This window comes from Novosphingobium sp. SG751A (genome assembly GCF_013149295.1).
GTDB lineage: Bacteria > Pseudomonadota > Alphaproteobacteria > Sphingomonadales > Sphingomonadaceae > Novosphingobium.
The window spans coordinates 1-113,132 of record NZ_JABGCB010000001.1 but is presented as its reverse complement, the minus strand read 5'-3'; the positions used below and the strand labels follow the sequence as shown (position 1 = coordinate 113,132).

At 63.1% G+C, this 113,132-nt stretch carries 106 protein-coding genes, 4 tRNA genes, 1 pseudogene and 2 riboswitches (1 of these 113 running past the window's edge); of the genes and pseudogenes, 57 read left to right on the top strand and 54 right to left on the bottom strand.

Going from position 1 to position 113,132, the window contains the following annotated elements; all coding sequences use genetic code 11:
- Positions 1–565 carry the final stretch of a DNA recombination protein RmuC gene (gene rmuC / locus FHW96_RS00555; RefSeq protein WP_172338620.1) on the top strand. The gene continues 839 nt to the left of window position 1, outside the view, so 565 of the gene's 1,404 nt are visible here — the last part of the coding sequence; its start codon lies off the left edge, out of view; it ends in the stop codon at positions 563–565.
- Between the two features lie 15 nt (positions 566–580).
- On the opposite strand, the gene FHW96_RS00550 is transcribed toward rmuC, so the two are convergent.
- The 7 genes and pseudogenes from FHW96_RS00550 to FHW96_RS00520 form a co-directional block, all read right to left on the bottom strand.
- The gene (locus FHW96_RS00550; protein WP_172338619.1) at positions 581–1,381 is read right to left on the bottom strand and encodes an RNA methyltransferase; all 801 of its coding nucleotides are present in this window, start codon (positions 1,379–1,381) and stop codon (positions 581–583) included.
- 75 nt (positions 1,382–1,456) lie between these two features.
- Positions 1,457–1,735 (bottom strand): HPr family phosphocarrier protein, encoded by a 279-nt coding sequence (locus FHW96_RS00545; RefSeq protein ID WP_172338618.1) that lies wholly within the window; start codon positions 1,733–1,735, stop codon positions 1,457–1,459.
- An 18-nt stretch (positions 1,736–1,753) separates the two neighbouring features.
- Positions 1,754–2,158 (bottom strand): PTS sugar transporter subunit IIA, encoded by a 405-nt coding sequence (locus tag FHW96_RS00540; protein ID WP_168605192.1) that lies wholly within the window; start codon positions 2,156–2,158, stop codon positions 1,754–1,756.
- 91 nt (positions 2,159–2,249) lie between these two features.
- Positions 2,250–3,197: pseudogene (gene rapZ, locus FHW96_RS00535) on the bottom strand (RNase adapter RapZ); the annotation flags it as partial.
- A 94-nt stretch (positions 3,198–3,291) separates the two neighbouring features.
- Positions 3,292–3,699, bottom strand: a complete 408-nt coding sequence (locus tag FHW96_RS00530) for an HPr kinase/phosphorylase (RefSeq protein ID WP_371815601.1) — start codon at positions 3,697–3,699, stop codon at positions 3,292–3,294.
- A gap of 41 nt (positions 3,700–3,740) precedes the next feature.
- Positions 3,741–5,327, bottom strand: coding sequence for an ATP-binding protein (locus FHW96_RS00525; RefSeq protein WP_172338615.1), 1,587 nt, complete (start codon positions 5,325–5,327; stop codon positions 3,741–3,743).
- Positions 5,324–6,079 (bottom strand): response regulator transcription factor, encoded by a 756-nt coding sequence (locus FHW96_RS00520; RefSeq protein ID WP_172338614.1) that lies wholly within the window; start codon positions 6,077–6,079, stop codon positions 5,324–5,326. Before FHW96_RS00520 ends, FHW96_RS00525 begins: the two co-directional genes overlap by 4 nt.
- A gap of 494 nt (positions 6,080–6,573) precedes the next feature.
- Here FHW96_RS00520 and FHW96_RS00515 point away from each other — a divergent pair, with 494 nt between their 5' ends.
- Together FHW96_RS00515 and FHW96_RS00510 are read left to right on the top strand one after the other, a co-directional pair.
- Positions 6,574–6,936 carry a hypothetical protein gene (locus FHW96_RS00515; RefSeq protein WP_172338613.1) on the top strand — a complete coding sequence of 121 codons (363 nt, stop codon included), beginning with the start codon at positions 6,574–6,576 and terminating at the stop codon, positions 6,934–6,936.
- 3 nt (positions 6,937–6,939) lie between these two features.
- Positions 6,940–7,125 (top strand): hypothetical protein, encoded by a 186-nt coding sequence (locus tag FHW96_RS00510; RefSeq protein ID WP_172338612.1) that lies wholly within the window; start codon positions 6,940–6,942, stop codon positions 7,123–7,125.
- 53 nt (positions 7,126–7,178) lie between these two features.
- Here FHW96_RS00510 and FHW96_RS00505 read toward each other — a convergent pair whose 3' ends face one another.
- The gene (locus FHW96_RS00505; protein WP_168605199.1) at positions 7,179–7,835 is read right to left on the bottom strand and encodes an alpha/beta hydrolase; all 657 of its coding nucleotides are present in this window, start codon (positions 7,833–7,835) and stop codon (positions 7,179–7,181) included.
- A gap of 157 nt (positions 7,836–7,992) precedes the next feature.
- Here FHW96_RS00505 and FHW96_RS00500 point away from each other — a divergent pair, with 157 nt between their 5' ends.
- Genes FHW96_RS00500 through parC form a run of 4 tightly spaced genes read left to right on the top strand, consistent with a single transcriptional unit; the run spans position 7,993 to position 12,782 of the window.
- Positions 7,993–9,021 carry a cysteine desulfurase family protein gene (locus FHW96_RS00500; protein WP_172338611.1) on the top strand — a complete coding sequence of 343 codons (1,029 nt, stop codon included), beginning with the start codon at positions 7,993–7,995 and terminating at the stop codon, positions 9,019–9,021.
- Positions 9,018–10,082, top strand: coding sequence for a cysteine desulfurase family protein (locus FHW96_RS00495; protein ID WP_172338610.1), 1,065 nt, complete (start codon positions 9,018–9,020; stop codon positions 10,080–10,082). The genes FHW96_RS00500 and FHW96_RS00495 overlap by 4 nt, the downstream gene beginning before the upstream one ends.
- Before the next feature lie 37 nt (positions 10,083–10,119).
- Positions 10,120–10,449, top strand: a complete 330-nt coding sequence (locus tag FHW96_RS00490) for a 2Fe-2S iron-sulfur cluster-binding protein (RefSeq protein WP_371815608.1) — start codon at positions 10,120–10,122, stop codon at positions 10,447–10,449.
- A 41-nt stretch (positions 10,450–10,490) separates the two neighbouring features.
- Positions 10,491–12,782 (top strand): DNA topoisomerase IV subunit A, encoded by a 2,292-nt coding sequence (parC, locus tag FHW96_RS00485; protein ID WP_172338608.1) that lies wholly within the window; start codon positions 10,491–10,493, stop codon positions 12,780–12,782.
- Here parC and FHW96_RS00480 read toward each other — a convergent pair.
- From FHW96_RS00480 to FHW96_RS00455, 6 genes are all read right to left on the bottom strand, one after another.
- Positions 12,773–13,423: a TIGR02281 family clan AA aspartic protease gene (locus FHW96_RS00480; protein ID WP_172338607.1), complete on the bottom strand. Its 651-nt coding sequence runs from the start codon at positions 13,421–13,423 to the stop codon at positions 12,773–12,775. The two genes, parC and FHW96_RS00480, sit on opposite strands and share 10 nt — an antisense overlap.
- A 68-nt stretch (positions 13,424–13,491) precedes the next feature.
- Entirely contained in the window at positions 13,492–14,262 is a 771-nt protein-coding gene (locus FHW96_RS00475) for a TIGR02281 family clan AA aspartic protease (RefSeq protein ID WP_253950663.1), read from the bottom strand.
- Positions 14,263–14,271: 9 nt separating this feature from the next.
- Complete coding sequence (locus FHW96_RS00470; protein ID WP_172338606.1) at positions 14,272–15,450, bottom strand: CCA tRNA nucleotidyltransferase; 1,179 nt, start codon at positions 15,448–15,450, stop codon at positions 14,272–14,274.
- Positions 15,443–16,036: a CoA pyrophosphatase gene (locus FHW96_RS00465; protein WP_172338605.1), complete on the bottom strand. Its 594-nt coding sequence runs from the start codon at positions 16,034–16,036 to the stop codon at positions 15,443–15,445. The genes FHW96_RS00470 and FHW96_RS00465 overlap by 8 nt, the downstream gene beginning before the upstream one ends.
- A gap of 10 nt (positions 16,037–16,046) precedes the next feature.
- On the bottom strand, positions 16,047–16,616 hold the full coding sequence (locus tag FHW96_RS00460) for a DUF1285 domain-containing protein (protein WP_172338604.1): 570 nt from the start codon (positions 16,614–16,616) through the stop codon (positions 16,047–16,049).
- Positions 16,617–16,670: 54 nt separating this feature from the next.
- Positions 16,671–17,186, bottom strand: a complete 516-nt coding sequence (locus FHW96_RS00455; protein ID WP_172338603.1) for a GNAT family N-acetyltransferase — start codon at positions 17,184–17,186, stop codon at positions 16,671–16,673.
- Between the two features lie 83 nt (positions 17,187–17,269).
- Here FHW96_RS00455 and FHW96_RS00450 point away from each other — a divergent pair, with 83 nt between their 5' ends.
- The 3 genes from FHW96_RS00450 to folP all read left to right on the top strand — a co-directional run bounded on the left by FHW96_RS00450 (position 17,270) and on the right by folP (position 20,365).
- Complete coding sequence (locus FHW96_RS00450; RefSeq protein WP_172338602.1) at positions 17,270–17,848, top strand: ribonuclease HII; 579 nt, start codon at positions 17,270–17,272, stop codon at positions 17,846–17,848.
- Between the two features lie 217 nt (positions 17,849–18,065).
- Positions 18,066–19,259 carry a site-specific DNA-methyltransferase gene (locus FHW96_RS00445; RefSeq protein ID WP_172338601.1) on the top strand — a complete coding sequence of 398 codons (1,194 nt, stop codon included), beginning with the start codon at positions 18,066–18,068 and terminating at the stop codon, positions 19,257–19,259.
- A 20-nt stretch (positions 19,260–19,279) separates the two neighbouring features.
- Positions 19,280–20,365, top strand: coding sequence for a dihydropteroate synthase (gene folP / locus FHW96_RS00440; protein ID WP_172338600.1), 1,086 nt, complete (start codon positions 19,280–19,282; stop codon positions 20,363–20,365).
- 67 nt (positions 20,366–20,432) lie between these two features.
- Here the strand turns inward: folP and FHW96_RS00435 are convergent, their stop codons facing one another.
- Complete coding sequence (locus FHW96_RS00435; RefSeq protein WP_172338599.1) at positions 20,433–21,857, bottom strand: sigma-54 dependent transcriptional regulator; 1,425 nt, start codon at positions 21,855–21,857, stop codon at positions 20,433–20,435.
- A 210-nt stretch (positions 21,858–22,067) separates the two neighbouring features.
- Between FHW96_RS00435 and FHW96_RS00430 the strand changes: the two genes are divergently transcribed.
- The 10 genes from FHW96_RS00430 to gcvPB all read left to right on the top strand — a co-directional run bounded on the left by FHW96_RS00430 (position 22,068) and on the right by gcvPB (position 31,826).
- On the top strand, positions 22,068–22,226 hold the full coding sequence (locus tag FHW96_RS00430; protein WP_256432788.1) for an aa3-type cytochrome c oxidase subunit IV: 159 nt from the start codon (positions 22,068–22,070) through the stop codon (positions 22,224–22,226).
- Between the two features lie 10 nt (positions 22,227–22,236).
- A complete protein-coding gene (locus FHW96_RS00425; RefSeq protein WP_172338597.1) occupies positions 22,237–23,367 on the top strand; it encodes an NAD(P) transhydrogenase subunit alpha in 1,131 nt (376 codons plus the stop codon).
- Between the two features lie 12 nt (positions 23,368–23,379).
- Positions 23,380–23,676: a proton-translocating transhydrogenase family protein gene (locus FHW96_RS00420; protein ID WP_168605214.1), complete on the top strand. Its 297-nt coding sequence runs from the start codon at positions 23,380–23,382 to the stop codon at positions 23,674–23,676.
- Complete coding sequence (locus FHW96_RS00415; protein WP_172338596.1) at positions 23,676–25,262, top strand: NAD(P)(+) transhydrogenase (Re/Si-specific) subunit beta; 1,587 nt, start codon at positions 23,676–23,678, stop codon at positions 25,260–25,262. Before FHW96_RS00420 ends, FHW96_RS00415 begins: the two co-directional genes overlap by 1 nt.
- 13 nt (positions 25,263–25,275) lie before the next feature.
- On the top strand, positions 25,276–25,581 hold the full coding sequence (locus FHW96_RS00410; RefSeq protein ID WP_172338595.1) for a hypothetical protein: 306 nt from the start codon (positions 25,276–25,278) through the stop codon (positions 25,579–25,581).
- Positions 25,582–25,839: 258 nt separating this feature from the next.
- Entirely contained in the window at positions 25,840–27,000 is a 1,161-nt protein-coding gene (locus FHW96_RS00405) for a deoxyguanosinetriphosphate triphosphohydrolase (protein WP_172338594.1), read from the top strand.
- A 103-nt stretch (positions 27,001–27,103) separates the two neighbouring features.
- Positions 27,104–27,204, top strand: a riboswitch (glycine riboswitch).
- Positions 27,205–27,321, top strand: a riboswitch (glycine riboswitch).
- A 34-nt stretch (positions 27,322–27,355) separates the two neighbouring features.
- Complete coding sequence (gene gcvT, locus FHW96_RS00400) at positions 27,356–28,543, top strand: glycine cleavage system aminomethyltransferase GcvT (RefSeq protein WP_371815600.1); 1,188 nt, start codon at positions 27,356–27,358, stop codon at positions 28,541–28,543.
- Positions 28,540–28,911, top strand: a complete 372-nt coding sequence (gene gcvH / locus FHW96_RS00395; RefSeq protein ID WP_172338593.1) for a glycine cleavage system protein GcvH — start codon at positions 28,540–28,542, stop codon at positions 28,909–28,911. The genes gcvT and gcvH overlap by 4 nt, the downstream gene beginning before the upstream one ends.
- 6 nt (positions 28,912–28,917) lie before the next feature.
- Complete coding sequence (gene gcvPA, locus FHW96_RS00390) at positions 28,918–30,273, top strand: aminomethyl-transferring glycine dehydrogenase subunit GcvPA (protein ID WP_172338592.1); 1,356 nt, start codon at positions 28,918–28,920, stop codon at positions 30,271–30,273.
- Positions 30,273–31,826: an aminomethyl-transferring glycine dehydrogenase subunit GcvPB gene (gcvPB, locus tag FHW96_RS00385; RefSeq protein WP_172338591.1), complete on the top strand. Its 1,554-nt coding sequence runs from the start codon at positions 30,273–30,275 to the stop codon at positions 31,824–31,826. The genes gcvPA and gcvPB overlap by 1 nt, the downstream gene beginning before the upstream one ends.
- Before the next feature lie 62 nt (positions 31,827–31,888).
- Here gcvPB and FHW96_RS00380 read toward each other — a convergent pair whose 3' ends face one another.
- Complete coding sequence (locus tag FHW96_RS00380) at positions 31,889–32,809, bottom strand: DMT family transporter (protein WP_371815599.1); 921 nt, start codon at positions 32,807–32,809, stop codon at positions 31,889–31,891.
- A gap of 79 nt (positions 32,810–32,888) precedes the next feature.
- Positions 32,889–34,406 carry a CpaF family protein gene (locus FHW96_RS00375; protein WP_172338590.1) on the bottom strand — a complete coding sequence of 506 codons (1,518 nt, stop codon included), beginning with the start codon at positions 34,404–34,406 and terminating at the stop codon, positions 32,889–32,891.
- Positions 34,407–34,519: 113 nt separating this feature from the next.
- Between FHW96_RS00375 and FHW96_RS00370 the strand changes: the two genes are divergently transcribed.
- Positions 34,520–34,861 carry an HNH endonuclease gene (locus FHW96_RS00370; RefSeq protein ID WP_172338589.1) on the top strand — a complete coding sequence of 114 codons (342 nt, stop codon included), beginning with the start codon at positions 34,520–34,522 and terminating at the stop codon, positions 34,859–34,861.
- Between the two features lie 264 nt (positions 34,862–35,125).
- Here FHW96_RS00370 and FHW96_RS00365 read toward each other — a convergent pair whose 3' ends face one another.
- The 5 genes from FHW96_RS00365 to FHW96_RS00345 all read right to left on the bottom strand — a co-directional run bounded on the left by FHW96_RS00365 (position 35,126) and on the right by FHW96_RS00345 (position 39,906).
- On the bottom strand, positions 35,126–35,383 hold the full coding sequence (locus tag FHW96_RS00365) for an ATP synthase F1 subunit epsilon (protein WP_168605224.1): 258 nt from the start codon (positions 35,381–35,383) through the stop codon (positions 35,126–35,128).
- Between the two features lie 3 nt (positions 35,384–35,386).
- Positions 35,387–36,823, bottom strand: a complete 1,437-nt coding sequence (atpD, locus tag FHW96_RS00360) for a F0F1 ATP synthase subunit beta (RefSeq protein WP_172338588.1) — start codon at positions 36,821–36,823, stop codon at positions 35,387–35,389.
- A 29-nt stretch (positions 36,824–36,852) separates the two neighbouring features.
- The gene (locus FHW96_RS00355; protein WP_172338587.1) at positions 36,853–37,725 is read right to left on the bottom strand and encodes a F0F1 ATP synthase subunit gamma; all 873 of its coding nucleotides are present in this window, start codon (positions 37,723–37,725) and stop codon (positions 36,853–36,855) included.
- A 30-nt stretch (positions 37,726–37,755) separates the two neighbouring features.
- Positions 37,756–39,285 (bottom strand): F0F1 ATP synthase subunit alpha, encoded by a 1,530-nt coding sequence (gene atpA / locus FHW96_RS00350; protein ID WP_172338586.1) that lies wholly within the window; start codon positions 39,283–39,285, stop codon positions 37,756–37,758.
- A gap of 66 nt (positions 39,286–39,351) precedes the next feature.
- Positions 39,352–39,906: a F0F1 ATP synthase subunit delta gene (locus FHW96_RS00345; protein ID WP_172338585.1), complete on the bottom strand. Its 555-nt coding sequence runs from the start codon at positions 39,904–39,906 to the stop codon at positions 39,352–39,354.
- Positions 39,907–40,192: 286 nt separating this feature from the next.
- On the opposite strand from FHW96_RS00345, the gene ada reads away from it, so the two are divergent.
- A complete protein-coding gene (gene ada / locus FHW96_RS00340; RefSeq protein ID WP_172338584.1) occupies positions 40,193–41,236 on the top strand; it encodes a bifunctional DNA-binding transcriptional regulator/O6-methylguanine-DNA methyltransferase Ada in 1,044 nt (347 codons plus the stop codon).
- On the opposite strand, the gene FHW96_RS00335 is transcribed toward ada, so the two are convergent.
- Positions 41,221–43,392: a primosomal protein N' gene (locus FHW96_RS00335; RefSeq protein WP_172338583.1), complete on the bottom strand. Its 2,172-nt coding sequence runs from the start codon at positions 43,390–43,392 to the stop codon at positions 41,221–41,223. The genes ada and FHW96_RS00335 overlap by 16 nt on opposite strands.
- A gap of 243 nt (positions 43,393–43,635) precedes the next feature.
- On the opposite strand from FHW96_RS00335, the gene fsa reads away from it, so the two are divergent.
- The 4 genes from fsa to cysS are packed head-to-tail and all read left to right on the top strand — an operon-like array spanning position 43,636 to position 48,611.
- Positions 43,636–44,286, top strand: a complete 651-nt coding sequence (gene fsa, locus FHW96_RS00330) for a fructose-6-phosphate aldolase (protein ID WP_172338582.1) — start codon at positions 43,636–43,638, stop codon at positions 44,284–44,286.
- Between the two features lie 19 nt (positions 44,287–44,305).
- Positions 44,306–46,120 (top strand): cobaltochelatase subunit CobT, encoded by a 1,815-nt coding sequence (cobT, locus tag FHW96_RS00325; RefSeq protein WP_172338581.1) that lies wholly within the window; start codon positions 44,306–44,308, stop codon positions 46,118–46,120.
- A 27-nt stretch (positions 46,121–46,147) separates the two neighbouring features.
- Entirely contained in the window at positions 46,148–47,098 is a 951-nt protein-coding gene (locus FHW96_RS00320; RefSeq protein ID WP_172338580.1) for a hypothetical protein, read from the top strand.
- Positions 47,099–47,141: 43 nt separating this feature from the next.
- Positions 47,142–48,611 (top strand): cysteine--tRNA ligase, encoded by a 1,470-nt coding sequence (cysS, locus tag FHW96_RS00315; RefSeq protein ID WP_172338579.1) that lies wholly within the window; start codon positions 47,142–47,144, stop codon positions 48,609–48,611.
- A 50-nt stretch (positions 48,612–48,661) separates the two neighbouring features.
- Here the strand turns inward: cysS and FHW96_RS00310 are convergent, their stop codons facing one another.
- Both FHW96_RS00310 and FHW96_RS00305 read right to left on the bottom strand, forming a co-directional pair.
- Positions 48,662–49,087 carry a hypothetical protein gene (locus FHW96_RS00310; protein ID WP_253950662.1) on the bottom strand — a complete coding sequence of 142 codons (426 nt, stop codon included), beginning with the start codon at positions 49,085–49,087 and terminating at the stop codon, positions 48,662–48,664.
- Positions 49,077–49,265, bottom strand: coding sequence for a hypothetical protein (locus tag FHW96_RS00305; RefSeq protein WP_172338578.1), 189 nt, complete (start codon positions 49,263–49,265; stop codon positions 49,077–49,079). Before FHW96_RS00305 ends, FHW96_RS00310 begins: the two co-directional genes overlap by 11 nt.
- 113 nt (positions 49,266–49,378) lie before the next feature.
- Here FHW96_RS00305 and FHW96_RS00300 point away from each other — a divergent pair, with 113 nt between their 5' ends.
- The gene (locus tag FHW96_RS00300) at positions 49,379–50,029 is read left to right on the top strand and encodes a S24 family peptidase (protein WP_172338577.1); all 651 of its coding nucleotides are present in this window, start codon (positions 49,379–49,381) and stop codon (positions 50,027–50,029) included.
- A 17-nt stretch (positions 50,030–50,046) separates the two neighbouring features.
- Here FHW96_RS00300 and FHW96_RS00295 read toward each other — a convergent pair whose 3' ends face one another.
- Positions 50,047–50,550 carry a thioredoxin family protein gene (locus tag FHW96_RS00295; protein WP_172338576.1) on the bottom strand — a complete coding sequence of 168 codons (504 nt, stop codon included), beginning with the start codon at positions 50,548–50,550 and terminating at the stop codon, positions 50,047–50,049.
- A gap of 94 nt (positions 50,551–50,644) precedes the next feature.
- Between FHW96_RS00295 and FHW96_RS00290 the strand changes: the two genes are divergently transcribed.
- Complete coding sequence (locus FHW96_RS00290; RefSeq protein ID WP_305849664.1) at positions 50,645–51,331, top strand: MBL fold metallo-hydrolase; 687 nt, start codon at positions 50,645–50,647, stop codon at positions 51,329–51,331.
- A gap of 18 nt (positions 51,332–51,349) precedes the next feature.
- Here FHW96_RS00290 and FHW96_RS00285 read toward each other — a convergent pair whose 3' ends face one another.
- A complete protein-coding gene (locus FHW96_RS00285; RefSeq protein ID WP_216650718.1) occupies positions 51,350–51,763 on the bottom strand; it encodes an MAPEG family protein in 414 nt (137 codons plus the stop codon).
- A 161-nt stretch (positions 51,764–51,924) separates the two neighbouring features.
- Between FHW96_RS00285 and rpmF the strand changes: the two genes are divergently transcribed.
- The 5 genes from rpmF (at position 51,925) to FHW96_RS00260 (ending at position 54,986) form a co-directional block, all read left to right on the top strand.
- Positions 51,925–52,104 (top strand): 50S ribosomal protein L32, encoded by a 180-nt coding sequence (gene rpmF / locus FHW96_RS00280; RefSeq protein ID WP_127707171.1) that lies wholly within the window; start codon positions 51,925–51,927, stop codon positions 52,102–52,104.
- A gap of 43 nt (positions 52,105–52,147) precedes the next feature.
- Complete coding sequence (gene plsX, locus FHW96_RS00275; RefSeq protein ID WP_172338575.1) at positions 52,148–53,218, top strand: phosphate acyltransferase PlsX; 1,071 nt, start codon at positions 52,148–52,150, stop codon at positions 53,216–53,218.
- A complete protein-coding gene (locus tag FHW96_RS00270; RefSeq protein ID WP_172338574.1) occupies positions 53,215–54,186 on the top strand; it encodes a beta-ketoacyl-ACP synthase III in 972 nt (323 codons plus the stop codon). Before plsX ends, FHW96_RS00270 begins: the two co-directional genes overlap by 4 nt.
- Positions 54,187–54,319: 133 nt before the next feature.
- Positions 54,320–54,604 carry an integration host factor subunit alpha gene (locus FHW96_RS00265; protein ID WP_172338953.1) on the top strand — a complete coding sequence of 95 codons (285 nt, stop codon included), beginning with the start codon at positions 54,320–54,322 and terminating at the stop codon, positions 54,602–54,604.
- Positions 54,605–54,641: 37 nt separating this feature from the next.
- Complete coding sequence (locus FHW96_RS00260) at positions 54,642–54,986, top strand: MerR family transcriptional regulator (RefSeq protein WP_172338573.1); 345 nt, start codon at positions 54,642–54,644, stop codon at positions 54,984–54,986.
- 4 nt (positions 54,987–54,990) lie between these two features.
- Here FHW96_RS00260 and FHW96_RS00255 read toward each other — a convergent pair whose 3' ends face one another.
- Together FHW96_RS00255 and FHW96_RS00250 are read right to left on the bottom strand one after the other, a co-directional pair.
- Positions 54,991–55,551 carry a histidine phosphatase family protein gene (locus tag FHW96_RS00255; protein WP_172338572.1) on the bottom strand — a complete coding sequence of 187 codons (561 nt, stop codon included), beginning with the start codon at positions 55,549–55,551 and terminating at the stop codon, positions 54,991–54,993.
- Positions 55,552–55,557: 6 nt separating this feature from the next.
- On the bottom strand, positions 55,558–58,332 hold the full coding sequence (locus tag FHW96_RS00250) for an ATP-dependent DNA helicase (RefSeq protein WP_172338571.1): 2,775 nt from the start codon (positions 58,330–58,332) through the stop codon (positions 55,558–55,560).
- 160 nt (positions 58,333–58,492) lie between these two features.
- Between FHW96_RS00250 and FHW96_RS00245 the strand changes: the two genes are divergently transcribed.
- A complete protein-coding gene (locus tag FHW96_RS00245) occupies positions 58,493–60,085 on the top strand; it encodes a lysine--tRNA ligase (RefSeq protein ID WP_172338570.1) in 1,593 nt (530 codons plus the stop codon).
- Positions 60,086–60,326: 241 nt separating this feature from the next.
- Here FHW96_RS00245 and FHW96_RS00240 read toward each other — a convergent pair whose 3' ends face one another.
- The 3 genes from FHW96_RS00240 to ettA all read right to left on the bottom strand — a co-directional run bounded on the left by FHW96_RS00240 (position 60,327) and on the right by ettA (position 63,957).
- Positions 60,327–61,016 (bottom strand): 2OG-Fe(II) oxygenase, encoded by a 690-nt coding sequence (locus FHW96_RS00240; RefSeq protein ID WP_172338569.1) that lies wholly within the window; start codon positions 61,014–61,016, stop codon positions 60,327–60,329.
- Positions 61,017–61,091: 75 nt separating this feature from the next.
- Positions 61,092–62,087, bottom strand: coding sequence for an RcnB family protein (locus FHW96_RS00235; protein WP_253950660.1), 996 nt, complete (start codon positions 62,085–62,087; stop codon positions 61,092–61,094).
- A 190-nt stretch (positions 62,088–62,277) separates the two neighbouring features.
- Positions 62,278–63,957, bottom strand: coding sequence for an energy-dependent translational throttle protein EttA (gene ettA / locus FHW96_RS00230; protein WP_172338568.1), 1,680 nt, complete (start codon positions 63,955–63,957; stop codon positions 62,278–62,280).
- A gap of 138 nt (positions 63,958–64,095) precedes the next feature.
- Between ettA and FHW96_RS00225 the strand changes: the two genes are divergently transcribed.
- A complete protein-coding gene (locus tag FHW96_RS00225; RefSeq protein ID WP_253950659.1) occupies positions 64,096–65,397 on the top strand; it encodes a M28 family peptidase in 1,302 nt (433 codons plus the stop codon).
- On the opposite strand, the gene FHW96_RS00220 is transcribed toward FHW96_RS00225, so the two are convergent.
- Positions 65,398–66,462, bottom strand: coding sequence for a hypothetical protein (locus tag FHW96_RS00220; protein WP_172338566.1), 1,065 nt, complete (start codon positions 66,460–66,462; stop codon positions 65,398–65,400). It lies immediately after the preceding gene.
- Between the two features lie 202 nt (positions 66,463–66,664).
- Between FHW96_RS00220 and FHW96_RS26605 the strand changes: the two genes are divergently transcribed.
- The 4 genes from FHW96_RS26605 to prsR all read left to right on the top strand — a co-directional run bounded on the left by FHW96_RS26605 (position 66,665) and on the right by prsR (position 73,086).
- Positions 66,665–68,104 carry a methyl-accepting chemotaxis protein gene (locus FHW96_RS26605; protein ID WP_172338565.1) on the top strand — a complete coding sequence of 480 codons (1,440 nt, stop codon included), beginning with the start codon at positions 66,665–66,667 and terminating at the stop codon, positions 68,102–68,104.
- 126 nt (positions 68,105–68,230) lie between these two features.
- Positions 68,231–69,616: a TIGR03013 family XrtA/PEP-CTERM system glycosyltransferase gene (locus FHW96_RS00210; protein ID WP_172338564.1), complete on the top strand. Its 1,386-nt coding sequence runs from the start codon at positions 68,231–68,233 to the stop codon at positions 69,614–69,616.
- Between the two features lies 1 nt (position 69,617).
- Positions 69,618–71,723, top strand: coding sequence for an XrtA/PEP-CTERM system histidine kinase PrsK (gene prsK / locus FHW96_RS00205; protein WP_172338563.1), 2,106 nt, complete (start codon positions 69,618–69,620; stop codon positions 71,721–71,723).
- Position 71,724: 1 nt separating this feature from the next.
- A complete protein-coding gene (gene prsR, locus FHW96_RS00200; RefSeq protein ID WP_172338562.1) occupies positions 71,725–73,086 on the top strand; it encodes a PEP-CTERM-box response regulator transcription factor in 1,362 nt (453 codons plus the stop codon).
- 221 nt (positions 73,087–73,307) lie between these two features.
- Here the strand turns inward: prsR and FHW96_RS00195 are convergent, their stop codons facing one another.
- Together FHW96_RS00195 and panB are read right to left on the bottom strand one after the other, a co-directional pair.
- The gene (locus tag FHW96_RS00195; protein ID WP_216650717.1) at positions 73,308–74,342 is read right to left on the bottom strand and encodes a DUF475 domain-containing protein; all 1,035 of its coding nucleotides are present in this window, start codon (positions 74,340–74,342) and stop codon (positions 73,308–73,310) included.
- Positions 74,343–74,375: 33 nt separating this feature from the next.
- Complete coding sequence (gene panB / locus FHW96_RS00190) at positions 74,376–75,248, bottom strand: 3-methyl-2-oxobutanoate hydroxymethyltransferase (RefSeq protein WP_172338560.1); 873 nt, start codon at positions 75,246–75,248, stop codon at positions 74,376–74,378.
- A 176-nt stretch (positions 75,249–75,424) separates the two neighbouring features.
- Here panB and FHW96_RS00185 point away from each other — a divergent pair, with 176 nt between their 5' ends.
- Positions 75,425–76,951, top strand: coding sequence for an amino acid permease (locus tag FHW96_RS00185; protein ID WP_172338559.1), 1,527 nt, complete (start codon positions 75,425–75,427; stop codon positions 76,949–76,951).
- A 58-nt stretch (positions 76,952–77,009) separates the two neighbouring features.
- Here the strand turns inward: FHW96_RS00185 and phoB are convergent, their stop codons facing one another.
- The 8 genes from phoB to recJ form a co-directional block, all read right to left on the bottom strand.
- A complete protein-coding gene (phoB, locus tag FHW96_RS00180; protein WP_172338558.1) occupies positions 77,010–77,699 on the bottom strand; it encodes a phosphate regulon transcriptional regulator PhoB in 690 nt (229 codons plus the stop codon).
- A 30-nt stretch (positions 77,700–77,729) separates the two neighbouring features.
- Entirely contained in the window at positions 77,730–78,410 is a 681-nt protein-coding gene (gene phoU / locus FHW96_RS00175; protein WP_168605258.1) for a phosphate signaling complex protein PhoU, read from the bottom strand.
- A gap of 120 nt (positions 78,411–78,530) precedes the next feature.
- Complete coding sequence (locus FHW96_RS00170) at positions 78,531–79,787, bottom strand: cell wall metabolism sensor histidine kinase WalK (RefSeq protein ID WP_253950658.1); 1,257 nt, start codon at positions 79,785–79,787, stop codon at positions 78,531–78,533.
- Between the two features lie 230 nt (positions 79,788–80,017).
- Positions 80,018–80,092: transfer RNA gene (locus tag FHW96_RS00165), tRNA-Glu, on the bottom strand.
- Positions 80,093–80,113: 21 nt separating this feature from the next.
- Positions 80,114–80,188 (bottom strand) — tRNA-Glu (locus FHW96_RS00160).
- A 28-nt stretch (positions 80,189–80,216) separates the two neighbouring features.
- Positions 80,217–80,291, bottom strand: a tRNA-Glu gene (locus FHW96_RS00155).
- 28 nt (positions 80,292–80,319) lie between these two features.
- Positions 80,320–80,394: transfer RNA gene (locus FHW96_RS00150), tRNA-Glu, on the bottom strand.
- Positions 80,395–80,528: 134 nt separating this feature from the next.
- The gene (gene recJ / locus FHW96_RS00145) at positions 80,529–82,232 is read right to left on the bottom strand and encodes a single-stranded-DNA-specific exonuclease RecJ (protein ID WP_253950688.1); all 1,704 of its coding nucleotides are present in this window, start codon (positions 82,230–82,232) and stop codon (positions 80,529–80,531) included.
- Between the two features lie 280 nt (positions 82,233–82,512).
- Here recJ and FHW96_RS00140 point away from each other — a divergent pair, with 280 nt between their 5' ends.
- The 4 genes from FHW96_RS00140 to FHW96_RS00125 are packed head-to-tail and all read left to right on the top strand — an operon-like array spanning position 82,513 to position 85,089.
- Positions 82,513–83,259, top strand: coding sequence for a hypothetical protein (locus FHW96_RS00140; protein ID WP_172338556.1), 747 nt, complete (start codon positions 82,513–82,515; stop codon positions 83,257–83,259).
- Positions 83,244–83,867, top strand: coding sequence for an AHH domain-containing protein (locus FHW96_RS00135; RefSeq protein WP_172338555.1), 624 nt, complete (start codon positions 83,244–83,246; stop codon positions 83,865–83,867). Before FHW96_RS00140 ends, FHW96_RS00135 begins: the two co-directional genes overlap by 16 nt.
- Before the next feature lie 30 nt (positions 83,868–83,897).
- A complete protein-coding gene (locus FHW96_RS00130) occupies positions 83,898–84,518 on the top strand; it encodes a hypothetical protein (protein ID WP_172338554.1) in 621 nt (206 codons plus the stop codon).
- A gap of 31 nt (positions 84,519–84,549) precedes the next feature.
- Positions 84,550–85,089, top strand: coding sequence for a hypothetical protein (locus FHW96_RS00125; RefSeq protein ID WP_172338553.1), 540 nt, complete (start codon positions 84,550–84,552; stop codon positions 85,087–85,089).
- On the opposite strand, the gene trmFO is transcribed toward FHW96_RS00125, so the two are convergent.
- The 3 genes from trmFO to gyrA form a co-directional block, all read right to left on the bottom strand.
- A complete protein-coding gene (gene trmFO, locus FHW96_RS00120) occupies positions 85,086–86,444 on the bottom strand; it encodes a methylenetetrahydrofolate--tRNA-(uracil(54)-C(5))-methyltransferase (FADH(2)-oxidizing) TrmFO (RefSeq protein ID WP_172338552.1) in 1,359 nt (452 codons plus the stop codon). The two genes, FHW96_RS00125 and trmFO, sit on opposite strands and share 4 nt — an antisense overlap.
- Before the next feature lie 274 nt (positions 86,445–86,718).
- Positions 86,719–87,057: a DUF952 domain-containing protein gene (locus FHW96_RS00115; RefSeq protein ID WP_172338551.1), complete on the bottom strand. Its 339-nt coding sequence runs from the start codon at positions 87,055–87,057 to the stop codon at positions 86,719–86,721.
- Positions 87,054–89,771 carry a DNA gyrase subunit A gene (gyrA, locus tag FHW96_RS00110; protein ID WP_172338550.1) on the bottom strand — a complete coding sequence of 906 codons (2,718 nt, stop codon included), beginning with the start codon at positions 89,769–89,771 and terminating at the stop codon, positions 87,054–87,056. The genes FHW96_RS00115 and gyrA overlap by 4 nt, the downstream gene beginning before the upstream one ends.
- A 303-nt stretch (positions 89,772–90,074) precedes the next feature.
- Here gyrA and FHW96_RS00105 point away from each other — a divergent pair, with 303 nt between their 5' ends.
- Positions 90,075–91,331 (top strand): hypothetical protein, encoded by a 1,257-nt coding sequence (locus FHW96_RS00105; RefSeq protein ID WP_172338549.1) that lies wholly within the window; start codon positions 90,075–90,077, stop codon positions 91,329–91,331.
- Positions 91,332–91,403: 72 nt separating this feature from the next.
- On the opposite strand, the gene FHW96_RS00100 is transcribed toward FHW96_RS00105, so the two are convergent.
- Complete coding sequence (locus FHW96_RS00100) at positions 91,404–92,063, bottom strand: carbonic anhydrase (RefSeq protein WP_172338548.1); 660 nt, start codon at positions 92,061–92,063, stop codon at positions 91,404–91,406.
- 143 nt (positions 92,064–92,206) lie between these two features.
- Here FHW96_RS00100 and lipA point away from each other — a divergent pair, with 143 nt between their 5' ends.
- Together lipA and FHW96_RS00090 are read left to right on the top strand one after the other, a co-directional pair.
- Positions 92,207–93,151 (top strand): lipoyl synthase, encoded by a 945-nt coding sequence (lipA, locus tag FHW96_RS00095; RefSeq protein ID WP_172338547.1) that lies wholly within the window; start codon positions 92,207–92,209, stop codon positions 93,149–93,151.
- Between the two features lie 7 nt (positions 93,152–93,158).
- Positions 93,159–93,599 (top strand): type II toxin-antitoxin system RatA family toxin, encoded by a 441-nt coding sequence (locus FHW96_RS00090; protein WP_172338546.1) that lies wholly within the window; start codon positions 93,159–93,161, stop codon positions 93,597–93,599.
- A 3-nt stretch (positions 93,600–93,602) separates the two neighbouring features.
- Here the strand turns inward: FHW96_RS00090 and FHW96_RS00085 are convergent, their stop codons facing one another.
- From FHW96_RS00085 to FHW96_RS00075, 3 genes are read right to left on the bottom strand one after another with little or no spacing between them, the layout of a single operon-like run.
- Positions 93,603–94,142, bottom strand: a complete 540-nt coding sequence (locus FHW96_RS00085; RefSeq protein ID WP_172338545.1) for a CinA family protein — start codon at positions 94,140–94,142, stop codon at positions 93,603–93,605.
- Positions 94,139–94,669, bottom strand: a complete 531-nt coding sequence (locus FHW96_RS00080; RefSeq protein ID WP_172338544.1) for a hypothetical protein — start codon at positions 94,667–94,669, stop codon at positions 94,139–94,141. The genes FHW96_RS00085 and FHW96_RS00080 overlap by 4 nt, the downstream gene beginning before the upstream one ends.
- Positions 94,669–95,832, bottom strand: a complete 1,164-nt coding sequence (locus FHW96_RS00075) for a bifunctional 2-C-methyl-D-erythritol 4-phosphate cytidylyltransferase/2-C-methyl-D-erythritol 2,4-cyclodiphosphate synthase (protein WP_172338543.1) — start codon at positions 95,830–95,832, stop codon at positions 94,669–94,671. Before FHW96_RS00075 ends, FHW96_RS00080 begins: the two co-directional genes overlap by 1 nt.
- Positions 95,833–95,918: 86 nt before the next feature.
- Between FHW96_RS00075 and dusB the strand changes: the two genes are divergently transcribed.
- The 7 genes from dusB to hflX all read left to right on the top strand — a co-directional run bounded on the left by dusB (position 95,919) and on the right by hflX (position 105,338).
- Complete coding sequence (gene dusB / locus FHW96_RS00070) at positions 95,919–96,932, top strand: tRNA dihydrouridine synthase DusB (protein ID WP_172338542.1); 1,014 nt, start codon at positions 95,919–95,921, stop codon at positions 96,930–96,932.
- On the top strand, positions 96,932–98,092 hold the full coding sequence (locus FHW96_RS00065) for a nitrogen regulation protein NR(II) (protein ID WP_253950657.1): 1,161 nt from the start codon (positions 96,932–96,934) through the stop codon (positions 98,090–98,092). Before dusB ends, FHW96_RS00065 begins: the two co-directional genes overlap by 1 nt.
- A 5-nt stretch (positions 98,093–98,097) precedes the next feature.
- Entirely contained in the window at positions 98,098–99,513 is a 1,416-nt protein-coding gene (locus tag FHW96_RS00060; protein ID WP_172338541.1) for a sigma-54 dependent transcriptional regulator, read from the top strand.
- Positions 99,514–99,589: 76 nt separating this feature from the next.
- Complete coding sequence (locus FHW96_RS00055; protein ID WP_172338540.1) at positions 99,590–101,848, top strand: ATP-binding protein; 2,259 nt, start codon at positions 99,590–99,592, stop codon at positions 101,846–101,848.
- Between the two features lie 43 nt (positions 101,849–101,891).
- Positions 101,892–103,277: a sigma-54 dependent transcriptional regulator gene (locus FHW96_RS00050; protein WP_172338539.1), complete on the top strand. Its 1,386-nt coding sequence runs from the start codon at positions 101,892–101,894 to the stop codon at positions 103,275–103,277.
- Between the two features lie 136 nt (positions 103,278–103,413).
- Positions 103,414–104,013: an RNA chaperone Hfq gene (gene hfq / locus FHW96_RS00045; protein WP_172338538.1), complete on the top strand. Its 600-nt coding sequence runs from the start codon at positions 103,414–103,416 to the stop codon at positions 104,011–104,013.
- A gap of 47 nt (positions 104,014–104,060) precedes the next feature.
- Positions 104,061–105,338 (top strand): GTPase HflX, encoded by a 1,278-nt coding sequence (gene hflX / locus FHW96_RS00040; protein ID WP_216650734.1) that lies wholly within the window; start codon positions 104,061–104,063, stop codon positions 105,336–105,338.
- Between the two features lie 200 nt (positions 105,339–105,538).
- Here hflX and mazG read toward each other — a convergent pair whose 3' ends face one another.
- The 4 genes from mazG to FHW96_RS00020 all read right to left on the bottom strand — a co-directional run bounded on the left by mazG (position 105,539) and on the right by FHW96_RS00020 (position 110,127).
- Positions 105,539–106,318 (bottom strand): nucleoside triphosphate pyrophosphohydrolase, encoded by a 780-nt coding sequence (gene mazG, locus FHW96_RS00035; RefSeq protein ID WP_172338537.1) that lies wholly within the window; start codon positions 106,316–106,318, stop codon positions 105,539–105,541.
- Between the two features lie 87 nt (positions 106,319–106,405).
- Positions 106,406–107,680, bottom strand: a complete 1,275-nt coding sequence (locus FHW96_RS00030; protein WP_172338536.1) for an MFS transporter — start codon at positions 107,678–107,680, stop codon at positions 106,406–106,408.
- A gap of 31 nt (positions 107,681–107,711) precedes the next feature.
- Positions 107,712–108,503, bottom strand: coding sequence for a 2-keto-4-pentenoate hydratase (locus FHW96_RS00025; RefSeq protein ID WP_172338535.1), 792 nt, complete (start codon positions 108,501–108,503; stop codon positions 107,712–107,714).
- 118 nt (positions 108,504–108,621) lie between these two features.
- Complete coding sequence (locus FHW96_RS00020; protein WP_172338534.1) at positions 108,622–110,127, bottom strand: UxaA family hydrolase; 1,506 nt, start codon at positions 110,125–110,127, stop codon at positions 108,622–108,624.
- A 165-nt stretch (positions 110,128–110,292) separates the two neighbouring features.
- Here FHW96_RS00020 and FHW96_RS00015 point away from each other — a divergent pair, with 165 nt between their 5' ends.
- From FHW96_RS00015 to kduD, 3 genes are all read left to right on the top strand, one after another.
- Positions 110,293–111,312 carry a LacI family DNA-binding transcriptional regulator gene (locus tag FHW96_RS00015; protein WP_172338533.1) on the top strand — a complete coding sequence of 340 codons (1,020 nt, stop codon included), beginning with the start codon at positions 110,293–110,295 and terminating at the stop codon, positions 111,310–111,312.
- Positions 111,313–111,437: 125 nt separating this feature from the next.
- The gene (gene kduI, locus FHW96_RS00010; RefSeq protein WP_172338532.1) at positions 111,438–112,274 is read left to right on the top strand and encodes a 5-dehydro-4-deoxy-D-glucuronate isomerase; all 837 of its coding nucleotides are present in this window, start codon (positions 111,438–111,440) and stop codon (positions 112,272–112,274) included.
- A gap of 7 nt (positions 112,275–112,281) precedes the next feature.
- Positions 112,282–113,046: a 2-dehydro-3-deoxy-D-gluconate 5-dehydrogenase KduD gene (gene kduD / locus FHW96_RS00005; RefSeq protein ID WP_172338531.1), complete on the top strand. Its 765-nt coding sequence runs from the start codon at positions 112,282–112,284 to the stop codon at positions 113,044–113,046.
- Positions 113,047–113,132 lie beyond the last annotated feature (86 nt).

Here is a 113,132-nt window from a genome sequence, read left to right as displayed (position 1 = left end):
TGAAGGCGCGCGCGACATCGCGCTGGCCCGCCATGTGGCCAGTATGCGCGGCCATGTGCAGACGCTGGCGACCAAGTCCTATCAGAGCCAGTTTGCCGAGGCGCCCGATTATGTCGTGATGTTCGTGCCGGGCGAGCATTTTGTCGCGGCGGCGATGGAGAAGGATCCCGATCTTTGGGATTTCGCGTTCCGTAACAGGGTTTTGCTGGCTACACCTACCAATCTGGTAGCGATTGCCCGCACGGTGGCGATGGTGTGGAAGCAGGATATGCTGGCACAGGAGGCCCGCGAGATCGGGCGTCTGGGCGGTGAATTGTATGACCGTCTGGCCGTGGCTGGCGATCACCTCAAGCGCGTGGGCGGCGGTCTGACCAGCGCGGTGGACAATTACAACAAGTTCGTCGGCAGCTTTGAACGTAATGTCTTGGCCAGCGGGCGCCGCCTGCGTGACAAGGGCATCGAGATCGGCAAGCGCGAGATCGAGGATGTGGCGCTGGTTGAAAGCCAGCCGCGCCATGGCGATGTGACCGAACCTTCGGCGCTGCCATGGCCCGATGGGGAGTAAGCATGGGGAGGGGGATTACCCCTCCAGCGTGGCCAGCACCTCGTAGGCCAGCACGGCGGCGGCCACGGCGGCGTTGAGGGAATCGGCCCGGCCCTTCATCGGCATGGTCACGCGCAGGTCGCAGGCCAGCTCATATTCCTCGGGCAGTCCGCGCGATTCGTTGCCCACCATGATGAAACACGGCGCGGCATAGGGCGCCCCGCGATAAGGCACCGCCTCACGCAGCGAGGCGGCCACCAATTGCCCATCCCCGCCGCTCAGCCAGGGCAGAAATTCCTCCCACCGCGCCACGGCCAGCTTTTGTGTAAAGATCGCGCCCATGCTGGCGCGCACGGCCTCGACGCTGAACGGATCGACGCAATCGTCGAGCAGGATCAGCCCGCCCGCTCCCACCGCATCGGCGGTGCGCAGCATCGTGCCCAGATTGCCAGGATCGCGCATCGCCTGCGCCACCAGCCAGATCGGCGCGGCATGGCGGTCCACACCCGCCAGCGATGTGTCAAATTCACGGAACACGCCGCAAACCGCCTGCGGATTATCCTTGCCGGTGATCTTGGCCAGAATATCCTCGCTCGTCTCGATCACCTCGCCGCCCGCGTCCAGCACGGCCTGCTCCAACGTATCAAGCAGGGGATGCGCCTCGCGCCCCTCGGCCATGACCAGCGTTTCGGGCAAGCGCCCGCTTTCACGCGCATCGGTCAGCAGCCGCAATCCTTCAGCCAGAAAGCAACCCTCCCGGCGGCGCAGCTTCTTCTCCCGTAAGGAACGCAGGAATTTGACCGTGGGATTGGAAAAGCCGGTGATGTTGCGGCGCATGTCAGGGGCAAGCCTTATGGCAAAACAGAGAAACTGCGCCGCCTATAGCCACGCTATGCGCCCCTGTCGAACCCTTCAATCTTCGCCGAAACCGTCCTTGACCAAGCCCGACAGCCGCGCCAGCGCCTGATCCGCACCATCGCCCGCCACGACAATGTCCACACTGTCGCCGCGCGCCGCGCCCAGCATCATCAGACCCAGAATCGATCCGCCTGCCGCCTCGGTGCCATCCTTGACCACCTTGACGTTGACGCCGCCCGGCAGCATCGCCACCATATTGACAAATTTCGCGCTTGCGCGGGCATGCAGGCCCTTTGCATTCACGATTTCAACGGTTTCCCGTGCTTCAGCCATGCTTCCCTCTCACCGCTGTCAGGCTTCCTGGCCCAGAAACTCGGACGCTATGGTTATATAATTGCGTCCGGCATCACGCGCCGCGCCAACCGCCGCTCGCACCGTCGCGCCTTTGCGCGCACCGGCCAGACGGATCAGCATCGGCAGATTAATTCCCGCGATCACCTCGACCCGGCCCGCTTCCATCAGCGAGATCGCCAGATTGGAGGGCGTGCCGCCGAACAGGTCGGTCAGGATGATCGCGCCTTCGCCGCTGTCGACGGTCTTGATCGCCTCGGCAATTTCCTTGCGGCGGCGTTCGACATCGTCATTGGGGCCGATACAGACGGTTGCCACCGCTTCCTGGCGGCCCACCACATGTTCCATCGCGCGCACGAATTCTTCGGCCAGATGGCCATGAGTCACCAGAACAAGGCCGATCATGCCTGCATCCCGGACGTTCGTTGCATCATGACAATAATGGCGCGCGGCATGTGGGGAGCAAGACCTTTCGCAGGCAAACATTTATGGCCGCTCATCGCGCAGCTCCTCCTTCAACAAGGTCGGCCGCGCGTGAGCCCAGATTACGGTGAATCATTGTGGGCGAAAATCCGGATGCGCGCAAGGCTGCGCCGATTTGTTCGGCCATGAAAACCGACCGATGGCGCCCGCCGGTGCATCCGAAAGCGATGTGAACATAGGCTTTGCCCTGCGCCTGAAAGCGCGGAATCAAAAGCAGCAGCAGGTCGCGAATCCGGGTAAACGCCTCGTCAAAGGCCGGATCTTCGCGGATGAAGTCGCCCACCGGGCCTTCACGGCCGGTCATCGGGCGCAACACCTTGTCCCAATGAGGATTGTTGAGAAAACGCATGTCGAAAACAAAGTCGGCCAGCGGCGGCATGCCCTTGGAAAAGCCGAAGCTGGTGATCGTCAAGGTTAACGCGGGCCCCGAATCGGGTGAGAATTGTTCCCGCATCGCCTGTTGCAAGGCGTTAGTGGTAAAGGCGGTGGTGTTGATGACGATATCGGCCCAGCGGCGCAGCGGCTCCATCATGTCGCGCTCGGCCGAAATGCCGGTGGCCACGGGCATGTCGGCGGCAAGGTGATGGCGACGGCGCGTTTCGTTATAGCGCCGCTCCAGCTCGCCCACGCCGCAATCGAGATAAAGCGTGGCCAGTTCGATATTAGGCCGCTGACTCAAGCGTTTGACCAGCGCAATCACCGCCTGCGGATCGAAGCCGCGCGTGCGCGAATCGAAACCGATGGCCAAAGGTCCGCCCATCCCGTGCCCGCCCATCGGCTGGTCCTCCTGGCTGGTGTCGAGCAGCCTTTCGAGGAAGCGAATGGGGAAATTGTCGATGGTTTCCCATCCCAGATCCTCCAGCGCGCGCAGCGCCGTCGATTTGCCCGCACCCAGCACGCCGGTCACCAGCAGGATGCGCTGCTTGTCCGGATTGCCATGCAGGGTGAGACTGTCCGAAGCGGCAGGGGATGTGTCGGAGGCTGTCATGCACCTTCTCTGCGCCCAGAGAGTTAAAATGTGAAGAGGGCGTACCTATGCTATTTAAGGCAAGGCTTCAGATTTCCGTTGGTTCCCAAAGGCCGTGATACTTTAGTGCCAGTTCTGCGCGCAGCGCCAGTGCCGAACTGTCGGGCCACAGCGTGATGCAGGGAATCGCCAACGAGCCGACCGTCATCCTTGGCGCGACCTCTATATGGCGCGGGGCGCTCGCCTCCAGATGAATCATTAACGCCACCCGCGTGCGTTCGGCCACCGGCATTGTTACCAGCCCGACCCCGCGCACCTCGATCAGGCCCCGCGTATTGGGATGAGGCAGGGCGTAAAGCGCGCCTTGGTCCTCGCACAGCATCACCCCATCGTCGCCCACCAGCACCGCGCCCCGGTCGATCAACCCCAGCGCCAGAGAGGATTTGCCCGCCCCCGGCGCGCCCTCGATCAGTATCGCGCGGCCCCTTATGCTCACGCAGGTCGCCTGTCGGGCCCAATGTTTTCCGGCCCCGAGGTTCATTCCTCCTCGACCTCCTGATGATAGGTCGGCAATTCGATCACCAGCCGCGCGCCCCGTTCGCCCGGCAATGGGTCGCGCGCGGTCAGCGTGCCGTCATGGCCCTCGACAATCGTGCGGGCGATGGCCAGCCCAAGTCCGGAATGGGCGCCAAAATCCTCGCCCGCCGGGCGCAGCGAGTGGAAACGCTCGAACACCCGCTCGCGTGCCTGTGGGGGGATGCCGGGGCCTTCGTCGCGGATTTCGACGGCCACATGCTCGTTGGAGCCGGTGATGTCGATGCGGATCGCGCCATGCGGCGGCGAAAAGGACACTGCATTGTCCAGCAGGTTTTCCAGCACCCGCTCCAGCCTTGTCGCCACGCCCGCCACAACTGCTTCATGGTCGCCCGCGTGATGCAGCAGCAGTCGGCAATCGCGATTGGCCCCGCGCCGTCCGCGCGCGCCCACCATCGCCTCGGCCAGCACGTGCAGGTCGACCGGCTCGAACGTGCTGCGCGCCAGTTCGGCGTCGATCCGGCTCGCCTCGGCGATCTCGCTGATCAGGCGGTCCATGCGCTGAACATCGTGATTGGCGATGTCCATCAATTGGCGACGCAGATCGGGATCGTCAATTTTATCAAGCGACTCCAAAGCACTGCGTAAGGAAGCTAAGGGATTTTTGATCTCGTGGGCAACGTCCGCGGCAAAGCGGTCCACCCCGTCCATCCGCGTGCGAAGCGCCTCGGTCATGTCCGAGAGCGCGCGCGCCAGCAGCCCGATTTCATCGCCGCGATCAGGCAGACGCGGCACCACCACCGTCCGGTCGCGCCCCAGCCGTACCCGCACCGAGGCGCGCACCAGCAGGCGCAGAGGCTGAACAATCGTGCGGGCCAGAAACAGCGAGAGATAGACCGTCAGCAGCAACGCAATCGCCACGACGATGGCCAGAGTTTGCCTTGCATCGCGCACGCTCTGCGTCACATCGCGCGCGTTTTGCTGAACCAGCAGCACCTGTCCGCGCCGCCCGACCGGCGTTGCGGCATTGATGATGGGCGTGCGGTCGGGCGCGTAATGTTCGCGCACGGCGGTCTGGCCGGAGCGGCGCGCCTCGATCACCTCGGGCCAGTCATTGGCGCGGGTGGGGGCGGGCGGTTCAACATAGGCGGGCACTTCGGGGGCGCCCAGAATGGCGTCCATCCCCCGGTCCAGCAGTCGGGCCGATTGCATATACCACGGCTGGGTGGCCGGATCGGCCAGATGGAACGAGGGCGGGGCCAGCACGAAACTGTCAGCCGCCAGCGTGCCATCGGCGCGGAACAGGCGCAGGCGCAGCGCGTGGCGCTGGCCAATCGTGGTCAAAACCTGCGCGCGCGTGTCGCCCGATGCCTGCGCCAACGCCTCGGCGGCGATCTCGGCTTCGCCGCTGGCGCGTTTGAAGCGTTCGCCCAAAACCTCGCGGCGATAGGAATCGATATAAAGCAGGCTGAAGGCGATCAGCGCCAGCACGATGACATTGACCGCCAGAATGCGCGTGGTCAGCGAAACGCCCCGCCAGGGCCCCCCGCGCGCATGGGACGGGCGACGGGGCGTTTCAGCCGCGTTCATCCGCCCTCGCTGAAGGAATAGCCCGCGCCGTAAAGCGTTTCGATGGCTGAAAATGTCGGGTCAACCTGGCGGAATTTACGGCGCAGACGCTTGATGTGCGAATCGATGGTGCGATCATCCACATAGGTGTCGTCATTATAGGCGCAATCCATCAGTTGATTGCGGCTCTTGATGACGCCGGGACGCTGGGCCAGCGTTTCGAGGATCAGAAATTCGGTCACCGTCAACGATACGGGCCGGTCGTCCCAGCGGACCTCGTGGCGGGCCGGATCCATGCTCAAACGGCCGCGATGGACCATGTCGGGGGCGGGCGTATCGTCGGGCGCGGGCTCTGCGGCATCGGCGCGGGCCACTTCGACCCGGCGCAGAATCGCGCGGATTCGCGCCACCAGCAGGCGCTGGCTGAAGGGCTTGGTGATGTAATCGTCCGCGCCCATGGCAAGGCCGAGCGCTTCGTCCGGCTCCTCATCCTTGCTGGTCAGGAAAATCACCGGCAGCGCCGATTTTTCGCGCAGGCGTTGCAGTAGTTCGAGCCCATCCATGCGCGGCATCTTGATGTCGAAAATCGCCAGATCAGGCGGATTTTCAAGGCAGGCTTTGAGCGCGCTGGCCCCATCGGCATAGACGCGGGTGGTAAACCCTTCAGCCTGCAAGCCTATGGAAACGCTGGTCAAAATATTGCGGTCATCATCGACCAGCGCAATCGTGTGGCGCGGCGTGGCAGAGGATGGGGCTTTCTCGTTGTTGCTCATCGAAATAGCGACCTGCATGGCGCGGCTGAACCAAGGCTGAGCGGTAGCCTGCGGCGCGGGCGGGCGCAAGCGTGGCAGGTTTGCATCAAACGCAAGGAAATATGAGGAAATGCAATCTGCCATTTGACGTAGTGTGGGGGCTGGGCTATGAATTGTTTCGTCAATTCGTATGCAATTGCGGCCGGGGGCAACCAGCCAAAGCATTTGTTGCGAAGAGACATTCTGGAATCGACCGTTTGTTGCTGTGGCCGTCCGGCCCTTCTTGCGGAGTCTTCGGTTTTGACCAAGCTGTTTGATGGAAACATGGATCGCTCCGGCCTCTCGGGTCGGTGTGTTCTGTCGCGCACCGTCCGGCTTTAATTTTCAGTTTCGCGCATACACCACGGAAGATTGGTGAGAGGAGGGGCGCCGGTGGCTATGTCACCGGCGCCTTTTGCTTGGCCGCGTAACAATCGCATGGCATGTTGCCGATTAACGATTTGGAGGGCGAAACGATGAGCTTGCTTGATTCCCTGCTGGGGCAATTGTCGGGTAACGTCGATGTGGCGGGCATTGCGGCCAAGGTGGGCATTGACCCGGCCACGGCGCAAAGCGCGATCAGCGCTCTGGGGCAGGCCCATGCGCAGGAAGGCGATACGGTCGAAACCGCCGCCGCGCAGACCGGCATTGCGCCCGATACGCTCAATCAGGTGGTGGGCGCGCTGGGCGGCGTCGAAGGGCTGGGCCAGGTTTCGCAGATCCTGCAGAACAACCCGCAGATCCTCTCCTCCATCAACAGCTTCCTTGACCGCGATGGTGACGGCAGCGCGCTCAACGATGTGCTGGGCATGGCCAAGGGCCTTTTCGGCAAGTCCTGAACGATGCTGGATCTTGCGTTGTCGATGGCCGTGCTGGCCGTGATTCTGTTGATGATCGGATCTGGGGCGCTGTGGCGGCGCGGGGTGCGCAAGCAGGCGATATTGATGATCGTGCTGGCGGTGATTTTGGGCGCCAATGTCGCGATCTGGAGCCTGCCTGCCCCTGCCACGCTTTCCGGAAAGCCATGACGGGAGCCTGACGCCCGATCAACGGATCGGGCGTTTGAGGCGATCAGGCCCGATCAGCGGATCGGGCAGTCCGGCGACAAGCGCATGTCGAGGTAATTGTCGACCGCGCGCATCATTTCGTCGAGTTCATTCTCATAGAAATGGTTGGCCCGGGGCACTTCGTCATGGTGGATCGTGATGTGCTTTTGCGTGCGCAGCTTATCCACCAGCTTCTGCACCGAATTGGGCGTGACCACCGTATCGGCCGCGCCCTGCACGATGATGCCGCTGGCCGGGCAAGGGGCCAGAAAGCTGAAATCATACATGTTTGCGGGCGGCGACACGCTGATGAAGCCCCGGATTTCCGGGCGACGCATCAAGAGCTGCATCGCGATCAGCGCGCCAAAGCTGTAACCGGCAACCCAGGTCGTGCTGGATTCCGGGTGGATGGACTGCACCCAGTCGAGCGCGGCGGCGGCATCCGACAATTCGCCGATGCCATTGTCAAAGCTGCCTTGCGAACGACCAACCCCGCGAAAATTGAAGCGCAGCGTGGCGAACCCGCGCGCGACAAAGGTTTTATACATAGCCTGCGTCACGCGGTCATTCATCGTGCCGCCGGCCTGCGGGTGGGGGTGGAGGATCATCGCTACGGGCGCGCGCGGGCGCGAGCCGGGCTGAAAGCGGCCTTCGAGGCGGCCTTCGGGGCCGGGAAAGATCACTGCGGGCATGTATCAAATCCCTGATCGAGTGGACAGACCCGGCGGTCTTTGCGCAAAATTCGCGCAAAACCTGCGGTGGGGACTGTGAATGGAGGTGATGCGCTATATAGAAAGCCATCAAGCGAAAGCAATGTTTTCAGACAACGCGCCGTAAAAGAGCCTCATAATGCCCAAGTCCACGATCTATCTTGACCATGCCGCCACCACGCCGATCCTGCCGCAGGTGCGCGATGCGATTGGCGAGGGCCTGCGCGAATGGGCCAATCCGTCGAGCCAGCATGGTTCGGGGCGCGGCGCTCGCGCGCAATTGGAGGCTGCCCGCGAAAGGGTTAAACGGGCGCTGAACTGGCCGGGAGAGGTGATCTTTACCGGCGGAGCGACTGAGGCGCTGGCCATCGGCTATACCCGCGCGCAGGCGCTGCGCCGCGCAGCCGGCAGCGTTGAGCATCCCGCCGTCGCGCGGCTTGCGGAGCGCGACATGGTGATCGCCGTGGATCGCCTTGGCCGGGTCGATCCGGGGGCGCTGCCCTCGGTCGATCTGATCGCGGTGCAGCAGGTGAACAATGAGACCGGCGTGATCCAGCCTGCGCTTGGCGAGGCGATAAGGGCCAAGGGCGCGGTGTGGCTGGCCGATTGCGCGCAGGGGGCCGGCAAATTGTCGCTGCCCGACGCGGATATGATCGCGATCGCCGGGCACAAGATTGGCGCTCCTCCGGGGATCGGCGCCTTGCTGGTACGCCATTTCGGCCTGCTCCAGCCCAGCGGCGGGCAGGAGCGGGGTTATCGCGCAGGAACAGAAAACCTACCCTATATCATGGGCTTGGCTGCGGCTCTTGAGGCCGATCCTTCATGGCTTCTGTCGGCCGCGGTGCTGCGCGGATGGTTTGAGGATGAGATCCGCGCCATGGGCGGCGAGGTGATCGGCGAGGGGGCGGAACGCATCGCGACCATCGGCGCCTACCGCCTGCCCGGCGTGAATGCGACCACGGTGCTGATCCGCGCCGATATGGCGGGCATCGCCATTTCCGCCGGTTCGGCCTGTTCGAGTGGTAGTCTCAAGCCCAGCCCGGTGATTCTGGCCATGGGGCGCAGCGAGGAGGAGGCGCGCGAAGTGTTCCGTGTGTCGATCGGGCGCGACACCACGCGCGATGATCTGGCCGCGCTGCTCAAGGTTTTGCGCGGACTTCGGCGTTGATTTACCTCGATTATCAGGCCACTACGCCGCTGGCGCCCGAAGCGCGCGAGGCGATGCTCTATTGGCTGGGCGAGGCTGGTTTCGCCAATCCGCACAGCCCGCATCGCCCCGGCCGCGCGGCGGCGGCGGCGGTTTCACTGGCAAGGGATCAGGTGGCGGGCATCCTGCCCCCGGGCGGGCGCATAACCTTTACCGGCGGGGCGACCGAGGCGATCAATCTGGCGATACAGGGCCTGCGCCCCCGCCGCATCGCGGTGTCGGCCATCGAACATGCCGCCGTGCTGGATACGGCGCGCAGCCTTGGGGCGGTGGTCGATGTGTTGCCGGTGTCGGCCGAGGGGCTGGTGGCGGCGGATGCGCCGATTGCGCCGGGCACCGATCTGGTGGCCGTGATGCAGGTGAACAATGAGATCGGCACGGTGCAGCCGGTGGGCGCTCTGGCGCGGCGGGCGCATGAGGCGGGGGCGCTGTTCCTGTGCGATGCGGTGCAGGGGGCGGGCAAGATGGCGGCGCCCGAGGGGGCCGATATGGTCGCCATTTCCGCGCATAAGATTTACGGCCCCAAGGGCATCGGCGCGCTCTGGACCCGCGATGGCGTTTCGCTCGCGCCGCTGATCCATGGCGGGGGGCAGGAGGGGGGCTTGCGTTCGGGCACGCTCAGTCCCGCGCTTTGCGCCGGATTTGGCGCGGCGGCAGCCTTGTGTAAGGATCTGTGGATAAAGGATGGAGAACATGTGGAGGCGCTGTGGCAAATCGCCCGCGCAATCCTTCCCCACTGGACGCTGAACGGCAGCGAGACGCAGCGCTGGCATGGCAATCTCAACATTCGGCGCGATGGGCTCGACGTTGCCCGCCTGATGAGCGATTGCCGCGACATTGCCTTTTCCGCAGGCTCGGCCTGCGCCAGCGGGTCGGGGCGGCCCAGCCATGTGCTGACCGCCTTGGGACTTTCGGCGAAACAGGCAAAAAATTCTATCCGCCTCGGTTTCGGGCGCTATACGCAAAGCGGAGAGTTTGCCGAGGCCTTGAAGCGAATCGATGCCGCAGCCGATGCCCAATAGGCCGGTCGCATAATCGGATAGGGGTCTGTTTATAGTGATAAAGGTGCAATTCATCACCGCCGGGGGGCAACGTGTCGAGGCGCAGGCCAATGCAGGCCAGCGCCTGCTCGAAGTGGCGCAGGCCGCAGGCATGCCTTTGGAAGGGACGTGCGAGGGGCAGATGGCCTGCTCGACCTGCCATGTGCTGATCTCTCCCGACTGGTTTTCGCGTCTCAAACCGGCCAGCGCCGATGAAGAGGACATGCTCGATCTGGCCGCAGGAGTCGCCGCGACCAGTCGTTTGTCATGCCAGATCACCATCGGACCCGATCTGGATGGGCTGACGGTAAAAATTCCGGGTGAAAGCCGGGATATGCAGCGCGGGTAATACTTGGGATATGCGCGCCGGCCTGTTAGGGAAGCTGCGATATGCCCAGCGACATCACCGAACCCGATCCGTTTGACGCCATCATCGATGCGCCTTTCGACGCCGCTTTGTCCGAGCGGTATCTGGTCTATGCGCTCTCCACGATCACGGCGCGCTCGCTGCCCGATCTGCGCGATGGGTTGAAGCCGGTCCATCGCCGGTTGCTCTGGGCCATGCGCCAGTTAAAGCTGGACCCGGCGCAGGCGTTCAAGAAATCGGCCCGCGTGGTGGGCGATGTGATCGGCAAATATCACCCCCATGGCGACGCCAGCGTCTATGATGCGATGGTACGTCTGGCCCAGGATTTCGCGCTGCGTTATCCGCTGGTCGAGGGGCAGGGCAATTTCGGCAATATCGACGGCGATAATGCGGCGGCCTATCGTTACACCGAGGCGCGGCTGACCAAAACGGCGATGCAGTTGATGGCGGGCCTTGAGGAAGGCACGGTCAATTTCATCCCCACCTATAATGGCGAGGACGAGGAGCCGGAGATTTTCCCCGGCCTGTTCCCCAACCTGCTGGCTAATGGCGCCACTGGCATCGCGGTGGGCATGGCCACCAGCATTCCCAGCCATAACGTGGCCGAAATTCTCGACGCCACGCTGATGCTGATCGACAATCCACAGGCCGAACATGCCGATTTGATGAAGGTCTTTCACGGCCCCGATTTCCCCACCGGCGGTATCGTGGTCGACAGTCCGGCGGCGATTTCGCACGCCTATGCCAATGGCAAGGGCTCGATCCGGGTGCGCGCGCGCTTTTCAACCGGGCGCGACGAGGCGGGCAATTGGGAGCCCACCGGCATCGAAAAGCTGGGCAGCGGGCAGTGGCAATTGGTCGTCTCGGAAATCCCGTATATGGTGCAGAAGGGCAAGCTGATCGAACAGCTTGCCAGCCTGATTGCCGACAAGAAATTGCCGATCCTTGAGGATGTGCGCGACGAATCGGACACCCAGATCCGCATCGTGCTGGTGCCCAAGACGCGTAATGTCGATCCCGATCTGCTGAAGGAAAGTCTATACAAGCTCTCCGAACTGGAAAGCCGCTTCAGCCTCAACCTCAACGTTCTGGATGCGCAGCGCACGCCGGGCGTGCTGGGGATCAAGCCGCTGCTGCTGCAATGGATCGTGGCGCAGATCGACATTTTGCAGCGCCGGGCCCGCCACCGGCTGGAGAAGATCGCCAATCGGCTCGAACTGGTCGAAGGCTATATCATTGCCTATCTCAACCTTGACCGGGTGATCGAGATCATCCGCACGCAGGATGAGCCAAAGCCAGTGATGATGGCCGAATTCAACCTGACCGACCGTCAGGCCGAAGCCATCCTCAACATGCGCTTGCGGAGCTTGCGCAAGCTGGAGGAGATGGAACTGCGCGGCGAGCGGGACGATCTGCTCAAGGAACAGGACGAACTGCAAAAGCTGCTGGAAAATCCGGCCCGCCAGCGGACGCGGTTGAAGCGTGACCTTGTGAATTTGCGCAAGGATTATGCCGAGACGACCGCGCTGGGCCGCCGCCGCACCACCATCGAGGAAGCCGCGCCCACCCGCGAATTCAGCATGGACGCGATGATCGAAAAGGCGCCGCTGACGGTGATCCTTTCCGCGCGCGGCTGGATCCGCGCGGCCAGCGGGCATGAGCCGCTGGACAAGGAATATAAGTTCAAGGAGGGCGATGGCCCGGCCTTTGTCCTTCATGCGCAGACCACCGACAAGCTGCTGATCGCCTGCGACAACGGGCGCTTTTACACGTTGGGCTGCGACAAATTGCCCGGCGCGCGCGGCTTTGGCGAGCCGCTGCGTTCGATGATCGACATTGATGCCGAGGCCCATATCGTCGCCACCATCGTCTATCATCCCAAGGCGCAACTGCTGCTGGCCGCCAACACCGGGCGCGGCTTTGCTGCCGAAGCCGACGAATTGCTGGCCGAAACCCGCAAGGGGCGCGCGGTGATGACGGTCAAGGAAGGTGTCAAGCTGATGGTGGTGCGCGAGATCCCGCCCGAGCATGATTACGTGGCGGTGATGGGCGAAAACCGCCGCATCGTCATCTTCGGTCTGGTCGAGGTGCCGGTGCTGGCCAAGGGGCAGGGCGTGACGCTGCAACGTTACCGCGACGGTGGTCTGTCCGACATCATCACGCTGAAGTTCGAAGACGGGCTAAGCTGGACAATGGGCGGCGAAACGGGCCGGACGCGGGTGGAAAAAGATCTGCGGCAATGGCGCGTGGCACGCGGCGCGGCGGGCAGTTTCGCGCCGCAGGGTTTCCCCCGCGACAATAAGTTTCAGAGCTGATCAGACCCTTTGGGGGTAAGGATCATCACCTTGCCCTCAACCCGCCAGCCTTCCAAGCTGGTCAGGAAGTTCATCCCCAGCACGTTGGTCGTGCCGATGGCGGGAGCGATGATCGTGGTCATATCGGCGGCGTGGATCGAGCCGACCTCAAGACTGTCGATCTGCGCCATTTTTGCGGGCGTATCGCCATTGGCGGTATGCAGATTGACCCGGCCCGAATCCGCGCCCGGCTCCACCATCGCCTCACGCGCAACCTCGGATGACAGGGTGGTATAGGTTGCGCCGGTGTCGATCAGGAAGCGCTGGGGCGTGCCATTGACGGCGGCGTCAACCCAGTAATGCCCATCCTCGGCCAAAGGCACGCGGGTTTCACCGCCGCGCACCACCTGCGTCGAGGCCTGAGCCGCCATGGCCACCCCGGCCACCAGCGGCAAGCCGACAAAGGCCCCGCCCAGTTGCACCAGGGTGATGCCCAAAGCCACCGTCAGCCCGGCGCTGCCCACCATGCGGATTATCGCGCCCAGCGCGCCGCTGGCTTCGGCCCGGATGATCCCGCCCATCAGCAGCAGCGCCATAAAGCCAAAGGCCGAGGCCAGCACCAGATGGTTGGGCAAATCCAGCAGAAGGTCGAACAGGGGCATCGCGCAGGCTCTCGAAACAATCGGATGATGCGCCACTATTTGCGCGCGGCCCGCGCGCGGCAATTGTGTTAACCAACCTCATCCGTGCCAGCTTGGGACGGATCGGTTTTTGCCGGGTGATGCGGCTCCAGCACCATCACGCGCCCCTCGACACGCCAACCCTTCAGCTTGGTCAGGAAATTCATGCCCAGCACATTGGTCTCGCCAAGGCCGGGAGCGACCACGGCCTCGATGTTACGGGCCACGGCATTGCCGACCTTCAATTCATGGATGACCACGATGCGCCCGGTGGCATTGCCATTGGCGGTGCGCAATTCGATTTTTGGTCCGTCGCGCGCGATGCGCAGCCCGGCCTCTTGCGCCGTTTCGGGCGAAATCGTGGTCAGCGTGGCGCCCGTATCGACCAGAAACCGCCGCGGCGCTCCGTCGATCGAGGCGCGGACCCAGAAATGCCCGTCATCGGCCAGAGGAACGCGCGTCACCTTGCCCTCGACCACCTGCGGCTCTTCTGCCTTGGGCAGATGGCGCATGATCGCCTCGGGCAGGGTGGCCGTGATGCCAAAGCGGCGCAGATCAACCACCCCCATTAGCGCCACGATTAAGGCCACGATCAGCCCCAGATTGCCGAAAAACCGCAGCAACCCGCCCAGCATCGGCAGGCGATAGCGCATCAGATTGCCCAGAATCAGCACCCCTGCGCAAACCAGCGCCCAACCCAGCACCGGCTGGGTCATCACCAGTTCGACCGCCTGCGCCCAAATGGCCGAACCGGCCTCGATCAACCGATCAAGCGCCGCGCCGGCCTTATCGGAATGGGCGCCTGTATTGGCGGCGGTCATAGTCTCTCCTCAAGGGGCCTCGTTCAACAGGGCCTCGTTCAACAGGGCATCGACACGGGCGGCATCGGGGAACCCTTCGGCCACCCACCGCCCTTCGACCGAGCGGAGAATATGGGCGATACGAGGCCCGGCAGCAACGCCGCGCGCGACAATATCGCCGCCTTTTAGGGGGAAAAGCGGGATGGTCCAGCCGCACAAAGGCGCAATTGATCCCCCGGTCAGCAGCAGCCGGTCCATCGCCCCTTCCATGCCCAGTGCATAGGCCAAGGCATAGGCATCTCCTGCTTCATCCTTGCGCGCAGCGGCTTGAGAGAGGCGCTTTTTCTGTGCCCCCGACAGACGAAAGCGCGAGGCGACCTGTTCGGCCAATCCGGGCCCCGATCCAGATTGCGCCGGCAGCAGGGCCGCCAGCCGCCGCAGCGCATCGGGGGCCACGCCTTGCGCCCGCTCCTGCGCGATCAGATCGGCAAGGGCATCCACCGAGGCTTCAGGCAGAACCACCGCCAGCACGCCCAACTCCGCCATCCGCGCCACCGTGGGCGCCGGATCGGGCAGGCCCAACAGGTTCATCATCTCCATTCCGATCCGCTCGCGCGACAGGCCCTTGAGCGTGGCGGCCAGCGCGGCGCAGGCCTGTTCGGCCACAGGATCGGCCTCCTGACCAAAGCGGGCCTGAAAGCGGAAATAGCGCAGAATCCGCAAATGATCCTCGCGGATGCGTTGGGCCGCATCGCCGATGAAGCGCACCCGCCGCGCGGCCAGATCCGCCAGCCCGCCGAAATAGTCAAAGACCTCGCCCGTGGCCGGATCGGCATAAAGCGCGTTGATGGTAAAATCGCGCCGTGCCGCATCGTCGCGCCAATCCTGCGCAAAGGCCACGGTCGCGCGCCGCCCGTCGGTCGATACATCATGGCGCAGCGTGGTGATCTCCACCGGCCCGCCATCGGTCAGCGCCGTTACCGTGCCATGCTCGATGCCGGTGGGCACGGTGCGGATGCCCGCTGCCTTGCACCGCGCGATCACCTCGCCCGGCAGAAGGGGCGTTGCCGCATCCATATCCTTCACGGCCAAGCCCAGCAGCGTATCGCGCACTGCCCCGCCCACCCAGCGCAAGGGACCGACGGCGGCCACCAATTGCGCCAGATCCTCGCGGATCAACCAGCCTTCGCGTTTCAAAAATTCAGTCATGCCAGTTCAATCGCTTAGAAAGATTGGCCAGAATGGCCCCGGTGATGCCCCAGATACGATGCCCGTCCCATGGGATTTCGACCAGATGACGGGTCTTGCCCTCCCATTCGATGGCGCGGCGCTGATGGTTGGCCGGGTCCATGACAAAGCCGAAGGGGGCCTCGAACCACTGCGCCACTTCATCGGGATTTGGCACCAGCGGCAGATCGGGCGGGATCAGCGCCAGCACCGGTGTCACCGCATAGCCCGATCCGGTCAGGAACACATCGAGCGGGCCGATCACATCGACATGACGCGGATCAATGCCCAGTTCTTCCTGCGCCTCGCGCACGGCGGCGTCGATATCGGTTTCGCCCGGATCGAGGCGACCGCCGGGCAGGGCGACCTGCCCCGCATGGGCGCGCATGGTGCCGGGGCGGTGGATCATCAGCACGCCGGGCGCGGTCCGCTCGGTCACAGCAATCAGCACGGCGGCGGGTTTGAACTCGTCTATGCCCGCCGTGCGCGGATCGGGAAACAGCGCAGGGACAGGCCCCGCCATCCCGGCGTGATACAGCCGCTCCAGCTTGTGCTTGAGATTACTCATTGTTTTGCGCTCATTGCGGCGTCAGGGGGAAACTTATCCCCAGGCTGTCCACAGACAGTCCACCGTCTGTCCCCATATTCTCCCCTTGGTTCTCCAGCGCCATATCCACCAGTTGTCCCCATGTGGACCGGTTGATCCGCGCAAGGCAACCGTGGCGCACGGCCAGATAGATCGCGGGCGTTTCCGCATCCCCCCGCGCGATCAGCGGATGGTCCGGCCCGGCGATCACCGTGTCGTCGGTGTTCAGCCGGAACGCCAGCGCCCCGTCAATACGCGCCACATCCACCGCGACAAAGGCGGCATCGACCACCGCGATCCTCTGCCGGTCCTGCGGCGTGACCAGCCAGTGCTGGCCGGCCTTGTCGCGCATCAGCAGCGTGGAAAAGGCGCGCACCATGGCCGGGCGGGTGATCGGTCCACCTTGATGCCACCACGATCCATCGGCGCGGATCTCCATCTGGCTGTCGATTTCTTCGGCCGGATGCCATTGATCGACCGGGGGCAGGCGGCGCTCTGCCACCATGCGGGCAATATCTTCCAGCGAGAGCGCGGCCAGATCGGGGGGAGGCGTATAAGGCATGGCGGCAATATGGGGCAGGCGGGCGCTATGCGCCAGTGTTTCGCCTGCCCAAAATTATGCCCAGGGGCCCAGCATGCCCTGTTGCGGCAGGACGGCGGCATTGTCGCAGCGCACCAGCAGGCGGGCCTGTTCGAACGGTCCGGGCAGATCCCATTGCCCCGTGGGCGCATTGGTAAAGCCCCAGAAGCGGCCGTAATATTCCGGATCGCCGATCATCACCATGGGCAGCGGCGCCTTGGGGTTCATGGCCGAAATGGCCGCGGTGACCAGTGCCTTGCCAAAGCCGCGCCCCTGCGCCTCGGGCAGGACGGCGACGGGGCCGACCATGACCATCGGATGGCGGCGCCCATCGGCATCGGTCAGCGCCACCGGCCAGCACTGGATCGAGCCGACCACATGCTGCTCCTCGTCCACCGCGGCAAAGGAGAGGGCGGGCAGCCATTCGGCATCGCCGCGCACTTTATAGGCGGTGCGTTGGCGTCGTTCCGGCTCAAACGCGCGATCGAGCAATTCCTCGACCAGCGAGGGATCAACATTATCAAGCGGGATGAGCGAGGGTTCGATAGCCATAATGCCGCGCGCGTTAGGGCAGGGGGGGATCATATGCAAGGAAATGCTTGCAGGCGCCGGCAGGTGGCGGCACGGCTGCGGCCATGATCTTTGGTGTGGATGAAGCGGGGCGCGGCCCCTTGGCGGGGCCTGTGGTGGCGGGCGCGGTGTGGCTGGGGCAGAGTGCCATTGATGGGCTGGCCGACAGCAAGAAATTGTCGGCCAAGCGCCGCGCGGCGCTGGAGGCGCGGATCATGGCCGAGGCGCATTGGGCCATCGGCGTGGTCGAGGCCGATGAGATCGATCGGATCAATATCTTTGCCGCCACGATGCTGGCCATGACGCGGGCGGTCGGTGCGCTGGTGGACAAGGTCGGCGATCCGGCGATGGTGCTGATCGACGGCAATAAGACGCCTGAGGGGCGCGTAGGCGATTGGCGCTGGGCCGCGCGGGCCATTGTGGGGGGCGATGCCACCGAGGCGGCGATCAGCGCGGCCAGCATCATCGCCAAGGAACACCGCGACCGGGTGATGCGCGCGCTGGCGGCGCTCCATCCCCATTACGGCTGGGAGCGCAACGCCGGATATGGCACGGCGCAGCATCTGACAGCCTTACGCGAACATGGGCCTTGCGAGCATCATCGGCGGACGTTTGCCCCGGTCGCGCAATTGTCATTTTTGTAAAAAATTGCCCCCTGGGTCTCGATTGTCACGCCACTAGATGTTGAGTCTGCCGAGTCGCGGGTGACTCTATCCCTTGTGTCAGACTCTTTCTGTTCTCCTGTTCTTGACTCGGTTTTACCCTTGCGACTCGTGCTTAACCCACGAGTCGGGCCTTGACGTGAGTCTGTGAATGACTCATTGAGGGGGCCGTTCAACGCACTTATTCACAGGAATCCTCATGGGCAACGTCCTTCTCAAGGAGCGCCTGCGCTCCACCCCGGCGCCGCGCAAAATCGCCAGCCGCATCAAGAAGGATCTTGTCCTCAAGCCGGTCGAAACGCCCCGGAGCGAATTGCCGCTGGGGCGCATTCTGGACGGCGACTGCATCGAGGCGATGCGCTCGATCCCCACCGCCAGCGTCGATATGGTGTTCGCCGATCCGCCGTATAACCTCCAGCTTGGCGGCGACCTTGCCCGCCCCGATGGCAGCCATGTCGATGCCGTCACCAACGATTGGGACAAGTTCGACAGCTTTGGCACCTATGACCGTTTCACCCGCGCCTGGCTGGCCGAAGCGCGCCGCGTTTTGAAGCCCAACGGCTCGCTCTGGGTGATCGGTTCGTATCACAACATCTTCCGCGTCGGCGCGATCCTTCAGGATATGGGCTTCTGGATCCTGAACGACATCGTGTGGCGCAAGTCGAACCCGATGCCCAATTTCAAGGGCACGCGCTTTACCAATGCCCATGAAACGCTGATCTGGTGCAGCATGGGCGAAGAGGCGAAATATACGTTCAACTATCGCGCGATGAAGACGCTGAATGACGAGCTTCAGATGCGTTCGGACTGGGTGCTGCCGATCTGTAACGGGGGCGAACGCCTCAAGAAGGGTGGGGCCAAGGTCCACCCGACGCAGAAGCCGGAAAGCCTGCTTTATCGCGTGATGCTGGCCACGACCAACAAGGGCGATGTGGTGCTCGATCCCTTCTTTGGCACGGGCACGACAGGGGCCGTGGCCAAGCGCCTTGGCCGCGAATGGATCGGTTGCGAGCGCGAGAGCAATTACCGCGAGGCCGCGATGGAGCGTATCGAGATGGCGCTGCCTCTCGATGAATCCGCCATCAGCACGATGAAGAGCAAGCGCGCCGCGCCCAAGGTTCCTTTCGGCACGCTGATCGAGACCGGCTGGGTCAAGCCCGGCACCGTGCTGACCGGCAAGAAGGGGCGCAATCGCCCGGCCTTTACCGCCACCGTGCGCGCCGACGGTTCGCTGGTTTCGGGCAAGACCGAGGGGTCGATCCACTCCTGCGGCGCCCAATTGCAGGGCGCGCCCAGTTGCAACGGCTGGACCTTCTGGAACATCGAGCATGAGGGGCAGGTCAAGCCGCTCGACGCCATCCGTCAGCTTTATCTGCTGGCAAACGAGGACTGATCGGGTCTAAGCGCGGGTCTATGACTGTTTACCTGCGCCCGATCGCCCTTGCCGACAGCCCCCAGTCGGAGGAAGGCGAAGCCGTCCGTCTGGCTGGGGGGCTGACCTATGCCAGCCGTTTCGCGCTGATCCGCCGCGAGGGTGGAAAGATTGTCGAACGCACCCGCTTTGGCGTGGCCGAGGCGGGGCGCGTGATCCGGCGTGATGTCGAAGAACAGTGGGAGGCTTTGCGCTCCCCGCGCGCGCCGTTGCAGATGGGCGCGCGCACCATCCGCCTCGATCAGCCGCAGGTGATGGGCATTCTCAACGTCACGCCGGACAGTTTTTCCGATGGCGGGCGCAATATTTCCGGGCCTGATGTGCCCGTCGTCCACGCCAGTGCGATGCTGGAGGCGGGCGCGGCGATGATCGACATTGGCGGTGAAAGCACGCGCCCCGGCGCCCCTCCGGTGTGGGAGGGCGACGAGATCGAGCGCGTGGTGCCGGTGATCGAGAAGCTGGCCCGCACCGGCGCGGCGATCAGCGTGGACACCCGCCGCGTGGGCGTGTTTGAGGCTGCGCTGGCAGCGGGGGCGCATCTGTGGAACGATGTTTCGGGCCTGCGCCACGATCCGCGCAGCCTTGAATTTGCCGCCCATTGCGGCGCCCCCGTCTGCATCATGCATGCGCCGGGTAAGGGCGAGGACCTTCACGAGGACGGCCATTACGGCGATGTCGTGCTCGACGTCTTCGACTGGCTGCGCGCGCGGCGTGATGCAGCCGAGGCGGCAGGCGTGGCACGGACCCGCATCCTGCTCGACCCCGGCATCGGCTTTGGCAAGACCCTTCAGGAAAATCTCGCGCTGATGAACGCGCTGCCGCTGTTTCACGCGCTGGGCTGCCCGCTGCTGGTGGGCGCCAGCCGCAAGCGGATGATCGGAGCGCTTTCCAACGAGGCGCCTGCCGACAAGCGGCTTGGTGGATCGCTGATGCTGGCGGGACGGATGATGGATGCCGGGGCGCAGGTTATCCGCGTGCATGACGTGGCGCAGACGGTGCAGGCGCTGCATGTGTGGCGCGGTTTGCGCGATGCGGCTTTGACCGATTTTGGGCAGTTGGTGGGGTAAGGGATTTTGCCTCCGGCGGTCAAAGGGTCGAGACCCTTTGCCCGCCGGAGGCCTTATCTAAACCCGGCTAAGCCGCGTCCCCAATCCCAAGCTCGCTCAACTTTCGATACAGTGTCGAACGCCCAATCCCCAGCCGCCGCGCCACTTCGGTCATGCGGCCGCGATAGTGCCCGATGGCCAGCCGGATCACGTCCGCCTCAATGTCCTCCAGCGGGCGCAGATTGCCGTCGGCGGTGAACAGCATCACGCCCGCGCTTTCGTGGCTCACGCCATTGCTGATGGCCAGCGGTTCGGCGGTGATCATGCTGGAGAGTTGAGGGAAATCGTCGGCGGTCAGCGCGTCGCCATCGCAGAAGACGGCGGCGCGGAACAGGACGGCCTGAAGCTGGCGGACGTTGCCCGGCCAGTCATAGGCCGAGAGCAGCGCCAGCGCGCCATCGGTTATGCCCAGTTCACGCAGGCCCGGTTGCTCGCCGATGCGGCCAAGGAAGTGCCGCGCCAGCGCCGGAATATCGCCCAGTCGCGCGCGCAGCGGCGGCAGCGACACCGTGGTCGCGCAGATCGCGGCGTGGAGTTCGGGCAGGAAATCGCCGTGGACGATCAGATCTTTCAGCGGATAGTTCGAGGCCGCGATCAGCCGCACATCGACCCGGAACGCATGGCGCGCACCGATGGGGCGGCACGATCCGGTGGTCAGATATTCAGCCAGCCGCTCCTGCACGCCCATGGGCAGGCGGTCGATTTCGTCAATGACCAGCGTGGCGCCGTCGCAATATTGGATCGCGCCCATCTGGCGATCAAACGCGCCGGGGAAGGCGCCCTTTTCATGGCCAAACAGTGCGGATTCGATCGAATTGCCCGGCGTCGATCCGGCATTGACCATCCGCAGCGGCATCTTGGCGCGTTGCGAAGCGGCGTGGATCGCGCGCACCAGCATTTCCTTGCCGGTGCCGCTTTCGCCCTCGATCAGCAGGTGGCCCTGACCGCGTGCGGATTTGGCGGCGATGGCAAGGGCCGTGCGGAAAGCCGGAGCCGCGCCGATCATGGATTCGAAATCGGCCGGACCGTTCATCTTTTCGGTCAACGGCTGCAATTCATCACGCGGCGTTTCGCGCGTGGTGGCGTTGCGCAATGCGCTCATCAGGCGGTCGGGCGCGATGGGTTTGATAAGGTAATCGGTTGCGCCCGCGCGCATGGCTTCGACCGCCAACAGGGGCGAGGCCGAGGTCGTCAGCATCAGGATCGGCAGGGCGGGGCGGCGGCTGCGCAGATCCGCGATCAGCGAGCAGGCTTCATCGCCCGGCACCCATTGGTCAAGGATAACCGCGCCCAATTGCATGCCCTGCCGCGTGCCCAGCATGGCCACCGCCGTTTCGGCATCGCCCACCACCAGCGTTCGCCAGCCTTCGCGCGCGGCCAGTGCCGTGATCAGGCGGCTTTGCGCCGGCTCATCGTCGATCAGCATCAGCAGGCGCTGTTCGGTTTCTGCCATATTTGCGCGGTCTGTCGTCATAAAGGCAGGATTTAGCCAAATTGGGTAAAGACCTGCTTAAGCGCGTCTTGTCAGCGGTCCTGATTTTTTCCGGGGCGGCGTCCACCATGTTGGGCTTCGTGGTGGAAAATGAAATTTGACCTATAGTGCAATTTATCTTTTGCCGTGGATCATGTTTGGCCTTGTGCTGAGGATTGAGGGTGATAAGAATTGCACAAGAATAATGGGACAGGGGTAAAATCAATGGCAAACACTCAGGATATTACCACCGCGCGGCAAACCTATGAGGGTTTCATTCGCCTGATCAAGGTCAGCACCCCGGTCATCGCCATCGTGGCCGCTTTCGTCGTCTATCTCATCTCCCGCTGAAAGGTCTGGAATGACGGATAAATTGCGTATCGCCGCTCTTGCAGAAAGAGCGGCGGGGGAAACGCGCGTCTGCGTGACGCCGGAAACGGTGAAGAAGTTCACAAACCTTGGCGCGATTGTGGCGGTGGAAAGCGGGGCGGGGCTTGCCGCCTCGATTGCTGACGCTGATTATGCGGCCGTCGGTGCGGTCTTGGGCGATGCGGCCTCGGTGATGGCGGGCGCGGATATTGTGCTGGGGGTTCAGGGGCCTGATGCGGGCCTGCTCTCGGGCGCAAAGCCGGGCGTGTGGGTCGCGGCGGGGCTTGATCCTTTTGGTCAGCGCGGGCGCATTGAAGCCTATGCGGCGGCCGGGGTTGAGGCGCTGGCGATGGAATTTATGCCGCGCATCACCCGCGCGCAGTCGATGGATATCCTCTCCTCGCAGAGCAATCTGGCCGGGTATAAGGCGGTGATCGACGCGGCGGGCGTTTACGGCCGCGCCTTTCCGATGATGATGACGGCGGCGGGCACGATTTCGGCGGCTAAGGCGTTCATTATGGGCGTGGGCGTGGCGGGGCTTCAGGCCATCGCCACCGCGCGGCGTCTGGGCGCGCAGGTGTCTGCCACGGACGTGCGCAGTGCGACCAAAGAGCAGATCCAGAGCCTTGGCGCCAAGCCGATCTTCGTGGAAAATGTAGCGGGCATCGAGGGCGAGGGCGCGGGCGGCTATGCCACCGAAATGAGCCCGGAATATCAGGCGGCGCAGGCCGAACTGGTGTCCAGCCATATCGCCAAGCAGGACATCGTCATCACCACGGCGCTGATCCCCGGTCGCGCCGCGCCGCGCCTGATTTCGGACGCGCAGATCGCGACGATGAAGCCGGGCAGCGTCATTTTCGACCTTGCCGTGGCGCAGGGCGGCAATGTCGAAGGCTCCGTTCCCGATCAGATCGTGGATCGCCACGGCGTCAAGATCATCGGTTACAGCAACACGCCTGCGCATTTGCCCGCCGATGCTTCGGCGCTGTTCGCGCGCAATCTCTACAACTTCCTCTCGGCCTTTTGGGACAAGGAGACGGGGCGACCCGTTCTGGACGAGGAAATCGGCAACGCGATCCGGCTGACGCAAGGTGGTCAGATCGTCAATCCGCGACTGCTCTGAGGGGAGGGCGCAATGGACTTTATCTCGATCCTGTCGATTTTCGTGCTGGCGTGTTTCGTCGGCTATTATGTGGTGTGGTCGGTCACGCCCGCGCTGCACACGCCGTTGATGGCGGTGACCAACGCCATTTCCTCGGTGATCGTGGTGGGCGCGCTGATTGCGGCGGCGGCCTCGGGGCTGGGCGCTGCGGGCGGCGTGTCGAAATGGCTGGGGCTGGGTGCGGTGGTGCTGGCCTCGGTCAACATCTTTGGCGGCTTTGCGGTTACGGCGCGCATGTTGGCCATGTATAAGAAGAAGGAGAAGAAGTGATGGAGCACGTCGCTACTCCTTCATGGGCGATGTTCGCCTATCTCGTTTCGGGCGTGCTGTTCATTCTGGCGCTGCGCGGCCTGTCGTCTCCGGCGACCAGTCGTTCGGGTAATCGCTATGGCATGATCGGCATGGTGATTGCCGTGGTCACGACGTTGGTGACGCATTTTCCCACCGCGGTTAATCCTTATAGCGAAGCGCCTGCTGCGATTGAGCATGGGCTTCAAACTGTTCCCGACTTTGGTTCGTTTGGGCTGATTGCCGCTGCGATCGCTTTGGGCGGCGGCATTGGCTTTGTCATCGCGCGGCGGATTGCCATGACGGCGATGCCGCAACTGGTGGCGGCATTCCACTCGCTGGTCGGTATGGCTGCCGTGCTGGTGGGTTGGGCGGCTTACCTGAATCCACAGGCATTCGGGATTGCTGAACTGGCCAATCTGGTGCTTTCCGTTGATTTCGGCAACGCGTCGGCGACAGATCCAGTTCGTGCTCAGCTTGCGCAGGCTATGGGGGGCTCGTCGGTCACCATCCCCGGAGTGGCCCACATCGCCGCCCAATCCTGCATCGAAATGGGCCTTGGCATCGCCATCGGCGCGATCACCTTTTCCGGCTCGATCATCGCCTTCCTCAAGCTGGCGGGCAAGATGTCGGGTTCGCCGATCATGCTGCCGGGGCGCCATGTCATCAATCTTGGCACGATCATCGCGATCCTTGGCCTTGTCGGCTATTTCACGATGGATCAGTCGCTCTGGGTGATCGGCGTGATCACGCTCTTGTCCTTTATCATCGGTTTCCTGCTGATCATCCCCATCGGCGGGGCGGACATGCCGGTGGTTGTCTCGATGCTCAATTCCTATTCGGGCTGGGCCGCCGCCGCGATGGGCTTCACGCTGCATAACAGCGCGATGATCATCACCGGGGCGCTGGTGGGCTCCTCGGGTGCGATCTTGAGCTACATCATGTGCAAGGCGATGAACCGCAGCTTTATCAGCGTGATCGCGGGCGGATTTGGCGCCGCGCCCGAGGCGTCGGGCGGCGCGCCCAAGGAGCAGCGCCCGTGGAAGCGCGGTTCCGCCGAAGACGCGGCCTTCCTGATGAAGGAGGCGGAAAGCGTCATCATCATCCCCGGCTATGGCATGGCGGTGTCCCAAGCCCAGCATGCTCTGCGTGAAATGGCCGATGTGCTGAAAAAGGAAGGCGTCTCGGTCAAATATGCGATCCACCCTGTCGCGGGAAGAATGCCCGGCCATATGAATGTCTTGCTGGCCGAGGCTAACGTGCCTTATGATGAGGTGTTTGAGCTGGAGGACATCAATTCCGAGTTCGGCCAGTGCGACGTTGCCTTCATCATCGGCGCCAATGACGTGGTCAATCCCGCCGCCAAGACCGACAAGTCCAGCCCGATCTATGGCATGCCCGTGTTCGACGTGGACAAGGCCAAGACCGTCATGTTCGTCAAACGCTCGATGGGCGGTGTGGGTTATTCAGGTGTTGATAATGATGTCTTCTACATGGACCAGACCATGATGCTGCTGGCCGACGCCAAGAAGATGGTGGAAGACATCGTCAAGGCGCTGGCTCACTGATAAAGGTCTGATAATGCGTAAAGTTCTGACAGCTCTTGCCCTTACCCTCGCCCTTTCGGGCTGTGTTCAGGGGATCGCCCGTGGCCGGGTGAAATCCGCTCTGGTGGGGGCGGGGCTGTCCGAACCGGTTTCGGCCTGCATGGCCGAGCATATGGTGGATAAGCTGACCATCAGCCAGTTGCGGCAGTTGGAGGCGCTGCAAGGCCCCAAGCGGTCGCTGTTCGATTATGTGATGGCGGTGCGCCGGATTCAGGACCCTGAGGTTATTCGGGTGACGGCGGCGGCGGCTGGTTTGTGCATGAGCGGGTGGGAAAGATAAGGTTTGCCTCCGGCGGGCAAAGGGTCTCGACCCTTTACAATCCCATTTTTGGGGTGGTGCGATATTCGCCGGTAGGGGGGTGATTTAAAGCCTGCGGCGTGGTGAGGTTGTCCCTATCCGCGCAGCAGGCTTTTCATTTCCACGCCGCGTCCAGCACCCGCCGCCGGAACCTCACGCACAACAAAGACAGTAATGGGAGCGCGAGGGACAAGTCCCTCGCACCTTTCCTTTTCCTTCTCCCTCCGCTACTTCCTCCCCATGCCTCTATCCCCCCTGGCCTGCGACCCATCGCAAACCCTTGGTCGTGAATTCGCGCTCGAAGGCTCGATCGCCCGCGGCCCGCGCAGCCCCTATCAGCGCGACCGCGACCGGATCATCCACTCGATTGCGTTTCGGCGCTTGCGGCACAAGACGCAGGTTTTTGTCGCCCCCGATGGCGATCACTACCGGGTCCGCCTCACGCACAGCCTTGAGGTGGCCCAGATCGGCCGCGTGATCGCGCGTGTGCTGGGGCTGGACGAGGATCTGACCGAGGCGCTCTGTCTTGCCCATGATATCGGCCACCCGCCCTTTGGCCACAGCGGCGAGGATGCGCTGGACGAGGCGCTGAAAGAGCAGGGCGGCTGGGACCACAATGCCAATACTTTGCGCACGCTGATGCGTCTGGAAAGCCCCTATTGCGAGCATGAGGGGTTGAACCTGACGTGGGAGACGCTGGAGGGGCTGGCCAAGCATAACGGGCCGGTGCGCAGCCCCAACTGGGCGCTGGCCGAACTGGACGCGGCCTATCCGCTGCATCTGGGCGAATGGTCCTGCCTTGAGGCGCAGGTGGCCGCGATTGCCGATGATATTGCCTATGACAATCACGACATTGACGATGGTCTGCGCGCCGGTTTCCTGCATCTCGACGATCTGCTGACCCAGCCCTTCGTGGCCGAGCAATGGCGCGCGGTTGAGGCCAAACACCCCAGCGCCCCCCATGACCGCAAGCTGCGTGAGCTGGTGCGCAGCCAGATAGGCATCATGGTCAATGACGTGATTGCCGAAACGCAAAGCCGCACGCAGGGCATGGCCGGCATTGTCGATATCCGCGCCGCATCCCGCGCCAGCGCCGCCTTCTCGCCCGCCATGGCCGAGGCCGAGCGGACCCTCAAGCGGTTCATGTATGACCGGCTCTATTACCATCCGGAGCAACTGGCCACGGCGGAAAAGGCGCATCAGGTCGTTTCGGGCCTGTTCGCCGCCTATCGCGAGGACCCCTCCCGCATGGGCGAGGCATGGGCCTCCCGCCTGCCGCAGGAAGAGCCGCAGCGCAGCCGCCATATTGCCGATTTCATCGCAGGCATGACCGACCGTTTCGCCATCGCGCAATACCGCATGATCCACGGCACAGCCCCCGAAGGATTGAGCAACGTCTGACCCCGATTGCGCCGGATTTATGGAGCGGATTACGTATTGGGGTAGAATTTCTGACAGGCTGTTTGACTTTTGCGCCGCAAAAAGAGATGGCGAATCTCAGTCGCTGAACGATGCGGGAGAGTTCGGGTGATTCGCAAGAATTATCCGGCGCCGAAGGAGCAACCGCCCCGGAATCTCTCAGGCAATAAGGACCGTGTCGGTCAATAGCGACGCTCTGGAAAGTGCAACTGGGCCATAGGGCGCAGGGGCCGCCGAAGGGGTAAATCTGCGCATTCCCATGCGCGGGCTAAGCTCTCAGGTTTCCGTGACAGAGGGGGCACCAGGACTGGTGCAACGCTGTGCGGAAGGCTGATTTGTGAGCGACACATACAATATTGACTCGGGCGACGAAGCCGAAACCCCCGAAACCCTCACGCTCCCTCTCGATGCCTGGCACCGCGCGCGCGGCGGTCGCATGGTCGAATTCGCCGGCTACTGGATGCCTGTCCAATATGAAGGCATCATGGGCGAACACCTGTGGACGCGCGAGAATGCGGGGCTTTTCGACGTCAGCCACATGGGCCAGTTGGTCGTGTCGAGCGAGGATGAAGATCAGCAGGACGCTGTCACCGCTCTTGAAGCGCTGATGCCCGCGGATCTCTCGATCCTGAAAGTTGGTCGCCAGCGCTATTCGCTGCTGCTCAATGAAACCGGCGGGATCATCGACGATCTGATGATCACGCGCTGGCCCGGTGGTTTCTTCCTGATCGTCAATGGCGCGACCAAGTGGGACGACATCGGCCATCTGCGCGAATTCCTGCCCGATGACATCACGCTGACTCACCGCGACGAATTCGCGCTGCTGGCCCTGCAAGGCCCCCGCGCTGCTGAGGCTTTGGCCTCCTTCGGCATCGCGCCCGCCCAGCCGCAGATCGTGCCCGTCGACCAGCTTTCCTTCATGCAGGCCGGTCCCTATGTGTGGAACGGCGTCGAACTGCATATCAGCCGCAGCGGCTATACCGGCGAAGATGGCTATGAAATCGCCGTGCCCGCCGAAAGCGCCGAGGCGCTGGCCGAGATGCTTTGCACCCACCCGGCGGTCAAGCCCATCGGCCTTGGCGCGCGCGACAGCTTGCGCATGGAGGCGGGCCTGCCGCTCTATGGTCATGATCTGAATGAAGAAATTGACCCCATCAGCGCGGGCCTCTCCTTCGCCATTTCCAAGCGTCGCCGCGCCGAAGGCGGCTTTCCCGGCGCCGACCGTATCCTGACCGGCCTGTCGCAGGGCACCGAAACAGTCCGCGTGGGCCTTAAGCTCTCGGGCCGTCAGGCCGCGCGCGAAGGCGCCGAGGTTTACCATGGCGAGGAAAAGGTCGGTGTCCTGACCTCGGGCGGTTTCGCGCCCAGCCTCGGCTGCCCCATCGCGATGGCCGATGTGCCCGCCGCCCTGGGCGAGCCCGGCACCGAACTCTTTATCGACGTGCGCGGCAAGAAGCTGCCTGCCACCGTCGCTGCCATGCCTTTCGTTCCCCATCGCTATTTCCGCAAAGGAGCCGCAAAATGACCCGTTATTTCACCAAGGACCACGAGTGGATCTCCGTTGACGGCGATGTGGCAACCGTCGGCATCACCGATTTCGCGCAGAACGCGCTGGGCGACATCACCTTTGTCGAAGTCCCCGAAGCGGGCAAACCCGTGAGCAAGGGCGACACCGCCGCTGTGGTCGACAGCGTGAAGGCCGCCAGCGACGTGTACGCCCCCGTCTCGGGCGAAGTGACCGAGGGCAACCCGGCTCTGGAAGAAGCCCCCGAACTCGTCAACACTTCGCCCGAGAGCGAAGGCTGGCTGTGGCGCATGAGCGTCTCGGACGCGGGCGAACTGGCCGATCTGATGGATGAGGCCGCTTACGCCGCCTATATTGCGGAGCTTTAATCGCCCATGCGCTATTTGCCTCTCACCCCGGCCGACCGCGCCACGATGCTGGCGCGGATCGGCGTGGACAATATTGATGCGCTGTTTTGCGATGTGCCCGCCGATGCTTTGCAGTCCGGGCCCATCGCGGGCCTTCCGGCCCACGCCAGCGAAATGGCTGTCGAACGCCACATGGGCCGCCTTGCCGGAGAAAACCTCTCGGCCGGGGCTGCGCCTTTCTTTCTGGGGGCCGGCGCGTATAAGCACCATATCCCGGCCAGCGTCGATCACCTGATCCAGCGCGGCGAGTTTCTGACCGCCTATACGCCCTATCAGCCCGAAATCGCCCAAGGCACGCTTCAGGTCCTGTTCGAGTTCCAGACGCAGGTGGCGCGTTTGCTGGGCACCGATATTGCGAACGCCAGCCTCTATGACGGCTCGACCGCCTGCTGGGAAGCGATCGCCATGGCGCATCGCGTGACCAAGCGGAAGAAGTCGATCCTGACGGGCGGGTTGCATCCGCATTATGTAGCTACCGCGCAGACCATGGCGCGTTTCACCGATGACGTGCTGGTGGCGCAGGCCCCGGTGCTGTCGGCGGACGCCGAGGATGCCGCGATCATTGCGGCCATCGACGGCGAAACCAGCGCGGTCGTGGTGCAATATCCCGACATTCTGGGCCGCATCCCCGATCTGGCCGCGATTTCGGCGGCGGCGCAGGCGCATGGCGCGCTGCTGATCGCTGTGGTGACCGAACCGGTTGCGCTGGGTCTGCTCGAAGCACCGGGTGCGCTGGGCGCGGATATCGTTGTGGGTGAGGGGCAGTCGCTGGGCGTTGGCCTGCAATTTGGCGGGCCGTATCTGGGCCTGTTCGGTTGCCGCGAAAAGTTCCTGCGCCAGATCCCCGGCCGCCTTTGCGGCGAAACGCTGGATGCCGAAGGACGGCGCAGCTTCGTGCTGACGCTCTCGACGCGCGAGCAGCATATCCGCCGCGAAAAGGCGACCAGCAATATCTGCACCAATTCAGGCCTTTGTGCGCTGGCTTTCAGCATTCATATGAGCCTTCTGGGCGGCGCTGGTCTGGAACGTCTGGCCCGTGTCAACCATGGCAAGGCGCAGGCTCTTTCTCAGGCTGTGGCGCAGGTTCCGGGCGTAACTGTCTTGAATGATGCCTATTTCAACGAATTCACTGTGATCCTGCCCAAGGATGCGCGAGAAGTCGTCGATGCCTTGGCGGCAAAGGACATTTTGGGCGGTGTGCCGCTGGGTCGTCTTTATTCGGAAAAGCCCGAACTGGCCAATGGCCTGCTGCTGACGGCAACGGAATGCACGAGCGATGAAGATATTGCGGCCCTTGTGGCGGCGCTGAAGGAGGTGCTGTGATGAACGCTCCCAACGCTTCGGGCTGGCGCCCGGAAATGGGCGAGGCGGGCGCCGTCCTGCCCGCCACGGTCAGCGGTGATCATGGCCTCAATCTTGAAGAAAAGCTGATCTTCGAACTGGCCGCGCCCGGCACCTATGGCGTCGATTTTGACGATGCCGATGTGGCTCCCGCACCCGCGCTGGGCAAGTTCCTGCGCAAGGCCGCGCCCGCTCTGCCGGGCCTGACCGAGCCGGAAGTGGTGCGCCATTACACGCGCCTCTCGCGTCAGAACTATGCCATTGATCTGGGGCCTTTCCCGCTCGGCTCCTGCACGATGAAGCACAATCCGCGCCTCAATGAAAAGGTCGCGCGGATGGCCGGTTTTGCCGACGTTCACCCGTTGCAGCCGACGCAGACGGTGCAGGGCGCCTTGAAGGTCATCACGCAACTGGCCGACTGGCTGATGGCGCTGACGGGCATGCCCGCTGTGGCCATGACGCCCAAGGCGGGCGCGCATGGCGAGCTTTGCGGGCTGCTCTGCATCCGCGCCGCGCTGACCGCGCACGGTGAGGAACGTCCGGTCGTGCTGGTGCCCGAAAGCGCGCATGGCACGAACCCGGCCACTGCCGCCTTTGCCGGTTTCCGCGTGGAAAATATCCCCGCGACCGAGGATGGCCGTGTGGATGTGGCTGCGCTGACCGCGCGTTTGGGTCCGGACATTGCAGGCGTGATGATCACCAACCCCAACACCTGCGGGTTGTTCGAGCGCGATCTCAAGACGATCTCGGACGCGGTTCACGCAGCGGGCGGCTATGTCTATTGCGACGGCGCCAACTTCAACGCCATCGTCGGCAAGGTGCGCCCCGGCGACCTTGGCATCGATGCGATGCATATCAACCTGCACAAGACCTTTTCGACGCCCCATGGCGGCGGTGGTCCGGGTTCGGGTCCGGTGGTGCTGTCGGCGGCGCTGGCTCCGTTTGCGCCTCTGCCCTTCGCCACGCTCGATGCCGATGGCATCGCGCATCTGGTCGAAGAGGGCGATGCGCATGATCACGGCCACCCCAACAGCTTTGGCCGCATGACCGCGTTCCATGGCCAGATGGGCATGTTCACCCGCGCGCTGACCTATATCCTCAGCCACGGCGCGGACGGTCTGCGTCAGGTGTCCGAGGACGCGGTGCTCAACGCCAATTACATCCTGCGCGAGCTGGAAGATGTGCTGGACGCGCCCTTTGCCGCCTATGGCCCCTGCATGCATGAGGCGCTGTTCAGCGACAATGGCATGGCCGAGGGCTTCTCGACGCTGGATCTTGCCAAGGGTCTGATCGACGAGGGTTTCCACCCGATGACGGTCTATTTCCCGCTGGTGGTTCATGGCGCGATGCTGGTCGAGCCCACCGAAACCGAGAGCAAGGCGGGCACCGACCGTCTGATCGCCTCGATGCGCTCGCTGGCCGAGCGTGGGCGGGCAGGGGATGTGACGTTGAAAAGCGCACCACACTATACACCGCGTCGCCGCGTTGATGAAACGCTGGCGGCGCGCAAGCCCAAGCTGGTCTGGAAGGACTAAGCTATAGGGTCGCAGGAGGGGGCCGCCGCGTTTCGCGTGGCGGCCCTTTTTCTATGCCCGCTTCAGGCGGCTTCGCGGGCGGCCTTGATGCGGCCCTCTTTAACCCGGCGATGTTCGCGCAGGGCGATCATCATCCCCGCCGCCACGATCAGTGGCGCCCCGGCCCAGGTATGTGCGGGCGGCAATTGGTCAAAGATCGTCCAGCCATAGATCGTCGTCCAGATCAGCGTGGCATAATCCATCACCAGCACGCTAGCCGCCGAACCATAGCGCAGTGCCGCCGTCAGCAGCACCTGCGCCAGCGCGCCCACCACGCCCATCGCGATGATTTCGGTCCAGAGCGCGGGCGAATGCGGCGTCATATACCACAGCATCGTCGGGGTCAGCAGCAGCGTGCCGAACAGCGCGAAGTAGAAGACTACCGCAATCGGCGTCTCGGTGCTGGTCAGATCGCGGATTTGCAGGCTGATGACCGCCACCAGAAAACCAGAGCAAAGCCCTGCCGCCAACCCCAGCGGCGAAATGCCCCCTGCAATCGAGGCGCCATCGCCCGGCGCGGTGATGATCAGCACCCCGCCAAAGCCAAGCGCCACCGCCATCCAGCGCAGCCGTCCCGGCGGCGATTTATAGACAATCGCCGTCAGCAGCACCGCGAAAAGCGGCGTGGTAAAGCCCAACACGGTGGCCACGGGCAGGGGCAGCAGCACCTGGGCGCCAAACAGGCAAACCATGCCGATCGATCCGGTGATCGTGCGCAAAGCATGGGTTTTCAGCCGCCGAGTATAGAGCGAGAACAGCCGCCCTCGCGCCGCCAGCCATCCGCCCAGCAGAGGCAGCGTTAATGCCTGACGCCAGAACATGATTTCGGGCAGAGCCACGCCGCGCTGATGCAGCAGCTTGACCATCATATAAAGCGTGGCCAGCGCGAGCGTGGCGGCAAGGCGCAGGGCCAGCGCCAGAAAGGGGCGTTGATGTTGAGGCACGCGCGGCCCTTAACCCATCGGGGCCGATTGTTGCACCGCTATTTTGCGCATCGCGCGATGCCGCGCCCGCATCAGCCTGTCAGAGGCATGCCTCAAGGAAGGTCTGGTCAAAGCCGAACTGGCGCGCTTTTTCCAGCGTATAGGGACGCAGGCCCGAAGAGCGCCATTCGCCGATGATCTTGCCATCGTCAGTTTCGTCCAGATATTCGAATTTGAACAATTCCTGCGTCACGATGACGTCGCCTTCCATCCCAATCACTTCGGTGATGTTGGTGGTGCGGCGGCTGCCGTCGCGCAGGCGCTTGACCTGAACGATCAGATCGACGCTTTCTGCGATCTGGCGGCTGATGGCTTCCTTGGGGATCTTGATGTCGCCCATCAGGATCATGTTTTCCATACGGCCAAGGCATTCACGCGGACTGTTGGCGTGGAGCGTACACATCGAGCCGTCATGGCCGGTGTTCATCGCGGCCAGCAGGTCGAAGCACTCCGCGCCGCGAATTTCGCCCAGGATGATGCGGTCAGGCCGCATACGCAGGGCGTTTTTCACAAGGTCGCCAATGGTGATCGCGCCTTGCCCTTCAAGGTTGGGCGGGCGGGTTTCGAGCGGCAGCCAGTGCGGCTGTTGCAGGCGAAGTTCGGCCGCGTCTTCGATGGTCAGCACGCGCTCGCCCGGATCGATCATTTTCGACAGGGCGTTGAGCATGGTCGTCTTGCCCGAACCCGTGCCGCCCGAAATCACGATGTTCATCCGGCATGCGCCCGCGATTTTCAGCGCGGTAGCCATCCGGTCATTCATCGAGCCGAAATCGCGCAGCATGTCGATCGTGATCGGCTTTTCGGAAAACTTACGGATTGAGATCGCCGTGCCGCGCAAAGACAGCGGCGGCACGATCACGTTGACACGGCTGCCGTCCTTCAGGCGGGCGTCGGCCAGCGGGGTGGTCTGGTCAACGCGGCGACCGACCTGATTGACGATGCGCTGGGCAATCTGGAACAGATGCTGTTCGTCGCGGAAACGGATCGTTGAAAGGGTCAGCTTGCCCTTCTTTTCGATATAGGTCTGGTCCGGGCCATTCACCATGATATCGGACACGTCGGGATCGTTGAGCAATTCCTCCAGCGGACCAAAGCCCAGCAATTCGTCGATCAGTACCTTTTCCAGCGCGAATTGCTCGCGCCGGTTGAGCGTGATTTTCAGCTCGGCCAGCACTTCCATGATGATCGGACGGAATTCTTCGGCCAACTCATCCTTGGTCAGCGTGGCGGCGGCTTCCGGGTCCACGCGCTCCAGCAGGCGGGGCAGCACCTGCTCCTTGATCTTGTGAACGCTGGCCTCAAAACCTTCGGCCTGACGGGTGCCTTCGACGGTCGAGTTCATCCGCTCGGCAAGGCGCGCCATCGCATCGCCACCCTTGCTGTCCATCGACATCTCGGTATCGGCGGGCAAAGGCGGAAACTGATCCCCGCCCGAAGGGGGCGGCGGCGGCGCGCCGGTCGGCAATCCATCGGCCCGCATCGGGCGCGCTACGCCGAACTGCGGTCTTGCCCCAGCGCCGAAGCTGCCGGGGCCAGTGCGTCGACCGAATGCGCTCATCGTCGTCCATTCCTTCACATACCGCACAGATGTCGCATGCGACCGTTTGGGAATGCGATCCGCCTGTGCCAATTGAGCAAGGTGAATAGAGTGGAAACTTTGAGGATTTGCTAATGGCCAAGCGCCGATCAAGGGCAAATACCGATTATGACGATCCGAATGAGGCGTTGGTGTCCCCACCGGCGCCCTCTTGCTGGCTGTGCGAAAGGCCGCTGGGGCAAAGGGTCGAATGGCACCACCCGGTCCCCAAATCGCGCGGCGGACGCAGCGTGGTCGGCGTCCATCCGATCTGCCACCGGGCGCTGCATGCCAATTTCACCAATGCCGAACTGGCGCGCATCGGCGAGGATGTCGCGATGTTGCGCGGGCATGAGGTTTTGGTGCGGTTTCTGAACTGGGTGGCGGGAAAGGACCCAGATTTTCATGCGCCGACTGCGCGGAGGGGGAGGGGGTAAGGTTTGCCTCCGGCGCGGTGATGTTGTGCCGCTTGGCGCCGCAGGCTTTTAGAATTTCAACATGGCCTCCGATGCGCTTTAGCCGAACCCGATGCATAACAACGACAGTAACGGGATTGCAAAGGGACTAGTCCCTTTGCCCGCCGGAGGCACCTGGCCCAAAAGGGAAAGGGCCGGAAAAAGGCGCTAACCCTTTTCCGACCCCTAAACTGTTATCCGTCAAAGTGTACCGGCTAGGCCATCAGCCTCGCCGATCACCAACGATCAACCAACCAGCTTTTCGGCCAGCACGGTCAGACCCTTGGGCGTCACTTCGGCGAAACCGCCGGCGATGGCGATTTCTTCCGGAGCCGCGTTTTCGCTTTTGTACACTTTCACGGTGCCATCGGCGATGGTCGAGAGGAAAGGCGCATGGCCTTCCAGCACGCCGAACTCGCCTTCCGAACCGGGGACGACCACCATGTGGACTTCCTCGGAACGAACCAGCTTTGCAGGCGTGACGAGTTCGAAATGCAGCGCCATGGCTTAGGCAGCCTCAGCCAGCTTCTTGGCCTTGGCGACCGCTTCTTCGATGCCGCCGACCATGTAGAAGGCCGCTTCGGGCAGGTGGTCATATTCACCGTCGACCACAGCCTTGAACGACTTGACGGTGTCTTCGACCTGCACAAACTTGCCGCTGATGCCGGTGAAGACTTCGGCCACGTGGAAGGGCTGCGACAGGAAGCGCTGGATCTTGCGGGCGCGGGCGACGGTGAGCTTATCTTCTTCCGAAAGCTCGTCCATGCCCAGGATCGCGATGATGTCCTGCAGCGACTTGTACTTCTGCAGCGTTTCTTGAACGCGGCGGGCGGTTTCGTAGTGCTCCTGACCGACAACGGCGGGCGTCAGCACGCGCGAGGTCGAGTCGAGCGGATCGACCGCCGGATAGATGCCGAGTTCCGAAATCGCGCGGTTCAGCGTGGTCGTTGCGTCCAAGTGGGCGAACGAGGTGGCGGGAGCCGGGTCGGTAAGGTCGTCGGCGGGAACGTAAATGGCCTGAACCGAGGTGATCGAACCCTTGGTGGTCGAGGTGATGCGTTCCTGAAGGGCGCCCATGTCGGTCGACAGGGTGGGCTGATAGCCCACGGCCGAAGGAATACGGCCCAGCAGAGCCGACACTTCCGAACCAGCCTGCGTGAAGCGGAAGATGTTGTCCACGAAGAACAGCACGTCCTGGCCTTCCTGATCGCGGAAATATTCCGCCATGGTCAGGCCCGAGAGAGCCACACGAGCACGCGCGCCCGGCGGTTCGTTCATCTGGCCGAACACCAGAGCAACCTTCGAGCCATCCGGGGTCGGATTGCCGTCGGCGTCCTTGGCGATAACGCCGGCGTCGAGGAATTCGTGGTAAAGGTCGTTACCTTCGCGGGTGCGTTCACCCACGCCCGCGAACACCGACACGCCGCCGTGGCCCTTGGCGATGTTGTTGATCAGTTCCTGAATGAGAACCGTCTTGCCCACGCCCGCGCCGCCGAACAGACCGATCTTACCACCGCGAGCATAGGGAGCGAGCAAGTCGATCACCTTGATGCCGGTGACCAGAATGGCCGCTTCGGTCGACTGGTCGATGAATTCGGGAGCCTTGGCGTGGATCGGCGCAACCTGTTCGGCGCCAACCGGGCCACGTTCGTCGATCGGTTCGCCGATGACGTTCATAATGCGGCCCAGCGTCTTGGGGCCGACCGGCACCGAGATCTGCGCGCCGGTGCTGGTCACGGTCTGGCCGCGGGTAAGACCCTCGGTTGCGTCCATGGCGATGGTGCGGACGGTGTTTTCGCCAAGGTGCTGAGCAACTTCGAGAACCAGGCGGTTGCCGTTGTTGTCGGTTTCCAGAGCGGTCAGAATCGCCGGGAGTTCCCCGTCGAAGGCAACGTCGACGACGGCGCCGATAACCTGGGCAATTTTGCCAGTGCTGGTGGACATGGGTTTCTTCCTTGCCTGCTGTGTCGTCGTCAGAGCGCTTCGGCGCCCGCGATGATTTCAATGAGTTCAGTGGTGATCGCGGCCTGACGGCTACGGTTATACTGGATGGTCAGCTTGCTGATCAGGTCGCCTGCGTTGCGGGTGGCGTTATCCATGGCGGTCATGGATGCACCCTGCTCGCTGGCCGCATTTTCCAGCAGAGCGCCGAAAATCTGCGTCTTGAGATAGCGCGGCAGCAGAGCGGCGAGGATTTCTTCTTCCTCGGGCTCATATTCAACCACCGAATCCGCCGCGACCGCCGACTTGGGGGCCGGAACGGGGATGATCTGCTGCTCAGTCGGTTCCTGAAGCAAAGCGCTGCGGAAACGGCTGAAGAACAGATGCGCTACGTCAAACTTGCCTGCATCATACAGCGCCACCAGTTCGGCAGCGATCGCATCGGCTTCGCCATAGCCTGCTTCACGAACGGTCGTGGTGTCGAAGCCGCCGATAATCGCATTGGGGAATTCGCGACGGATAACCGCGCGGCCCTTGCGACCGATCAGATAGAACTGCACCTTCTTGCCCTCGGCTTCCAGAGCCTTGGCCTTCAGGCGCGCAGCCTTGACGATGTTCGAGTTGAAGGCGCCGCACAGACCACGATCCGAGTTGGCCACCACCAGCAGATGCACAGCATCCTTGCCGGTGCCTGCCAGCAGCTTGGGGCTGCTTTCGCTGACCACGATGCGCGAGGCGAGGCTGGCGACAACGCCGGCCAGCCGCGATGCATAGGGGCGCGCGGCCTCGGCAGCGGACTGCGCCTTGCGCAGTTTCGCTGCCGCGACCATTTGCTTGGCCTTGGTGATCTTCTGGGTCGATTTGACCGAGTTGATCCGGCCTTTGAGTTCCTTAAGGCTGGCCATTGCCAACTACCTTTCGTAGCTAGACCTGACTTAAGCGAACTGCTTGCCGAAAGCGTCCAGAGCGGCCTTGAGCTTGCCCTTGGCTTCGTCGCCCAGATCCTTGGTGTTGCGGATCAGGTCGAGCAGATCGCCATGCTGCGAACGCAGGAAGCTGAGCAGTTCTGCTTCATATTCCGTCACGCGGTTGGTCGGGATCGAGTCCAGATAACCGTTGGTGCCGGCGAAGATCACGCAGGTCTGCTCTTCGAAACCGAGCGGCGAGAACTGAGCCTGCTTGAGCAGCTCGGTCAGACGCGCACCGCGGTTAAGCAGCTTCTGGGTCGAAGCGTCGAGGTCCGAACCGAACTGGGCAAACGCGGCCATTTCGCGATACTGGGCCAGCTCCAGCTTGATCGAGCCGGCAACCTTCTTCATCGCCTTGGTCTGAGCCGACGAACCCACGCGCGACACCGACAGACCAACGTTAATGGCCGGACGGACGCCCTGATAGAACAGGCCGGTTTCAAGGAAGATCTGGCCGTCGGTGATCGAGATCACGTTGGTCGGAATGTAGGCCGACACGTCGCCCGCCTGCGTTTCGATGATCGGCAGGGCGGTCAGCGAACCGGCGCCCATGTCATCGTTGAGCTTGGCGGCGCGTTCCAGCAGACGCGAGTGGAGATAGAACACGTCGCCCGGATAAGCTTCGCGGCCCGGAGGACGACGCAGCAGCAGCGACATCTGACGATAAGCCACGGCCTGCTTGGAAAGGTCGTCATACACGATCACGGCGTGCATCGCGTTGTCGCGGAAGAATTCGCCGATGGCAGCACCCGTGTAGGGCGCCAGATACTGCAGCGGAGCGGGCTCCGAAGCGGTGGCGGCGATCACGACGGAATATTCCATCGCGCCGTTTTCTTCGAGCTGACGCACGATCTGGGCAACGGTCGAACGCTTCTGACCCACGGCAACGTAGATGCAGTACAGCTTCTTCGATTCGTCATCACCGGCGTTGACGGCCTTCTGGTTGATGAACGTGTCGATCGCCACGGCGGTCTTGCCGGTCTGACGGTCGCCGATGATTAGCTCGCGCTGACCGCGGCCAACCGGAACCAGCGCGTCAATGGCCTTCAGGCCCGTCTGCACGGGTTCATGCACCGACTTGCGGGGGATGATGCCCGGAGCCTTGACTTCGACGCGGCTGCGCTTGTCGGAAATGATCGGGCCCTTGCCGTCGATCGGGTTGCCCAGCGCGTCAACCACGCGGCCCAGCAAGCCCTTGCCCACCGGAACGTCCACGATGGTGCCGGTGCGCTTGACGGTGTCGCCTTCCTTGATCTCGCTGTCCGAGCCGAAGATCACGACGCCGACATTGTCGGCTTCCAGGTTCAAGGCCATGCCCTGAACGCCATTGGCGAATTCCACCATTTCACCGGCCTGGACCTTGTCCAGACCATGGATGCGGGCAATACCGTCACCCACCGAGAGCACAGAGCCCACTTCCGAAACCTGAGCTTCGGTGCCGAAGTTGGCAATCTGGTCCTTGATGACCTTCGAGATTTCAGCGGCGCGAATTGTCATGTTCAGCCTTTCATCGAACCTTGTTGGGGGGCGTGGCCCCGCAATCGACCCTTTAGGAGGGGCCTGTTAGCCCCTCATCTTTTGGGCGAGAGAATTGAGACGGGTGCGGATCGAGCTGTCGATCTGCTGGCTGCCGATGCGCACGACCAAACCGCCAAGCAGTTCGGGATCGACGCTGGTCTTCAGCTTGATGGCCTTGCCTTCACGAGCAGCAAGCTTGCCCGACAGGGCAGCAAGCTGATCGTCGCTCAGCGGGTGGGCGCTGGTCACCTGCGCCGTCACTTCGCCGCGCGCGGCCGCCGCGATGGCGGCAAAGGCGCGGATAATGTCGGGCAGGGCCGAAAGGCGGCGGCCAGCAGCCAGCACGCCAAGGAATTTGCGGGTGACATCACCAAGGCCAAGGACCCCGGCCACACCCTCAACCGCACGGCCAGCCGCATCGCGGCTGATCTGCGGATTACGAATCAGGGCGGACAGGTCGTCGGATTCGGCAATTGCCGCACCCAAGGTCTCAAGGTCCGCTTCCACGGCGCTTACCACGCCCAAATCCTGCGCCAGTTCAAACAGGGCGGACGCGTAGCGCCCCTGAAGACTGGCAGTAATGCCGGCGGAATTGTCCACGCTTTTACGTCCCCTCTTGCCGGAAGGCTCTATGCCGGTTCGCAAAGGAAAGGATGCGCAGGGTTAAACTGCGTATCTGTCCCCCTTGGGCGGCGCGCATAGCGACGATTACCGCGCGATGCAAGCGGCCCATTGCCACCTGATTCCAAAGTCCATGGTCGAGCGCAAAGTCGGCCCGTTTGTCTGAGAAATGCGCAATGCATTCCTATGCGTCAGTTTGCCCGAAAAAACTTTGATCGCAAGGGGTGGGAAGCATCGCCCCGGCGCCTGTGCTAGGCATGTTTTCATGGACTGCGATCAAACAGAACTTTTTTGGGAAAACGTGGTGGCGCGCGACAAGGGCGCCGATGGTCGCTTCGTTTTCGCGGTTTTGACCACGGGCATCTATTGCCGCCCGTCCTGTCCGGCGCGGCGGCCCTTGCGCGATCATGTCCGATTCTTTGCCGATGGCGATGCGGCGCGCGCCGATGGTTTCCGCCCATGCCTGCGCTGTCGCCCCGATGAGGCGGGGCGAGATGCGGAGGCGGTCGAGGCCGCGCTGCGGATGATGGGCGATGATGCGCCTTCTTTAAGCGATCTGGCCGAGGCGACCGGATATAGCCCGTCGCATTTCCAGCGAATCTTCAAACGGGCCACAGGCCTGTCTCCCGCCGCCTATGCCCGCGCCCGCCGGATCGAGCGCGCGGGGCAGGCGCTGGGTGGACAGGCATCAGGCGGGCAATCCGTCACCGAGGCGATCTATGCTGCGGGCTTTGGCGGACCCTCTACCTTCTATCGCAATGCAAAGGAGCGCATGGGCATGACCCCATCGGCATGGGCCAAGGGTGGCGAAGGCGTCATCATTCACTGGGCGGTAATGCCCACCACGTTGGGCGCGATGCTGGTGGCTGCCACCGATCGCGGCATCTGCCGTCTGGCGTTCGGTGTGGGCGTCGAGGATTTGCGCGCGCTGTTCCCCAAGGCTGAACTGGTCGAAGGGGGAGAGGCGTTCAAAACCCTCTTTGCGCGCGTTCTAAGCGCCGTGGAGGCGCCCGGTGATGCCTCAGGCATTCCGCTCGACGTGCGCGGCACAGCCTTTCAGGAGGCCGTCTGGGCCGCCCTGCGCCAGATCCCGGCGGGCGAGACGCGATCCTATGCAGAGCTGGCCGCCGCCATCGGCCGCCCTGCCGCCTGCCGCGCGGCGGGCAGCGCCAATGGGGCCAATCGCGTGGCGGTGCTGATCCCCTGCCACCGGGTCATCCGGGGCGATGGCGCGCTGGGCGGCTATGCATGGGGCGAGGGGCTGAAGAAGGAGTTGCTGGCGCGTGAGGGCGTTCAGACGAAAGAATAAGGGTCGATGTCGATGCTGACACGCACCCCTTGCGGGAATTTGAGCGCGCCCAGCCACTCGCGCAGCACTTTCTGCAATTCCGCGCTGCGCTTGGCATTGACCAGCAGGCGATAGCGATAGCGCCCGCGCAGCAAAGACAAAGGCGCGGGCGCAGGGCCGAGGATCGCCACATCGGGCAGATTGGGCCGTGTGCCGCCAATCGCGCGGGCGGCCTCCTTGGCTTCGCTCTCTTCCTCGCTGGAGACAATGATTGCCGCCCAGCGGCCAAAGGGCGGCGCACCCGCATGGCGGCGCCCTTCCGCTTCGGCCTCATAGAAAGCATCGCGGTCGCCAGCCGCCAAGGCTGCGATGACCGGGGCGGTGGGATGGCGGGTTTGGATCAGCACCTCGCCGGGCTTTTCGCCGCGCCCCGCGCGCCCGGCCACCTGTGCGATCTGTTGATAGGATCTTTCGCCAGCGCGCAGGTCGCCGCCTTCAAGACCGAGGTCTGCATCAATCACCCCCACCAGCGTCAGGTCGGGAAAGTGATAGCCCTTGGTGACGAGCTGCGTGCCGACGATCACGTCGATCATCTTGTTTTCCGCTGCCGCGACAAATTCGGCCACCTTATCAGGCGTATTCATCGTGTCCGAGGTCACCAGCGCCACGCGGGCCTCGGGCAATATCTGTGCCACCTCATCGGCAATACGCTCCACCCCCGGCCCGCAGGCGACAAGGCAGTCCGCTTCGCCGCATTCAGGGCAGGCGGTGGGCATCGGCTGTTCCTGTCCGCAATGGTGACAGGCCAGGCGCCGCGAGAGGCGGTGTTCGACCAGCCACGCGCTGCACGTATCGCATTGAAACCGATGGCCGCAGGACCGGCACAACGTCAAAGGCGCATAGCCGCGCCGATTGAGGAAAAGCAGCGACTGCTCGCCCTTTTCCAGCCGCTCCACCAGCTTTTTGACCAGAGGCGGCGAAATCCAGTGGTTTCGTTCGGGCGGGTGCTGGATCAGATTGACGATCTGAATATCGGGCAATTGTGCCCCGCCGAAACGGTCGGGCAGGATGATCCGCTTGTATACGCCCGCCTCGGCCAGCGTCAGGCTTTCCAGCGCAGGCGTGGCCGAGGCCAGCACGACCGGGATCTTTTCAAACCTTGCCCGAATCACTGCCACGTCGCGCGCATTATAACGCACGCCATCATCCTGCTTGAACGAGACCTCGTGGGCCTCATCCACCACGATCAGGCCGAGACGCGGGAAGGGCAGGAACAAAGCCGAACGCGCGCCGACCACCACCTGCGCCTGCCCCCCGGCAATCGCGCGCCATGCCCGGCGGCGTTCGGCGGATTTGAGGCTGGAGTGCCACAAGACCGGCTCCACCCCGAAACGCGCGGCAAACCGGCGCAGAAAATTCTGCGTCAGCGCGATTTCGGGCAGCATCACCAGAACCTGGCGCCCCAGTCGGATCGCCTCGGCCACGGCTTCGAAATAGGTCTCGGTCTTGCCTGATCCGGTCACGCCGTCGAGCAGGAAGGGGGCAAAGGCGCCGCCCTTCACCGCATCGACCATCTGATCGGCGGCCTCCTGCTGCCCATCCGAAAGGTCGGGCACATCAAACCCGGGATCGGCGGGCGGATAGGGCCGGTCCAGATCGACCCGCACCGTTTCCATCATCCCGCCATTGACCATGCCGCGCAGCACGCCCTCGGTCACGCTCGCCGCCTCGGCCAATTCGCGCAAGGTGCCCTGCGCGCCCTGTAAAGCGTCGAGCGCGGCGGCGCGTTGGGGCGTCAGGCGCTTTGGCGGCTCGGCATCGGGTTTCAGCCGATATTCGGTCATCATCCGCCCGCCTTGCAGCGCGGCGGTGGACGAGAGCGCCATGCGCGCCACAGAGGCCAGTGAGGCGCAATAATAATCCGCCGTCCATTCGATCAGCCGCCGCAAAGGCGCGGGCAAAGGCGGCACCGGCAGCACCGAGAGCAGGGGGCGCAGGCGATTGTCGCCCACTTCCTCGCCGGGCAGGCGCTCGGCCTCCCAAACGATGCCCATCACCTGTCGCGGCCCCAGCGGGGCGATCACCACGCTGCCGTGCTCGACCTCCATGCCATGGGGCACGCGGTAATCCAGCACCGGCAGGGCGGAGTTCATCACAAGCAGGCGGGCGCGGGTCATGGGGTAAGGCCATGCGGCCAAACGACCCGGCGGGTCAAGTCAGGTCGATCCGATAGAACCGCGTGTCCACCGCCATGCGCGCTGGGGATGCGCGGGCCTAAACGGGTGGATGTCGGGGCTTTGCATAAATCACTTGCAAGTGGGGGCTTGGGTTGCGCGGCGCTCATGCCTATAGGCGGCGGGGTAGAGCGTTTCAAGAATCGCGCCCATCAGGCGGGCGCGCGCCAATCAAGGGGACACCCCATGAAGTTTTTCGTCGACACCGCCGAGATCAAGGACATCAAGGAACTGGCCGCCACGGGTCTGCTTGATGGCGTGACCACCAACCCTTCGCTGATCGCCAAGTCGGGCCGCGATTTCCTTGAAGTGACCAAGGAAATCTGCAGCATCGTCGATGGCCCGGTTTCTGCCGAAGTCATCGCGCTGGACCACGAAGGCATGATGCGCGAGGCCGAAATCCTGCGCAAGATCGCCGACAATGTCTGCATCAAGGTGCCGCTGACCATTGACGGCCTGAAAACCTGCAAGGCGCTGACCTCGGACGGCACCAAGGTCAATGTGACCCTGTGCTTCTCGGCCAATCAGGCGCTGCTGGCCGCCAAGGCGGGCGCTTCTTTCATCTCGCCCTTCATCGGCCGTCATGATGACAATGGCTTTGATGGCATGGATCTGATCCGCGACATCCGCCTGATCTATGACAACTATGCCTATGAAACCGAAATTCTGGCGGCTTCGATCCGCCACGGCGTGCATGTGCTGGAATGCGCCCGCATCGGCGCCGATGTGATGACCGCGCCGCCCGCCGTCATCAAGGGTCTGGTCAAGCATGTCTTGACGGACAAGGGTATTGAAGGCTTCATGGCCGACTGGGCCAAGACGGGCCAAAGCTTGTAATAGAATCAAGGGATAGACATTGGCCGAGGAAACTCCTCTCGACCGCTTCAAGGCCGCGCTGACGGGCGCCTCGCGCGCGATTGCAGAACGCGCGGATATCGAGGTGAACTGGAGCCCCGATAACCCCAGCCAGACGGGCACGACCTTTCGTGTCCCGATGCCGGGGCGGGGCATCCCGCGCGCAGCCGCCATGGAGGCGCGCGGTTTTGCCGATTCCTATGCGCTGCGGTTGAAGCACCATAACGAGGCGCTCCACCGCAAGAATGCGCCGCAGGAACCGGTGGCCCGCGCCGCCTATGATGCGGTGGAAACCGTGCGCTTTGAGGCGCTCGGGGCCAATGACTATGCCGGAATGCGCGAAAATCTAGGCGCGGCGCTGGATATGCGGATGGCCACCGACGCCATCGCGCGTGCCGAACGCGCCGAACAGGTGCCCTTGCATACCGCCTTGGCGCTGATCCTGCGCGAAAAGCTGACCGGTCAGCCGATCCCGGAAATGGCGAAAGGCGGCGTTGAAATGCGCCGTGCCTTTATCGAGGACAAGGCGGGCGGCGATATTGCCGCGCTGGCCGATAAGCTGGGCGATCAGAAGGCTTTTCAAAGCCTTGCTCTGGACATGCTGCGCCATCTGGAATTGACTCAACCCGAAGCCGTGGACGAGCCCGGCGAGGACGAGGACAATGAGGACGCCGAGCAGGACAAGGACGAGCAGCAGGACGAGGATCAGCCGGGCCAGGAGCAGCAGCCCGTCGAAATGGCCGCCGACCGCAGCCAGGGCGACGAACAGGGCGACAGCGACCAGCAGAGCGAGATCGAAGACGATGGCCAGATGGACGACGAGGGCGAGGACAGCGAGGAGGGCATGTTGCCCACCCGTCCGAACCGCCCTTGGACCGATCTGCCCAATGATTTTGATTACAAGGTCTTTTCCGAGAAATATGACGAGGTGGTCGCCGCGCAGGATCTGTGCGACGATGATGAACTGACCCGCCTGCGCGCCTATCTCGATGCGCAGTTGAAGGGCCTGCAGGGCATCGTCACGCGCCTTGCCAACCGGCTTCAGCGGCGCCTGATGGCGCAGCAGAACCGCAGTTGGGACTTCGATCAGGAAGAGGGCATTCTGGACGCCGCGCGCCTGTCGCGCATCGTCGTCGCGCCCGGTTCCTCGCTCAGCTATAAGGTTGAGCGCGATGTTGAGTTCAAGGACACGATCGTCACGCTGCTGATCGACAATTCGGGTTCGATGCGCGGGCGGCCGATTTCCATCGCGGCGATTTCCGCCGACGTTCTGGCGCGCACGCTGGAACGCTGCGGGGTCAAGACCGAGATCCTCGGCTTTACCACGCGCGCGTGGAAGGGCGGGCAATCGCGTGAGGCTTGGCTGGCGGCGGGCAAGCCGGCCCATCCGGGCCGTCTCAATGACTTGCGCCACATTGTTTATAAAAAGGCTGATGAGCCCTGGCGCCGCGCGCGCAAGAATCTCGGCCTGATGATGCGCGAGGGGCTGCTCAAGGAGAATATCGACGGCGAAGCGCTGAAATGGGCGCATGACCGCCTGCTCCAGAGGCCCGAGGATCGCCGCATCCTGATGGTGATTTCCGATGGCGCGCCGGTCGATGACTCCACGCTTTCGGTCAATGCGGCGGGTTATCTCGAAGGGCATCTGCGCCGGGTGATCGGCTGGATCGAGAACAAGTCGCCGGTGCAACTGGTGGCCATCGGCATCGGCCATGATGTGACGCGGTATTATCGCCGCGCGGTGACGATCATGGATGTCGAGCAATTGGGCGGCACGATGATCGAACAATTAGCGGGATTGTTCGAGGACGATTGAGCGGGGGATCTGATGCGGGGGCATGGGTTGGCGGCACTGATCGCGTTGGGGCTTTCCACGCAGGCTTTGGCGTTAAACCCGCCCCCCGCGTCCCGAAGCGAGAGGGAGCGCTCCCCGGCCCATAGCGAGCAGGAAAGTCTGGTCGCCATCGAGGTGATGACCGGCCTTTCCAGCCAGACCAGCCATCGCGGCGATATGTTTCCGATCCGGCTGGTCGAACCGGTCGAGGTGGATGGCAAACAGGTGCTGGCCGCCGGCGCGCTGGGCGTGGGCGAGGTGATCGAGGCCAAGCCTGCGCGGGGCGGCGGCGCGCCGGGGATACTGACGCTGGGCCTGCGCTATCTGGAGGTGGGCGGGCGGCAAATCCCGCTGCGTCTGGCCGACCCGACGATGAAGGGGCGCGACCAGATGGCGGGCGACCTCAAAACCGCCGAACGCAATGTGTTCATTTCGCCGATCCGCACGCTGCCGCTCAACCTGATCACGGTGTTCCGCGAAGGGGGCGAGGTGGCGCTGGCCTCGGGCACGCGAACGGCGGCCTATCTGACCTGGCAGGATGGGGTAGCTCCGGTGGCGGCGCCTTCGGATGCGCGGGCGCTGGTGGTGTTTTTCCGCCCCGCCGCGCTGTCTTGGCGGGCGATTGGATGCACCGTATCGGAGGATGGCCGCAAGGTTTCCTCGCTGGGGTCGGGTCGGTGGTTTGCTGCTTCGGTTTCGCCCGGAACGCACACATTTCGCGCCACCGGCGAAACGCGCGATGAATTGCGGATAGATCTGGCGGCGGGACAGGTTGCCTATGTTGCCTGTCGGATGCGGATGAGCGCGCTGATCGCGCGGCCAACATTGATGCCTGCGTCCAAGAGTGAATATGGCGCGCAGAAATTGAAGATGATGGATGACGATGACATGGGCCTTGCCGAGGCGGGCGCGCTGCGTGGCGAAGGGGTGATGGCTTTGCCCATGGCCTTGCGGCCCTGAGCCCTCTTGACCTTTGCTGCGCGGCGGGGATAGGCCCCCGGCCATGACCGAGCAAACGCCCTTGAAGCTGTTCAACAGCCTGACCCGCCAGATGGAAACCTTCACCCCTGTCCATCCGGGCGAGGCGCGGGTCTATTCCTGCGGGCCGACGGTCTATAATTATCCCCATATCGGCAATATGCGGGCCTATGTCTTTGCCGATATTCTGGGCCGGACGCTGTCGTTCAAGGGGCTGAAGCTGACCCATGTCATCAACATAACCGATGTCGGCCACCTGACCGACGATGCTGATGCGGGGGAGGACAAGATGGAAAAGATGGCCGCCAAGGAGGCGCGCAGCATCTGGGACATCGCCGAGCATTACAAGCAGGCCTATTGGGCGGACGTGCGCGCGCTGAACATTCGCCAGCCTGCGCAATGGACCATCGCCACCGATTATGTGCCGCAGATGATTGAATTTGCGAAAAAGATCGCGCCGGCCCATTGCTATGAACTGGAGAGCGGGCTCTATTTCGACGTGTCCACCGTGGCCGATTACGGTCGCTTGGCCCGCGCGAATACCGAAGAAGGCGAGGGCCGGATCGAAAAGGTGGACGGCAAGCGCAATGCCGCCGACTTCGCCATCTGGCGCAAGACGCCGCAGGGTGAGAAGCGCCAGATGGAATGGGACAGCCCGTGGGGTCGCGGCGCGCCTGGCTGGCATCTTGAATGCTCGGTCATGAGCGGCGAGGTGCTGGGCTTTCCCTTTGACATTCATACCGGCGGGATCGACCACCGCGAAATTCACCATCCCAATGAAATCGCGCAGAATCAGGCGGCATGCGGCTGTGGTTCGCTGGATGTGGCGGCCCATTCGGGCGCGCAATTCTGGATGCACAACAATTTCCTCGTTGAACGCAGCGGGAAAATGTCAAAATCCTCGGGTGAGTTTCTGCGCCTGCAATTGCTGATCGACCGGGGTTATCACCCGCTGGCCTATCGCCTGATGTGCCTTCAGGCGCACTATCGCAGCGAACTGGAGTTTAGCTGGGAAGGTCTGGGTGCGGCGCTGGTGCGGTTGAAGCGCCTGTTGATGGCCACGGCGCAGGTGAAGGCGCAATGCGCCGACGCCGGTTATGCCGCCATCGGCGGCTGGGGCCAGAAGATCGCGCCTTTGATGGAGCGTTTTGAGGCCGCGATCAGCGATGATCTGAACACTGCGGTGGCCTTGACGCTGCTCGAAGAGGTGGCCTCGATGAAGAAGGTACCCGCGACCGAAAAGCTGGGCGCGATCACGGCGATGGACAATGTGCTGGGGTTGAACCTGCTGGGGCTGGAGCGGACCGATCTGCGGCTGCGGCCCAAGGCGGCGGCCATCACCGAGGATGAAATCGAGGCCGTGCTGGTTCAGCGCAAGGAAGCGCGTGCGGAAAAGGATTTTGCCCGTTCTGATGCTTTGCGTGATGAACTGGCCGCGCGCGGGGTGGAAGCGATGGATGGCGACTCGCTGGGCTGGGAATGGAAACTGGCCTGAGGCGGAGATGCAAGGGGCATGACGCCCCTTGCCTGCCCGGAGCATAAGGTTCACCCATCCGCCAGCAGCAGGAATTCGGCCTCCACCACCATCCGTTCGACGGGCAGCGTCACATGCGTGACCTCGGCCACCACGGCATCGGCGACCAATTGGCCGCGGATGGTGAATTCATGCTCGGGCAGAGCGGCGACGAATTCATCGACCGCCGCCGCGCCATCCTTGCCGTTGAAGAGCAGTGTGATCGTGTGGCGCGTGCCGTGAAAGGTTGCGCTGGCCCACGGACGCTCGCCATGCGAGATCAGTTCGCCATGCTCGCCCGCCAGACGCATCACCGCATCGAGCAATTGCACCGATGGATGGCGAACGCGGGCGCGCGGCGCGCCCACGCCCTTGCCGGGGTTCAGCCGGGCTGCGGGGCTGAAGAGGGCAACGCGCTGGGCATCGATGTCGTTGCTGGTGCGAAAATCAAAGCGCATGAGGCATCTCCGGATAGGTGTTGATATAGTTTTCAATGCGATTGGCCAGATCGGACCGGGGACTGCGCCCATTGCGCATATCGCCCACAAGGCGCGGATCATGGGCGACAATGCGCCCGAACTTGGTCCACGGCATGCCGGTACGGCACAGGAAATCCTCAATTATTCGCAACAGCATGAAGGCCCCCTTTATTCCCTTGGCGATTCGTCCGATTCGACAAATCTGTTGCTCATTTGTTCTCATTCTTTTGCCGTCTTGTCTAGGAAATTTCCTATGCTATAAATTTGGACATGGAACAGGAAAATGCCCGAACCACTCTGATGGCTCTTTCGACCGAACGCGGGGTCAGCTTGGCGGCATTGTCGTCACTGATTGGGCGTAATTCCAGCTATTTACAGCAGTTTGTCAAAAAAGGGAGCCCGCGCAAACTGGAGGAGGGGGACCGGCGCAAACTGGCCCAATTCTTTGGTGTGGACGAATCGCGGCTGGGCGGGATGGAGCAGAAATCCTTTTTTTCCATAGGAAAGCCGGCGCGTCAGCATTGGGTCGATGTTCCCCGCCTTGCGCTCGACGCCTCGGCCGGGCCGGGCGCGTTTGCGGGCGCGGAGCAGCCCTTTGGCGCGCTGCGCTTTTCGCAAGGCTGGCTGCGAGGCATGGGGCTGAACCCGGCGGATCTGACGACGATCGCTGTGGCCGGGGATTCGATGCATCCCGTGCTTAATGATGGCGATGAGATTTTGGTCGACCGCTCACGCCGCGCCCTGCGCGATGGCATCCATGTTGTGCGCGTGGGAGACCATGTGCTGGTCAAGCGAATCGATATGGGACATCCGGGGCGGGTGCGCCTGAAAAGCGACAATCCGGCCTATGATCCGATTGATCTGGCACCCGAGGAAGTGGCCGTGATCGGCCGCGTGGTGTGGAAGGGCGGGCGGCTCTAAAACCGCCCGCCAATCTCTTATTTAGTCCATTGCGCCAGCCAGTCGGCCAGCGCCTGAGGCGTCATCGAGCGTGCATCGGACAGGGCCGTCACCGAGGTGGTGGGGTTGAGCAGCGTGTTCGTGCGCGGATCGACAATAAACAGCGCGGGCACGCCCTTAGGCCGGGTTACGCCGTAGGTCGCGCCAATGTCCAGATTCTTGGTATAGCGGCCCACGTCCACCGTCACCAGTTCATAGTGCTTCTTGAGCCAGGGGTTCAGGCTGGGCAGCGCCATCGTCGCGGCCAGAATGCGGCAATCTGGGCACCAGTTGCCGCCCAGATCGACGATCACCAGCTTATGCGCCTTTTTCGCGCGGGCGATGGCGGCGGCCACATCCTTATGTGCGTCTGCCGCCTCGTCATAGGGCAGGGGCAGCGGCTGGGGCAGGGCGGCAAAGCTGGCCTCGGGCAGGCGCGGGGCGGGGGCGGCCATGGCCGGGGCGGCAACAAGCGCGGCGGCGGCGGCGAGGAAGAAACGCATCGGGTAATCCTTACTAAGTCGATAGAGTATATATAGCGATCCCTGCTGCTATCTCTACTGGCCATCGCGCGAGGCTGGCACTAGGATTTCCGTCATGGCTGAAAGCAAACCTACTGACACGCGTGCAAGCGGGGAACCGCCGCTGCGCATCCACCTCATCCCCGTCACCGCGTTCCAGCAGAATTGCTCGCTGGTGTGGTGCACGAAAACCATGCGCGGGGCGTTGATCGATCCGGGCGGCGATCTGGACAAATTGAAGGCCGAGGTTGCGGCGCGCGGCGTGACCCTCGAAAAGCTGCTGGTGACGCATGGTCATATGGATCACTGCGGGCTGGCGGGCGTGCTGGCGCAGGATCTGGGCCTGCCCATCGAAGGGCCGCATGAGGATGACCGCTTCTGGATCGAGGGGCTGGACAATCCCAATATGCGCATGGGAATTGCGGGCCAGAGCTTCGAGCCGGACCGCTGGCTGGTCGATGGCGATACGGTGACGGTGGGCGAACTGGTGTTTCAGGTTATCCACTGTCCGGGCCATACGCCGGGTCATGTGGTGTTTTTCCACGAGCCTTCGCGTCTGGCCATCGTGGGCGATGTTTTGTTTCAGGGCAGTATCGGGCGCACCGATTTCCCCAAAGGCAATCACCAGCAATTGATCGATTCGATTACCAAAAAGCTGTGGCCCCTAGGCAAGGACATTACTTTCGTCCCCGGCCACGGGCCATGCAGCACATTTGGCCATGAGATGCTGACCAACCCCTTTGTCGGCAGCATCTATGGCTAATTATGGGCAGGCGGCGGTTCAGATCCCGCGAACCGCCGTCAGCACCGCCACCACGGCAAGGGTCAACTGCACCAGATAGGCGCTGGCCGTGCCGAAAGGGCGGCCGGGCTTGAAATGGCCGTCCATGCCAAAGGCGTGCATCACGCGCCCGCCCATAAACACTGCGCCCGCCACCGGCAGCCACCAGCCGCCCTTGCCCGCCAGTTCGACCACGGCGACGAGAATCAGGGTGATCGGTGTGTTCTCGATAAAGTTCGATTGGGCGCGCATCCGGGCATAGATCAGCGGGTCATTGCCGTCGCCCATTTCCACCTTTCGCGCGATGCGCAGCCGCCCGATGCGCACGCCAAGCCAGAAATTGATGACGGCCGCCGCCGCGCAAAGGCACAGAGTTGTGGGCAAAAGCACGGGTGTGAGGCCCAGCAGGTTCATATTTGTAACTCCCTTGCGATCTTTCATGGGCGCCATAGCCATCAGCGACTTGCAACGCACGAGAAATCCGGTATAGGCGCCGCTTCGCATCCGCCTATGCGGCAACGCATGTCTGGCGGCTTTTGTCGTCTAATTCGTATTTTTCAGGAATAGGTGCCGAAATGGCTGTCCCTAAGAGAAAAACTTCCCCCAGCCGTCGCGGCATGCGTCGCAGCCATGATGCGCTGAAGGTCGAAGCTTTCCACGAGTGCTCGAACTGCGGCGAACTGAAGCGCCCGCACAACCTCTGCCCGTCCTGCGGCCATTACAATGGTCGTGAGATCATCGCAGTCGGTCTTTGATGTCCGGCCCCCGGTTGGGGGCCTGTGAAAGGGTAGTCGCATCATGAATTTTCCGCGTATCGCAATCGACGCGATGGGCGGGGATGAAGGTGTGCAGGTCATGGTCGCTGGTGCGGCCCTGGCGGCGGACCGTTATCCGCAGGTGCGCTTCCTCCTCGTGGGCGACCAATCGAGGATTGAGCGGGCGTTGGATCGACATTCGACCCTGCGTCCGCTGGTAGAGATCCTCCACGCTGATGATGTCATCAGTGGGGAGGAAAAGCCAAGTCAGGCTCTGCGCCGCGCACGAACCACATCGATGGGCATGGCTATCCATGCCGTTAAGAATGGTTCGGCAGGCGCGGCCCTGAGCGCGGGCAATACCGGCGCGCTCATGGCCATCTCCAAGCTGGCCCTGCGCACGATACCCGGTATCGACCGCCCGGCTCTGGCCGCGATCATGCCCACGCTTCAGCCCAGCGACGTTGTGATGCTCGATCTGGGCGCCAACACGGAATGCGACGCGCGCAATCTGGTGCAGTTCGCGATCATGGGCGCGGCCTATGCGCGGATCGTCAACAGCCAGCCCGAGCCGCGTGTACGCCTGCTCAACATCGGCACCGAAGATAACAAGGGCACCGAGGAGTTGCGCGATGCCGCCGCTTTGCTCAAGGAGCGGGCCGGTGATCTCTCGATGATCTTCGATGGCTTTACCGAGGCGGACAAGATCTGTCGCGGCGAGGTTGATGTCGTTGTGACCGATGGCTTTTCCGGCAATATCGCGCTTAAGGCGATCGAAGGTACCGCCCGTTTCGTGGGCGATCTGCTGCGCCGCTCATTCTCGTCCTCGCTGCGTTCGAAGATCGGCTTTCTGATCTCACGCCCCGCGACCGACCTGCTCAAACATCATCTCGACCCCAATAATCATAATGGCGCCGTGTTTCTCGGCCTGAACGGGGTTGTTGTCAAAAGCCATGGCAGCGCGAATGCGCTGGGGGTGGCGAATGCGGTTGGGGTGACCCAACGGCTGCTGGAGGAAAATCTGACCGAACGGATCAAGGCCGACCTGGCAAGGCTCGGCACCGAAACGCTGCGCGCTCCTCACAAGGTTACGGCCGAGGCTGGGCAGGGATGACGCGGCGTTCGGTTCTGATCGGTACGGGCAGCGCGCTGCCCACGCGGGTTGTTCCCAATGCGGAACTGGCCGAAAAGGTGGATACCAGCGACGAATGGATCGTCGAGCGCACCGGCATTCGTCAACGCTATCTGGCGGGCGAGGGGGAAACGACCTCTTCGCTGGCCACGGCCGCGGCGCGTCGGGCGCTTGAGGCCGCGGGCGTCGATGGCAAGGACATTGACCTTATCATTCTGGCCACAGCAACCCCGGACCAGACCTTTCCGGCGACGGCCACGATCGTGCAGCATGCAATTGGCGCCAATGGCGGAATCGCCTTTGACGTGGCGGCGGTATGCTCGGGCTTCCTTTATGCGATGGGCGTGGCCGATTCGATGCTCCGCTGTGGTCAGGCGCGTCGCGCGCTGGTGATCGGGGCGGAAACTTTCAGCCGCATCCTCGATTGGGAGGACCGCACGACCTGCGTTCTGTTCGGCGACGGCGCGGGCGCGGTGGTGCTGGAGGCGCGCGAGAGCGAGGACGCCAACGCTCCGGGCATTCTGGCGACCAAGCTTCATGCCGATGGTTCGCACAACCAGTTGCTCTTCGTCGATGGCGGCGTTTCGACCACCGGAGACGTGGGCAAGCTGCGGATGAAGGGGCGCGAAGTGTTCCGTCATGCTGTGGTCAATCTGGCCAGCGTTCTTGGCGAAGTGCTTGAAGAGGCTGGGTTTAAGTCGGACGATATCGACTGGCTGGTGCCGCATCAGGCCAATGCCCGCATTCTGGAGGCCACCGCCAAGAAGCTCCACATGCCTTCGGAAAAGGTCGTGGTGACGGTGCAGGATCATGCCAATACTTCGGCCGCCTCGGTGCCGCTGGCGCTGGATTGCGCGATCCGCGACGGTCGGATCCGGCCCGGCCATCTGGTCATGCTGGAGGCGATGGGCGGCGGATTTACTTGGGGCGCAAGCCTGATCCGCATCTAAACCCTTTCTTTCGGATTTGCTTATATTGCGTCGAAATCGGCGCGGGATAGCATTGTATTACCCGCGATATTTGCTATCTTGTGGGGCGAGGGGTGCCCACAAGAGGCCTTTGGAGGGGATAATAGTGCGATCTATGTCTACGCTGACAAGAGCTGATCTGGCCGAAGCCATCAACCGCAAACTGGGCCTGTCGCGGGCCGATTCCCTTAACATGGTGGAATCGATTCTCGATCTTGTCTCGGATTCCCTTGCCGAAGGCGAGAACGTCAAGATCTCGGGCTTTGGCACCTTCCTGCTGCGCGACAAGAGCGAGCGCGTGGGCCGCAATCCCAAAACCGGCGTCGAAGTGCCGATCACGCCTCGCCGCGTGCTGACCTTCCGCGCCAGCCAGATGCTGAAGGATCGCGTCGCGGGTTAATCCGCGCGCGATCTGTAATAGGCAAAGTGTGGCTGGTATGACGGAAAAAGCACCTGAGGCATTCCGCACCATTGGCGAAGTGTCCAAGGAACTGTCTATCCAGCCTCACGTGCTGCGCTATTGGGAAGAGCAATTCCCGATGCTGCGCCCGGTGAAGCGCGCCGGGGGGCGGCGCCTGTACCGGCCCGACGATGTCGAATTGCTGCGCACCATCGACCGTCTGGTCCACCGTGAGGGATTTACCCTGCGTGGGGCCAAGAAGTGGCTGCAATCACGCGATAAGGTTGAACTGACGCCCGAGCCGGCCGCGCCTGCCGGCGATCCGCAATTGCTGGATGAACTGATCGCCCTGCGCAAGCAGCTGGCCCGAGCGCTGGCCTGAGGGCTTAGAGTCTTTCCGGCCCCAGCGCCGCATCGAGATCACGCGGACGCATCAGGTGAACCAGCCGCGCCTGACCTTCCTCAATGTCCTTCCAACTTGCAGCATCCACTTCCATCACTGCAAAGGCGGCGGTGGGGAATTTCTGTTCGACCACATCGCGCAGAGGCGACGAGCCATCGTCGGGCACGAGGTCGAAGATCAGATCCTCAAGCCCCGGATTATGGCCGACCAACAGCACTGATTCCACGCTGTCATCCTGATCGCGCAGCACATCGAGCAGCGAGGCCGATGAGGCCAAATAAATCCGCCGGTCCCAATTCACCGGCAGCGCATGGCCATAACCGGCCCCCTGCGCGCCAAGTTCGATGGTTTCGGCCGCGCGCACGGCGGGCGAGGCCAGAATGCGATCCCAGCGTAGGCCGCGCTGGGCACAATATTCGTCAATATGCTTGCCCATCAACGGCGCGCCCTGGCGCCCGCGTTCGTTGAGCGGGCGGTCGAAATCGCGCGCGCGCGCATCGCCCCAATCGGATTTGGCGTGACGCAACAGGCCCAACGTTTTCATATGTGTTCAACCAAATTGGCGGCCATCCGGGCTTTGGGCCGGAGACTCGGACTGCGGAGAAGAAGAAGCACCGCCTGAAGCATGGGCGCGCAGCCTTTGTAAAGCCTCTGCAAGCGAGCAACGCACAACCGGCGTTCCGAAGGGAAAGGCGGTCAGCAGACGTGAGGGGAAAGCAGCGGAGAGAACCACGAAATGCCCCCGGTCGCCGCGCCCCCGGATCAAGCGGCCAAAGGCCTGCGCCAGACGCGCGCGGATGATGCGGTCATCATGCGCCTGCCCACCCTGCGGATGGGCCAGACGCCGCGCACGGTGCAGAATGGAAGGCTTAGGCCATGGCACCTGCTCCATAATGACCAGCCGCAAAGAATCGCCCGGCACATCGACGCCGTCGCGCAAGGCATCGGTGCCCAGCAGGGAGGCATGGGGATCATCCCGGAAAATATCGACCAAGGTGCCGGTATCGATCGGATCGACATGTTGAGCATAGAGCGGCAAGCCGTTGCGCGCCATGCGGTCGGCAATCCGCCCATGCACCGCGCGCAAGCGTCGGATCGCGGTGAACAGGCCCAGCGCGCCGCCGCCGCTCGCCTCGATCAACTGGCCGTATGCCCCGGCCAGCGCCGGAATATCGCCGCGCGGAATGTCGGTGACGATCAGCACCTCGGCCTGATTGGCATAGTCAAAGGGGCTTTCGAAAGCGGCCACTTCAGGCACGACCTCGATATGCTGCGCGCCCGAACGCGCCACGGCGCCCTCCCAGCTTTGATCCCAATCCGCGTCCCCGGCCCTGTCGCGCAGCGTCGCGCTGGTCATCATCACGCCATGCGCGCCATTCAACACCGTGGCCGCAAAGGGCTGCATCGGATCGACCCAGCGGCGATGGAGGCCCATGTCATATTCTCGCCCATCGGCCCGGTCCACCGCCAGCCAATCGACAAAACCCGGATCGACCGGACCCGACAGCCGCGCCAGCAAAGCCTCCCACGCGGCGATCAGATCGACCCGCCATGTCAGCGAGGAGCGCGCGCCCTCGATCCGCGCACGGCCTTGGCCGTCGAGCCAGTCCGGCGGCTCGTCCATGATGGCCTCCAGCCGTAATCCCAACTGGATCAAAGGTTTGCGTAGCCGGGCCAAAGCCTCGCCCGCCGCCAGCGCCGCCTCGATAAACGCGCCATCCAAGGAGGCAGCTTCGGTTTCCACGCCATAGCCCGCCTCCTGCCCGCCGCTCTCGTCGCGGGCAAAGGTGGTGGCGCGCACAGCGGCCAGCAATTGCTCGATCTCACCGCTCGGCTCGCCCTCGACCACGCGTTGCAGCCAGCCATCGCCGGGCAGCGCCTCGGCGGCCTCACGCGCGGCGGCGATGGCGCGCGCTCCAGCTTCATCATAGCTGGCCACATCGGCAAGGCGGGCGGACAGGCCCCTGCGGCGGCCCTTCGATCCCTTTTCCGGACCGATGACCCAGCGGCGCAATTCGATGGCCTCCGCGCCCGTCAGATCGGCGGAAAAGGTGCTGTCGGCGGCCTCGAAGACATGGTGGCCTTCGTCAAAGACGATGCGGGTGGGGCGCAGGGCGACATCTTTGCCCCGCGCGGCGTTCACCATCACCAGCGCATGATTGGCGATCACCAGATCGGCTTCGGCGCTGGCGCGGGCGGAGCGTTCTATGAAGCATTTGCGGTAGTGCGGGCAACCGGCATAGACGCATTCGCCGCGTCGATCGGTCAGCGAAGTGATCCCGCGCTGGCGAAAAAGCGTCCCCAGCCAGCCCGGAAGATCGCCCCCGATCATATCACCATCCTGCGTATAGGCAGCCCAGCGCGCCACCAATTGCGCCAGGATCGCCGCTCGCCCGCCAAAGCCGCCTTGCAGCGCGTCCTCAAGGTTGAGCAGACACAGGTAATTCTCGCGCCCCTTGCGCACCACCACGCGATTGGAATCGCCCCAGACGCGGCGGGCCTCGCGTCGCAATTGCCGTTGCAGAGCCTTGGTATAGGTCGATACCCAGACCGTCCCCCCGCTGGCGTGGGTCCAGAGCGAGGCGGGGGCCAGATAGCCCAAGGTCTTGCCTGTGCCCGTGCCTGCTTCGGCCAGCAGCATGTGGGGGGCGCCGCGCGCGGTGCGCGGAGCAAAGATATGGGCGGCGCGGGCGGCATAATCCTGCTGGCCCTGTCGCGCCTCGCTGCCATGGCCCGTAATATGGTCCAATTGGCCCAAGACATCGGCCTGCAGCAGGTCGACCTGCGCGGGTTGGGGGCGCTCGGCGGTCTCCTCCCATTCGGGCAGGCGGGAAAAGAGCCAGCGTTCGGCGCGGGCGGGCTTCTCAATCGCCGTGGCCAGCACGGGCGCCCATGACCAGCGCAACTTGCCCAGCCCCTGCAGCGCGGTCCATGCCCCCTCGCGCTCGGCCCAGTCGGGCGCGCCGCATTGGGCCAGCAGGGCCGCTGCGGCCTGTTGCAGCAGCAGCGGCACATCATCATCGCCCTTAGGCTGCGCCAGGCCCAGCGCATGAGCAAGCCCCTTGGGCGTAGGCACGACAAAGCGGGCGGGATGCACAAAGGCATAGAGTTCAAGCAGATCCAGCCCCGACAGATCGGGATAACCCAGCCGGCTGGCCACCAGCGGCGCATTGAGGATCAGCAGCGGCGTATCGGCGGCCGTGACAATCGCCTCGCCCTTGCCCACCGCATTGGTGACGCAGCCGCGCATACGCAGCCAGCAACCGCTGTGATTGGCATGCAGGGCGGGTAGGTCCAGCGTAGGCAGGGCAGGGGCGTCATTCATCGCCCCGACTGATGCCGAGGTGCGCGCCGGTTGGCAATGGAGGAGCGCCCGGTTTTACCCCATCGGGAGAACAAAATGTGTTCGAAGGGGCCGGGGGCGTTTCCCCGCTTGCCATTCCCTGCTTGCCATTTTGGGCCCCTTGGGCAAAAGGCGTGGCATTATGACAGACGAAGCACTTCTTGCCGCCGCACAGGTTTCCAAAGCATGGCCTTTCGAGGAGGCCCGCAAGATCGTGAAACGCTATCCGGGCGGGAAACCGAACGGAGAGCCGGTGCTGTTCGAGACGGGTTATGGTCCCTCGGGTCTGCCGCATATCGGCACGTTTCAGGAAGTGCTGCGCACCACGCTCGTGCGCCGTGCCTATGAGGTGCTGACCGGCGCGCCGACGCGTCTGGTGGCATTTTCGGACGATATGGACGGTTTGCGCAAGGTGCCCGACAATGTGCCCAATGGGCAGGTGCTGGCCGACAATCTGGGCAAGCCTTTGAGCCGCATTCCCGATCCTTTCGGCACGCATGAATCTTTTGCGCATCATAACAATGCGATGCTGCGCGAATTCCTTGATCAGTTCGGTTTCGACTACGAGTTCGTTTCCGCCAGCGACCGCTATAATTCGGGCGCGTTTGACGATGCGCTGCGCGGTGTGCTGCGCGCCTATGACAAGATCATGGGCATCATGCTGCCCACGCTGCGCGAAGAGCGCCGCAAGACCTATTCGCCGATCCTGCCGGTCAGCCCCAAGAGCGGGGTGGTGTTGCAGGTTCCCATCGAGGTGGTTGATGTCGAAACCGGCATGATCCGTTTTGAGGATGAGGGCGAGGTCGTCGAGCAGACGGTGTTCGGCGGCTGGTCCAAGCTGCAATGGAAGGTCGACTGGGCCATGCGTTGGGTCGCGCTGGGCGTCGATTATGAAATGTGCGGCAAGGATCTGACCGACTCGGTGACGCAATCGGGCAAGATCGCCCGCGTGCTGGGCGGGCAGAAGCCGGAGGGGCTGATCTACGAACTTTTCCTCGACGAAAAGGGCGAGAAGATCAGTAAATCCAAGGGCAACGGTCTGACCATCGAACAATGGCTGACCTATGGCAGCGAGGAAAGCCTCGGCTTCTATCTCTTCCGCGACCCCAAGAGCGCCAAGAGCCTGCACCCCGGCATCATCGGGCGCGCGGTGGATGAATATTGGCAGTTCCGTGAGAAATTGCCGACCCAGCCCATCGAGCAGCAATTGGGCAATCCGGTGTGGCATTTGCTGCGCACCAATGGCTATCAGGGCGGCGAGGGCGAGAAACTGCCGGTCAGCTTTGGCCTGCTGCTCAATCTGGTCGGCGTGCTGGGCGCGCATGCGACGCGCGATCAGGTCTGGTCCTACCTCGCCAATTATGTCGAGGATGCCCGTCCCGAAGCCCACCCCGCGCTCGATGCGCTGGTGACGCGGGCACTGGCCTATAACCGCGACTTTATCGCGCCGACGCTCAACCGCCGCAAGCCCGAGGAAGGCGAGGCCGCTGCCCTGGCCGCTCTCGACGAGGAACTGGCCGCGACCAGCGATGATGCCACGGCCGAGTTGCTGCAAAACATCGTCTATGAAATCGGCAAGGACCCGCATTTCGGCTTCGAAAGCCTGCGCGACTGGTTCAAGGCTCTGTACGAAACGCTGTTGGGCAGCCCGCAGGGCCCGCGCATGGGGTCGTTCATCGCGCTCTATGGTGTGGAAAATACGCGCAAGCTGATTGCTGAGGCGTTGGAGGGGTGATTAATGCGAGGGACTCGTCCCTCGCGCTCCCTTTACTGTATTTGGCGCGCCTCGGGCTCGGCCAAGAGTGTCGGACGCAACGTTTCAAATAATAGAGCCTGCGGCGCCCAATACTCGCGCCGCAGGCTTTAATTTTATCAGCACCCGGACCCGCGTCCCAGCCCCCACCCCATTAACGGGATTGCAAAGGGACCGAGTCCCTTTGCCCGCCGGAGGCAAACCTTCAAACCTTCAAAAAAACCTACTCCGCATCCGCCATCCGCGCCGACCACTCCCGCGTGCGATACCATTTGGTGATCACATATTTCTGCCCCTTGGTGACGGGCTTGGCGGCGTGCTGGGTGTAGGTGTTGACCTCGCCATTGCGGTTGGCATTGTTCCACGCGAGCAACATGCCCAGACGCGGCTGAACGCAGACGCCGACATGCATGAAGTCGGTCTCGCCGCCCTCGTCGGGTTCGTTAAGATAGATCATCGCGGTCCAACTGCGCTGCCCGCCGCAGGGCACTTCCTTCTGGAAATAGGCCGAGAGCGGCGGGAACCAGTCGCAATGGCCGCGATATTCCTGACCCACGGCATAGCGCTGTCCCTGTATCGCCTCGCCGCAGACCGGGTTGATGCCCATCAGGTCGTCGATCCGCCGCTCGATCATGGCGACGAAGGGATTTGCACGATCGACATCCCCGGAAAAGCTGGTGCGATAGTCCTGCTGGTTGCCAGGCTCAAAGGTGGCCGACGGCCGCGCCACCTCGTCCACCAGCGTCATGAAGCGATGGCATTCGGCCGCCGAGAGGAAATCGGTGATGGCATACATGTCCATCGTGTCCAGCGGCACGCGATAGGCATAGGGGTCGGCATCGAGCCGGGCGCGCACGGCATCGCCTTGGGCAATCAGCGCGTCACGGTCGGGTGCGGGATCAGGGTTGGTCATGGGTTTCCGATATGAAACAGAACAGGGCGGAGGATCAACCCCGCCCTGTCCTTTGCGACCCTTTTGGGCTTTTGTTTACCAGAAGAAATCGTAAAGCACATCCACGACCTCGCCGGTATACGTATCAACCAGTAAGGCATCGTCGTAATAGCGCACCCACTGATAAGGCCCGTAAACCTCGGGCAGGCGATAGTTATAGGGGTCGTAGATCACATAGCTCTGGCTGTAGAACAGCGGTTGCAGGAACAGCCCCACGCTGAGCCGGCGATAGGCATAGCCGCGGTAGGGCGGGTTATAGCGCCCGATGTGGAAGGCCATCCGGTTGCTGGTGCGATAGCGCTGCCAGTCGTAGCGGTTGTCGCGGCGCCAATCCTGCGTCCAGCGGCGATAGTCGCCGCGCGGGGCGTTCATGCCGGGATTGCCGCCCGGGCCGCGATTGCCGTTCCAGCCGTTATTAGGGCCGCGATTATAGGTGCCCTGAGGCCCGCGATCCCAGCCTTGCGGCCCGCGATTGACGCCGCCCTGAGGCCAGCCCGGGGTGCCGCGCCAGCTCTCATTACCGCCGCGCGGGCGGTCATTGTGCTGCATGTCCCCGCGCGGGCCGTCATTGCGCATGTCGCCACGGGGCCCATCATTGCGCGGCGGCTGAACATTGCCTTGTCCGTTCCAGCCGCCACGGTCAGGGCCGCGATTGCCGCCATTCCATCCGCCGCCGCCCGGCGCGGCCGGTGCCGGAGGCGCCGCCGGAGCAGGCCTCGCCGCCGGAGCAGGATTTCCACCGCCGCCCCACGAAGGCTGCGCGCCGCCGCGTCCGCCGTTAAAACCGCCGCCCATCGGCTGGCCCTGCGGCTGAGGCTGCGCCTGGCCCTGAGGCCCGCCGCGCCCGCCGCCCATGTTACCGCCGCCGTTCGGCATAGGTGCGCCGCCGCCACGGCGTTCGCCGCCCGACACTTCCGCGCCGCGCCCGCCGCCGCGATTACCGCCGCCGTGATTTTCCTGCGCCATTGCCTGCACCGGGATCGAAAGCAGCGCGAGGCCCATCGCCAGATTGGCCAGTGTGATCGTCTTCATAAGCCACCTCCCAGTCGAAGCGTTGGCCGGGCGCCATGCTTCCCTTCGCACGGCCGGTTCACTTCCTGTGATCTACTGTATAGGCCTGAGGCGCTGTCCACATTCTGAACCGGGCCGTTGGCCATTGTTCATACAAAAAGGGGCGGCAAGCCTTGCGCCTGCCGCCCCCCTTTATACGCTCAAATCGCGATCAGCGCGTAAGCTTTTTGTATGCACCGGCGCTCGCGCGGTCGGCTGCATCGCCAAGGCGGCGGCGCTTGTCTTCTTCATAGGCTTCGAAGTTGCCTTCGAACCATTCGACATGGCTGTTGCCTTCAAAAGCAAGGATATGGGTGGCCAGACGGTCAAGGAAGAAGCGGTCGTGGCTGATGACCACGGCGCAGCCTGCGAAGTTTTCGATGGCTTCTTCCAGCGCCGCCAGCGTTTCCACGTCAAGGTCGTTGGTCGGTTCGTCGAGCAGCAGCACATTGCCGCCGCGCTTGAGCATCTTGGCAATGTTAACGCGGTTGCGTTCACCGCCCGACAGCTTGCCGACGTTCTTCTGCTGATCCTGACCCTTGAAGTTGAAGGCGCCGACATAGGCGCGCGTCGAGGTGTCGAAGCCGTTGACCTTCATGTAATCCAGCCCGTCGGAAATTTCTTCCCAGACGTTCTTGGTCGGGTCCAGATGGTCGCGGCTCTGGTCAACATAGCCCAGACGCACGGTGCTGCCGATTTCGATCGTGCCGGTATCGGGCTGTTCCTGACCCGTGATCATCTTGAACAGCGTGGACTTACCCGCGCCGTTCGGCCCGATCACGCCCACGATGCCGCCCGGCGGCAACAGGAACGAAAGGTCTTTGAACAGAACCTTGTCGCCAAAGCTCTTGGAAATGCCCTTTGCCTCGATGACCTTGCCGCCAAGGCGCTCGGGCACCTGAATGACGATCTGGGCCTTGCCGGGGCCACGGCTTTCCTGGCTGGCGACCAGTTCCTCGAACTTCTTGATACGAGCCTTGGACTTGGTCTGGCGGCCCTTGGTGCCGGCGCGGATCCATTCCAATTCGTCGTTGATCGCCTTCTGGCGGCCGGTGGCCTCACGGTCTTCCTGCTGCAGGCGCTGGCTCTTCTTTTCCAGATAGGTCGAGTAATTGCCCTCGTAGGGGAAGTACTTTCCGCGGTCGAGTTCGAGGATCCAGCCCACCACATTGTCAAGGAAGTAGCGGTCGTGGGTGATCATCAGCACCGCGCCGTGGTATTCCTTGAGATGGTTTTCCAGCCATTCCACGCTTTCCGCGTCCAAATGGTTGGTCGGTTCGTCGAGCAGCAGAATGTCGGGCTTTTGGATGAGCAGACGGGTCAGCGCGATACGGCGGCGTTCACCGCCCGACAGGCTTTCCACCGCCCAGTCGCCGGGGGGGCAGCGCAGCGCTTCCATGGCGATTTCAAGCTGATTGTCCAGCGTCCAGCCGTCCACCGCGTCGATCTTGCCCTGAAGCTCGCCCATTTCCTCCATCAGCGCGTCGAAATCGACGTCTTCGGGCGGATCGGCCATGATGTTGCTGATCTCGTTGAAACGGTCGACCAGATTGGCGGTTTCGCGCGCGCCATCCTTGACGTTTTCCAGCACCGTCTTGGTGTTGTCGAGCTGGGGCTCCTGTTCCAGATAGCCCACGGTGATGTTCTCACCCGCCCACGCTTCGCCGGTGAAATCGGTGTCGATCCCGGCCATGACCTTGATCAGCGTCGACTTGCCCGCACCGTTGGGGCCCACGATGCCGATCTTGGCGCCCTGATAGAATTGCAGGCTGATGTTGTTCAGCACCGGCTTTTGCGCGCCGGGGAAAGTTTTCGTCATGTTCTTCATGACGAAGGCATATTGGGCGGCCACGTGGCGGTCTCCAGATAAACGGATGGTGAATTGCGCGCCGCTCTACAGGCTGGGCGCGCGGTTGCCAAGCGGGCGCTTGGGCGATAGCCTCAGCAGATGCGAAAATTCTATAGCCTGTTGGCCTTATCAGTCGGATTGATGGCTTCTCCTGCCTGCGCGGCGGGGGGCGATGCCCGTTCATCCGATGCTCTTTCCATCATCACCGACCTGACCACCGATGTGGGCCAGCGCCTTGGCGGGACCGAGCGCGAGGCGGCCGCGCGCGACTGGGCGGTGGCGCGGCTGCGCGCGCTGGGCTTTGCCAATGTGCGCTCCGAACCTTTCCCGATTTCCGGATGGGTGCGCGGCGAAGAAAAGGCCGCGATCACCGCCCCCGTGCCGCAAAAGCTGGCGGTGACGGCGCTGGGCTATTCCGGGGCGACCCCGGCGCAAGGGATCTCCGGCGAACTGGTCTATTTCCCCACGCTCAATGCGCTCAAACTGGCGCCGGAAGGTTCGCTGCGGGGCAAGATCGCCTTTGTCGACCATGCGATGAAAGCGGCGCAGGATGGCGGCGGCTATGGCCCCTTTGGCGAGGCGCGGCGACAGGGGCCAACCATTGCGGCGGCCAAGGGCGCTTCGGCGTTGCTGATCCGCTCGATCGGCACCGACCATACGCGCAGCCCGCATACCGGTGTGACCCGCATCCCGCCTCAGGGCGAGCCTTTGCCCTCGGGCGCGGTGTCCAGCCCCGATGCCGATCTGATCGCGCGGCTGGCCGCCAAGGGCAAGTCGTTGACCGCCAGCGTCACCTTGACCCCGCGTTTCACCGGGCAGGTGATGTCGGGCAATGTGATCGCCGAATTGCCGGGGCGCGATCCGAAACTTGCGCCGATCCTTGTCGCCTGCCATCTCGACAGTTGGGATCTGGGGCAGGGGGCGATTGATGACGCTTCGGGCTGCGGCATCATCACCGCCGCCGCGCTGGAGGCCAGCAAATCAGGCCAGTTGGCGCGCACGATACGCGTCCTGTGGGCCGGGACCGAGGAAATGGGCGGCTTTGGCGGACAGGCCTATGCCAAGGCCCATGCCGCCGAGCCCCATGCGGTGGTGATGGAATCGGATACCGGCGCCGACCGCGTGTTCCGCGCCCTGTTCCGCATGGCGCCGCAGGACAAGCCTCTGGCCGAGCGGATCGGGGCGGAATTGGCCAAGATGGGCATCTATACCGGCGAGGGCGCGCCCGAGGGCGGCGAGGATGTGGGCTATATTGCCGAAAAGCAGAAGCTGGCGGTGATCGACCTCAATCAGGACATGACCCGCTATTTCGACTGGCACCACACGCCCGATGATACGCTGGACAAGATCGATCCGGTTCAGTTGCAGCAGAATGTCGATGCCTGGGCGGCGGTTTTGAAAATTCTGGGTTCCTTTACCGGTACGATCAACCCGGCCGGATAATCAGGAGGCGGCGGGCAGGGGCGCGACCTCGGCCCGCCGCTGTCCGCGCATCGCCCAATAGAGCTGAACCATTGCGCGCGGCAGCAAGGCATAGCCCACCAGATACCACGGGTTCATGATCGCCCCCCAATAGAACGTGTCGGGGCGCGAGAACATGGCGATCATGATTGCATAGCCCCAGACCAGCAGATTGGCGAAGATCCCTTCACGCCCGCCCAGCGCCAGCCAGCCCGCCAGCGGGAGGGATGCGCCAAACAGCGCCCAGTGCAGCGGCAGCCGTTGCAGCGGCGTTGTATAGATCACCGCCTTGAGGAAACCCGAAAAGCCCTGCATCGCGTGCCAGCCCTGGGACTTGATATCGCCGGGCAGCGTTTGCGCCATGGCCAGTTGCGCGTGGATCGCCATGAATACACCCCATGCCGCGATCAGCGCCGCCCAAGCGCCCACCTCGACCCAGCGCCGGTTCCACCCGGCATAGACCAGCGCCAGCAAGGCAAAAGGCAGCGCCAGTTCGCGGATGAACAGCGCCGCGCCCAGCACAGGCACCACATACCACCATTGCCGGGGCCAACCGATGATGCCCGCAAAGGCCACCGCAATGCACAATCCGGCCGGATATTCCTGCAACGCCATCAGCCAGTCCGAGGACACCGCCGTGCCCCCCGCCGCAACGGCGGCGCCTGCCAGAAAACGCTCGATGCCGGTCAGGCGGCCTTCATGCGCGATGGCCCATGTGAAAATGCCCGCCACCAGCATCAGGATGCACAATTTCTGAAAACCCTTCCAGCCGATGAAGGCGGTGATTTCCATTTCCGTGGGCGGGCGCATGGTGAAAAAGGGTTTCAAAGGATAGTGATGTGCGCGGTGCAATTCGGCTGCCGCCTGATGATAGGGCTTGCCCTGGGCCACCTGCGCCGAGATGTCGTGATACAGGCGCGCGTCGGTATAGCCGCCCTTTTTCGCCGTTTTGATCGGCGGGGGCGTGACCGAAAAACACCATGCCGTCACGGCAAGCATCAGCAAAGCGAACAGGATCGCGGCGGGGCGGGGAAGTCTGGCTAACACGCGCCTTCCTTTGGCCAATCCTTTCGCGGATGCAAGAGTGCAGATGCACGGGCGCGCGGGCGGATAGGTAGTTTTGCCGGGGAGAGCATAAGGTCCGATTTGGCGGCGGGCGCGATATAGGCGGGTTTGGATCGTAACAGGATGAGAGGTCGCGCGCGTGCTTTCCGGGAACACATCAACCGCAGGCATTCGACAGAAACTGGTGTTTTGCCTAGGTGCGCTGGCTGCGGTCAGCGTGGTGCAGGTGTCGGCGGCCACCTTTCTCCATTACCGCCTCTATGCGGCCAATCAGGCATTGAGCGCGGCGGCGGGCGTGCAGGGCGGTGTGGACGGGCTGATCATGGCGGCGGTGATGACCACGCTGATCACCATCGTGGTGGGGGCGGGCACTTTGCTGTGGGCCGGGATGTTCGTGTCGCGCGCGGTGGTTGATCCGGTCTCGCATCTGGCCCAGCGGTTGAACGCGATGGCGGCGGGCGATTATGGGCTGGCGCTGGAAGGCGACAGTCATGGCGATGAAGTGGCGCAAATGTATGGCGCCGCCGCCGTGTTCCGCGAAACCGCGCTGGCCAAGATCGAGGCGGACGAGCAGCAGCACAAGGTCGTGCGCGCACTGACCGAGGGGCTGGACCGGCTGGCGGCGCAGGATCTGGAATTTCGCATCGAGACGGCCTTTCCGGCCGATTACGAACAGCTCCGCGTCAATTTCAATCAGGCGCTGGTCTCGCTGGCCAAGGCCATCGGGTCGGTGCGCGTAGGCGCGGCCAGTGTGATGGAATCCATTCAGGACATCCGCAGCGCCAGCGATGACATGGCCCAGCGCAACACCCAGCAGGCCGCCACGCTGGAAGAAACCGCCGCCGCGATGAGCCAGGTGACCGATGGTGTGCAGGAAACCGCCACCCGCGCCACCGAAGTGCAACGCGCGATTGCCGAAACCTGCACTCATGCCGACGAAGGCGAGGGCGTGGTGACGCGGGCGATTGACGCGATGGCGGCGCTGGAGGGGTCGGCCACGGAAATCGGCAAGATCGTGGGCGTGATCGACGGGATTGCGTTTCAGACCAACCTGCTGGCCTTGAATGCGGGCGTTGAGGCGGCGCGCGCGGGCGAGGCGGGCAAAGGCTTTGCGGTGGTTGCCAATGAGGTGCGCGCTTTGGCCCAGCGCAGCGCGGATGCGGCCAAGAACATCGGCGAACTGATCAACGCTTCGGCCGATCAGGTTTCGGGCGGGGTGGTTCTGGTGCGCGAAACGGGCGATCTGCTGCGCCTTATCATGGGCCGCGTGGGCGAGATCAACGAGGTCATTACCGATATTGCCACCAGCGCCGAATTGCAGGCGCAAAACATCCATCAGGTCAACAATGCCGTGAGCGAACTGGACCGCGTGACCCAGAAGAACGCCGCCATGGTCGAACAGACCACCGCGGCCACCCGCGATCTGGCGCATGAGGCCGAGCAGCTTTCGGCCATGGTGCGCACATTCCGCACCCGCGATATCGAGACACGGGCAGCATCGCGCGACAAGGCCGTCGCGCGGCGTCTGAGCACCGCGCCCCAGCGCAATGTCGTGCCCATCGCGGGCAATCTGGCGCTGGCGCCGGCGCCGGCGCCGGCGGGCGAAGACTGGAGCGAATTCTAACGCCGTCGCGGTAAGGCGTCGCAATGTATTACGCGGCGCTTTGTCAAATTTACCGACATTTTACGTCTCATCCCTAAGTCTTGCCCAAAGCCCGCCTGATGGCCGGCGCTAAACCTGAGCAGGCCGATGATTCGTCTTTTCAAACATTACATTCCCCATTCGGTGATCCTGCTGGGACTGATCGATCTGGTCCTGCTGATGATCTCGGGCGACTTTGCCTGGCGGTTGCGCGCCGACCAGTTGGGCCTGCCGTCGGAAAGTTTTGAAACGCGCCTGCAACCGCTCTTCGCCTTTGCCATGGTGATGCAGATGGCGATGATCGCGGTGGGGGTTTACGGGGCCGATGCCTTGCGCTCGGTACGCTTTGCCTCGGCGCGGCTGCTGGTGGCGGTGTCGCTGGGGGTGATCGGGCTGGCCCTGTTCAACTCGCTGTTTACCAGCCAGATTTTCTGGCGCTCCACCCTGTTCTACGCGATGCTGGGGGCGATTGCGCTGCTGGTGATGAACCGGCTGATCGTGGGCGGCATTCTGGGCACATCGGCCTTTCGGCGCCGGGTGCTGGTGCTGGGCGCGGGCCACCGGGCGCAGCGCCTGCGTGAACTGGGCGAGCGGGCCGAGAGCGGTTTTGTCATCGTCGGCTATGTGGGCATGATCGAGGCCACCCCGGTGGTCGAAGAAGCGATCCCGCGCACCGCGATCCACAATCTGAAGCGGCATGTCGAAAACCTTGGCGTGTCCGAGGTTGTGCTGGCGCTGGAAGAACGCCGCAATGCGCTGCCTTTGAAGGATCTGCTGCGCATCAAGACGGCCGGGGTTCACGTCAACGATTTCTCCAGCTTTATGGAGCGCGAGACGGGCCGCGTCGATCTGGATACGGTCAACCCCAGTTGGTTCATCTTCTCGGACGGTTTCTCCTCAGGCCGCGCCTTTTCCAGCGCCGCCAAACGGGTCTTCGATGTCATCGTCAGCCTGCTGTTGCTGACCATGACAGCGCCGGTGATTGCGCTTTTCGCCATCCTTGTAAAACTGGACAGCAAGGGCCCGGCCTTTTTCCGCCAGCGCCGCGTGGGCCTCTATGGCCAGAGCTTTGACGTGATCAAGCTGCGCTCGATGCGGCTGGATGCCGAAGTCAATGGCGCGCAATTCGCCTCGAAGAACGACCCGCGCGTTACCCGCATCGGCAATTTCATCCGCAAGGTGCGCATCGACGAATTGCCCCAGACATGGAGCGTGCTGAAAGGCGAGATGAGCTTTGTCGGCCCGCGCCCGGAGCGCCCCGAATTCGTCTCGGATCTTGAGGACAAGCTGTCCTATTATGCCGAACGCCATATGGTCAAACCGGGCATCACCGGCTGGGCGCAGGTCAACTATCCTTATGGCGCCAGCCTTGAGGATTCGCGCAACAAGCTGGAATATGACCTTTATTACGTGAAGAATTACACGCCCTTCCTCGACATCCTGATCATTCTGCAAACGCTGCGCGTGGTGCTCTGGCACGAAGGGGCGCGCTAGGATGCCGGCTGGTCCCGGCCTTTGGGACTGGGTAGCGAGTGCCTCGCATGTGGCGGGCGCCTGCGCCGCGATCACCGTGGCGGTCAGCCTCTGGGGCCAGCGCGAGCGTTACAGCGGGGCGGGCAAGGCGATTGTCGCGGCGCTGGCCATGACGGCGCTGTGGTGCCTTGCCGTGGCGGTCGAGGGCGAACTCAACCTTGTGGCCCAGGGGCTGCTGGGCCTGCGCAATCTGTCCTATCTGTGGGCCATCTATGCGATGTTTGCCGGCGATGGGCGCCATACCAGTCTGGCCGAGGTGGGGCCGGTGGTGGCCGCGCTGTGCCTTGTCGATATTCTGGTGCCTGCGGTGCAATTCATCGAGCATCGCGTCAATCCGGCGCTGCTGAACGAGGTCGAGCTTTACCAGATGAACATCATGCTGGCGATGCTGGGCGTGGTGGGATCGCTGGTGCTGGTGCATAATCTCTATGCCAGCGCGTCCAGCACCGGGCGTCATATGCTGCGCTGGCCCGCGCTGGCGCTGGCGGTGGTCTGGGTGTTTGAACTCAACCTCTATACGGTGGCCTATCTGGCCAAACAGTGGCCGGTCGAACTGGCCTCGCTGCATGGGCTGCTCGACGTGGTCTTTGCGGGCGTTCTGGCGCTGGGCGCCACGAGGGGGCGTGAGCCTCTGCGTTTGAAGCCTTCGCGGATGGTGACGTTTCAGTCGATGTCGCTGATCGTGATCGGTCTCTATTTCGTGGGGATGATCGCGATTGCCCGCTGGCTGGCCAGCGCTGGTGGCGAGCTTGGCCGGTGGTGGCAGTTCAGTTTCCTGATCGCGGCCATTTCGGGGGCCGCATTGCTGCTGCCCTCGCGGCGGATGCGTGGGTGGATGCGGGTGATGTTCACCAAGCATTTCTTTAAACACCGCTATGAATATCGCGAGGAATGGCTGCGTTTCGCGCGCACCATCGGCGGACAGGGACGCGACGCCGCCCCGCTGCACCAGCGCGCCGTGCAGGCGATGGCCGATATTACCGATAGCCCGGCGGGCCTCCTGCTGACGCCCGATGATACGGGCGAAATGGTGCTGGCCGCGCGCTGGCAATGGCCGACCGCCGATGTTCCGGCCCAGGCGCTGGGCTTGGCCGCCGCGCATTTTCTGGCCGCCAACGACCATATCGTCGATCTGGACACCGTGCGCGCCAATGCGGGCGCAGATATCGCCATCCCCGAATGGCTGCGGGAGGAAAGCCGCGCATGGGCGGTGGTGCCTTTGCAGCATAACGGGCGGCTGGTGGGGGCGGTGATCCTTGCCCGCCCGCCGCAGGACCGCAAGCTGGACTGGGAGGACTTTGACCTCCTGCGCGTTGTGGCCCAGCAGATCGGCACCTATCTGGCCGAGCATCAGGGGCAGCAGGCGCTGGCCGAGGCGGCGCGTTTCGACGAGTTTCACCGCCGCATCGCCTTTGTCATGCATGACATCAAGAACCTGTCGAGCCAGCTTTCCCTCTTGGTCCGCAATGCCGAGCGTCATGCCGAAAACCCCGATTTCCGGGCCGACATGCTGGTGACTTTGCGCAATTCGGCGGACAAATTGAACCATCTGGTGGCCCGCCTTTCGCGCTATGGCGCCAGCGCCGGTGACAAGGCCGAGCCGGTCGAGGTGGGCGCTCTGGCGCGGCAACTGGCCGAGAATTTCCGCGTGCGCCACAATGTTCAGGTGATCGAGCGCGACGCCTGTACCGTGGCGGGCCAAAGTCACAGTATCGAGCAGGTGCTGACCCATCTGGTCCAGAATGCCGTCGATGCCAGCGGGCCGGACATGCCGGTCTTCGTCTCGATTTCGGGCGATGGTCTGTATGGCCGGATCGAGATCGTCGATTCAGGGCACGGCATGGCCCCCGAATTTGTCCGCAACCGCCTGTTCAAACCTTTCGATTCCTCCAAACCGGGCGGTTTCGGCATCGGCGCCTATGAGGCGCGTGAATTGGTGCGCGCGATGCATGGGCGGCTGGATGTGGAAAGCCGCGAGGGGATCGGCACCCGCTTTATCGTCCGCCTGCCTTTGGCCAGCGCGGCCGAAATTCTGAAAACCATGGATAATGATCAAAAGGTTGCCTGACATGAGCGATGCCCACCCCAAATTGCTCGTGATCGAGGATGATCCGGGGCTTCAGGCTCAGCTCAAATGGGCCTATGAGGATTTCGAGGTGATTGTGGTGGGTGATCGCGCGGGGGCCATGGCGGCGCTGCGCAGCGAGGAGCCTGCGGTGGTCACGCTCGACCTTGGCCTGCCGCCCGATCCGGATGGCACCAGCGAGGGCTTTGCCGTGCTGGACGAGATCATGGCGTTGAAGCCCGACACCAAGGTGATCGTGGCCAGCGGGCATGGTGCGCGCGAAAGTGCGCTTCAGGCCATCGGGCGCGGGGCCTATGATTTCTATCAGAAGCCGATGGATTTCGACGAAATGGCACTGATCGTGGCCCGCGCCTATCGGCTCCACCGGCTGGAGGCGGAGAATCGCCGGCTTGCCGTGCGGGCGGGCAAGGACAATCGCGTGCTGGGCACGATGATCACCGCCGCGCCCGAAATGTTGCGCGTTGCGCGCACCATCGAGCGGGTGGCGGGGACCAATGTTTCGGTCATGCTGCTGGGGGCCAGCGGGACGGGCAAGGAATTGCTGGCGCGCGGATTGCATGAGGCCAGCGGGAGGGCAGGGGCTTTTGTTGCGATCAATTGCGCGGCGATCCCGGAAAACCTGCTGGAATCGGAACTCTTCGGCCATGAAAAGGGCGCCTTTACCGGCGCGGTCAAAACCACCGAGGGCAAGATCGAGCAGGCCCATGGCGGCACGCTGTTCCTTGACGAGGTGGGCGATATTCCCTTCGCGCTTCAGGTCAAATTGCTGCGCTTTTTGCAGGAGCGGGTGATCGAGCGGATCGGCGGGCGGCGTTCGATTGCGGTCGATACGCGCATCGTCTGCGCCACGCATCAGAACCTTGAGGCGATGATCGCCGATGGGCGTTTCCGCGAGGATCTGTGGTATCGGCTGGCCGAAATCGTGGTCAAAATCCCCTCGCTGGCCGAGCGGCCCGGCGATGCGGCTCTGCTGGCGCGGGCCTTCCTTGCCCGTTTTGCCAAGGAGATGAACCCGGCGGTCAAGGGCTTTGCTCCCGATGCGCTGGCGGCGATGGATGCGTGGGGGTGGCCGGGCAATGTGCGCGAGCTGGAAAACCGCGTGAAGCGTGCGGTCATCATGGCCGATGGCAAACTGGTCCATGCGGGCGATCTCGATCTGGATGCGCCGGGGGGCGAGGAGGAGCTGCCGCTCAACCTGAAATCCGCGCGGGAAATCACCGATCGGCGCGTGATCCGTCAGGCTTTGGCCCGCAGCGAGGGCAATATATCCTCGACCGCCAAGCTGTTGGGGATCAGTCGGCCCACGCTTTACGATCTGCTCAAGCAATATGACCTGCAACACTGATAGCGTTGTCAGATTCTTGTACCAATAAGTACAATTTTACCCCGATAATGCGCGGGGCCTGAAACGAAGAAAGGGCGGCTCGAAAGCCGCCCTTCCCCTCCCTTTTTTCTTCCGACGCCCGATTTGCACAGAAAGGCCGGGGCTTCAATGGGGCGTATATGGCATTTTTATGAATAGCTGTTCATTGTGGCAAACGAACCACACTGGCACCTCGGCCTGTTTCAGCCCTCTTCGCGCCGATTTTCGCGCACCGAGGCCCACAGCGCCGCCCCGATCAGCACCGCGCCGATCAAACCCGTCACCGTCTCGGGAATTTCCATCAGCGCCGAACCCAGCATGATCCCCGCCAACGCGATGATCGCCCAGAAGGCGCCATGTTCAAGGAATGCATATTCCGAGAGCGTACCCTGTTCGACCAGCAGCACGGTGAGCGAACGAACGAAGATAGCGCCGATCGACAGACCCAGCGCGATGATGACCATATTGTTCGATAGGGCAAAAGCACCGATCACGCCATCGAGGCTGAAGGAGGAATCCAGCACGTTGAGATAGAGGAACCCCCCAAGCCCCGAACGCACCGCCGTGCCTGCCAGCGCCCGCGCGGCCTCGCGGCTTTCGAGGAAATGGCCCAGCGCCTCGACCGCGATGAAGGTGACAATGCCGAACACACCCGACACCAGCAGCGTATAGGCCTCATCCCCCGGCAGCCAGCGCCCGATCAGCACCAGCGCCAGCAGCAGCAGCGCGACCTCGCCCGCCTTGATCGAACCGACCAGCTTCAGCCGCACCTCGACCCAGCGCAGCCAGTGGGTTTCCTTGTCCGGGTCGATGAAGAAGCCCAGCCCCACCATCGCCAGAAACGCCCCGCCAAAGCCCGCAATCGGGATATGCGCATGGCGCATGATCGCCTCATATTGCGCCGGATCATTAAGCGAGAGATGCACCGCCTCGACCGGCCCCAGACCGGCAGTAAAGCCCACGATCAGCAGCGGAAAGGCCACGCGCGTGCCAAACACCGCAAATAGCATGCCCCAGGTCAGGAACCGCTTGCGCCAGACCGCATCCATATCTTTCAGCACAGCGGCATTGACCACCGCATTGTCAAAGGACAGCGACACTTCCAGCACGGCCAGCACCAGCACGATCCAGATCATCCCGCCTACCGCCGAGATCGAGCCGGTATCATGCCAGCCATAGGCGGCGGCCAGCGCCAGACAGACGGCGGAAAAAATCAGCGAGCCGCCAAAATGCCTCAAAAATTGCGTCACTTGAAAAATACTCCGCGCGGGTCAGGCTTTGGGCTGATAGGTCTGTTCGATGCCGGGGAAGCTGCGGTCGCGCACCTCGGCGGCATAATGGGCGGCCGCCTCAGAGATCAGGCCCGCCACATCGGCATAGCGTTTGACGAAACGCGGCACGCGCTCAAACATGCCCAGCATGTCCTCGGTCACCAGCACTTGCCCATCGCATTGCGCCGAACCGCCGATGCCGATGGTGGGGCAGGCCACCGCCTGCGTGATCGCCACGGCCAGCGGTTCGACCACGCCCTCGATGACGATGCCAAAGGCCCCGGCCTTATCGAGCGCGTGCGCATCGCCCAGGATCTTTTCCGCCTCCGCCTCGCTGCGGCCCCGCGCGCCATAGCCGCCAAGCTGGTTCACCGCCTGAGGCGTCAGGCCGATATGGCCCATGACGGGAATGCCGCGCTGAGAGAGAAACTCCACGGTTTCGGCCATCGCCGCGCCGCCCTCCAGCTTCACCCCTGCGCATCCCGTCTCGCGCAAGACCCTCGCGGCGGTCTCAAACGCCTGCTGGGGCGAGGCTTCATACGTGCCAAAGGGCAGATCGACGATGACAGCGGAATGCCAGCTGCCCCGCACCACCGCCGCGCCATGCGCCACCATCATGTCCAGCGTGACGGGCAGCGAGGAGGGCAGGCCATAGATCACCTGACCCAGCGAATCGCCAACCAGCAGCAGATCGCAATGCGCATCGAGCAATTGCGCCTGACGCGCAGTATAGGCGGTCAGCATCACCACAGGCTCTGCGGTCACGCCATCCTTCTTGCGTTGGCGGATGGCCGGAATGGTCAGCCGGCGCATCGGCGTGGGGGTGGGGTTGGCGCGGCTGGTGGCCGTATCGATCTGAAAGGTCGTAGACATAAGAGGCTTCTAGCCCGCGATGGCGTATGGGGTAAAGCGCGATCGGCGCGTGACAGCGGCGCCCGGGCAAGGCAAGATGGATAATCCAGCGGTGGACTACGCATAATCCGCCCTTGCGAATGTTGCGCGATCCGTTAATTTTCTTACCCATTGCTTATTGCGTTCAGGGGAACTGCATGTTCGGTCGCGTCAAGCCGTTGGATGCCATATTGGCCACGGCTGAGAAAAAATCACTTCACCGCTCTCTGGGCGCCTTTCAATTGACCATGCTGGGCGTGGGCGCGGTGATCGGGACGGGTATCTTCGTTCTGACCGCCGAGGCCGCGCAGAAGGCGGGGCCGGGCATGATGCTCAGCTTCATCATTGCCGGTTTCGTCTGCGCCGTGGCTGCTTTGTGCTATGCTGAAATGTCCAGCATGGTGCCGGTTTCGGGCTCGGCCTACACATATTCCTATGCGGTGATGGGCGAACTGGTGGCATGGATGGTGGGCTGGGCGCTCATTCTGGAATATGCCATTGCCGCAGGCGCGGTGTCGGTCGGCTGGTCGGGCTATATGATCGGTTTTGTCCAGAATACCTTTCATATTACGGTCCCCCTCGAACTGGTGCGGGGGCCATTCGATGGGGGTGTCATCAATCTTCCTGCGATGCTGATCGCGGCGATCATCACCGGCCTGCTGGTGCTGGGCACCAAGGAAAGCGCGACGGTGAATGCCGTGCTGGTGGCGATCAAGATCGTGGCTCTGTCCATGTTCATCGCGCTGACGCTGCCCGTTATCAAGTCGGGCAATTTCGTGCCTTTTGCGCCGCTTGGCTTTACCGGGATTTCGGGGGCTGCGGCCTCGATCTTCTTTGCCTATGTCGGCTTTGACGCGGTTTCGACCGCGGCTGAGGAAACCAAGGACCCCCAGCGCAACATGCCGATCGGCCTGATCGGCAGCCTTGCCATCTGCACCATCTTCTACATGCTGGTGGCCGGCGGCGTGATCGGCACCGTGGGCGCACAGCCGGTTTACGGCGCGCATGGCGAAGTGCTCTCGCCCGGCACGACGGCGCTTTCGGACGCCTGCAAGGCGATGAATGAAAACGCGGTGGTCTGCTCGAAGGAAGCTCTGGCCTGGACGCTGCGCCAGGTGGGCCATCCTTTCGTTGGCTGGCTGGTGGGCGCGGCGGCCATTCTGGCGCTGCCCTCGGTGATCCTGATGATGATGTTCGGCCAGACGCGCGTGTTTTTCGTGATGAGCCGCGATGGCTTGCTGCCCGAATTCTTCTCCAAGGTTCATCCCAAGTTTCATACGCCCTATGTCATCACCATGCTGACTGGCGTGTTTGTGGCCTTGTTTGCTGCGTTCTTTCCGGTGGGCCTGCTGGCCGATGTGTCGAACTCCGGCACTTTGTTTGCGTTTGCGGCTGTGTCGGTGGCGGTGATGGTTCTGCGCCGCACCGATGCCAATCGCTATCGCCCGTTCCGCACGCCGGCGGTGAACATTGTCGCGCCGATCTCGATCGCGGGCTGCCTCTATCTCTTTCTCAGCCTGTCGAAGGCGACGATCACGCTGTTTATCGGCTGGGGCATTGTCGGGCTTTTCGTCTATTACTTCTACAGCCGCAGCCGCAGCCATGTTGGGCGCGGGCTGGTCGAGGTGCATGAGGACGATGACGATGCGCCGGATCTGCCGGTGCCGCCGATGCCGGGGGTGTAATACAAAAAAGGGCGGCCCCGTCAGGAGCCGCCCTTTTTGATTCAAGATGCTGCGGGCTTCAGACCGCTTCAAGCGCATAGCCTGCCGAACGCACGGTGCGCACCGGGTCCAGCGTGCCTTCCAGCTCGATCCCCTTGCGCAGGCGGCGGATATGGACGTCCACGGTGCGCAATTCAATATCGCTGTCCGTGCCCCACACCGCGTCGAGCAATTGCCCGCGCGAGAACACGCGGCCCGGATGCTCCATGAAGAACTTGAGCAGACGAAACTCGGTCGGCCCCAGCGCAAGGATCTGGCCCTTGCGCGTCACCTTGTGCGCGGTGGCGTCCAGCGTCAGGTCGCCCACGGTGATCTGCTCGCCCGCCAGCGCGGGGCGGATGCGGCGCATGATGGCCGAAACGCGCGCGATCAGTTCGCGGGGGCTGAAGGGCTTGGTGATGTAATCGTCGGCTCCGGTTTCAAGGCCGCGGATCATATCGTCCTCGGCCCCGCGCGCGGTCAGCATGATGATCGGCACATGGGCCGTCGCCTTGTCGCGGCGCAGGCGGCGGCAGACCTCGATTCCGCTGGTGCCCTCGATCATCCAGTCGAGCAGGACCAGATCTGGCGCCTCCTCGGCGGCCAGCAACAGCGCCTCGTCGCCATCGGGCGTGGACAGGACCGTATAGCCCTCCGCCTGAAACCGGAATTCCAGCAGTTCCGCCAGCGCCGGATCATCTTCTACCAGCAAGAGCCGGGGTTGTTTCATGGATGCCCCCTGATACCTTATTGAATGAGTTTAGTTTTCCGGCCGTTCCAGCCGGTCAACCACATATTCTGCCGTGGCCGCGTAATAGACCTGTTCGGCAATATTGGTGGCGTGATCGCCAATCCGCTCAATGTTGCGAGCAATGAACAGCAGATGCGCGGCCGAGGTGATGGTGGAAGGATTCTCCATCATGAACGAGACCATGTTACGGAAAATGCTGTCATAAAAGGCATCGACCCGCGCATCGCGCTCGATCACGTCCACCGCCAGCGCGGGATCGCGCGCGGCAAAGGCGGTCAGCACGTCATGCACCATCTCGCCCGCGATTTCGGCCATCGCCGGGATCAGCGTCTGCGGCTCGGAGTTCAGGCGTCCCTCGATCCGCGACACGCGCTTGGCGATATTCTTGGCATAATCGCCGATGCGTTCGAGGATGCCCGCGATCTTCAGGGCGGCCAGCACCTCGCGCAGATCGTCGGCCATGGGCGCGCGCAGGGCGATGATCTTGACCGCAAGCCTATCAACCTCAGCCTCAAGTCGGTCGATCTTCTTGTCGCGCTCGATCACCTGCGCGGCCAGTTCCTGCGAGCGTTTCGTCAGCGCCTCCACGGCCTCGCCAATCGCCAGTTCGGCCAGACCACCCATTTCGGCGATCAGCCCACGCAGCGTGGTGATTTCCTCGTCAAAGGCCTTGACCGTATGTTCTGCCACTGGACGCAATTCCCTGTTCAAGCTGTGATGGAGTGATCGTCACATACATGTCACAAAAGGCAACATCCATGTCCGTTCCAACCAGCCTTGAAAGCGCCATGCATCGTTTTCATGACAGGACTATGACGGACTTGTGACTTTTTGCTCTTTGGCCGGGATCAGCGGCAGGCGCACCGAAACCTTGGTGCCCACGCCCACCTTGCTGGTAATGTCCAGCTTGCCGCGATGGCGTTCTACCACATGCTTTACAATCGCAAGACCAAGCCCGGTGCCGCCCGCCGCGCGGCTGCGGCCCGGATCGGTGCGATAAAAGCGTCGGGTCAGATGGGGCAGATGGTCCGCCGAAATTCCCGCGCCCCGATCGGTGACCAGAAATTCGGCCATGCCGCGCGGTGCATGGGTCAGCGCGACCGTCACCGGCTGATCCGCGTCGCCATATTTCAGAGCATTGTCGATCAGATTGCGCAGGACCTGCTCGATCTGTTTCACATCGCCCGCCACCTCAAAGGGGCCTTCGGGCTTGGCAAATTCGACGCGGGCCGGATTGCCCGGCGGCGGCGCAAATTCGCCCACCACCCGCGCGGCCAGCGGCGCAAGGTCGATCTGCGAGGTGGGCGCGTCATGCTTTTCCGCCTCAAGCTGAGACAAAGACATCAGGTCGTTGAGCAGCGCCTGCATCCGCCGCGCCTCACGCAGGACCGTGCCGAGGAAGCGCTGCATCACCGCGCCATCCATCTTGCCCACGCTCTCGCTGATCGTTTCGACATAGCCGATGACCGAGGAGAGGGGGGTGCGCAATTCATGGCTGGCATTGGCGACGAAATCGGTATGGGCGCGGCTGATGTCGGCCTCGGCGGTGCGGTCGCGCGCCTCGATCACCCACAGGCCCGGATAGACCGGGCGGCGCGTCAATTGCCACAGGCTGCCGCTGCGGGTCAGGCCGCGGATACTGGCGGTGGCAGTTTCATCGTCGGCGCTGTCGAGCAGGCGGATCGCATCGGGGTGGCGCAGCGCGATGCGCGGGTCCTGACCCAGAATATGTTCGCCCAGCGCCGCGCGCGCGGCGGCATTGGCGTCGATGATTCGCGCCCGGTCCACCAGCATCATCGGCGCGCCCGTACCCTCCAGCGCCGAGATCAGCGCGCGGCGCACCATATGGCCCTGTTCAAGCTGTTGCTGGCGCGCATTGCCCTCGATTTCGCGCGGAGCGTCGGGTTCGGCCTGATCGCTGCACCACCACCACACGGCGAGCAGCGAAAAGGTCCAGAACGCCCCGGTCAGAGCCACCATCAGCAAGCCCGCTCCATCCAGATAGAGCAGCAGAAGCGTCAGGAATTCGAGGATGATGGCAGGCCAGGGTAGCTTGCTGTCGCGCATTGCTCGGATCGTCCATTCCTTGGCGCCTGCATCAGGCCAGACGCTGAATTCAGCGCATGGGGAAGGGGTATGACAGTTTTATGAAACCACCAAGCATTGTGCGTAAGATGTGCGCAAGAATAGACGATGGATCAAGGCAATGGTCGGAATGAAACAGACCGAAAGACGGCGCGCCATCATTGGCGGCCGGCCGTGCCGGATCATCCGGGCGATCGGTATAATTTGAAGAATGGTGACCCCTACGAGAATCGAACTCGTGTTTCAGCCGTGAGAGGGCCGCGTCCTGACCGCTAGACGAAGGGGCCTAATGGCTCTGATTTTACAAGTGGTGACCCCTACGAGAATCGAACTCGTGTTTCAGCCGTGAAAGGGCCGCGTCCTAACCGCTAGACGAAGGGGCCATCCTTGAAGCCAAGGCAGGCTATGTAATGGTGACCCCTACGAGAATCGAACTCGTGTTTCAGCCGTGAAAGGGCCGCGTCCTAACCGCTAGACGAAGGGGCCAACCTTGAAACCAAGGCGAGCTATGTATTGGTGACCCCTACGAGAATCGAACTCGTGTTTCAGCCGTGAAAGGGCCGCGTCCTAACCGCTAGACGAAGGGGCCAACCTTGGCTTGCGCCTTGGTGAGGCCGCGCATTTATGGAGAGGGGGCCGGTTGGTCAAGTCTCAAATCGCGTTACTATCGGAAAAAACGCAAAATTTATCATGAATCCTTTTTTATCAGTATTTTGACTGGGGTTACGCCCATGCCGCATCATCCACATGCAATTCGGCGGCCCGGCGCGAACCCCAATCGTCGATTCGTGCCCGCCCGGCCAGCCACAGCTTGCGCCCATGGTCGCCATGGATCAGTGTCTGGCCCATCTCGGTCTGGGCCGCGCGAAAGGCCATCGCCTTGAAACTGGCGCCATCTTCGCCGCGAACAATCATGCGCAAATGATCCGCGCCCACTACATCGGCCTTGACCACGCGCACCGGCCCCACCGCCACGCGCGGCCCCGGCCAGCCCATGCCATAGGGGCCTGCGCTCTCCAGCAATTCGACCAGTTCGGGCTGCAACCCGCGCGGCGCCACGGCCAGATCGAGCAGCAGCGATTGCGCGCCCTGCGCCCGCCCGACATCGCCCGCCAGACGGTCATCCAGCCAGTCGGCAAAGGCATCAAGCCGGTCCTGAGCCACGGTCAGGCCCGCCGCCATCGCATGACCGCCGCCTGCCACCAGAAAGCCCAGCTCGCGCGCGCCAATGATTGCCGCGCCCAGATCTACGCCCGAAATCGAGCGCCCCGAACCCTTGCCCACGCCATCATCGTCCAGCGCGATCACCAGCGAGGGCTTACCGGTCTTTTCCTTGATCCGGCCCGCCACGATACCGATCACGCCAGGATGCCATCCTTTGCCCGACACCACGACCACGCTGCGGTTGCCCTGCCGCTCGATCTGCAACTCGGCGGCCTCCTGCACGGCCATTTCGATGGCGCGGCGCTCTTCGTTCAACCGCGAGAGCTGCTCGGCAATCTCGCGCGCTTCCTCGCCATCCTGCGTGGTCAACAGGCGCACGCCGAGTGTTGCCTCGCCCACGCGGCCGCCCGCATTCACCCGCGGCCCCAGCGCAAAGCCCAGATCGGTGGCCGTGGGCGCGCGGTTCAACCGGCTTGCGTCGATCAGCGCCGCCATGCCGATATTCTCGCGCCGCGCCATCACCTTCAAGCCCTGCGCCACCAGCGCCCGGTTCAATCCATGGAGCGCGGCCACATCGGCCACTGTGCCCAGCGCCACCAGATCGAGCAGGGCGAACAGGTCCGGCTCGGGCCGCTCGGCAAACCATCCCTGCCCGCGCAGCACCCGCACCAGCGCCACGCCCAGCAGAAACGCCACACCCACCGCCGCCAGATGGCCATGGGCCGCGCCAATGTCGCTTTCATCCAATCGGTTGGGGTTCACCAATGCCAGCGCCTGAGGCAATTCCGCGCTGCATTTATGGTGATCGACCACGATCACCTCGACCCCGGCATCGGCGGCCATGGCCAGCGCCTCATGCGCCATGGCCCCGCAATCGACCGTCACGATCAATTTGGCACCCTCGGCCCCCAGCCGCACCAGCGCCTCGCCGGTGGGGCCATACCCTTCGAGCAGGCGGTCGGGGATGTAATGGCGCGCATCATGGCCCAGCATGCGAATCAAGCGGATTAGCAAAGCCGCGCTGGTTGCCCCATCCACGTCATAATCGCCGTATATGGTTATCGTCTCTTTCCGTTCGATGGCATCGGCCAGACGCCGAGCGGCCAGTTCCATATCGCGAAATTCGGACGGATCGGGGAGAAATGCGCGCAAGGTCGGCGCGCGGTGGCGGGGCAGATCCTCACGCGCAACGCCGCGTGCCAGAAGCAGTTGGGTGATAATATCGTCGCTCAGCCCGCCCGAAGCGGTCTGGGCCATGTCCATATTGCCCCCGCGCCAGCGCCAGGCCTTGCCCGAAAGCGAAGATTCGGGACGGATCCATTGTGTCAATTCTGCATGCATAATGGAGGGGATTAGACCATCTTTGGCTCGACAGAAAGGGTAGGGGATTTGTTAAACATGGAGTGCCAATAAGAAAACGGAAATACCGCGTAGGGCTTGTGCCACTATGGTTAGAATGGCCGGGACTCGACGTCGTGAAACTAAAAATGCCATACGTCATGTGTGATGCCATTTGTTTGGAGGCCATAGCACGGTTGAATTGATGACAGTTCCGACCCCCACCTCTTCCGCCTTTTATGTCCAGTTTCCGCAAGGACGTGCTCCCGGCGCGCAGGCCGTGCTTGATCTTTTGAAGCAAGCTACTGACGCAGCAAGGATTTTGACAGTAGCGCATCAACCGCAGGATGATGACGACTGGCTTGAGCTTTTGTCGAGTGGACTGACTTTTGATCTTTGCGGTCTGTCCGGCGGTGTGGCCGCGCCTCAGGTGGCTGTGCGCTACGGCGTGGCGGCGGACACCGATCTGGATCATTCGGCGTGGCTCCGCCTGGCGCCGGGCGCGCATCTTTCGGGCGGGCGCAGCCAGTTGCCCGTGGTCCGGGTGATGGCAGGCGTGGTGTTGGCGCTGCTTGATCTGCCCGATGCGTTGGGCGTGGCATGGGGGCCGGCGCGCACGGTCATGAGCATCGAGCATTTCCGACGCATCATTCCGGGCTGGCTGAAAGGGGGTGCCTTTCCGGCATTGGGGCTGACGGCTCTGTCGCGCGATGCAGCGGGGTGTGTGGTTAGCGAGGGATTAAGTTTTTTTACTGGACTTGAACTGCGAATCGAGCCACTTCTTGCCAAACAGCCCGGCTTGGCTGGCAAGATTGCCGTAAGACTTATCCACAGTTTGGTGGAAGGGTGGACGGTGAATGAGCCGATCGAAGTTGAAGGGCCGGAAGGGGAAATTCTTGGGGTATTTCCCGAGGAAAATGGAAAAATTCTTAGGGTATGTCCAGCACGCTGACGAACATTCTCGCCACAGTGTCGCCAGTTGCGGGGGCCGCCACCATTCCTTCTGTGCGGGCGGCTTTGGCTCATTTTCGTCATCGCGTCCGACCTGATCTTCCCTTTCGTGTCATTAACCAGTCGGGCAGCCCCGATTATGACCCGGGATTGCAGCGCCACCATATCCTGCCCAAACAATTGCTGTCGCAGCGCTGCTTTGGCCCGATGTTCGATGTGATCGGGCGCGAACGGGTGGGGTTCGACGATTTTCGCAGCAATGGTCTGCTGCTGCCCGCGCATGATACGGCGGCGATCAAACTGGCCTTGCCTATGCATCGCGGGCCGCATCGCGATTACAGCGCGCTGGTGATGGAGCGGGTGGGGCAGGTCGAGGCGCGCTGGTCCGGCATTCGCGGCAAGGCGCCCGAGGTGGCGATGGTCGAGGCGGTTCAGCGCTTGACCCTGCTGCAAAAGGCGCTGCGTCGCCGGTTGCTGCGCCCGCAGGCCAAGCCGATGGTGCTCAGCCGTTATGATCCGATGCAGCGGCATGTCGATTTTACCGAACTGGACGCGATGGTTGATATGCTCTGGCCCGAGACGCAGGAATTGGCCGATCTGGGGCTGTAATCACGCGCGCCTTGGGCTAAAGGCCCGCCCATGTCTCAGGATCTTCTCGATAGTTTGCCCGCGCCATGGCGCCTTGCGGTCGCCTATGCGCCGGTGGCCACGCGCGACCGCTGGTTGACGATGCTGGCGCTGGATGTGCGTCTGGCGGGAGTCGTGCGCGGGGCGCGTGAGCCGATTCTGGCCCAGATGAGGCTGGCATGGTGGCGGGACCGGCTGCGCGATGCGGCGGATAAATGGCCGCGCGGCGAACCTTTGCTGGCGGCGCTGGCATGCTGGGATGGCGGGCATGGCGCGCTGGTGGGGCTGGTCGATGGCTGGGAGGCTTTGCTGGGCGAGGCGCCTTTGCCGACCGAATCGTTTGAGACGTGGATCGAGGGGCGAGTGACCGCCTGCGCCGCTCTGGGCGAGGGGGCGCAAGGCATGGCGCGCGGTTGGGCGCTGGGCGATTTGGCCGCCCATCTGGGCGATACGCAGGAGCAGGCCGCGGTGGCCGATATGATCGAGGCGCATGGCTGGCGCGGGGTTCGATTGCCGCGCACGATGCGCCCGCTGGTGATTCTGCATGGGCTGGCGGCGCGAACCAAGGGGCGTCAGGGCGCGGAAAACATTTCGCTTTTTACGCTTTTGCGGCTTGGCATGCTGGGGATCTGAGCTACTCTCCCTATAAATTGGGAGGGGCAGAATGGGGCGGTTGATCATCGGCGCAATCTCGGCGCTGGTTTTGGTGGGCGCGGGGTTTTTTTGGTGGCAGGGGCGGGCCAGCCTCGAACATGCCGCGCCTTTGCCCGCCGTTTCGGGGGCACCTGCCGACAGCGCGATCGAACTGCCCGATGCCGATCCGCATGGGCGCGGGCCCGCCTTGCCCAATGCGGTCAAGAAGGTGATGTCCAAGGAGGACAGGCGCTTTAACCGCTATGACCGGAATCGCGATGGTTCGATCAACCGCAATGAGATGCTGTCCACCCGCGTAAAGGCGTTTCAAAAGCTGGACATGAACCACGACAATCTGCTCAGCTTTGAAGAATGGGCGGTCAAGACTTCCAATCGTTTCAAAGAGATCGATCGCAATGGCGATGGCATCCTGAGCCATGCGGAACTGAACGCCTATTACGCCGCGCAGGACGCCAAAAAGGCCGAGCGGGATAAGGCCAAAGCCGATTGCGCCTGCGGCAAGGCGGGTCCGAAAACCCGCCCTGCGCCGGACGATGATGACCCCGATTAAGCGGTGATTTGGGCCACCCAAGGCGCCAGATCGCCCTTGGCGCGCTCGGTATAGACCAGCTTGCGCGCAGGCTTCTTGATCTTCTTTTCGGTGACGATGGGCGGAAACAGGCCGAAATTGATGTTCATCGGCTGATAAGTGTCGGCCTCCGCGTCGCCCGTAATATGGGCCAGCAGTGCGCCCAGCGCCGTGGTGCGCGGCGGCTCGGCCCAATCGCGGCCTGCCAGTTCGCAGGCCGTCATGATCCCCGCCAACATGCCCACGCTGGCGCTTTCGACATAGCCTTCGCAGCCGGTGATCTGTCCGGCAAAACGGATGTGCGGCGAGGATTTCAGCCTGAGTTGGCGGTCCAGCAAGGTGGGCGAATTGAGGAAAGTGTTGCGGTGCAAACCGCCCAGCCGCGCAAATTCGGCGTTTTCCAGCCCCGGAATCATGCGGAACACGCGAGTCTGCTCGGCATATTTCAGCTTGGTCTGGAAACCGACCATGTTGAACAGCGTGCCCAGCTTATTATCCTGCCGCAATTGCACCACGGCATAGGGCCAGCGGCCCGTGCGCGGGTCGTCCAGCCCCACCGGCTTCATTGGGCCGAAACGCAACGTATCTTCGCCGCGTTCGGCCATGACCTCGATGGGCATGCAGCCGTCGAAATAGGGGGTGTTGGCCTCCCATTCCTTGAACACGGTCTTTTCGCCGCTCAGCAATTCCTCGCGAAAGGCCAGATATTGCGCCTTGTTCATCGGGCAATTGATGTAATCCTTGCCGTCCGATCCCAGCGCGATGGAGGCCTCAGCGCCCTTGTCCCAGCGTGCGGCGCGCCAGGCAATGTCCATATTCACCGTTTCGGCATAGACGATGGGGGCGATGGCGTCGAAAAAGGCGAGGCTGTCCGCGCCCGTTGCCGCGCCGATCTTTTCGGCTAAGGACGCGGCCGTCAAAGGCCCCGTGGCCACAATCGTCAGGCCCGTATCTGGCAGCGTGTCGACCCGCTCGCGCGTCAGCGTCAGATTGGGCAGGGCGGTCAGTTCTGCCTCGATCGTGTCGCTGAACACGTCGCGGTCCACTGCCAGAGCAGACCCAGCCGGAACCCGCGCCTTGTCCGCCGCGCGCATGATGAGGCTGTCGAGCGCCCGCATCTCGTAATGCAGCAGGCCCACCGCGTTGGCGGTGTCATCATCGCTGCGCAGGGAGTTCGAGCAGACCAGTTCGGCCAGCCCATCGCCCTGATGCGCCGGGCTGCGCTCTCCGGTTCCGCGCATTTCCGAAAGGCGCACCTTGAAACCGCGCTTGCCCAATTGCCATGCCGCCTCGGTTCCCGCGAGGCCGCCGCCGATGATGTGTACGTCATATGTCATGAGGGCGGGCTTTAGCTATTGTGGGGGAGGGGGGCAAGGAGGGGCAGGAAGATGCCGCCGGCGGGCAAAGGACGGGGGCCCTTTGCAATCCCGTTAATGGGGTGATTGGTGCGGCGGCGTGGTGCTTGGGGATGTGAATAAGGCCTGCGGGCGGAAAGGTGGAAACTATCCGCGCCGCAGGCATTCAAATTTCGCGTCCGAAACGCCACGCCGAGCCCAAGGCGCCACGCATACAGTAACGGGAGCGCGAGGGACGAGTCCCTCGCATTCATCTTCAAGCCGCAGGCAAAACCACCGAACCATCGCCCGAGCGCACCAGCGGCCCATGGGCCACCACGGCCGACAGCGGCAAATCCCCATACACATGCGGAAACAGCGCCCCGCCGCGCGAGACTTCCCACTTCACCGCATCACCCAACGCCGCCAGATCGACCGTGGCGATAAACAGATCGTCTATTCCGGCGAAATGCTTGTCGATGGTTTCGGCCAACTGCGGCTCGGCCGAGAGGTGGATATAGCCATCGGCCAGATCCACCGGCGCGCCCTTGAACACGCCATCGGCAAGGAACTGCGCCATCTGCGGCGCGGTCAGCACTTTGTGCGCGACGTTCATTCGCCCGCCGTTCCTTCGGGCGCCGCCTCTTCGCCGGTCTCCTCTTCGCCTTCGCCCTCGGCCAGACGCACAGCAGAAACGACATGTTCATTATCGGCCACGTTGAACAGGCGCACGCCCGCCGACCCGCGCCCGATCACGCGCAGCGACGAGAGCGGCAGGCGGATCATCTTGGCCTGATCGGTCACCAGCATAAGCTGATCAGCCTGAACGGCGCGGAAGCTGGCTACGACTTCGCCATTGCGGGCGATGTTGTCGATATTGGTGATGCCCTGACCACCGCGCCCAGTCCGGCGATATTCATAGGCCGAGGACAGTTTGCCATAGCCGTTGGTGCAGACGGTGAGGATGAATTCCTCGCGCGCGGCCAGTTCGGCCATGCGCTCTGCCGAGATCGAAGGTTCGCCTTCCTTCTCGCCCTTCCACGGCGCGAATTTCAGGTAATCCTCGCGTTCCTCGCTGCTGGTGCCCACTCGGTGCAGGATCGAGAGCGAGATCACCTCGTCATCACCCTTGAGCAGCATGCCGCGCACGCCGGTTGAGGTACGGCTGGTAAATTCGCGCACTTCATCGGCGGCAAAGCGGATCGCCTTGCCCTGACGGCTTGCCAGCAGCACGTCGTCATCCTGCGACAGGAGCGCCACGCCGATCAGGCGGTCATCATCGCCTTCCTCGAACCGCATGGCGAATTTGCCGTTCGACGGGATATTGGCAAAGGCATCCATGCTGTTGCGGCGGATATTGCCCTTGGCCGTGGCGAACACCACCGAGAGCGCGCCCCAATCGGCCTCATCCTCGGGCAGAGGCAGCACAGTGGCGATCGTCTCATCCTTGTCCAGTGCGGGCAGCATGTTGACAATCGGGCGACCGCGCGTGGCCGGGCCGCCTTCGGGCAGCTTATAGACCTTGAGGCGATAGACCTTGCCCGCTGTGCTGAAGAACAGCACCGGATTATGGGTGGTGGTGACGAACATCGTCCCCACGGCATCCTCTTCCTTGGTGGCCATGCCCGCACGGCCCTTGCCGCCGCGCGCCTGTGCGCGGAACGTGCTGAGCGGGGTGCGCTTGATATAGCCATCCATCGTCACGGTCACGACCATGTCGTCGCGCTCGATCAAATCTTCGTCATCAATGCCATCGGCGGCGGCGGTGATTTCCGACACGCGCGGCGTGGCAAAAGCGGCGCGCACCTCGATCAGCTCCTGACGGATCACGCCATATAGCTTGGCGCGGTCGCCCAGAATCGAGAGATATTCGGCAATCGCCTTGGCCAGACTTTCGAGTTCGTCGCCGATTTCGTCGCGGCCCAGCGCCGTCAGGCGGTGCAGGCGCAGGTCGAGGATCGCCTTTACCTGCGTTTCGCTCAGGCGATAGGTAGGCGCCGAAAGCTCGTCGCTGCCTTCCTCAATCGCCTCGACCAGACGGATATAGGAGGCGATTTCACCCATCGGCCATTCGCGCGCCGACAAAGCCGCGCGCGCCGCGCCCGGATTGGGCGAGCCGCGGATGATGCGCACCACCTCGTCCAGATTGGTGACCGCGATCACCAGACCCAGCAAGATATGCGCCCGGTCGCGCGCTTTGTTGAGCTCGAACTTGGTGCGGCGGGTAATCACTTCTTCGCGGAAGGCGATGAAGGAGGTGAGAATATCCTTCAGCCCCAGCACTTCCGGACGCCCGCCACGGATGGCCAGCATGTTCGCGGGGAACGAGGATTGTGCGGGCGTGTTGCGCCAGATCTGGTTGAGCACGACCTCGGGCGTGGCATCGCGCTTCAAATCGACGACGACGCGCACGCCTTCGCGGTTTGATTCGTCGCGGATGTCGGAAATGCCCTCGATGCGCTTGTCCTTGGCCGCCTCGGCGATCTTTTCAACAAGGCCTGATTTGCCCACCTGATAGGGGATCGAGGTCAGCACGATCGAGCGACGGTCATTGCGGCCCGTCTCGATGACATGCCGCGCGCGCATGATGATGCTGCCGCGCCCGGTGTTATAGGCGTTGCGCGCGCCGCCCTGGCCCAGGATCAGCGGGGCAGTCGGAAAATCCGGCCCCGGAATGATCTTCATCAGTTCATCGGTGGTGATTGCCGGATTGTCGATGGTGGCCAGCGCGCCGTCGATCACTTCGCCCAGATTGTGCGGCGGGATATTGGTAGCCATGCCGACCGCGATGCCGCCCGCGCCATTGACCAGCAGGTTGGGGAAGCGCGCGGGCAGGGCCTGCGGCTCGCTCTCCGACCCGTCATAGTTGTCAACGAAATCGACGGTGTTCTTGTCGATATCGGCCAGCAGGCTGTCGGCCACCTTGGCCAGACGCGCTTCGGTATAGCGCATCGAGGCCGGCGGATCGGGGTCCATAGAGCCGAAGTTGCCCTGACCATCGATCAGCGGCAGGCGCATCGACCAGTCCTGCGTCATACGCGCCAGCGCGTCATAGATCGCCGCGTCGCCATGCGGGTGATACTTGCCCATCGCATCGCCGACGATACGCGCCGATTTGCGATAGGCCTTTGAATGATTGAAGCCGTTCTCGTGGCAGGTCCACAGGATGCGGCGATGCACCGGCTTCAACCCGTCGCGCACATCGGGCAACGCGCGCGCCACGATCACGCTCATCGCATAATCGAGGTAGCTGGTCTTCATCTCGTCGACGATATCGACGCGGGTGAATTCGCCCATGGGGCTGGCGGTCAGGGTGGTTTCGTCGCTCACGCGCGTGTTTTCATTCTTCGATTGTTGTGGGACTGGCCCGGATTGCATGTCTCTAGGCCATGGCGTCGCCTATGGCCAGCGATTGCATCGCCTAGTGGGCCGGATCGAATGCGTTTTCCACAACCGGGGCATATCTCCTGGCGCGCAATCGCTGCCATGCGCACAAAGTCGTAGTTCAATCGTGGTTCACACGCGACAGGGCAGTAAGGCGATAGTTGCATTGACGCGGATTTGCCTTAACAAGCGCAACGTTCAGTTTGGGGCGGCACATCGGTTGCCATGCCAAAGAGGAGATAGATTGCAATGAAGCTTTCCCTTTCGCGCTTTGCTTTGGCCGTGGCGCTGGCTTTGCCCGTGGCGGGCGCTGGCGTGATGGTGGCGGCCCCCGCCATGGCGGCGCCTGCTGGTCCCGATCTTTCCAAGCCGTTTCTGGCTGTCGGCGTGCCTTTCCAGACCGCTCTGGAAAAGGTGAAGAAGGCGCCCAGCCCCGAAGGCATTGCCGATCTGCGCGCGCAGTATGAAAAGGTTCTGGCCGCCGCGACCAAGCCTGATGACAAGTTCACTGCGGGCAACTGGGGCATCCAGCTTGGCAGCCTGGCCAAGGACGATGCGCTTCAGGGCAAGGGCATTCAATTGATGGTCGACAGCGGCAAGACCCCGCCCGACCTGCTGCCCAAGCTGCACTTTGCGCTGGCCCAGATGGCGCTTCAGGCCAAGGACAATGCGGGCGCCCGCAAGAACCTTGATGCCTCGATCGCCGCAGGCAACAAGGAAGCTGAGCCGCATGTATGGCTGGCCGAAATCAATTTCGAGGAAAAGCAGCCCAAGGCCGGCTTTGACGAATTGAACAAGGCGATTGCGATTGCCGGGACGGCGGCGCCGGAAAACTGGTATCGTCGCGGTCTGGGCTTTGCCTATGAAAACCGCGATTATGCTCAGGCGGTGAATTTCTCGACCGGGCTGGTCAAGGCCTATCCTGTGACCAAGAGCTGGTCGGCCGCGATTGCCGTGCTGCGCGATCTGGGTCAGTTGCCCTCGCAGGACACGATTGACCTGATGCGCCTGATGGCGCGCACCAACAGCTGGGCTGAAGAACGCGACTATGGCGAATTCGTTCAGGCTGCTGACGCTCGTCGTAATCCGGGCGAAGTGAAGGCCGTGATCGAAGCCGGTGTTGCCGCTGGCAAGCTCGACGCATCGAAGACCTTCTATGCTGAAGCGCTCAAGACCGCGAATGGCCGTATCGGCCCGGACAAGGCCTCGCTGCCCGGTTTTGAAAAGGATGCGCGCGCCGCCAATGCGACTGTGGGCACCGTGTCGGGCGCGGCTGATGCGCTGCTGTCCTATCACGAATCGGCCAAGGCTGCGGAACTTTACAAGATCGCTCTGGGCAAGCCGGGCGTGGACAAGCCGGTCGTGCTGACCCGTCTGGGCATCGCACAGGTGGATGCGGGCGATTATGCCGGTGCGCAGGCCACTTTCGCGCAGGTCGAAGGGCCGCGTAAGCCGATGGCTGAACTCTGGTCGCTCTATGCGGCGCAGAAGGCCGCCGGCAAGTAAGGTTTAAGCCTTTACGGAAAAAGGAAAGGGGGCGACGGGAAACCGCCGCCCCCTTTTCGTATTCGGCCGCCTTTATTCGACCGGGGCAAATTCGCCACTGGTTTCATCCAGCAGATGCAGCACGCCGTCCGAAATGGCGAAGAAGGCGCCGCGCAGCTTGAGGCTGCCCTTGGCTTCCTTTTGCGACACGCAGGGAAAGCTTCGCAGGTTTTCGAGGCTGACCTTGACGCCTGCCTGCTCCATGGCGCGTTCGGCGGGGCGCCCGGTGGTGCCGTGCTGATGGGCCACCGAATCGCGCGCTTCGTCCAGCAGCGAGATCCAGTTGGCGACAAAGCCGCCCTGGCCCGGCTCGGTGCCTTGCAATTCCTGCGTCAGCGCCGCCTTGCAGCCGCCGCAAAGGCCGTGGCCCATGACGATGATCTCGCGCACCTTCAAAACCTGCACCGCAAATTCGAGCGCCGCCGAGACGCCGTGATGGCCCGGCGTGGTTTCAAACGGCGGCACCAGCGCGGCCACATTGCGCACCACAAAGATTTCGCCCGGATCGACATCGAAGATCTGCGAAGGATCGACGCGGCTGTCGGAGCAGGCGATCACCATCACTTCGGGCTGCTGACGCTCGCCCAACTGGCTCCAGCGCTCACGGTGCGGGGTCCAGCCGGTTTCGCGGAAACGGTGATAGCCCGCGATAAGACGATCAAGCGGGGCGGGGGCGTTACCCGAATCTGACATCTCGTTCTCCTGACGATGGCGGGCATCAGGGATTCGACCCGTCATGCCCATGGGCGCCGATTGCCCCGAAGCCCGCCCGAAGGCCAGCAGAAACTCAAACTTAACTCTGGAAAGAGCCGCCTCATGCGCCTATCTGGCAGGCCATGAACGACCTCTCCACGCCTCCTTCGCCCGATTCCGTACCCGTCACACAGCGCAAGCCTGACTGGATCCGCGTCAAGGCGCCGGTCAGCCGCGAATATGGCGCCACGCGCGACCTGATGCGCGGGCTGGGCCTCAATACGGTGTGTGAAGAGGCGGCCTGTCCGAATATCGGCGAATGCTGGACCAAGAAGCATGCCACGGTGATGATCCTTGGCGATGTCTGCACTCGCGCCTGTGCGTTTTGCAACGTCAAGACCGGCATGCCGCGCAAGGTGGACCTGAACGAGCCCGCCCATGTGGCCGAGGCCGCCGCCAAGCTGGGGCTGGAGCATATCGTCATCACCTCGGTGGACCGCGACGATCTGCCCGACGGCGGTGCCAGCCAGTTCGTCAAGGTCATCAACGAATTGCGCCGCACCACGCCCAACACGACGATCGAGATCCTGACCCCGGACTTCCGCAACAAGATGCGCCCGGCGATCGAGGCGATCGTGGCGGCTGGCCCGGACGTGTATAATCACAATCTGGAAACCGTGCCCCGCAACTATCCCACCATCCGCCCCGGCGCGCGCTATTATTCCTCGCTGCGCCTGCTCGAAGAGGTCAAAGCGCATAACCCGCTGATCTTTACCAAGAGCGGCATCATGCTGGGCCTTGGCGAGCAGCGGCTGGAGGTCCATCAGGTGATGGATGATATGCGCAGCGCGCAGATCGACTTCCTGACCATGGGCCAATATCTGCGCCCGACGCCCAAGCATGCCGAGGTCAAGGAATTCGTGACGCCTGCCGCCTTCAACGCCTATGGCGCGATTGCGCGGGCCAAGGGCTTCCTTCAGGTCGCGGCCAGCCCGCTGACCCGCTCGTCCTATCACGCGGGCAAGGATTTTGCCGAAATGCGCGCGGCCCGTGAGGCCAAGCTCGCCAAGGCAGCGGCCAAGGCCTGATCCCGCGATGCCGAGTATTCATGAGACGCGCCGCCTGCCCTATTCGGCCAAGCAGATGTTCGATCTGGTGGCCGATGTGGGTCGGTATGGCGAATTCCTGCCCTGGGTCGTGGCCACGCGGGTAAAGAGCAATGACGGGCGCGAAATGGTGGCCGACATGCTGGTGGGCTTCAAAATGCTGCGCGAGAAATTTACCAGCCGCGTGGTGTTTGACGCCCCGCGCGAATTGACCGTCCATTACCTCGACGGGCCGATGCGCGATCTGGACAATGTGTGGAAGTTTCGCGACGTGGATGGCGGCTGCGAGCTTGAATTCGACGTCAGCTTCACTTTCCGCAACCCCTTGTTCGAAAGCCTTGCCGGGCAATATTTCGACAAGGCGTTCCGCAAGATGGTGGCCGCTTTTGAAGAGCGTGCGGCCAAACTCTATGGTGGTGAGCCGGCCTGAGGATCACTCCTCCTCGGCGGGGGGCTCCATGGGGGCCTCTTTTTTCGGCAAGAGCAGTTCAAGCGCGACCTTCACCGCCTCGGCGCGGATTTCGCTGCGGCTGGTGGGGGCAAAAAAACGCTCCTCGGCCAGCACTTCCTCGCTGTTGCGCTCGGCCTTGGCAAAGACCACCAGGCCGACCGGCTTTTGCGCGGTGCCGCCATCAGGCCCGGCAATGCCGCTGATCGCCACGGCCACATCGGCGTCCGAATTCTTCAGCGCGCCCTGCGCCATCGCCCATGCGCAGGCGCAGGAAACCGCGCCGAACGTGTCGATGATGTCGGGCGAAACGCAAAGCAGCTTTTGCTTGGCCGCATTGGAATAGGTGACGAAACCGCTTTCCACCACCGCCGATGAACCGGCAATCTCGGTCAGCGCCGCCGAGACGAGACCCCCGGTGCAGCTTTCGGCCAGCACGACCTTGCGGCCCAGCGCGCGGTTTTCCGCGATCACCTGTGCGGCCATTTCCATAATGTCGGGAGCGAAGAAGGAAGCTTGAGTCATTGTGTGCAAATCACGATTTTGCCAAGGCGCGCTTGTCCGGCGCGCGACCCGAGGCCGATGGCAAGGCCGATGGCCTCAGCCGTGCTTTCGGGCGGCAGGGGGGAGAGGATCGCCAGCAGCCGGTCCAGTTCCGGGCAGCGGGCGATGGGGAGCTTTTCGGCGACCATGCCGGTCACCATGGTTTCCACGATCTGCTGTTGCTGCGGATCGGGCAATTGGCCCAACAGGGCGGAAATATCGGTGGGGGCGCCCGTGCTCATCTTGCCGATGGCGGCCTTGGCGCCGGGCCAGAGTGTGGGTTTGACGCTGGCATAGCGGTCGATCATACCCCGCGCCGGCCCGCGCAGAAACGCGCCATCGGGCAAGGTGGGGCCGCAACGCTGGGCCACACCCGCAATCGTGCCGGGCAGGGCAAAGCCGACCAGCGAGGAAAATTCGGCGGGCGACAGACAAGGCTCGGCAGCGCGCGCCATTCCCGGCGCGATCACCAATAAGGCCGAAGCCGTCAGGGCAAAAATCCGTGCCATCAGGCTAGCAACAGCGTGGCGGCGGCCTGGGCGGCGATGCCTTCGCCGCGCCCGGTAAAGCCGAGTTTCTCGGTGGTGGTGGCCTTGACGCTGACCAGCCCTACATCGACGCCCATGATCGCGGCCAGACGGGCGCGCATCGCCTCGCGGTGCGGGCCGATCTTAGGCGCTTCGCAGATGATCGTTACATCGACATGGCCGATGGCATAGCCCACTTCGCCCGCCAGCTTGACCGCATGGGCCAGAAAACGGTCCGAGGCCGCGCCTTTCCATTGCGGGTCGGAGGGCGGGAAATGCTGGCCAATATCGCCGCGCGCGCAGGCGCCGAGGATCGCATCGACCAGCGCGTGGATCGCCACATCGGCATCGCTATGCCCGCTCAGGCCCTGATGATGCTCGATCTTGACCCCGCAGAGCCACAATTCCTCGCCATCCTCAAGCCGGTGGACATCATAGCCCGTGCCCATCCGCACCGGGGGCAGAGTTGGGGCAAAATCGCCGGCATAGGTCAGCTTGTGCAAGGCTTCATCTCCATCGACCAGAGCGATACCCAGACCATAAGCCTGAGCAACCTGTGCATCATCACCCGCATTGGTTGGGCCATCCCACGCGCGATGCGCGGCCAGAATATCGGCAAAGCGAAAGCTTTGCGGCGTCTGCACCCGGCGCAAGGCCTCGCGGCGGGCTGGCGCTCCCATCAGATTGTCCGAGGCGTTACACAAGCTGTCCACGACGGGCAGAACAGGAATCGCGCCGGGCTGATGCTCCAGCGCCGTTTCCAGCCTTTCGACCACCATCAGAGGCAGGATCGGACGTGCGGCATCATGGATATGCACGATGGCGGGCGCGTCATTGGCCAGAGCCTCCAGTCCGGCGCGCACCGAATCCTGCCGCGAGGCGCCGCCTGCGACCAATCGCACCGGCAGGCCATCCAGCGCCGCCGAGGCCACATCCTGCGCGCCATCGGGGATCACGACTACAATCGGCGCCACGCCCGCCGCCATCAGGCGCTCGACCGAATGGCGCACCACCGGCTTGCCGCGCCACATTGCGAATTGCTTGGGCATGGGTTGGCCCGCGCGCAGGCCCGCGCCTGCGGCCACAATGATGGCGGCGTTACGTGGTTCTGCTTGAGTCGTGGCTGGAGTCGGGGCGCTGCTCATGGATCGCGCCGGTAATCCCTTGCTGTGCGGCGCGCAATCCTTTATGCGCTGCCCACTTTTTAGGCACGCCCCATAGCAGAACATTCATGACAGACACTCCCATCCCCCCCACCTTAAAGCCGATCCATATCGGCCCCGTCCAGATCGACTGCCCAGTCGTGCTGGCCCCGATGACGGCTGTCACCGATCTGCCGTTTCGGCGGATTGTGCGGCGCTACGGTTCGGGTCTGAACGTTACCGAGATGATCGCCAGCCCCGCCGCCATCCGCGAAACGCGCCAGTCGATCCAGAAGGCCGCGTGGGACCCGATGGAGGAGCCGGTCTCGATGCAGCTGGTGGGCTGCGAGCCGGACCAGATGGCCGAGGCGGCCAAGATCGCGGCGGACAAGGGCGCCTCGATCATCGACATCAATATGGGCTGTCCGGTAAAAAAGGTGGTCAATGGCGATGCCGGTTCGGCGCTGATGCGTGTGCCCGATCTGGCCGCTCGGTTGATCGAGGCCTGTGTGAAGGCGGTTGATGTGCCCGTCACGGTCAAGATGCGGATGGGCTGGTGCCTTGACAGCCTCAACGCCCCCGAACTGGCGCGCACCGCGCAGGATCTGGGCGCGAAGATGATCACCGTTCATGGTCGCACCCGCAATCAGATGTATAAAGGCACCGCCGACTGGGCCTTTGTGCGCAGGGTGAAGGAGGCGGTCGATATTCCCGTCATCGTCAATGGCGATATCTGCACGATCGAGGATGTGGCCGCGGCCGTCGAGCAATCGGGCGCCGATGGCGTGATGATCGGGCGTGGTTCCTATGGGCGGCCGTGGCTGTTGGGCCAGATGATGCATTGGCTGGAGACGGGCGAGCGTTTGGACGAGCCTTCGCTGGCCGAGAAATATGCTGTGATCCTTGAGCATTACGAGGACATGCTGGCCCATTATGACATCAAGACCGGCGTCAATATGTTCCGCAAGCATATCGGCTGGTACACGCACGGCCTGCATGGGTCGGCATCGTTTCGCAACAAGGCCAATTTCATGGACGACCCCAGGGATGTGAAGGCCGCGCTCCACGAATTTTTCGCGCCGCTGTTGCAAGACGCGGCCTGATGGCGCCCGATCAGCCCGACGCCATTCCCCCCGCGCCCGACGCGCGGCGCATGTTGCTCAGCCTGCCTCAGGCGGTGGTGCTGCTGGCGCCGGGGCAAAAGATCTCGATGGCCAATCCGGCCGCCGAGCAGTTTCTGGGCCAGAGCCAGCGTCGCCTGTTGGGGCGCTCGCTGGTCGATGTCGTGGCGCTGGACGATGAACGCCTGATGCAGCGTGTGTATGAAAGCGATGCGCCGATCACCGCGCGTCAGGTGGACGCCCATGTGCTGGGTCAGGGCAGTCGCCGGATCGATATTGCCACCACGCCGGTGATGGATGCGCCGGGCTGGATGATGGTCACTTTGGCCGACAGCGCCACGGTCGAGCCGCTGGGCCAGTCGATGCCGGGCGATGGCGACGGGCGGCTGCGCGGGCCAGAGGTGCTGGCCCATGAAATTAAGAACCCGTTGGCGGGCATTCGCGGCGCGGCGCAATTGCTGGCGCGCAAGGTGGAGGGCAGCGACCGCGCGCTCACCATCCTGATCGCCGACGAGGTGGATCGCATTGCCAAGCTGATCGATCAGATGCAGACGCTCTCGCGCCGCACGGCCGATCCGGTCGAACCGTGCAACCTGCATGAAACCATCCGCCGCGCCAGCACAATCCTGTCGGCGGCGGGTGCAGAGGATGGCAAAGCGCGGATCGAGGAGGAATTCGACCCCTCGCTGCCCCCCGTTCTGGGCAGCGCGCATGGGCTGGTGCAGGTGCTTATCAACCTGCTCTCGAACGCGCGCGAGGCGACGCAGGCAACCGACAACCCTCGCATCATTGTGCGCACGCGCTTCGTCTCGGGCCTGCAATTGCACGCCACTGATCGCGGCAAAGCGGTGCGTCTGCCCATCGAGGTGCGCGTGTCGGACAACGGGCCGGGCATCGATCCATCGGTGCGCGACCAGATTTTCGAGCCTTTCGTCACCAGCAAAAAGACCGGGCAGGGGCTGGGTCTGGCGCTGGTGCGCAAACTGGTGCGCGACATGAACGGGCGCATTACCCATGATCGCGACGAGGCGGCTGGCTGGACACATTTCCGTCTGCATCTGCCGATTGCGACCATGGGGGCATCGCTGGGCGGAACGGGCCGTTCCCGGCGCAAATCGGCCCAAGACGCTATTAACGGATAAGATTTATGACCATTTTGCTGGTTGAGGACGATGAGTCCATCGCCATCGTCATCACTGCCGCGCTGGAGGCCGAGGGCTTTTCGGTGGTGCGTTGCGATTCGATTGTCGAGCGTGACCGGCTGCTGACCACTCAGGAATTTTCCGCGCTGGTCACCGATGTGATGCTGACCGATGGCGACGGGATCGAGACGCTGGGCCGGGTGCGTGAGGGGCACCCCGATCTGCCCGTAATCGTGCTGTCGGCCCAGAACACGCTGGATACGGCGGTGCGCGCGTCGGACACCGGGGCGTTTGAATATTTTCCCAAGCCTTTCGACATTGACGAACTGGTGCGCACGGTGCGCCAGGCGGCAGGCTCGCAGGGCGCTTCGCTGAGCGGGGGCGTGGATGACGGGCCGGGACAGGGCTTGCCGCTGGTCGGGCGTTCGGCCTCGATGCAGGCGGTGTACCGGATGATCACGCGCGTGCTGCGCAATGATCTGACCGTGCTGATCCTGGGCGAGAGCGGGACGGGCAAGGAACTGGTGGCCGAGGCGATCCATCAGTTGGGCCACCGTCAGAAGGGGCCTTTCGTGGCGGTCAATACGGCGGCGATTCCCGCCGATCTGATCGAGAGCGAATTGTTTGGCCATGAAAAGGGGGCGTTTACCGGCGCGGTTGCCCGCCATATCGGCAAGTTTGAGCAGGCGGCGGGGGGCACTTTGTTCCTCGACGAAATCGGCGATATGCCGATGCAGGCCCAGACCCGCCTGCTGCGCGCGCTGCAATCGGGCAGCATCCGCCGCGTGGGCGGGCGCGACGAGGTGAGCATCGACACGCGCATCGTAGCGGCCACCAACAAGGATCTGGAGCCGATGATCGCGGCGGGGCAATTCCGCGAGGATCTCTATTACCGGCTCAATGTGGTGCCGATCCATTTGCCGCCCTTGCGCGAAAGGGCCGATGATATTGCGGCTTTGGCGCGGCATTTCCTTGCGCTGGCGGCCACCGAAGGGCTGCCCCGGCGGCGTCTGGCGCCTGAGGCCGAGGCGATGCTGATGCGCCAGCCATGGCGGGGCAATGTGCGCGAGCTTCGCAATTTCATCTATCGTTTGGCATTGCTGGCACGCGAGGATGTGATTGATGAGGCGGCTTTGGAGCCGATGCTTGCCTCTGCCGCGAGGGCTGAGGAGCAGGTGGACGTCCCGCTCGATCTCAACAGCGCGGTCGAACGCTGGTTGGGCGAGCATAATCCGCCGCCCGGCACAGTATATGACGCTGCGCTGGCGGCGTTTGAAAGGCCGTTGTTTAACCGTATTCTGGCCGTAACCGGGGGCAATCAGTTGCGCGCGGCGCAAATGCTGGGGATCAATCGGAACACTCTGCGCAAGCGCCTTGGCGAACTGGCGATAGACCCGGATTCCTTCCTGCGTCGCCCATAAGGCGGGTGCGACCTTTGGGGTAATCTGACGGTTTCCTCTTGCATTCTTGCCACAGGGGCGTTGTAATACTGCCACGATGGTGAGCGATGACAGGGCAAGACCGAAACGATGGCCCCGCTGGTGGCGGCGGACGCTGGTCTATGCCCGGCGCGCCAATCTGGAGCCCTATGTCTGGGGCATCTCGATCTTTGGCTTTCTGGCGGCCAGCCTTTCGGCATGGCTGGCGGTGTCGGATCAGGCGGAAAAGGGGCAATTGCTCTCGGGCGGGATGACCGCTTCGCTGCTGGTGGGCATGCTCTTGCCCGCGATGGCGATCCTCGTGCTGATCGGGCGCTGGATCGCGGTCCGGCGCGGGGCCAGCATTCCGGGCGGCAAGGGGCGGTTGCACACCCAACTGGTGTTCCTTTTCTCGCTGATCGCGGCGGTGCCCACGCTGTTGGTGGTGATCTTTGCCTCATGGCTGTTTCAGTCGGGCGTGGAATTCTGGTTTTCGGACAATTCGCGCGGATTGCTGGAAAACGCCAATAAACTGGCGCGCGGCTATTACGAACAGACCCAGCGCGATGTCTCGAACGAGGCCATCGCGATGACCAGCGACCTGCGTTATATCCTGAGCCAGACCAGCATCGTCAGCCTCGATTTCCAGCGGGCCCTGTCCTATCAGGTTCTGCAACGCGGGCTGGACGAAGTGGCGATCCTGCAAAAGGGTGCCGATGGGCGGATGATCACCGTGGCGATTGTCGACCCCGCGCGCGACGATGCGCGGGTTCAGATTTCCACCGAGGACCGCCGCCGCGTCGATGGCGGCGAGGCGATCGTGGTCAATGCCAAGGCGGATCGCATCGAGGCGGTGACCGCGATTGATCAGCGGACCGGGCTTTACCTTTATGCCGCGCGCACGTCCGACCTTTTGGCGATCAGTCAGGGCAAGCGTGCCGACAATATTGTGAAGGCCTATCAGGTGCTGACGCAAAGGGCGCGGCTGTTGCAATTGCGATTCAACATTGCCTTGTTTGTCATATCTTTGGTGTTGGTGGGCCTATCGGTGGTCTTTGCCCTGCGCTTTGCCGACAGACAGGTGCAGCCGCTCTATGACCTTGTGGCCGCGGCCCAGCGGGTGGGTGCGGGCAATTATGAAATCCGCATCGCCGGGCGCAGCGGGGCCGAGGAAATCGGCCTGCTCAATCGCGCGTTCAACCGCATGACCGAACAGATCGAGCGCCAGACCGCCGCACTGGTCCGCGCCAATCAGCAGATCGATGAACGCCGCGCGCTGATGGAGGCGGTGCTGGAATCGGTGACGGCGGGGGTGATCTCGCTGGACGCGGGCGGCGCGGTGCGGCTGATGAATTCCTCGGCGCAAAAGCTGCTCTTGGGGCGCAGCGATGGCGCGCCGGTGGGGCAGGCTCTGGCCGAAATCTCGCCACAGATTGCGGGCATGGTGGATGAGGGCAAGCGCGAGGGCGTGGTCCAGCATGGCGTGTCGTCCGAGCGCGGAGGCGATCTGCGCACGCTGGCGGTCAAGGTGACGGCCAACAACAGCGCCTCGGGCGAGGCGCAGGGCGGCCATGTCATCACCTTTGAAGACATTACCCGACAGTTGCTGGACCAGCGGCAGGCGGCATGGTCGGACGTGGCGCGGCGCATCGCGCATGAAATCAAGAACCCGCTGACCCCGATCCAATTGGCCACCGAACGCCTGTCGCGCCGCTATCGCAAGCAGATCAGCGACAATCCCGAATTGTTCGAGGAACTGACCGCGACGATCATTCGTCAGGTGGGCGACCTGCGCAAGATGGTGGATGAATTCTCCTCCTTTGCCCGTATCCCCAAGCCGGTGTTCCGCTCCGAAGACCCGGTCGATCTGGCGCGGCAATCGCTGTTCCTTCAGGAAGTGGCGCGTTCAGACATTGATTTCTCGATTGAAGCGCCGGGTGACATTGGCCTCATCGGCTGCGACCGGCATCAGTTTGGTCAGGCGATGACCAATGTGCTGAAAAACGCTACGGAGGCAGTTGAGGCCAAGCAGAAACAGGCGGGCGAAGATTATCGCGGCGCGATCCGGCTGAGCCTGATCGACGAGGGCGAGAGCATTGTGGCCGTGGTGGCCGACAATGGCATCGGCTTGCCGCAGGACCGGGAACGTATCGTCGAACCCTATGTCACCACCCGCGACAAGGGTACGGGGCTGGGGTTGGCGATTGTGAAGAAGATTGTCGAAGAACACGGCGGCGACATGAATTTCGCCAGCGCCGAGGGCGGTGGTTCCATCGTCTCCCTGCGTTTTGCCCGCGACCCTTTGACCGCAACGCGGGCGATGGAGCCGGGAGAATGAGGGGAGCCGAGGGAATGTGCCGAATGGAAAGAGGAAAAGCCTGATGGCTGTCGATATCCTGATCGTTGACGACGAAAAAGACATCCGCGAACTGGTTGCCGGTGTGCTTTCCGACGAGGGCTATGAATGCCGCACCGCCGGCGACAGCCGTGCCGCGCTGGACGAGGTGGACCGGCGGCGACCCTCGCTGGTCTTGCTCGACGTGTGGCTGCACGGCTCGCCCATGGACGGGCTGGAGGTGCTGGACGCGATCAAGACGCGTGAGCCGGATCTGCCGGTCATCATCTTTTCGGGCCATGGCAATATCGACACGGCGGTGGCCGCGATCGGGCGCGGGGCGATGGACTTCATCGAAAAGCCCTTTGAGACGGAACGTCTGCTGCATCTGGTCGAACGGGCGACCGAGACGGAGCGGCTGCGCCGGGAAAACGCGCGGCTGAAACTGGACACCGCGCAGGGTACGGAATTTCACGGTTCGTCCAGCGCAATCAACCATGTACGCGCCACACTTAAACGCGTTGCCAATACCGGCAGCCGCTTGCTGATCTCGGGCCCCTCGGGCGTGGGCAAGGAAGTGGCGGCGCGTCTGCTCCATTCGTGGAGCGGGCGGGCGGAAAAGCCCTTCGTCAGCGTCAATTCGGCCCGGATCACGCCTGAACGCTTCGAAGAGGAACTGTTCGGCGAAGAGGCGAACGGCAAGCTGGTGCGCGCAGGTTTGCTCGAACTGGCTGATGGCGGCACGCTCTATCTGGATGAAGTGGGCGATATGCCGCTTTCCACTCAGGCGCGTATTCTGCGGGTTTTGACCGAGCAGGCCTTTGTGCGGGTGGGCGGCAATCGCCAGATCCGCGTCGATGTGCGCGTCGTATCCTCGACCAGTCGCAATCTGGAAAAGGAAATCATCGACAAGACCTTCCGCGAGGATCTGTTTTATCGGTTGAACGTGGTTCCGGTGGCGGTACCTCCTCTGGCGGAGCGGCGCGAGGATATTCCCGTGCTGGTCCAGCATTTCTTTGCCCGTTATGCCAATGATCAGGGCATGCCGCCGCCCGATATCAGCATCGAGGCGATGGCCGCGATGCAGGCCTATGAATGGCCGGGCAACGTGCGTCAGTTGCGCAATGTGGTGGAGCGCACGGTGATTCTGGCCCCGCGCGAAAGGCTGGGGCGGATCGAGGTCGATATGCTGCCCGCCGAGATCAACAGCGGGCGTCTGGCCGGGGATTCCGGCATGTCCTCGTTGATGGGCGTGCCCTTGCGTGAGGCGCGGGAAAACTTTGAACGGGAATATCTGCGGGTCCAGATCCGGCGCTTTTCCGGCAATATTTCAAAGACCGCAGCCTTCATCGGGATGGAACGCTCGGCACTGCACCGCAAACTCAAGCTGCTGGGCATGGGCGACAAGCGGGATGATGACGAGGAAGAGTGAATACGTCTTTCGCAATTTCGGCATTTACGCTGCAACTGCGAGAGGCTAGACATGGGGCTCAATCGGCCAGAGGCGCAGAATCACCTTTGGCCAGAATGCGGACCGTAGAAACGGCCGCCAACAATAGGAGCAAACCATGTCTACTGGCCGCACGCTTTCCGCTCGTCCGCGTTCAAAGCCTGAAGAAGCCGAAGGCGAAGAGGGCGTTGAAGCCGTCGTCGCAGCCCCCGTTCCCGCGCCGTCGGGCAAGGGCAGCCAGAATTTGCAGGACCAGTTCCTGAACTATCTGCGCAAGAACAAGACCCCCGTCACCATGTTCCTTGTCAAGGGCGTGAAATTGCAGGGTATTGTCACTTGGTTCGACAATTTCTCGATCCTTCTGCGCCGCGATGGTCAGTCGCAGCTGGTCTATAAGCACGCCGTTTCCACCATCATGCCCAGCCAGCCCATCGACACGCGCCTGTTCCCGCAGGGCGGCGATGCGTCGAAGAAGGCCCGCCTGCTGCAGGATGTGTTCCTTTCCTCGATCCGCTCGTCCAGCGTGCAGGTCACGATGTTCCTGGTGAACGGCGTGATGCTTCAGGGGCGCGTGGCGGCCTATGACCTGTTCTGCATGATGCTGGAACGCGAAGGTTATGTGCAGCTTGCCTATAAGCATGCGGTTTCGACGATTCAGCCGCTTGGCCCGGTCGATCTGACCGGCGAGTGGGATGGTGAAGAAGGTTCAGACGCCTGATTTTCGGAGAGGAAGCCGAGGGCGAGGTTACACGGGGCGCACGCGCCCTGATCGTCTGCCCCGAGATTCGGGGGCGCCCCAGCGCCTCCGACACCGAGTCGCGCGTGGAAGAAGCGAAAGGTCTGGCACTGGCCATCGGGCTGGTGATTGCCGAGGCCTTTCCGATCGCCATCCGTGAGCCTAGGCCCGGCACGCTGTTTGGCGAAGGCCAGATCACCAACATCATCACGCAGTGCAATCTGCATGAGGCCGAACTCGTCATCGTCGATGGCGCGCTCTCGGCGGTTCAGCAGCGCAACCTTGAGGACAAGCTCAAGCGCAAAGTGATCGACCGCACGGGCCTGATCCTCGAGATCTTTGGCGAGCGCGCGGCGACCGCTGAAGGGCGTCTGCAGGTCGAACTGGCGCATCTGGATTATCAGCAGGGCCGTCTGGTTCGCAGCTGGACCCACCTTGAGCGTCAGCGGGGCGGCTTCGGCTTCCTTGGCGGCCCGGGCGAAACGCAGATCGAGGCCGACCGCCGCATGATCCGCGACCGCATGGCCCGCATCCGGCGCGAGCTGGAGCAGGTGCGACGCACCCGCGGCCTGCACCGCGACCGGCGAGAAAAGGCGCCTTGGCCGGTGCTGGCGCTGGTGGGCTATACCAATGCGGGCAAATCGACGCTGTTCAACCGGCTGACCGGGGCGATGGTGATGGCGCAGGATCTGCTCTTTGCCACGCTGGACCCGACGATGCGCGCGATCCGCCTGCCCGGCATCGAAAAGGCGATCATGTCGGACACGGTGGGTTTCATCTCCGACCTGCCGACGCAGTTGGTCGCCGCCTTCCGCGCCACGTTGGAGGAAGTGACGGCGGCCGATATCGTCATCCATGTGCGAGACATCGCCAACCCTGACACGGCGGCGCAAAAGGAGCAGGTGCTCTCCGTTCTCGAAGACCTTGGTTTGCTGGAGGAGGGCACACGCGCTCCCTCGGTGCCGATGATCGAGGTGTGGAACAAGTGGGACCTGCTGAGCGCCGAGCAGGCGGCGCATCTCTGGCACGCCGCGCGTGAGGCGGCCCATGATGACGAGGTGGTGGTTCCGCTCTCGGCTGTGACGGGAGAGGGTTGCGAGGAACTGCTCGAGACCGCCAATCGCCTGCTGACCGGGGACGCGCGCGAGCATCGCTTTACGATCCCCGTGCATGATGGGGCGCGCATCGCCTGGCTCTATGCTCATGGCGAGGTGTTGGCCGATGAGGATGCGGGGGGGGATGAGCCCGTGCGGGTGATGTCGGTGAAGCTGACGCCCAAGGAATTTGGGCGGTTTGTGAGGTTGTAAGGGGGGCTCCGGCGGGCAAAGGGCGGGGCCCCTTTGCAATCCCATTAATGGGGTGGCGCGAAGGCTCATAGGTTTTGGAATGGGTTATAAAGCCTGCGGCGCTGCTATGGGGTGGCGCAGGCTTTAAAATTCCGATGCCGCGTCCGACACCCAACGCCGAACCCGATGCCTAACAAAGACAGTAACGGGAGCGCGAGGGTCTAGACCCTCGCATTTTCTCCCTTCTTAACCTCCTGCCACAACCCTTCCTGCTCATCGAGCGAGAGCGCTGCAAAATCCACCCCGCGCGCCCCGGCAATCGCCTCCATCCCCTTGAAGCGCCGTTCAAATTTCTTATTGGCCGCGCGCAGGGCTTCTTCGGGCGCGATGCCATAGGCCCGCACCAGATTGGCTGCGGCAAAGAGGAAATCCCCCGCCTCAGCCACGCGTTCTTCCTCGGTCGGTGCCTCGGCCAGTTCCTCGATTTCCTCGATCACCTTGGCCGTCGGACCGGACACATCGGGCCAGTCAAAGCCGACCCGCGCCGCGCGCTTCTGCAGCTTTTCCGCCCGCATCAGCGCGGGCAGGGCCAGCGCCACCCCATCCAGCGCGCTCGACGCCCCCTTTTCCGTGCGCTCCTGTTCTTTCAGCTTTTCCCAGCGGACCTCGCGCGATTGGCCCTCGTCGGCGGCATCTCCAAACACATGCGGATGGCGCGCTTCCATCTTGTCGCTGATCGCATCGGCCACATCGTCAAAGGCGAAGTGGCCAGCCTCCTGCGCCATGCGGCTGTGAAACACCACTTGCAGCAGCAGATCGCCCAATTCCTCGCGCAACCCTGCCATATCGCCCCGTTCGATGGCGTCGGCCACCTCATAGGCCTCCTCGACCGTATAGGGCGCGATGGTGGCAAAGGTCTGCGCCACATCCCATTCGCAGCCTCGTTCGGGATTGCGCAGCCGCGCCATGATGTTCAACAGCCGGGAAAGCGAAGCGGTCATAAGCAACTCACAAAAAAGGACCGGAAAAGCTTTAAGCAGCCTTTCCGGTCCAGACAATCCATGAGCAATCATGGGGGGAGGATTTCGTTACTCCACCGTGGCAGGCGCCAGACGCGGGCTGAGCAGGTGGATGACCGCCAGAGCGACCAGATAGGCGCTGGCGCAAATGGCAAAGAGCAATTCGTAGCTGTGCGTGGCGTCGAGGATATAGCCGGTGAACAGCGCCATCCCCATGCCGCCCAGCGCGCCGATCGTGCCGCCGATGCCCACCACGCTGCCCACCGCCGCCCGGGGGAACATGTCGGAGGGCAGCGTGTAGACATTGGCCGAGAAGGCCTGATGCGCCGCCGTGGCAAGGCCGATCACCAGCACCGCGCCCCACACGCTTTCGATGCTTTGCGCGAAATAGATCGGCAGCACGCAGACGGCGCAGATCAGCATCGCCAGTTTACGCGCCACATTCACCGAATAGCCGCGCTTGAGCATGAAGGACGAGAGCCAGCCCCCGGCCACGCTGCCCAGATCCGAAATGATGTAGATCGCGGCGAGAGGCAGGCCAAAGCTTTTGAGATCAAGGTGATAGCGGTCGAACAGATAGCCCGGCAGCCAGAACAGGAAAAACCACCAGATGGGGTCGATCAGAAACTTCGCCAGCGCATAGGCCCATGTCTCGCGCAGGGTAATCAGGCGGCCCCAGCCGATCTTTTCGGTGGTGTCGGCCGGGTCCTGCTCGATCCATGCCAGTTCGCCCGGCGTAATATTGGCCTCTTCGCGCGGGTGGCGATACAGCGCCCACCATGCAACCAGCCATGCCAGACCGAAAATGCCGGTGATGAAAAAGGCCGAACGCCACCCGAACCACAGCACCAGCGCGGGCACCAGCAGCGGCGTGATGATCGCGCCCACATTAGCGCCTGCATTGAACAGGCCGATGGCAAAGGCGCGCTCACGCTGGGGGAACCAGTCGGCCACGGCCTTGATCCCGGCAGGGAAATTGCCCGATTCCCCGACGCCCAGCCCGAAACGGGCGGCGGCAAAACTGGCGACCCCGGTGGCAAAACCATGCGCCATATGCCCCGCCGTCCAGATCACGATGGCCACGCCGTAGCCCAGCCGCGCGCCCAGCACGTCTACGATCCGGCCAAACGAGATATAGCCGATCGCATAGGCCATCTGGAACCAGAAGACGATGGTGGCAAAATCGCTTTCCTGCCAGCCCAGTTCTTCCTTCAGCGTGGGCTTCAGTACGCCGATCATTTGGCGGTCGATGTAATTCACCGCCGTTGCCGCAAACAGCAAGCCGCACACGATCCAACGCCGCCGTCCGGCCTTGGGATCCAGCTCAATTACGCCTGTCATCATCCACTCTCCAATTGCGCTTCTTGGCGGCGCGTTAACGGGGCTGGGCGGGGGCCAGCGTGCAGGATACCGAGCCGAGATCACCGAAACTGGCGTTCACGCTCTGGCCGACCACGGCTTGATGCACGCCGGTGACCGCGCCCGAAGAGACCCAGAGGCCGCCCGACACATCAAGTCCGCGCTCCATCAGATTGGCCAGCAAAAAGCGTACCGCGCCATAGGGGCCGTCGAGCATCGTGGCGGCCGTTGCTTCGCCCACCACGGCGCCGTCGATGCTGGTAGCGATGGAAATCGCGCAGAGGTCGAGATCAGCCCATCCGTCCACCGGCGCGCCCAACACGAGGCCCGCATTGTTGCCGTAATCGGATACGGTCACGCATGGGCCGTCAGCATTGATGCCGGGATAGGGCGAACTGGCGATTTCGATGCCGATGCGCACTTCGTCGATGATCGCCTTGGTGGCGGCATCATCGCCGGGGACGGGGCCGGCAAAGCCGGGCGCGACATGGAGCAGCCATTCCGCTTCGCCCGCGACGAAACCTGCGGGAAATACCGGCATGGTCGCGCCGTCATCGGCCAAGGCATCGGCAAAGATCGGCCCGGCAAGGCGGTTGGCACCCAATTCGGCGTCCAGCGGGGCATTGATCCGGCCCACTTTCCATCCGGCCACGGCGCGCCCGTCGATCGAAATCGCGGCATCCTGAATGCGATAGGCATCGGTCAGCGTGGTCGGCGCGGGGCCGGGATAGGTGGCCAGACCCTCGCCAGAGCGGCGGGCCGCGACGAAGGCCTGTGCGATGGCCTGATCGGTTTCTTGAGTGTACATCCTGATCCCACAATCCTTTGGGTGAATTCATTAATGGAAACCGGTGTCAATGACAATCGGCCACGCAGTCGGTGATAGCGGCAAGCGATTGCATAAACCGGCTTTCAGCCCGCCTTGCCTATAAGGTTACCCCCCGCCGCCAGATGGCAATGGCGCGCTGGCCATGGCGTTCGGCGGCGGTCCTTTCCCCGCTGGCGATGGCCACCAGCCGGGAGAGGAAGGCCTCATCGGCCGCATCCTGACCTTCGTCCAATGCCATGGCGGCATCAAAGTCGATCCAATGCGGTTTGTTGGCGGCCAGTTGATGATTGGACGCGACCTTCACGGTCGGAACCGGAAAACCCAGCGGCGTGCCGCGCCCGGTGGTGAAGAGCACCATCGTGGCGCCCGCCGCGGCCAGAGCAGTCGAGGAAATCGCGTCATTGCCCGGTGCCTCCAGCAAGGCCAGCCCGCCCAGCGGCGCCATTTCGCCATAATCGATGACGGAGCAGAGCGCGGCGTGCCCTGCCTTCTGCACCGCGCCCAGCGATTTTTCCTCCAGCGTGGTGATCCCGCCCGCCAGATTGCCGGGCGAGGGGTTTTCCGAAACCGGCAGGCCCTGATCGAGGTAATAGCGCTTGAAGCGGTTGACCAAGGCGGCGGCGGCATCGAACACCTGTGCATTCGACGAACGCGAGAGCAGGGCCTGTTCGGCGCCAAAGATTTCAGGGATTTCAGTCAGCACCGGCGTCCCGCCCGCGCCCGCCAGTGTTTCGGCAAAGCGGCCCAGCAGCGGATTGGCGGTCAGACCCGAAAACCCATCCGACCCGCCGCATTTCAGCCCGACCACCAGCGCCGAGAGCGGCAGGTCCACCCGCTGCGCCCCGGCGGCCTGTTCTACCATGGCGTCGATCAAGGCTGCGGCCTCGGCCAGTTCATCGCCCGCACTTTGCGAGGAGAGGGTGGCGACCTTGCCCCGCGCGCTTTCAGGCACCAGCGTCAGCAGTTCGGCAATCTGGTTCGATTCACAGCCCAGCCCCAGCACCAGCACGCCCGCCGCATTAGGATTGGCCGCAAGGCCCGCCAGAACCGCGCGCGTACCCGCCAGATCGTCGCCCAGTTGCGAACAGCCGTGGGGGTGGGAAAAGGCATGGATGCCATCGATCCGCCCGGCGGCAATCAGATCGGCATGGCGGGCGCCGGCCTCGCACGCAACCTGCTCGGCGGTCAGGCCGACGCAGCCTACCGTGGGCAGGACCCAGATTTCATTGCGCGTCGCCGCGCGGCCATCGGCGCGCAGATAGCCGCGCCATTGCGTCAGATTGGCCTTGGTCGCGGCCACATCGCCATGGGCATCAGGCGTATAGGTCAATTCGCCCGCCAGCGCCGTGGCCAGATTATGCGTGTGAACATGATCGCCCGGCGCGATGGCGGCGGTTGCCTTGCCGATGGGCTGGCCATATTTGCGCACGGTGTCGCCCGGCGCATGGGCGATCAGCGCCAGCTTGTGGCCCTGCGGGATGGGGGCGTTTGGGATGAAAAGCTGATCGCCAAGCGCAACCTCTTCTCCGCCCGCGAGAGGGCGCAGCGCCACGGCGACGCTGTCTTCGGGATGTACGCGGATCAGGGCGGGTTGCAGGCTCATCATTCTCACCAAGGGTTCGTTTCGCGAATCTCCCCACGCGGGGTTTCGCCTTTGCGTGGGAATGTCGTTTATGGTAACCGGTGTCAATAAGTCTCCTGCTTGCACCCTTCTTCATGCAAGGGCAAGGCAGCAAAAGTGCAGACGAGCCAGAGAGGTGGGAACAACGTGGCCAATCGTGAGCCCAAGCCGACGATCAATGATGTGGCGCGCCTTGCAGGTGTGTCGAAAAAGACCGTCAGCCGCGTCATCAACAACTCGCCCTTGCTCAACGATGCAACGCGCGACAAGGTGACGGCGGTGATCCGCGATCTGGGCTATGTGCCCAATCCGCAGGCCAGAGCCTTGGCTTTGCGGCGCAATTTCCTGATCGGCCTGATCCACGACAACCCCAATGCGCAGATGGTCCTGTCGGTGCAGGAAGGCATGCTGGACGCGATGAAGGGCACCGAATTCGCGTTGGTCGTGCGGCCGGTTGATCGCAAAAGCCCGCAGCTTTTCGACGATATCCGCCATTTCATCGAGCAGCAGCGGCTTTACGGCATTTACGTCCTACCACCGGTTTCTGAAAATGATGAAGTGGCGCGGCTCTGCGCGGAATTGGGCTGTCGCTATGTGCGGATGGGGTCGGCGCGGCTGGATGATGAAGAGCATCTGGTCGAATCGAATGATCGCGAGGCGGTGCGCGAGGCGGTGGACAAGCTGATTCGCGATGGTCACACCCGCATCGGCCATGTCGCGGGGCCGGACGGTTTCCGTTCGGCGCGCGAGCGTGAGGCGGGGCTGCGTGAGGCTTTGCTGGCGCATGGTCTGAGCCTGCCTGACGAATTGCGGGCCTCGGGCAATTACACGTTCGAATCGGGCTATGCTGCCGCCAAGCAGGTGTTGAGCCAAAATCCGCGCCCCAGCGCGATCTTTGCTGCCAATGACGAAATGGCCGCCGCTGTGCTCCACGCCGCATTGGAGCAGGGGCTGGAAGTGCCGCGCCAACTCTCGATTCTCGGCTTCGACGATACGCCGATCGGCGCGCATATCTGGCCTCCACTCAGCACAGTGCGCTGGCCGATCCGGGCGATGGCGCGTTCGGCGGCCTTCAAGCTGATCCAGCCGGATCGGGCGGCCGAACACAAATCCTTCTTCCGTTCCGAACTGGTCGAACGGGCCTCGACCGCGCCGTTTAAGGGGTGATCCGGAGCGTCTGCCTGTCAGTGAACGGTAATGTTTGGCGGTTATTGACACCGGTTACCAAAACCCGCTACCAAGCGATCAATCATGTGCCGGACGGCACCAAAACTTTGCCGGGAGAGCTACCCATGTTTTGCAAGACTTACCATGCCACACATCCCGACATGATGGAATGTGTTTCTAATGATGAACTGCGCGACCGCTATCTGGTATCTGGTATGTTTGTCGAGGGGCAGGTGAACCTCAATTATTCGCATAACGAACGCTTTGTGATCGGCGGCGCGGTGCCGGGTAAGGAACCACTGAAACTGCCCGCGCAAACCGAGCCCGCAAGCGCCGCCGGCCACCCGTTCCTTGAGCGCCGCGAAGCGGGCATCGTCAACATCGGCGGCCCCGGCGCGATCACGGTCGACGGTACGCGCTATGAAATGGGCAACAAGGAATGCCTCTATCTGCCTATGGGCACGCAGGATGTGACCTTTGAGGGCGAGGGCGCGCGTTTTTACATCGCCTCGGTTCCGGCGCATAAAGCGTTCCCGATCAAACATATCACGCTCGATCAGGCCAACCCGCTGGCCCGCGGCGATCTGGCCAACTCGAACCAGCGCACGATCTATCAGCTCGTCATCCCCGGCGTCTGCGAGAGCGCGCAGCTTTTGCTTGGCCTCACCGTGCTGGAGGAAGGCAGCGTGTGGAACACCATGCCCCCGCATCTGCATGACCGCCGCAGCGAGATCTATCTCTATTTCGACATGCCCACCGAGGCCGACCGCGTGTTCCATTACATGGGCCAACCGGAAGATCTGCGCCACATCGTGATCGGCAATGAAGAAGCCGTGATCAGCCCGCCGTGGTCGGTCCACATGGGGTCGGGCACCAAGAAATATGCCTTCATCTGGGCGATGGGCGGGGAAAACCTCGACTATACCGACATGAAGGTCCTCGACATCTGCCAGCTCAAGTGAGGTCGTGATGAGCTTTGACCTGAACGGCCGGGTGGCCGTGGTGACCGGTGCCAATACGGGCATCGGTCAGGGAATTGCGCTGGCCCTGGCGCAGGCCGGGGCCGATGTGGCGCTGGTCGGGCGCACCCCGGCGGAGGAAACCGCTGCCTTGGTGCGTGAGGCGGGGCGCCGGGCCGAAATCATCGGCGCGGACCTTTCCACCATTGCTCCGGTGGGCGATGTCGTGGCGCAGGCTGTTGAAAAGCTGGGTGGATTGCACATTCTGGTCAACAATGCCGGGATCATCCGCCGCAATGACAGCGTGGATTTCACCGAGGAAGACTGGGACGCTGTGGTCGACACCAACCTGAAGTCGGTGTTCTTCCTGTCGCAGGCGGCGGGCCGTCACATGATCGCGCATCATGCCGAAACGGGCCAACGCGGCAAGATCATCAACATCGCCTCGATGCTCTCGTTTCAGGGCGGCATCCGCGTGCCGTCCTACACCGCGTCCAAATCGGGCGTGGCGGGCCTGACCAAGCTGCTGGCCTGCGAATGGGCGGCCAAGGGCGTCAATGTCAACGCCATCGCGCCGGGCTATATCGCCACTAACAACACCGCCGCCCTGCAATCGGACGAGGCGCGCAACCGCCAGATCATGGAGCGCATCCCCGAAGGCCGCTGGGGCAGCCCGGCGGATATGGGCGGGGCTGCGGTGTTTCTGGCCAGCGGCGCGGCGGATTATGTGCAGGGCCATGTGCTGGCCGTGGACGGCGGATGGCTGGCGCGGTGAGCGAGGTTCGTTCTGGCCCTGTCGTTTGCTTTGGCGAGGTGATGCTGCGCTTTGCGACGCCTGGCGGAAGGGTGATTGCCGATGCG

Excerpts from the sequence above, each read along its gene's own strand:
- FHW96_RS00550 (WP_172338619.1), bottom strand. The coding sequence starts at position 1,381 with ATGCGCCGCAACATCACCGGCTTTTCCAATCCCACGGTCAAATTCCTG.
- FHW96_RS00545 (WP_172338618.1), bottom strand. The coding sequence starts at position 1,735 with ATGGCTGAAGCACGGGAAACCGTTGAAATCGTGAATGCAAAGGGCCTG.
- FHW96_RS00540 (WP_168605192.1), bottom strand. The coding sequence starts at position 2,158 with ATGATCGGCCTTGTTCTGGTGACTCATGGCCATCTGGCCGAAGAATTC.
- FHW96_RS00525 (WP_172338615.1), bottom strand. The coding sequence starts at position 5,327 with ATGAACGCGGCTGAAACGCCCCGTCGCCCGTCCCATGCGCGCGGGGGG.
- FHW96_RS00520 (WP_172338614.1), bottom strand. The coding sequence starts at position 6,079 with ATGAGCAACAACGAGAAAGCCCCATCCTCTGCCACGCCGCGCCACACG.
- FHW96_RS00515 (WP_172338613.1), top strand. The coding sequence starts at position 6,574 with ATGAGCTTGCTTGATTCCCTGCTGGGGCAATTGTCGGGTAACGTCGAT.
- FHW96_RS00510 (WP_172338612.1), top strand. The coding sequence starts at position 6,940 with ATGCTGGATCTTGCGTTGTCGATGGCCGTGCTGGCCGTGATTCTGTTG.
- FHW96_RS00505 (WP_168605199.1), bottom strand. The coding sequence starts at position 7,835 with ATGCCCGCAGTGATCTTTCCCGGCCCCGAAGGCCGCCTCGAAGGCCGC.
- FHW96_RS00500 (WP_172338611.1), top strand. The coding sequence starts at position 7,993 with ATGCCCAAGTCCACGATCTATCTTGACCATGCCGCCACCACGCCGATC.
- parC (WP_172338608.1), top strand. The coding sequence starts at position 10,491 with ATGCCCAGCGACATCACCGAACCCGATCCGTTTGACGCCATCATCGAT.
- FHW96_RS00480 (WP_172338607.1), bottom strand. The coding sequence starts at position 13,423 with ATGCCCCTGTTCGACCTTCTGCTGGATTTGCCCAACCATCTGGTGCTG.
- FHW96_RS00475 (WP_253950663.1), bottom strand. The coding sequence starts at position 14,262 with ATGACCGCCGCCAATACAGGCGCCCATTCCGATAAGGCCGGCGCGGCG.
- FHW96_RS00470 (WP_172338606.1), bottom strand. The coding sequence starts at position 15,450 with ATGACTGAATTTTTGAAACGCGAAGGCTGGTTGATCCGCGAGGATCTG.
- FHW96_RS00465 (WP_172338605.1), bottom strand. The coding sequence starts at position 16,036 with ATGAGTAATCTCAAGCACAAGCTGGAGCGGCTGTATCACGCCGGGATG.
- FHW96_RS00460 (WP_172338604.1), bottom strand. The coding sequence starts at position 16,616 with ATGCCTTATACGCCTCCCCCCGATCTGGCCGCGCTCTCGCTGGAAGAT.
- FHW96_RS00455 (WP_172338603.1), bottom strand. The coding sequence starts at position 17,186 with ATGGCTATCGAACCCTCGCTCATCCCGCTTGATAATGTTGATCCCTCG.
- FHW96_RS00450 (WP_172338602.1), top strand. The coding sequence starts at position 17,270 with ATGATCTTTGGTGTGGATGAAGCGGGGCGCGGCCCCTTGGCGGGGCCT.
- FHW96_RS00445 (WP_172338601.1), top strand. The coding sequence starts at position 18,066 with ATGGGCAACGTCCTTCTCAAGGAGCGCCTGCGCTCCACCCCGGCGCCG.
- folP (WP_172338600.1), top strand. The coding sequence starts at position 19,280 with ATGACTGTTTACCTGCGCCCGATCGCCCTTGCCGACAGCCCCCAGTCG.
- FHW96_RS00435 (WP_172338599.1), bottom strand. The coding sequence starts at position 21,857 with ATGGCAGAAACCGAACAGCGCCTGCTGATGCTGATCGACGATGAGCCG.
- FHW96_RS00425 (WP_172338597.1), top strand. The coding sequence starts at position 22,237 with ATGACGGATAAATTGCGTATCGCCGCTCTTGCAGAAAGAGCGGCGGGG.
- FHW96_RS00420 (WP_168605214.1), top strand. The coding sequence starts at position 23,380 with ATGGACTTTATCTCGATCCTGTCGATTTTCGTGCTGGCGTGTTTCGTC.
- FHW96_RS00415 (WP_172338596.1), top strand. The coding sequence starts at position 23,676 with ATGGAGCACGTCGCTACTCCTTCATGGGCGATGTTCGCCTATCTCGTT.
- FHW96_RS00410 (WP_172338595.1), top strand. The coding sequence starts at position 25,276 with ATGCGTAAAGTTCTGACAGCTCTTGCCCTTACCCTCGCCCTTTCGGGC.
- FHW96_RS00405 (WP_172338594.1), top strand. The coding sequence starts at position 25,840 with ATGCCTCTATCCCCCCTGGCCTGCGACCCATCGCAAACCCTTGGTCGT.
- gcvH (WP_172338593.1), top strand. The coding sequence starts at position 28,540 with ATGACCCGTTATTTCACCAAGGACCACGAGTGGATCTCCGTTGACGGC.
- gcvPA (WP_172338592.1), top strand. The coding sequence starts at position 28,918 with ATGCGCTATTTGCCTCTCACCCCGGCCGACCGCGCCACGATGCTGGCG.
- gcvPB (WP_172338591.1), top strand. The coding sequence starts at position 30,273 with ATGAACGCTCCCAACGCTTCGGGCTGGCGCCCGGAAATGGGCGAGGCG.
- FHW96_RS00375 (WP_172338590.1), bottom strand. The coding sequence starts at position 34,406 with ATGAGCGCATTCGGTCGACGCACTGGCCCCGGCAGCTTCGGCGCTGGG.
- FHW96_RS00370 (WP_172338589.1), top strand. The coding sequence starts at position 34,520 with ATGGCCAAGCGCCGATCAAGGGCAAATACCGATTATGACGATCCGAAT.
- FHW96_RS00365 (WP_168605224.1), bottom strand. The coding sequence starts at position 35,383 with ATGGCGCTGCATTTCGAACTCGTCACGCCTGCAAAGCTGGTTCGTTCC.
- atpD (WP_172338588.1), bottom strand. The coding sequence starts at position 36,823 with ATGTCCACCAGCACTGGCAAAATTGCCCAGGTTATCGGCGCCGTCGTC.
- FHW96_RS00355 (WP_172338587.1), bottom strand. The coding sequence starts at position 37,725 with ATGGCCAGCCTTAAGGAACTCAAAGGCCGGATCAACTCGGTCAAATCG.
- atpA (WP_172338586.1), bottom strand. The coding sequence starts at position 39,285 with ATGACAATTCGCGCCGCTGAAATCTCGAAGGTCATCAAGGACCAGATT.
- ada (WP_172338584.1), top strand. The coding sequence starts at position 40,193 with ATGGACTGCGATCAAACAGAACTTTTTTGGGAAAACGTGGTGGCGCGC.
- FHW96_RS00335 (WP_172338583.1), bottom strand. The coding sequence starts at position 43,392 with ATGACCCGCGCCCGCCTGCTTGTGATGAACTCCGCCCTGCCGGTGCTG.
- fsa (WP_172338582.1), top strand. The coding sequence starts at position 43,636 with ATGAAGTTTTTCGTCGACACCGCCGAGATCAAGGACATCAAGGAACTG.
- cysS (WP_172338579.1), top strand. The coding sequence starts at position 47,142 with ATGACCGAGCAAACGCCCTTGAAGCTGTTCAACAGCCTGACCCGCCAG.
- FHW96_RS00310 (WP_253950662.1), bottom strand. The coding sequence starts at position 49,087 with ATGCGCTTTGATTTTCGCACCAGCAACGACATCGATGCCCAGCGCGTT.
- FHW96_RS00305 (WP_172338578.1), bottom strand. The coding sequence starts at position 49,265 with ATGCTGTTGCGAATAATTGAGGATTTCCTGTGCCGTACCGGCATGCCG.
- FHW96_RS00300 (WP_172338577.1), top strand. The coding sequence starts at position 49,379 with ATGGAACAGGAAAATGCCCGAACCACTCTGATGGCTCTTTCGACCGAA.
- FHW96_RS00295 (WP_172338576.1), bottom strand. The coding sequence starts at position 50,550 with ATGCGTTTCTTCCTCGCCGCCGCCGCCGCGCTTGTTGCCGCCCCGGCC.
- FHW96_RS00290 (WP_305849664.1), top strand. The coding sequence starts at position 50,645 with ATGGCTGAAAGCAAACCTACTGACACGCGTGCAAGCGGGGAACCGCCG.
- FHW96_RS00285 (WP_216650718.1), bottom strand. The coding sequence starts at position 51,763 with ATGAACCTGCTGGGCCTCACACCCGTGCTTTTGCCCACAACTCTGTGC.
- rpmF (WP_127707171.1), top strand. The coding sequence starts at position 51,925 with ATGGCTGTCCCTAAGAGAAAAACTTCCCCCAGCCGTCGCGGCATGCGT.
- plsX (WP_172338575.1), top strand. The coding sequence starts at position 52,148 with ATGAATTTTCCGCGTATCGCAATCGACGCGATGGGCGGGGATGAAGGT.
- FHW96_RS00270 (WP_172338574.1), top strand. The coding sequence starts at position 53,215 with ATGACGCGGCGTTCGGTTCTGATCGGTACGGGCAGCGCGCTGCCCACG.
- FHW96_RS00265 (WP_172338953.1), top strand. The coding sequence starts at position 54,320 with ATGTCTACGCTGACAAGAGCTGATCTGGCCGAAGCCATCAACCGCAAA.
- FHW96_RS00260 (WP_172338573.1), top strand. The coding sequence starts at position 54,642 with ATGACGGAAAAAGCACCTGAGGCATTCCGCACCATTGGCGAAGTGTCC.
- FHW96_RS00255 (WP_172338572.1), bottom strand. The coding sequence starts at position 55,551 with ATGAAAACGTTGGGCCTGTTGCGTCACGCCAAATCCGATTGGGGCGAT.
- FHW96_RS00250 (WP_172338571.1), bottom strand. The coding sequence starts at position 58,332 with ATGAATGACGCCCCTGCCCTGCCTACGCTGGACCTACCCGCCCTGCAT.
- FHW96_RS00245 (WP_172338570.1), top strand. The coding sequence starts at position 58,493 with ATGACAGACGAAGCACTTCTTGCCGCCGCACAGGTTTCCAAAGCATGG.
- FHW96_RS00240 (WP_172338569.1), bottom strand. The coding sequence starts at position 61,016 with ATGACCAACCCTGATCCCGCACCCGACCGTGACGCGCTGATTGCCCAA.
- FHW96_RS00235 (WP_253950660.1), bottom strand. The coding sequence starts at position 62,087 with ATGAAGACGATCACACTGGCCAATCTGGCGATGGGCCTCGCGCTGCTT.
- FHW96_RS00225 (WP_253950659.1), top strand. The coding sequence starts at position 64,096 with ATGGCTTCTCCTGCCTGCGCGGCGGGGGGCGATGCCCGTTCATCCGAT.
- FHW96_RS00210 (WP_172338564.1), top strand. The coding sequence starts at position 68,231 with ATGATTCGTCTTTTCAAACATTACATTCCCCATTCGGTGATCCTGCTG.
- prsK (WP_172338563.1), top strand. The coding sequence starts at position 69,618 with ATGCCGGCTGGTCCCGGCCTTTGGGACTGGGTAGCGAGTGCCTCGCAT.
- prsR (WP_172338562.1), top strand. The coding sequence starts at position 71,725 with ATGAGCGATGCCCACCCCAAATTGCTCGTGATCGAGGATGATCCGGGG.
- panB (WP_172338560.1), bottom strand. The coding sequence starts at position 75,248 with ATGTCTACGACCTTTCAGATCGATACGGCCACCAGCCGCGCCAACCCC.
- FHW96_RS00185 (WP_172338559.1), top strand. The coding sequence starts at position 75,425 with ATGTTCGGTCGCGTCAAGCCGTTGGATGCCATATTGGCCACGGCTGAG.
- phoB (WP_172338558.1), bottom strand. The coding sequence starts at position 77,699 with ATGAAACAACCCCGGCTCTTGCTGGTAGAAGATGATCCGGCGCTGGCG.
- FHW96_RS00170 (WP_253950658.1), bottom strand. The coding sequence starts at position 79,787 with ATGCGCGACAGCAAGCTACCCTGGCCTGCCATCATCCTCGAATTCCTG.
- recJ (WP_253950688.1), bottom strand. The coding sequence starts at position 82,232 with ATGGACATGGCCCAGACCGCTTCGGGCGGGCTGAGCGACGATATTATC.
- FHW96_RS00140 (WP_172338556.1), top strand. The coding sequence starts at position 82,513 with ATGACAGTTCCGACCCCCACCTCTTCCGCCTTTTATGTCCAGTTTCCG.
- FHW96_RS00135 (WP_172338555.1), top strand. The coding sequence starts at position 83,244 with ATGTCCAGCACGCTGACGAACATTCTCGCCACAGTGTCGCCAGTTGCG.
- FHW96_RS00130 (WP_172338554.1), top strand. The coding sequence starts at position 83,898 with ATGTCTCAGGATCTTCTCGATAGTTTGCCCGCGCCATGGCGCCTTGCG.
- FHW96_RS00125 (WP_172338553.1), top strand. The coding sequence starts at position 84,550 with ATGGGGCGGTTGATCATCGGCGCAATCTCGGCGCTGGTTTTGGTGGGC.
- trmFO (WP_172338552.1), bottom strand. The coding sequence starts at position 86,444 with ATGACATATGACGTACACATCATCGGCGGCGGCCTCGCGGGAACCGAG.
- FHW96_RS00115 (WP_172338551.1), bottom strand. The coding sequence starts at position 87,057 with ATGAACGTCGCGCACAAAGTGCTGACCGCGCCGCAGATGGCGCAGTTC.
- FHW96_RS00105 (WP_172338549.1), top strand. The coding sequence starts at position 90,075 with ATGAAGCTTTCCCTTTCGCGCTTTGCTTTGGCCGTGGCGCTGGCTTTG.
- FHW96_RS00100 (WP_172338548.1), bottom strand. The coding sequence starts at position 92,063 with ATGTCAGATTCGGGTAACGCCCCCGCCCCGCTTGATCGTCTTATCGCG.
- lipA (WP_172338547.1), top strand. The coding sequence starts at position 92,207 with ATGAACGACCTCTCCACGCCTCCTTCGCCCGATTCCGTACCCGTCACA.
- FHW96_RS00090 (WP_172338546.1), top strand. The coding sequence starts at position 93,159 with ATGCCGAGTATTCATGAGACGCGCCGCCTGCCCTATTCGGCCAAGCAG.
- FHW96_RS00085 (WP_172338545.1), bottom strand. The coding sequence starts at position 94,142 with ATGACTCAAGCTTCCTTCTTCGCTCCCGACATTATGGAAATGGCCGCA.
- FHW96_RS00080 (WP_172338544.1), bottom strand. The coding sequence starts at position 94,669 with ATGGCACGGATTTTTGCCCTGACGGCTTCGGCCTTATTGGTGATCGCG.
- FHW96_RS00075 (WP_172338543.1), bottom strand. The coding sequence starts at position 95,832 with ATGAGCAGCGCCCCGACTCCAGCCACGACTCAAGCAGAACCACGTAAC.
- dusB (WP_172338542.1), top strand. The coding sequence starts at position 95,919 with ATGACAGACACTCCCATCCCCCCCACCTTAAAGCCGATCCATATCGGC.
- FHW96_RS00065 (WP_253950657.1), top strand. The coding sequence starts at position 96,932 with ATGGCGCCCGATCAGCCCGACGCCATTCCCCCCGCGCCCGACGCGCGG.
- FHW96_RS00060 (WP_172338541.1), top strand. The coding sequence starts at position 98,098 with ATGACCATTTTGCTGGTTGAGGACGATGAGTCCATCGCCATCGTCATC.
- FHW96_RS00055 (WP_172338540.1), top strand. The coding sequence starts at position 99,590 with ATGGTGAGCGATGACAGGGCAAGACCGAAACGATGGCCCCGCTGGTGG.
- FHW96_RS00050 (WP_172338539.1), top strand. The coding sequence starts at position 101,892 with ATGGCTGTCGATATCCTGATCGTTGACGACGAAAAAGACATCCGCGAA.
- hfq (WP_172338538.1), top strand. The coding sequence starts at position 103,414 with ATGTCTACTGGCCGCACGCTTTCCGCTCGTCCGCGTTCAAAGCCTGAA.
- mazG (WP_172338537.1), bottom strand. The coding sequence starts at position 106,318 with ATGACCGCTTCGCTTTCCCGGCTGTTGAACATCATGGCGCGGCTGCGC.
- FHW96_RS00030 (WP_172338536.1), bottom strand. The coding sequence starts at position 107,680 with ATGATGACAGGCGTAATTGAGCTGGATCCCAAGGCCGGACGGCGGCGT.
- FHW96_RS00025 (WP_172338535.1), bottom strand. The coding sequence starts at position 108,503 with ATGTACACTCAAGAAACCGATCAGGCCATCGCACAGGCCTTCGTCGCG.
- FHW96_RS00020 (WP_172338534.1), bottom strand. The coding sequence starts at position 110,127 with ATGAGCCTGCAACCCGCCCTGATCCGCGTACATCCCGAAGACAGCGTC.
- kduI (WP_172338532.1), top strand. The coding sequence starts at position 111,438 with ATGTTTTGCAAGACTTACCATGCCACACATCCCGACATGATGGAATGT.
- kduD (WP_172338531.1), top strand. The coding sequence starts at position 112,282 with ATGAGCTTTGACCTGAACGGCCGGGTGGCCGTGGTGACCGGTGCCAAT.